This is a genomic window from Streptomyces sp. NPDC033174, from assembly GCF_055577795.1.
This window is the reverse complement of sequence record NZ_JBVIPQ010000001.1, coordinates 857,052-972,394: the sequence shown is the minus strand read 5'-3', so window position 1 is coordinate 972,394 and position 115,343 is coordinate 857,052. Positions and strand designations below refer to the sequence as shown.

The window sequence follows — 115,343 nt, the reverse complement described above, 5'->3', positions numbered from 1 at the left end:
GCAGGGCGATCGAGGTGACGATCAGGAGCGGCAACGCGGCGACGCCCGTGAGGAGCAGGGCCACCTGGGCCGGGGGCAGTTCGACCAGGGCGCGGGGGACCGGCTGGGTCGCCTGGGAGGTGAGGAGCACCAGGGGGACCACCGCCCTGGTCAGTGCGGCGCCCAGGGCGACGCCCACCAGGAGGGCCACTCCCACCAGCAGGCCCTGTTCGGCCGCGATCAGTCTGGCCAGCTGGCGGCGGGGGGCGCCCAGCGCCCGCAGGACGCCGAACTCGGCCGACCTCTCCCGCGTCGAGCCCGCCGCGCTCACCGCGAAGCCGACCGCCGCCAGCGCCGCGGCGGCGGCGGCGACCGCCATCAGGGCCGAGCGCGGACCCGCGCCCAGCGGGTCGCCGAGCAGTTCGGTCGCGGTCTCGTCGCGGACCAGTACCTGTGCCGGGTCCGTGTCGGGCAGGGCCCGCAACGCCCCGGCGACCTCGGCCGCGCGGCCCGGCGCGGCGCTCAGCCACCACTCGTTGGGCGGCAGGGTGGCCGTCGGGTCGCGGCCGAGCAGCCGGTTCGCGGCGCGCAGGTCGAAGAGGATCGCGCCGCCCTCGTCGGGTGTGGCGGTCACGGACCCGCTCCGCGAGCCGGGTCCGGTGGTCGGCAGCCGGCGGACCGTGTCCACGACCTTCAGCCGCAACGCGTTCCCCCCGAGGGTGACATCGACGCTCTCGCCCTTCCTCGCCCCGGACGCGGCCATGAAGGCGTCCGTCGCGACCGCGCTCAGCGACGTGGGCGCCGCCGGCCGGGGCGCGGTGATCCGTACGCCGAAGTCCTGCTCCGCAAGGGAGGAGTCTCCCTCGGCGGTGATTACGAAGGAGACGCTCATCGGTGCCCCCGGGGCACCGAGGGCCAGCTGGGTCGGCGGCCGCTTCTGGCCGGACTCGCTCACCGTCAGGTGCGCCTGCCAGGCACCGAAGGCCCCGTCGGTGGGCACCCGCCGGTCGGCGTCCTGCGGAAGGGCGGCTCCGACCCGCCGCACGGTGAACCGGCGCTCGCCGCCGGGCGGCGCCTGCCCGTCCAGCTCGATGCCGGTCAGGACCAGTGGCCCCGCAGCCTTGCCGCCGGCCTCCGCGACCAGGGGCACGGTGAGCCGGTGCACCCGGCCGTCCCCCGGCAGTCGCCCCGCCACCTGCCGGTACGGAATTCCGTAGCGGTCCTCCACCACGGCCGTGACCACCGGCGCAGAGGTCGCGGACGGCGAGGCGAGCCGCAGATCCAGCGTCAGCCCCCTCGTCCCCTCGGGCAGCGGGAGTCCGCTCACGGCCTGCTTCGCAGGGGTGAGGGCGCCGAGCACGGCGGCGGGCGGCCGGTCCGTGAGATCGCGGCGCAGCAGCATCCGCTCGTCGGCGTGCTCGGTGTCCAGGGCGAGTACGGTCGCGGTGCGGTTCCCGGACAGCTCCATCGTGCCCCGGTGAGCCGGCGCCGCCCCCCTCACGCCGGGGAGCGTCGCGTACCGCCCGGCCTCGCCCGGGTCCGTCCCCCGGCCGCCGAGCACCCGGACGGAGGCACCGGTCCTGAAGTCCGCCTGGTCGTCCTGGGACCGGTCCCACGACGCGCTCTGGCCGATCGCCAGCATTCCCATCGCCACCGCCAGGACGAGCAGCAGCACGGGCCCCGCGCCGCGCAGCGGACGGCGGCTGAACTGCCAGCCCGCGAGCGCCGTCGGCAGCCCCCGCCCGCCCGCCGCCCACCGCTCGGCGAGGCGCGCGGCGGGAGGCAGGAGCCTCAGGGTCAGTACGGTTCCGGCCAGCAGCGCCAGCGCCGGGGCGGCCACCAGCACGGGGTCGATGCCGAGCCCGCCGTCCCGGTCACCGCTGAGCGCCCCGCCGCCGGACGCGCCGGTCTGCCGGTCCAACTGCCAGTAGGCGACGCCGGCGACCACGAGCAGGCCGACGTCCGCCCCGGCCCGTACGGGGGCGGGCAGCGCGGCGGCCCGGGCGCGGGCACCGCCCCCCGAGCCGAGCGCGGGTGCCACGACGGCGGCCGCGCAGCAGACGGCGACCGCGACGGCCACCAGCCACACCTGCCCCGCCGGGGCGTCGTCGAGCCGCAGACCGATCCGGCCGAGCGAGGAATGCCCGACGAGGAGGCGGGTCAGCGGCCCCGCGAGCAGCGGCGCGGCCAGGGCGGCCGGCAGGGCGAGGAGGAGCGCCTCGACGGCGGCGAGCGAGGCGATCCGGCGGCGCGAACCGCCCCTCGCGCGCAGCAGTTCCGTCTCGCCGGACCGCTCCGAGCCGAGCAGCCGGGCCACCAGCAGCAGCGCGTACGCGGCGAGCATCACCAGCTGCACGGCCACGATCATCAGGGTGGAGCGGGCGACGAGCAGTGCCCGCCGCGTCTGGTCGAGCACGGTCGGCAGCGACGTCCGGGCGGTGACCTGCGCACCGAACGCGGTGTCGGCGGCGAGCGCCTTCGGTCCGTCCGTGGACGCGGCCCGCAGGGCGTCCATCCGGTCGGTCGTGACGGCGGTGAAGTCGGCGACGGCCAGCCAGGAGGTCTCGCCGGAGCTGATCCGGCCGGAGCCGAGGGCCGCCGGGTCGGTGAGCAGCGGGCCGTACGTCGTGAAGACCACCGTCCGCACACCGCGGCCACCGAGCACGTCCAACTGCCAGTACGGATCGGTGAGATCGGCCGGGCGGTAGACCCCGGTGATGTCGGCCCTCACCGGGCGGCCACCGAGCCGGTCGGTCAGGTCGAGCCGCCCGCCGGGCGCGAGCCCGAGCCGCCGCGCGGCCTCCTCGGGCAGCGCGACGTGTACGGAACCGGCCGCCCCGGCCGTCGGCCACCCGCCGCGCACCAGCCGGACCCGGGAGCGGTCCAGGGCGGCGAAGTGGGTGAGATCCGGCTCGCCCCCGCGCGCGGCCGGCGGCTGGAGGGAGCGCGGCAGGGCATAGGGACCCGAACGCTCCAGCTTCCGCACGGTCACCGGCAGTCCCTCGAAGGTCCTGCGGGCGCCCTCGTGGGCGGCCCGGTCCGCCGACTCGCGCCGGTCGTCCGGGACTTGGCCGCTCACCACGAGCGCGGCCGAGGGCGCGGCCCTCCCCTCCAGGGTGCTGCGGAGCGCCGCGTCCCCCACGGAGCCGGAGAAGCCGGCGAGGGCGGCGAGCACGGAGGTGGTGAGCAGGACGGCGAGGAGGGCGGCGGCCAGCAGCAGCCGGTGCGCTCTGACCCGTAGAAGTACGAACCCCGTCACCCGTCCCCCTGAAGCATCGAACTTTCGATCGATGCTTTCAGAGGGCGTCGGCCCCTGGAAACCGCTTACACCGGGACCTTGACTCGATCGTGACCGTATCCGGCGCCGGAGGACCGCATTCCGCGCCCCGGCCCCGCGGGACGGCCTCAGCCGTCGGTGTTGACCATCGACGCGGCCGCGTAGGTGAGGTAGTTCCAGAGCTGCTCCTCGTGCTCCGGAGACAGCCCCAGCTCGTCCACGGCCTCCCGCATGTGGGTCAGCCACGCGTCATGGGCCGCCCGGTCCACCGTGAACGGCGCGTGGCGCATCCGCAGCCGGGGGTGACCGCGGTGGTCGCTGTAGGTGCGGGGCCCGCCCCAGTACTGGATCAGGAACAGGACGAGCCGCTCCTCGGCCGGACCCAGGTCCTCCTCCGGGTACATGGGCCGCAGCAGCGGGTCCTCCGCGACGCCCTGGTAGAAGCGGCGGACGAGACGACGGAAGGTCTCCTCGCCGCCGACCTGCTCGTAGAAGGTCTGCTCCTGAAGCGTGCCGCGCGGAATCTTGTTCACCCGTCCATCGTCTCAGACGCACCGGCCGAGGACCGGGGGACTAGGACCACCGCCGCCCGGGACTGTCAGGTCGAGGCGTACTCGCCATGCCCGCCCCCACGCAGGAGAGTGGAGGCATGGGCGCACAGGTGGACGTGTTCGCCGAGGCCGGGGCGCGAGCCCGGCGGGCACTCGTACGGGAGATCGCGGAGGCCGGGGCCTTGCCGGACCCCGCCTGGCGGGCCGCGTTCGAAGAGGTGCCGAGGCACCTCTTCGTCCCGTACTACTTCGTCAGCGGCATCTCCATGGGCGGCACCGGCGGCTTCGAGCGGCTGTGGTGCGAGGACCCGGTGCCCCAGCGGCGGGAGCGCTGGCTGCGCGGCGCCTACCGGGACGAGCCGCTGGCCACGCGCGTGCGCGACGGGGAGCTGCTCTCCTCCAGCAGTCAGCCGTCCCTCATGGCCGAGATGCTGGACGCGCTGGAGGTACGGGACGGGCACACCGTCCTGGAGATCGGCGCCGGGACCGGGTACAACGCCGCCCTGCTGTGCCACCGGCTCGGCGAGGAGCGGGTGACGACGGTCGACCTCGAACCCGAGATCACCGAATCGGCCCGCTCGCACCTGGCGGCGGCCGGATACCGCCCCCATGTGGTCACCGGGGACGGCGCGCGCGGCTGCCCCGCGCGGGCGCCCTTCGACAGGATCATCGCGACCTGCACGCTGCCGTCCGTGCCGCCCTCCTGGCTGCGGCAGTGCCGGCCCGGCGCACGGATCCTCGCCCCGCTGTCCACCGGTCTGATCCGGCTGCGGGTACGGGACGCCGAGCACGCCGAGGGGCGCTTCCTGCCCGGCCCGGCGTATTTCGTCCCGCTGCGCGGAGCGACCCCGCCCGCCCCGAGGAGCAGGCTCGCGGGGATGCCCCGTCGCGCGGCGGAGAACGAGCTGTTCCACTTCCTGCTCACCCTGACGGCCGGGAGCCTCGACCCGCACGAGGCGCTCTCGCTCTGGCAGGGCGAGGGGCGGCCGCGGCGGGACCGGTTCGGCGTCACGGTCAGCGGTGGACGGCAGTGGGCGTGGCTGGACGATCCCGAGGGGCCCTATGTCTGGCCCCTCGGGGTGACGCCGCCCGACCAGCACCCTTTCGACTACGACCGCTGAGCGCGGACCGCCGAGTGCTGACCGGCGGGCGTCGGGTGCTGACCGCCGAGCGCACGGCGCCGGGCGTGGTCAGCCGCGGCGGATCGTGATCGTCGTCCAGGCGCCGACGTGGACCCGGTCGCCCTCCTGGAGCGGATGGGGCACGTACGGCTGGATCGGGTCCTCGCCGCCGTTGATCGTCGTGCCGTTGGTGGAGTTCTGGTCCACCACCGCCCACGACCCGTCGGGCTGCTGCATCAGGACCGCGTGCTGGTGCGAGACGCCCGGGTCCTCCGGCGGCACGGACAGATCGATGTCGGGGGACTCGCCGGTGGAGTGCCGGCGGCGGCCGATGGTGATCTGTTCGCCGGAGAGCGGCAGATGCTGCTCGGGGGAGTACGCGGGGAGGTTCAGCCCGGCGGCCTCGGGACCGCTGCGCTGCATCATCGCCATGAAGTAGTCGCGGTCGGGCCCCACGACGGCCGTCCAGCCCGCGGGGGCGTTCTGGTACTGCGGCTGCTGCGGTGCCTGCTGGTGCTGCGAGCTCTGCTGATGCGACTGCTGCTGGTGTTGCGGCTGCTGGTGCGGCTGGTGTTGCTGGTGCGACGGAGGCGGCAGCATCCAGTCGTCCCCACCGCCCGTCGGCTGGGGCTGCTGGGGCTGCTGGGGGTACGGCGCCGGGGGCTGCGGCGGTGCGGGCGGTCCCGGCTGCTGAAGGAACGGCGCCGGCGGCGGCCCCTGCTGGAACGCCTGTTGCGGCTGCCCCTGACGCGCTTGCTGTCCCTGATGCCCCTGGTGCCCGGGCTGACCCGGCTGCCCCGGGTGTCCGTGCTCCGCCGGACGGCCCGACGGGTCGTTCGACAGCGGCTCGGCCGGCCGGTTCATCTGCGAGGGACGGGAGCTCTGGTACTCGAACGGGTCCGGCCGGCGCGACGGCTCCTGCTGCTGGGGCTGGAAGCCCGGCGGCAGATTCAGTCCGGGCAGCGGGCCGCCGGGGCCGCCCTGCCCCTGGCCCTGACCGTGCGACGGCAGCGGGTTGTACGACGTCGCCGTATTGGTGAGGAAGTTCCAGCGGCACTCCTCGCAGAACGGCGCCCCGGTCTCGCGCGGGGTGCGGCACTGCGGGCAGAGCTCCGCCTGCGCGGTCGCGTCGGGGTCCCCAGGCCTGGCGAAGTTGCCGCCGGGTCCGGGATAGCCGTAGGCGGGCGGAGGCGGGGGAGGCGGCGGAACCGCACCCGCAGGCGCACCCGCCCCGGCCATGCGATGGCCGCAGACCTCGCACCAGTCGTCGGAAACCGACTGGTGTCCGTTCGGGCAGGTCGGCATGTCGGTGCATCCCCCTCTCGCTGTCCGGCCGGCGGCCGGACCGTCGCTGCTCATGTCGTCGCTGTGTACCGCGTACTGCTCTTCTTGCTTCTACCGCTGGTGAGGCGTGTGCCGCGCTACTGCTTCTTGACGCGCACCGTCTTGGTCGAGCGCGTCTCGAGAGTCATCTCGTCCGCTTCCGCGACTTTCGCCTTCAGTCGCACAGTACCGGTCGCCGCATCGACGACATCCACCACCTTCGAAAGGAGTTTCGCGGTGTCCTCGTTCCCCGAGGCGGCCGCGAGCTGCACCGCGCGCCCGAGCTTCGCGGTGGCGTCGGGGAAGTCGCCCGACTTGCGGGCGTCCAGGCCCTGTTGGATGACCTGCGCCAGTTCCGCCTGGCCCGTGTAGTGCGCCACCTGAGGGTTGATGGAGGTGGACGCGGCCATGTCCTCCGTCCACACCGCCCGCACCAGCCCCTGCGACAGCGTCTGCGGGGTGCCGGCCCCCGACGGGTCGGGAAGGATCAGCGAGACCCTGGCCGCCAGCATCTCCTGCCCGATCCCCGCCTCGGGCACCTGCACGCAGACGTGGTAGTCGCGGGACTCGTCGCCCCACGAACCGGTCGGATAGTCACCGGCCCGCGGGCCGGCCTCCGTACGCCGGCCGGTCAGGTCCTCGACCGTCGGCGCCACCTGCTTCACGAACTTGATCTCCACGCCGACGGGCGTCCAGAGCCGCAGCGAGACATCCGCGACCTCCTTGCCCATCGCGTCCTCCATCATCCGCGTGAAGTCCGCCGCAAGGCCGGACGGGTCGGCGACGATGTCGGCCGTGCCGAGCAGTGCCGACGCGATGCCGGTGACCTCCTTGACCTCCCAGTCGGTCCCCACGCCCCGCGCGTCACAGGTGAAGCGCCCGGCGCAGGCCTCCAGGGCGGCCCGCAGGTCCTCCGGCGACTCGTGCTCGTTGCGGCCGTCGGTGAGCAGGATGCCGTGCCGGATGGCGGCGGGGTCGGAAGTGGACAGCAGCCGGTCCGCGAGACGCAGCCAGGTGCCGATCGCCGTTCCGCCGCCCCCGGTCAGCTTGCGCAGCGCCTCCTTGGCCTGCGCCCGGGTCTGCGGATCGGCGGTGGCGAGCCGGCCGTTGCCCGGATAGACCTCCTTCGCCAGATGGGTGCCCCCGACCACCGCGAACGCGACGCCGTCGCGCAGGGTGTCGATCGCGGCGGCGGTGGCGTCCCGGGCGTTGCGCATCTTGGTCGGGGGATATTCCATCGAGCCGGAACAGTCCACCATGATCACCACGGCGGCGCCGGAGCCCGCGTGCGCCGGCCCGCCGACCGTGCCGCCGCCGGTCGAGGTGACCGTGACGATCGCGTTGACCTCGCGCCCGCCCTCCGGCAGGTACTCGTTCTGGTACACGTCCACCGAGAATCGCGGCACGTTCGACTTGGAGAAGTTCGCCATCTGATCGGCTCCTCGGTACCTGGTACTCCGTACAACAGAAAGAAAAGACAAGGACGTTGCAGGCGGCTCAGGCCGATCCTGCCCCTTGCGGCTCCATGGCGAACGGCAGCAGCGCCACTGTTACGTTGTCGTGGCCGCCCCCGTCGAGCGCGTGGCCCACCAGCACCTGCGCGGCGCCCAGCGGCCGGCCGGCGGCGTCGGGCGGCAGCACCCGGGCCATCTCCTCGGCGGCCTCGGCGTAGTTCCACAGACCGTCCGTGCAGACGACGACGACACCGGACCGGTCCGGTTTGAAGGCCGCGGTGTGCGGATCCAGTTCGTACGCGTCCGCTCCCAGCCAGCCCGTGATGGCGTGGGCCCGTTCGTCCGCGTACGCCTCCGCCTCGTTCATCAGGCCCGTCGCGACCATCTGCGCGGCCCAGGAGTCGTCCTCGGTGAGCCGGGCCGGGGGGGCGGAGCGGTCGTCGGGGACCCAGTAGGCGCGGCTGTCGCCGACCCAGCCGACGATCAGCAGCCCGCCGGCGACGACCGAGGCCACGATCGTGCACGCCGGTGCGTTCTGGTGCCGGTGCGGGTCGTGCTCCATGGCCTGGGCCGGGTCCTCGGCCAGCGTGTTGACCGCCTCGGCGGCGGCGAGGATCGCCTCGTGCATCGCCTGCTGGGGGTGGGTGCCGCGGGGCAGGGCGGCCAGGAGCGACTCGTTGGCGGCGCTCGCGGCGGCGGCCGACGCCTCGTCCGGCCGGGTCGCCGAGGACACGCCGTCGCAGACGACCGCGACCACGGCCGGCGAACCGTCCGGCAGAGCGGTGGAGGACACCGCGAACGCGTCCTCGTTGCGGTGGTGGCGCAGACCGCGGTCGCTGACGGCGGCGACGGAGTCGAGCTCCCGCTCCATGTGGTCGCGCTCGCGCGGCTGGGCGTGGCCGCAGTTCTCGCAGTAGCCGTCGGTGTCGACCCGGCCGGCCCGGCAGGCGACGCAGAGCTTGCCGCCGGCGGGCGCGGGCGCGGTCGGGGCGGCGGTGTGCTCGGCGCTCCGGGGGTCGGCGGCAGGTGCCGGTGCCGGGGCGGCGAGGGGGAAGTCGCCGTCGGCTCCCTCGGGCGCCGGTGCGGCGGGGTCGTCGTGCCGGACCGCGGACTGGAGGTCCCGGCCGCCCGAGTCGGTACCCGGCAGATCGCCCGGCGACTGGGTGGGCGCCGAGGTCTCCGAACTGCCCCGTTCGGCCGCCTCGGGCCACTCCGCCGGTGAAGCCGGGGAGACGGGCGGGGCCGCCGGGGGCGTGGGCGGCGGGGTCCCGATCACGACGGTCGGGCGGTCCTGCCCCGACACGGGCGCGGCCGACAGGTCGAACCCGCACGCCCCGCAGAACAGGTCACCCGACTCCAACGGCTCCTCGCAGTTGGGGCAGGTCGACCGGGCAGACAGCTGGTCCATCTGGGACATCACTCACACCCACGTCCGGGGGCGGAAACGGTTGGCCCGCTCCACCAGTTCGATCCTCTCCTCGCCGCGCTGAGCGAGCCGGGCGAGCACCCGGTACGAGCGTTCAAGGCCGAAGCGCAGGCCGCGCTCGTCCAGCTCACTGCCGAGCAGCGGAGTCTGTGCGGGCCGTGCTCCGGGACTACCGGAGAGTACCCAGTCCAGCGCCGTCCCCAGTACCTCCGTCGACAACTGCTCCCGGCGTACCGCGTCCAGGCCGAACGCCCGCAGGGCGGTCACCTGTGCGGCAGCGGCCGTCAGATCGTCGATCAGCGGCTCGTGCGGCGCGCGCCGGCGCAGCCGGGCACGGACGGCGGCGACCCGCGCCGCCGTGTAGTGGATGGACGCCTCCGGTACGGACTCCAGGGTGCGTACGGCTCCGATCCGGTCCCCGGCGGCCAACTGCACGCGGGCCAGCCCGAACGCGGCGCTCACATAGCTCGGGTCGGTCGCCCAGACGAGGCGGTAGTACTCGGCCGCGTTGTCCAGCTGGCCGAGGACCTCCGCGCAGACGCCGAGGGCCAGCTTGGGGGCCGGCTCACCGGGGAAGGCGTCGTAGACCGCGTCGAAGGAGAGCGCGGCGCTCTCGTTGTCGCCGGTCGCGAGGGAGGCGACGCCGCGGTACCAGACGACCCGCCAGTCGTCCGGATGCCTGGCCTCCAGGGCGGCCAGGGCCTCGGCCGCGGTGGCCAGTTCGTCCATCTCGAGCCGGGCGCGCAGCTCCCGGAGCCGGCGCTCCAGGGAGTCGGCGGGCGCCGACTGCAGGGCGGTGATCAGCTCGGAGGGCGCGGCGGCCATGAGACCGGCGAGGAACCCCGCGTTGGGGTCGTTCGGGTCGACGTGCGGAACGGGCAGTGCGAGCGAGGTCGCCCGCGCGTCGATCGCGGCGAGCAGCGGTCCGGCCGGCGGTGTGCCGTACGTCCCGGCCCCGGGGCCGGTCGTGCCAGGGAGCCCGGGGTTTCCCGGCCCGGCCGCGCCCGGCAACCCGGGGGCGCCGACCGGGCCGTAACCGCCCGGGCGGGGTGACACGGCGACGCCACCCGCGCCCGTGCCGGCCGGCCCCGGGCCGGTACCGGGAAGACCCGGTGCCACCCCGCCGTAACCGGCCCCAGCACCCGCCGCGCCCGGCAGGCCGGCCGCGCCCGGACCGCCCACGTCCACGGATCCCGGTGCGCCCGCACCCGCCGCGGCCCGCGTCCGGCCGAACAGGCCCCGGCCCGCCGGTGTCGTCCGCGCGCCGAGCGCGGAGACCTCGCCCGTCAGTTCCGCGAACAGCTCCGTGTCCGTCACCCGCAGCTCCGCGCCGAACAGCGTCGACAGCGCCGGCCTCGGCCGGCCCGTCTGAAGCGCGACGACCTCCCGCAGCACACCCGTCAGCTGCTCGGCCATCTCCTGCGCGGAGGCGAACCTGCGTGCCGGGTCCGGGTCCGTGGCGCGTACCAGGAGCCGGTAGAAGGACTCGTAGGTCCGGAAGACCTCGATGTGCTCCGGGTCCGGCAGGGAGTCCACGAACACGTTCGTGTAGCCCTGGAAGTCGAAGGTCAGGACCGCCAGCGTCCGCGCCACCGTGTACAGGTCGGAGGCGACCGACGGGCCGACCTCCGCCACCTCGGGGGCCTGGTAGCCGACCGTGCCGTAGATCGCGGACTCGTCGTCGTCGACCCTGCGCACCGCGCCCATGTCGATCAGCTTGAGCTCGTCCTGGCTCTGGATCGCGTTGTCGACCTTGAAGTCGCAGTAGAGCAGGTTCCGGCTGTGCAGGTGCCCGAGCGCCTCCAGCGCCTCGATCCCGTACGCGCAGGCCTGTTCGACCGGCAGCGGGTCCCGCTTGCCGGACGGGTCGCGGCGCTCGTTGGCGATCTCCTTGAGCGACTTCCCGCCGACGTACTCCATGACGATGTAGCCGTCGAGCGAGCCGGTGCGCTGGTCGAGGTGTTCCACGAAGTTGTAGATGCGGACGATGTTGGAGTGCTCGATCTCGGCGAGGAAACGCCGTTCCGAGATCGCCGCCGCCATGGCGTCCTGGTCGCCGGTGTCGAGAAGGCCCTTGAGGACCACCCACCGGTCGGCGACGGCCCGGTCGATCGCGAGATAGATCCAGCCGAGACCGCCGTGCGCCAGACAGCCCGCGACCTCGTACTGCCCGTGCACGATGTCGCCGGACCGCAGCTTCGGCACGAAGGAGTACGGGTGGCCGCACTTGGTGCAGAACCCTTCCGTACGGCCGGGCCGGTCCCCGCGCGCGCGTCCCACCGGGGCCCCGCAGTCCGAACGCGAGCAGAAACGCTTCCGCTCGGGGACCTCCGGGTTGGCCATCACCGCCGAGTGCGGGTCGGGACGCGGCACCTCCGGTACGGAGACGAGCCCGGCACCCAGCCTGCCCCGGCCCGACTGACCGGTGGCGGAGCCGGTGCTGCGCACCGAGACGGACCGGGAGGACACCGACCCCGAGAGCGAGCGCGAGAGCCGACCGGAGACCGAGCGCCGCGACGTGGACGAGCGCGACGAGCGCGACGTCGAGGAACGCGACGAGGCACCCGAGGACGCGTGGGAACCGCTGCGCGCCGAGCTGCTGTTGCTGCCCTTGCCGCCGACGGTCATCCCGGTGGGCGGCGAGCTGATCATGCCGCCCGGCGCGACGACCGGGGCGAGGCCGCAGGTGTCGCAGTACATCTCGCCGCCGCCCATGTCCTCGTACGAGCCCTCGCACGCGGGGCGCTGACATGTGCTCACTGACTCCCCCAACCGTCACCGGACCCGCCGTCGCCGGCCCGGGTGTCCCTCGGTCCCGAAAGGACCTCCGCGGCCGCCTGCTGGAACCGCAGCACCGCCTGTTCGGCGACGCGCAGATCGCACGGCGCGCTCCACAGCATCCGGCGCGCCGCGTCGTACCGCTCGATCAGCAGCGGATCCTCCGCCATGCCGTGCCGGGCCACCTTCGCCTTGTACGCGTCGAGGCGGCCGCGCAGCTCGGCACGGACCGCCAGCGGCGCCGTGACCGCCGTCAGCGACTCACGGGCGCGCAGCAGTTCCTCCTCGGCCTCGCGCTCCAGGGAGTCCAGGAGCGGGGAGAGCCGGTGCCACTGGGCGTGTCTGCGGTACTCGGCCGCAGTGGCGAGCCGCTCCTGCAGGGCCGTCGACGGGCCGCTCACGGCGGGCACCTCGGACGCGGCGATCTTCGCCAGCACCTCGCCGCGCGCCGAGCGGGCCTCGGCGAGGGTCCGGTCCGCCCGGGAGAGCACGTCCCGCAGGCGCAGCAGCCGGTCCTCGGAGTCCTGCCGCACGGCGAGGACCGCCTCGATCTCCCGTCGCACGTCCTCCAGGGCGCGGGCCGCGCGGTCGTAGCGGTCGGTGTCCGGGCGTCCGCCGCCCGGCGCCGAACTGCCCATAGCGGGCCGCCAGAACGCGAGCGGGTCGGTCACCACCTGCGCGCGCAGGGTGGTCAGTTCATGGGTGATCGACTCCAGGTCGTCGCCGGCCGGGTGCTCCCCGGGCCGGACGCCGACGGAGTGCGCGAGCGAGCGGGTGCGCCCGAGCTCGGCGGCGAGCAGGTCTATCCGGGCCGGCAGCGCGGACCAGACCGCGTCGGCGGTCACCACCATGTCCAGCGAGGACGCGTACAGCTCGTTCATCCGGCTCACCAGCCGCTCCAGCGTGAACCGCTCGGAGAGCCGGGCGGGCCCGGTGATCGAGGGCGCCGGACGCGCGGCGGTGCCGGAGACCACGACGGACTCGCCGCGCAGCCGCTCGGTCAGCTCGACCAGGTCCTCGCGGTTCGGCCAGCGCCGCCGCGCCCGCAGCTCACGGGTCCCGGTCAGCGCGTCGGTGTACGCGTCGAAGTACGACCAGAGCAGGGTGATGGTCTGTTCGGTGGTGGCCCAGCGGTCCTTGGTGACACCGGTCAGCTCGGCCCCTTCGAGGAGCCTGCGCCCGGCGTGGTCCTGCAGCGCGAGGAGCGAGTCCTCGATCGCCTTGTGCTCCGCGTCGAGCCGCGCCAGCGCACGGTCCACCTCGTCCCGGTCCATCACCGGCCCGGGGGGTCCCGTGACGCCCATCGATCACCTCTCCGCTCTTGCCGTCACCGTCATGCTGCCTGGGTCGAAAAGGTCCGTCAGCCGGTCCTGTACTTGGGTGCGGGTGGTCCGGCTATCCCGGGCAGGTCCGCCTTCAGCCACTTGTCGTACGCCGCCGTCCAGGCGCCCTGCCGGTACTTCACGAGGACCTGGTTGACCCGGCGGACCAGATCGTCCTTGCCGAGCTTGGCGGCGACGCCGTAGTACTCGGTGGTGAACGGGGTCCCCTTCAGCTGGACGGCGGGGTCCTGGGCGGCCTGCCCGGCCGCCAGCGCGTTGTCCGTGACCACCGCGTCCACCAGGCCCTCCTGCAGCCTGACCAGACAGTCCAGCTGGTTCGGCACGGTGAACAGGTCGAGGTCGGCCTTGGTGCCGTCGCCGTCGTCCTTGAAGGTGGCCCCGAACGAGTTCTTCTCCAGCGCCTCGTACGCCGTCGAGCCCTCCGCCGAGCAGATCCGCTTGCCCGACAGGGAGGAGTCGTAGCCGGTGATGGTCGAGTTCGTGGGGGCGAGCACCTGTTGGCCCACCTGGAAGTACGCGGTGGAGAAGGCGACCTGCTTGATCCGCTTGCAGTTGATCGTCATCGTGCGCACGATCAGATCGACCTTCTCGCCCTCCAGGGCGGCGATCCGCTGGTTGGTGGGAATGGCACGGAAGATGATCTTGTCCGGGCTGCCGAGGATGTCCGTGGCGATGGCCCGGGCCAGATCGATGTCGAAGCCCTCCAGCGTCCGCGTGGTCGGGTTGCGGTAGCCCCAGCGGTAGCTGTTCTGGTCGACGCCGACGATCAGCTTGCCGCGTGCCTTGATCGCGGCGATGGCCGCCCCGTCCGCGGTGGACGGGGTCAGCGAGGCCTCCGGATCGGTGCAGGTGTCGGCGCGCGCGGGCACGCCGGTGCCGAGCCCGGTGCCGGAGTACGTGGGGGAGCCCGGGGCGGAGTGCGTCAGCGGCAGCAGGGTGAGCGCGGCGGTCACCCCGCACGCGGCGGCCATCGCGGCGACGCCGCCCCAGCCGCGCAGTCGTCCCGGCAGCGGGCGGGCACGCCACGGCCGCCGGCCCCGAGCCCCGCCCCCGGCCGGGCGGCGCGTACGGTCGCCGGTCCCGTCGTGGACGTCCATGTCGTCGGTGGTCATCTCTCCCCCTCTCACCGGTACTCCGACAGCCTGCGATTGATGCCCATGATGGCCCCTGCCGCGCCCAGCACGGCCAACACGGCCGCGCCGAGCGGGAGTCCGGTCAGCGCGCCGAGGCCGTCCTCGGCGGATCGGGTGAACTCGTCCTGCTCGTGGTCGAGTGCCTTCCCCAGCGCCGCGTCGACCTGGTCGAAGGACTGACCGGTGGACCCCTTCGCGCCGATCACCTGGACCAGCGCGCCGTCGTAGTCACCTGCGTTGTCCGTGGAACGCGCGCCCGCGTGCCGCTTCTTCCACTCGGCGACCCGGTCCGCCGCGTCCGCCAGCGGCTCGCGCCCGGCGTCGTCGTCGGCGAGCTCCCGGGCCCGGGCGAGGGCGGCGTCCAGCTTGCCCATGCCGGCGGTGAAGTCGGTCTCGTACTTGTCGTTCTTGCCGTCGTCGGTGAGCACCGCGCCGCGGGCCACCAGCGTCAGGTTCTCGTTGGCCCGCGCCTTCAGGGAGTTGATCCGCGCGGTGTTGAGCACTTGGAGGGAGCTCTGTCCGTGCTCCCTGGCGTCGTTCAGGTCGGCCCGGGCGACCGTGTGCCCCACAGCGAGCCACAGCAGTACGACGGTGGACGCGGCGGTCGCCGTGAGCAGCCCGTGGTTGAACACCCGGTTCGTCCGCCGATAGGTGCGGCGCTGCGCCCAGACCAGTACGGCGAGCGCGACCACCCCGGCCCCGAGCGAGACGAACGGCCAGGTGCGCGCGGACTCGTCGTCCTCGTAGAGCCGGGCGGTCTCGGCGTCGTAGAGCCGCTCGGCGGCCGGCAGCAGCTGGGTGGTCATCTGCTGGTTGGCGTAGCGCAGATAGGCGCCGCCGAGCGGCAGCCCCTGCCGATTGGCGGCGCGGGCCCGCTCGATCAGGCCGGTGTAGCGGGGGAGCAGCTCGTTGAGCGTGGCGATCTGGCGGCCGGACTCGGTCGAACCGTCCGTGTTCGTCGCCGCCTTGACCAGCAGCCGGGACGCCGTCGAAATGTCGTCCACATAGCGCTTGTGCACATCCGCGGGCTCCTGCGTGCCCGCGAGGAAGCCGCTGGCGGCGGCCGTGTCGGCGTCGGCGAGCGAGCGGTAGATCCTCGCGGCGTCGGCGCTCAGCGGCTGGCTGCGGCTCACCACGTCGTCGGCGGCAGCCGCCCGGTCGGAGATCTCGAAGGCGGTGACGGCGCCGAACACCACGACGAGCGCGGCCAGGACGGCGCCGAGGATCTGCAGCCGGCCCGGCTCCGTCGTCGCCGCGGCGAGCACCCGGTCCCTGCCCACGGACCAGGCCCCGCGCATCGTGGGCGGCGCCACGGGCGGGGCCGGCGGCGGAACGGACGGCGGCGCGGACGCGGGCGGCCGGCCGGGCTGCGCGGGCACGTGTGCCTGCGGCGGCGCCGACGCGGTGTGCGCATTCGGCGGGCATGTCACTTGACCTCCCCCTCGGTCGCTGACGTCGGCCCGCCCCCCGGCTGTTCGGAAGACGACTACCCGGCCAGCAGTATGGCCGCAGGGGCCGCCCAGCACATCAGGAATGGCGCGATCTTGTTCCTATCGTGCCTTGACGCCCATGACCCCCCGTCACGACCCCCACTCTCAATACGCCGCTCGACCCCGATCGGTTCCCTTACGGGCACCCCGATCGCGCGCGTCACGGGGTGCGAAGCCGGCCGAGCGCCCCCCGCGCCCGGACTCGCCGCCGCGCCCTGCCCCATCCCCCTGCCTCATCCCCCGGCGTAGTGCGCCCGCAGCGCCGCCCGGATCTCCGCCGGCGCCGCGACCGCGTCCAGGCCGAGCAGGGCCGCGCCGAGGACCGGTGGGGCGGTCACCACCCGGACATCCGCCTTCGGGGCCCGCGCGGTGAGCAGTTCGGCGATCCGGCCGTCCAGGTCCGGATGACGGGCCGCCAGCACACTCCCCCCGAGGAGCACGGGCACCTCCTCGCCGAGCAGCCCCAGCCTGCCGAGCGCGACCGTCGCCAGGGCGACGACCTCCTCGGCCAGCCGGTGCACCAGCGAGCGGGCGATCCGGTCACCGGCGGCCGAGGTGGCGAAGAGGACCGGTGTCATCTCGTGCCGGCGCTCCAGGGCGATCCGCCCCAGGTGCAGCGCCTCGATCAGCGCGTACACCGACGGCAGGCCGAAGTGGCCGGGGAGGGTGTGCGCCAGCTCCGTCGGCTCGCCCCGCCCGTCCTCGGCCCGCGCCGCGAACCACATCGCCTCCTCCGCGAGCCCGCTGCCGCCGCCCCAGTCGCCGGAGATCCGGCCGAGCGCAGGGAAGCGCGCGGTGCGGCCGTCCGGCGTCATGCCCACGCAGTTGATGCCCGCGCCGCACACCACCGCGACACCCCGCGGCTCGTCGATCCCGGCCCGCAGGATCGCGAACGTGTCGTTGCGTACCTCCGTCGTCGCGCCCCAGCCCCGCGCCCGCACCGCGTCGGCCAGCTCGCGCTCCTCCACCGGCAGGTCGGCGTTGGCGAGGCAGGCCGAGACGTGCCGTACGTACGGAGGGCCGGTGAGCCCGGCCGCCGCCGACGCCGCGACGACGATCTCCTGGAGCGCGTCGAACGCCGCCTCGATCCCGACCACCGGCGGCTGGAAACCGCCCCCGCGGGCCGTCCCGAGGACGGATCCGTCCGCCCCGATCACGGCCACGTCGGTCTTGCTGTTCCCCGCGTCGACCGCGAGGACCAGCGGCCCGTCGGGCCGGGCGGGCGGCGTTCCCCGCAGGTCGCCGCCGTCCGGCCCCGGTGTCGTCACGCCCACGCCAGGTGCTCCCGGTTGTGCGCGATCAGCCGGTCGGTGAGCGCGTCGGCGTACTCGTACTGGCCGATCAGCGGGTGCGAGAGCAGCGCGCGGAACACCCGGTCCCGGCCGCCCCGCAGGGCCGCCTCCAGTGCGAGCTCCTCGTACGTGGCGACGTTCGCGATCAGACCGGCGTACAGCGGGTCCAGTTCGGGCACGGCCAGCGGCGTGGCGCCCCGGCCGTCGACCGTCGCCTGCACCTCGATGACCGCGTCGTCCGGCAGGAACGGCAGCGTCCCGTTGTTGTACGTGTTCACGACCTGACAGGGTGATCCGCCCCCGCCGAGCAGCGAGGCGGCGAGATCCACCGCCGCCTCCGAGTAGAAGGCGCCGCCGCGCTTCCCGAGCAGCGCCGGCTTCTCGTCGAGCGCCGGATCTCCGTACATGTCCAGGAGTTCCCTCTCCATCGCGGCCACCTCGGCGGCCCGCGACGGCTTGCTGCGCAGTTCCCGTACGACCTCGTCGTGCGCGTAGAAGTAGCGCAGGTAGTACGAGGGGACGACGCCGAGCCGGTCGACGAGCGCCCGCGGCACCCGCAGGTCGTCCGCGATGGCGTCGCCGTGTTCGGCGAGCAGCTTCGGCAGGACGTTCTCGCCGTCGGGCCCGCCGAGGCGCACCCCCGTCTCCCAGGTCAGATGGTTGAGCCCGACGTGGTTCAGATGGATCTCGCCCGGCGTGACCTCCAGCAGCTTCGCGAACTTCCGCTGGAAGCCGATGGCCACATTGCACAGGCCGACGGCCTTGTGCCCGGCCTGGAGCAGCGCCCGGGTGACGATGCCCACCGGGTTGGTGAAGTCGATGATCCACGCGTCGGGGTTGGTCCGCCGCACCCGCTCGGCGATGTCCAGCACCACCGGCACGGTCCGCAGCGCCTTGGCGAGCCCGCCCGCGCCCGTGGTCTCCTGCCCGACGCAGCCGCACTCCAGCGGCCATGTCTCGTCCTGCTCGCGGGCCGCCTGCCCGCCCACGCGCAGCTGGAGCAGGACGGCGTCGGCGTCCGCGACGCCCGCGTCCAGGTCCGTGGTGGTGGTGACGCGCCCCTCGTGCCCCTGCTTGGCGAAGATCCGCCGGGCGAACCCGCCGACCAGGGCGAGGCGGTCGGCTGCGGGGTCGACGAGGACCAGTTCGGTGAGGGGCAGGGTGTCGCGCAGCCGCGCGAACCCGTCGATGAGTTCAGGGGTGTAGGTGGAGCCCCCACCCACTACAGCGAGCTTCATGGTCGATCAGCCCTTCACTCCGGTCAGTGTGACGCCCTCGACGAATGCCTTCTGGGCGAAGAAGAAGACGAGGATCACGGGGGCCATGACCAGGACGGTCGCGGCCATGGTCAGATTCCAGTCGGTGTGGTGCGCGCCCTTGAAGGACTCCAGGCCATAACTGAGTGTCCAGGCGGCCGGGTTCTCGGAGGCGTAGATCTGCGGGCCGAAGTAGTCGTTCCAGGCGTAGAAGAACTGGAAGAGCGCGACCGCGGCGATGCCCGGCTTCGCCATCGGCAGGACCACCCGCACCAGAGTGCGGAACTCTCCGCAGCCGTCGACCTTCGCCGCGTCGATGTACTCGTTCGGGATGGTCAGCAGGAACTGGCGCAGCAGGAAGATGGAGAAGGCGTCACCGAAGGCCATCGGGATGATCAGCGGCCAGAGCGTGCCGGAGAGGTCCAGCTGCTTCGCCCAGAACAGGTACATCGGGATGATCACGACCTGTGGCGGCAGCATCATCATCGAGACGACCAGCATCAGGGACAGACTGCGGCCCCGGAAGCGGAACTTGGCGAGCGCGTACGCCACCGGGACCGAGGAGATCACCGTGAGGACCGTGCCGAGCCCCGCGTAGACGAGGGTGTTGCGCCACCAGGTGAGGAAGCCCGGGGTGTCGAGCACCCGCCGGTAGTTGCCCCACTCCCAGGTGTTCGGCGTGAGGTCCCGGGTCAGCGCCTGCTGGTCGCTCATCAGCGAAGTCAGCAGCACGAACAGGAACGGCAGTACGAAGAAGAGCGCCGCGGCGATCCCCAGGGAGTGCACGGCGATCCAGTGCAGAAGCTCCTTGCGGCGTGCGGTGCGCCGGGCAGGGGAGGTCTGCTCCTCCACCGCCCGCGGGGTGTCGAGTACGTGGGTCATGACGGGTCACTCACCTGCCTGGATCAGGCCGCCGCGCCGGCGCATCAGCAGGCCCGTGAAGAGCATGGCCAGGGCGAACAGTACGAGCGCGACGGCACAGGCGGCCCCGTAGTCGAAGCGCTGGAAGCCGAGGTTGTAGACGAGCTGGGGCAGGGTCAGGGTGGACTTGTCCGGGTAGCCCGGCTCGAACGGCTGGCCCGAGCCGCCGATGATCCCGGAGGCAACCTTTCCCGCGACCAGCGGCTGCGCGTAGTACTGCATGGCCTGGATCACCCCCGTGACCACGGCGAACATCACGATGGGCGAGATGTTCGGCAGGGTGACGAACCGGAACTTCTGCCATGCGGAGGCGCCGTCCAGTTCCGCCGCCTCGTACTGCTCCTTCGGCACGTCGAGCAGCGCCGCCATGAAGATGACCATCAGGTCACCGATGCCCCACACCGCGAGCACGGTGAGCGCCGGTTTCGACCAGGTGGGGTCGTTGAACCAGCCGGGCGCCGGCAGCCCCAGCTCGCCGAGGATCGAATTGACCGGCCCGGTGCCCGGGTTGAGGAGGAAGACGAAGGCGAGGGTCGCCGCGACGGGCGGCGCCAGATAGGGCAGATAGAACAGCGTCCGGAAGAGGCCCGCTCCCGTCTTGATCCTGGTGATGAGCAGTCCGACGCCGAGACCGAACAGGACCCGGCAGCTGACCATGACGACGACCAGCCAGAGGGTGTTGCGCAGGGACGGCCAGAACATGGGGTAGTCGTTGAAGACGTACGACCAGTTCGTCAGCCCGTTGAAGGCGGGGACGCCGAACCCGTCGTAGCGCATGAACGAGAAGTAGACGGTCGACACCAGCGGGTAGGCGAAGAAGACGCTGAACCCGATCAGCCACGGCGACATGAAGGCCGCCGTACGAAGGGCCGACCTGCGGCGCTTCGAGCGGAGCGTGTGCGTGGTCATGGCCGGCTACTTCGCCTTGGCGATGTCGGTGTCGACCTGCTGCGCGGTCTTCTCCAGACCGGCCTCGAGGTCGCTCACCGCACCCTTCTCGTACTGGTAGCCGAAGTCCTGGATGGTGTTCAGGTAGGTCGAGCCGTTCACCGCGCCCGCCGGGGTGCTGGACTTCTCGTGCCGCGCGATGTCCAGGAAGGTCTTGAAGCGCGGGTCGAGGGTGAGGTCGTTGGACGCGAGGGCCTCGAACGTGGACGGCACATTGCGGATGCCGTTGGCGAAGCCGACGACGGCCTTGGTGTCCGTGGTCATGAACCTGACCAGCTCCCAGGCGGCGTTCTGCTTCTTGCTTGCCGGCGCGATGCCCATGATCGTGCCGGACAGGAAGCCCTTGCCGTACGTGTCGGCCTGGTCGTCGGCGACGGGCATCGGCGCGACGCCGATGTCGAACGGCACCTTCGCGTTGACCGCCATGCCCAGGCGCCACTCGCCGTCCAGCTGCATCGCGACCTGACCGGTGTGGAAGGGGTGCTTGGCGCCCCACTCGTCACCGAACGTCCCCCGGTACTTCTCCAGCTTCTGGAAGCCGCCGAGGTCGTCGATCAGCTTCTTCTGGAAGGTGAACATCGCCGCGAACTGCGGGTCCTTGGCGATGTTGGACTTGCCGTCGGCGTCGAAGTAGACGGGGTTCCAGCTGCCGAGGTAGTGCTCGGTGGTCGTCTCGTAGCCGTGGAAGGTCGGCATGATGCCGAGCTGCTCGTACGAGTCGCCCTTCTCCTTGGTCAGCTTCTTGGCGACCGAGGCGAGCTCCGACATGGTCCTCGGCGGGTTGGCGATGCCCGCCTCCTTGAAGGCGTCCTTGTTGTAGTAGAGGCCGTACGCGTCCGCCAGCAGCGGCAGGGCGCAGCGCTTGCCCTCGAACCGGGTGTAGTCGAGGAGCACCTTCGGGAAGGTCTTCTCCAGGTTCAGCTTCGACTTCTCGATGAACGGCTTCAGATCGGCGAACGCGCCGGACGAGCAGAACTTCCCCACATTGGAGGTGGTGAAGGAGGAGACGACGTCGGGGCCGTTCGAACCACCAGCGCGCAGCGCCTGGCTGAGCTTGTCGTCGTTGATGTTGCCGACGACCTTCACCTTGATGTTCGGGTGACTGTCCTCGAACCGCTTGATGTTGTCGGCGACGGCCTTCACCTCGGTGGGCTCGGACCAGCCGTGCCAGAAGGTGATGGTCGTCTTCGCGTTCGGGTCGTCACTCGCACCACTGGAGCCCGCGCCCGTACAGGCGGAGGCGAACAGCGCTATGGAGGCGGTCGCGGCCAGCGCGGCGGCCGCTCGGCGGGGGGTTGCGGACATGGCGATGTCTCCCTGTGACGGGTGAGGAGGACGGGGAAGCGATGAGGGTGGCGGTGGCGAGGAGGGGTCGGGACTTCGGTTCTATCGGCGGGAGGTGTCGAAGACCTCGTCCCTGGTGGCGGCCAGGGCGCTCTCCAACGCCCCGCGCAGGACGGGCTGCTGCGGAACGCCGCCGAGGACGAGCCGGGGGCGGGACGCGGCCAGCTCGGCGAGCTCGGCCTGGACGCGGGAGCGCAGGGGCTCGCCGCCGGCGACGATCACCTCGCCGGAAAGAACCACGAGTCCCGGGTCGAGGACCGCGACCAGGGAGGCGAGACCGGTGGCGAGGCGGACGGCGTACTGCTGGAGCAGCTCGGCGTACCGCGCGTCGTCCGCGTGCGCTTCGGCGGCCCGGCGCAGCAGCCCGGCGGCCACGGGGACGTACGGCTGCTCGGGCGTGTCGATACCGAGCGCCTTGGCGAGCCTGGGCACGGACTGGACACCGGCCAGCTCCTGGAAGCCGCCGCTGTTGGCCTTGGTGACCTGCCGTACGAGCGGAGTGCCCGGCACCGGCAGGAAACCGACCTCTCCGGCGCCGCCCGTGAAGCCCCGGTGCAGCCGGCCGCCGAGAACGAGGGCGGCGCCCAGACCTTCCTCGTTCCACAGCAGGACGAAGTCCTCGTGCTCACGGGCGGCGCCCAGGCGCTGCTCGGCGACGGCGACGAGGTTGACGTCGTTCTCGTACTCGACCGGCATCGGGAGCACGGCGGCCAACTCGTCCAGGAGCGTGGGGGAGTGCCAGCCGGGCAGATGGCTCGCATACCTCAGCCGGCCGGTGGACGGATCGAAGGCACCCGGCGTCCCGATGACGAGCCGGTGCACGTCGGCCCGCGCGATCCCGGCCTCCTTCACGGCTCCGTCGAGCACCTCGGTGACCTGCCGCACGACCCCCTCGGCGCGCCGCCCGGGCGTCTCCAGCTCGTACTCGCCGACGGTGGCGCCGGTGATGTCGGCGACCGCGGCGCGAATCCGCTGCGGTGTCACATCCATCCCGGCGGCGAAGGCGGCCCGCGCGTTCACCGCGTACAACTGCGCGTTGGGCCCGGGCCGCCCCTCGGTGGTCCCGGTGGCGACGACGAGCCCGGCCGCCTCGAGCCGCGCGAGCAACTGCGACGCGGTCGGCTTGGAGAGCCCGGTGAGCTTGCCGATCCGGGTCCGCGACAGCGGCCCCTGCTCCAGCAGCAGATCCAGCGCGGCCCGGTCGTTCATGGCGCGCAGGACGCGCGGGGTGCCCGGAGTGGTGCCGGGGGGCGTGCCGACCATGCCGCTTCCTCACACTGTTAGGAAAGTTTCCTATTTGGTTGGAAGGAACGTAGGGCGCAGGTCACGGGGGCGTCAAGAGGCCGAACGGGGGGCGCCCCCGAGGCAACCAAAGCGTTACCTGCGGGGGCGCGCGAGAAGAAGGGTTACTTCGTCAGGCTCGGCGGCGGGGTCAGTGGGGTCGCCGCCGTCGACTGCGGGGACGTCGTCGACGCGAACGCCGACGGGGCCGCCATGCCCGCCGTCGGGTCCGGGGGAGTGTCCTCCGCCGGGGCCGGGAGGCCGCCGACCAGGCGGATGCCCGCCTCGTCGAAGGCGCGCTTGATGCGCCAGCGCAGCTCGCGCTCCACGCCCAGCGACTTCCCCGGCATCGTCTTGGCCGAGACGCGGATGGTCATCGAGTCCAGCAGCACCTCGTTCAGGCCCAGGATCTCCACCGGGCCCCACAGGCGCTCGTTCCAGGGCTCGTCCTTGGCCAGGTTCGCCGAGGCCTCGGTGATCACCGACTGGACGCGGTCCAGGTCCTCGGTCGGGCGGACAGTGACGTCGATCGCCGCCGTCGCCCAGCCCTGGCTCAGGTTGCCGATCCGCTTGATCTCGCCGTTGCGGACGTACCAGATCTCACCGTTGTCGCCGCGCAGCTTCGTCACGCGCAGGCCGACCTCTATCACCTCGCCCGAGGCGACCCCCGCGTCGACCGAGTCGCCCACCCCGTACTGGTCCTCCAGGATCATGAACACCCCGGAGAGGAAGTCCGTCACCAGGTTCCGGGCGCCGAAGCCGATCGCCACACCCGCGACACCCGCCGAGGCCAGCAGCGGCGCCAGGTCGATCTTGAACGCGCCGAGGATCATCAGTCCGGCCGTGCCCAGGATCACGAAGGACGCCACCGAGCGCAGCACCGAGCCGATCGCCTCGGAGCGCTGTCTGCGGCGCTCCGCGTTCACCAGCAGACCGCCGAGAGCGGTGCCCTCGACCGCCTGGGCGCTGCGGTTCATCCGCGCTATCAGCTTGGTCAGGGCGCGGCGAATGGCCATCCGCAACAGCAGGGCGACAACCAGGATCAGCAGGATGCGCAGGCCGGTATTGAGCCAGGTGGACCAGTTCTCCTCCACCCAGCCTGCGGCGTTGGTCGCCTTCTCCGCGGCCTCGTCGAGAGTGACGGGACCGTTCGACGGATCGGCGGCCAGCCGGAGTGCGGACCAGGGCACGGTGGAAACCTCCAGGCATTGCGAACAGCAGACCATCCACACTAACGGGGCATCGGGTGTGCTCCCTTGACATGTGCGAGGGAGAGACGAGCCTCACCTGGGGATGTACCAGATGTGGTCGACGCCACAAAATCCTCCCGACCCGTTACAAGGACGTGGTGGCGCTTCGACCTGGCATGAGGAGAAACTGAGAACAGTTCGTCCCGGCGCGAGCCACGCGCCGCCGGCGTCATAGGAGGCACCCGTGCCGCATGTCCTGGTCCTCAACGCGTCGTACGAGCCTCTCGGCGTCGTACCGCTCCGCCGCGCGCTCGTCCTCGTCCTGGAGAACAAGGCACTCTGCCTCGAGGAATCCGGCGCCTTCATGCACAGCGAGACCCGCGTCATCCCCGCACCCAGCGTGGTCCGGCTGAAGCGGTTCGTGCGGGTCCCCTACCGGGGGCCCGTTCCTTTGACCCGAAGAGCCCTCTTCGCCCGTGACGGCGGTCGCTGCATGTACTGCGGTGGTGTCGCAACCAGCGTCGACCACGTCGTACCCAAGAGCCGCGGCGGCCAGCACGCCTGGGAGAACGTCGTGGCCGCCTGCCGCCGCTGCAACCACGTCAAGGCCGACCGGCACCTGCGGGAACTGGGCTGGCGCCTGCGCCACCAGCCCGCGCCGCCGTCCGGACTGGCATGGCGCATCATCGGCACGGGCCACCGGGACCCCCGCTGGCTGCCCTACCTCCAGCCGTACGGCGCCGACGACGCGATGGCCCGCATCGACAGCAGCCTGACCCTGGCGGCCGGCGGCCCCGGCTGAGGCCAGGGCCGGCGAGTGAGCCCAAGGGGCGCGCGGGTGCCGAGGGCGGGTTCCGCGGAGGCTGCGAGGGACGGGCGGTCGAGCGCGATCGGCCGTCGGCGCACGCGGAAGCGCCCCGGAGGCGAACCGAGCCCTAGAAGACGCCGTACGCCTCGACCGACCACAGGGAGTAGCCGTAGGGCGTCCCCCGCCCCTCGCCCTGGACGCGCAGGAAGCGCGTGTCCGGGGCGTCCATGCGGATGGCCTCGCGGCCGCCCCTGCCGTCCCTGACCGTCGCCGCCGTGCGCCAGGTGCGGCCGTCCGCCGAGACCTGGACGCGGTAGCGGGTCGCGTACGCGTCCTGCCAGTGCAGCACGACCTGGCCGACGCGCGCCGGCTCCGGCAGCTCCAGCTGCCACCAGGCGCCGTCCTCGGCCGGGGAGGACCAGCGGGTGGCCGGGTCGCCGTCGAGGGCCGCGGAGGCCGGGAAGTCGGGGGTCTCGTCGCCGGACGACGAGGCGGTGGCCGTACGGGCCAGGTCGGGGCCGCCCGTCCGGGGGAAAGCCCGGACGGTCAGGGTGCGCTCCTCGCCCGCGAAGGAGACCGGGACCCGGTACTCGCCCGCCGCCGTGCCCGGTGCGACGGACACCTCGACCGGGACGGTGGCCCGCACTCCGCGCGGCACTCTCGTCTCCTTGGGGAGCTTCACCACGATGCCCTTCGGGGCCTTCGCGGTGAGCGCGCCGCGCACCTCGCCGGGGCGCTGGGCCGAAAGGGTGACGTCGACGCGCTGGGCCGGGCCGCCGATCTCCGCGTCCGTCTCGGAGCGCGCCAGCTCCAGGACGGCCCGGGGCGCGTCACCGAACCACGGCACCAGCGTGCGCACCCGCGCGGCCGAACCGTCGCTCCACACGACCCGTACGGCTTCGGCGCGCAGGCCCTTCACGTCCGTCTGGGTCCAGCCGGTCGGTGAGAGGGGGCCGACCCCGCGCCAGCCCTCTCCGGGGACGTAGGCCTCGATGCGCGCGCCGTCGCCGGTGCCCGGCTCGGTCATCACGGTCACGGTCTCGAGGGGCCGGGCCCGGTCGAGCCGCACGGTGTAGGAGCCGGAGTCGTGGGAGACCGTACCGGCGGTGCGGTCCGCGCCCGTCCAGGCCGCGCCCTCCTTGACGGCCCGCGCCAGGAAGGGGTCCAGGACGCCTCGCCCCACGGTGACGGGACTCTCCTTGAGGGCCTTCCGTGACTCCTCCAGGGCCAGCGAGGTCTGCCAGGCCACCGTGCCGTCGCCGCGGGCCTGCGCCTGGAGCATGTCGACGGCGTACTCGCCCGCCTGCCCGTAACGCGCCAACTGTGCGAGCCACGGCCCGGTTTCGTCGTCGAGCCGGCCCTCCGCGGTGCCCTCCAGCCGCCGCGGGGCCTCCCGCATCACGGTGAAGGCGGCCCGCAGCTCGCGGGCGGCCGCGTCCCGGGCGGCGTTCGGAGCCGTACGCGTACGCCAGAAGGCGTCGAGCAGCGGCCGCAGATACGCGGACTCGGACGGCGAGAGGATCGACGAGGAGTCGTTGCCGGCCAGCGCGCGCAGTGCCTCGCGGGCCTTCGGGTCGGCGCCCGCGAGATCGTCGACGGCGGCCTGCCAGGACTCCTGGGGGAGATAACCCTTGGGATTCCAGGCGTAGTCGGCGGCGGTGAACAGGGGGATGCGGGACGCCGCCGCCTGTTCCATGGCGTTGGCGAGGAAGGCCGCGGATCCGGAGGCGACGGCCGGCTGGCGGCCCGTGGAGGGGCCGAGGAAGAGCCGGTCCTGCGCCCAGTCGTTGACCGGGTAGTTGTCCATGGTGACCAGCGGATGCCCGAAGGCGTCACGGGCACCGGCCAGTTCACGGCCGGTGATGGTGCGCGGTACGACTCCGACGCCCGTCCAGGCGACCTGGACCCGGTCGTCCAGCTTCGACGCGAGGGCCGTGCGGTAGGCGGTCGCGCCGTCCTGGTAGAACTCCGTCGGCATCAGCGTCAGCGGCTCGGCGTCCGGGTGCCGGTCCGCGAGATGCCGGGCCACCGCGCCGGCCACCTTGGCCTGGGCGGCGGCGGCCGCCTCGGGGCCGCGGCCGAAGGTGTCCGCGTCCCTGTCGCAGTGCCACTCGCTGTAGCTGACGTCCTGGAACTGCAGCTGGAACGCCCGTACTCCCAGGGCCCACATGGCGTCGATCTTGCGGGTGAGCGCCCTGATGTCGTCGTCCGACGCCAGACACATGGACTGCGCGGGCGCCACGGCCCAGGCGAGCGTCACATGGTTGGCACGGGCACGTTCGGCCAGCTCACGGAAGGCGGTGCGCTGGGCGGCGGGGTACGGGTCGCGCCACTGGGCCTGGCGGTACGGGTCGTCTCCGGCCGCGTAGAGATAACGGTTCTGCTTGGTGCGGCCCATGAAGTCGAGCTGCGCCAGGCGCTCCTGCTGACTCCAGGGCCGCCCGTAGAAGCCCTCGGTCATGCCGCGTACGGCGGTGCCGGGCCAGTCGCGGACCACAACGCCCCGCAGCGAACCGGTCCTTGTGTCGAGGAGCTGGCGCAGCGTCTGGGCGGCGTGGAACAGGCCGTCGTTCCCGACTCCGTCGACGGCGACCGTGTCACGGTTTCCGAGCCGGCCGGTGGCGATCCGGTAGCCCCCGTGGGGCAGATCGGTGCGTTCGGGCACACGCAGGGCGCGCAACGCCTCCTGCGCGCCGGTCCCGCCGAACCGGACGACCGTCCCGCGCCCGGGGGAGTCCGTGTAGATGGTGCGCGTACCGGCGGCGGTCAGCACCGCCCGCAGCGCCGCGACCGCGTACGGATCGGCGTCCGGGTCGGCGAGCAGGGTCACTTCGTCGTTGAGGGGGATGGCCGCCCCGGCGCCACGGATGTCCTGCGGGCGCGGCCATATGGCGGGTTGGGCGGCCGACGCGGCCCGCTCGGGAGTGTCGGGGACGGTGGTGGTGGGGTCGGTGGGGGAGTGTGGTGCGACCGGTGCGGCGAGCGCGCCCGGAGCGGTTCCGAAGAGCCCGCCGATCACGGCGATCGCCACGGCCGTCGCGGTCCGCTTGCTGCGCCCGAGCTGCACGCGCGTCTCCCCCTCGACTTTTCCCTGTCCCACCGGTGGGTTTCGAGCCCACCACCGACCCGGCGAAGGTGTCAATGTGCGTGGCCGTTGTGTCCGTTATTCCTGGCGGGGCGGGGTGCCCCGTCTCCTCACCGGCCTCCGCGCCGGTCTCGGCTCCGGCCCCAACACCGGGCTCAGCACCCGCCTCCGCGCCGGTCTCGGCACCCGCCTCCGCGCCGGTCTCAACTCGGGCTCGCGAACCGGAATGTGACCCGCACCACGTAACACGTCTGCGACGCCCGCCGTTGGGTAGGGCTGCTGTGTCCCATCGCTTCAGACGACTGGAGGCCCCCGTGGCCGCATCCGCGCAGCTGCTGCTGTCCGCCCTCTCCAAACAGGTCCCCGACCCGCGCACCGCGCTCATACCCCTCACCAGCGAGCCGCCGCTCGCCGACGCCGCCCCCCTCACCAGCGAACCCCCTCTCGCCGACGCGGCCCCCCTGACCAGCGAACCGACCGCCCATGGCACCGCCGGCGGCTTGGGGTTCCCTGGCGTGTGACCACCCCGGCGTGTGACTCACCCCTGGAGCCCGCATGACCCTGGCCCGGCTCGCCGCGCTGCACGGTGTCGCCACCGAGTACTCCCCGTCCGAAGGCGTCACCGTCCCGGTCCCCGACGCCACGGTCGTCGCGGTCCTCGCCGCCCTCGACGTCGACGCCGCCACCCCCGAGGCCGTCCGCACGTCCCTGGCGGACGCCGAGGCCGCCGTCGCGGGACGTCTGCTGCCCGCGACGGTGGTGCTGTGGCGGGACGCCCCCGTGACCGCGCCGGCCGCGATCCGGGCGCTGCCGCCGGGCACGGACCTGCGGATCGCGCCGGAGGGCGGCGGCCGGGTGAGGACGTGGCAGGTTCCCGAGGCTCCGGAAGGGCCCGTGGAGCCCGTGGACTGCTTCTGGGCGGAGCTGCCCCTCGGCGTGCACCGGCTGGACGCGCGGGCCCCCGGCGGGAGGGCGGCCGGCTGTGTGCTGATCGTCGCGCCGCCCGCCGTCCCGCAGGCCTCCCGGCGCGGCTACGGCCTCCTGGTCCAGCTGTACTCGCTGCTGTCCGGGCGCTCCTGGGGCATGGGCGACCTCGGCGACCTGCGCGAGCTCGCGGACTGGGCGGGCCGGGCGCACGGCGCCGACTTCGTGCAGGTCAACCCACTGCACGCCGCCGTGCCCGGCACCCCCACCGACCCGTCGCCGTACCGCCCCTCCTCGCGCCGCTTCCCCGACCCCGTCCATCTGCGGATCGAGGACATCCCCGAGTACGCGTACGTGGCCCCGCAGCACCGCGCCGAGCTGGACGGCGTCCTCGCGGACGCCGCCGAACTGCGCGAAGGGGTCCTGGCCAAGGGCGAGCTGATCGACCGGGACGCCGTGTGGGCCCTCAAGCGGCGTGCCCTGGATCTCGTACGGACCGTGCCGCTGGGGCCCGGGCGCCGGGCCGCGTACGAGGACTTCCTCGCCCGGCAGGGCCGGGCGCTCGCGGACCACGCCACCTGGTGCGCGCTCGCCGAGCAGTACGGCTCCGACTGGCGCGCCTGGCCCGAGCCGCTGCGGGACTCCCGTTCGGCCGCGGCGACCGCCGCCCGGGAGGGCCTCGCGGACCGTACCGGCTTCCACTCCTGGCTCGCCTGGCTCACGGACGAGCAGCTCGAGGCGGCCGCCCGCACCGCCCGGGAGGGCGGCATGGCCGTCGGGATCGTCCACGATCTGGCCGTGGGCGTGCACCCGGACGGTGCCGACGCCTGGGCGCAGCAGCACGCGTACGCCGCCGGGATGTCCGTCGGCGCCCCGCCCGACGCCTTCACCGCGCGGGGCCAGGACTGGGGCCTGCCGCCGTGGCGCCCCGACGCCCTCGCCGCCTCCGGCTACGCGCCCTACCGCGATCTGCTCCAGAGTCTGCTGCGGCACGCGGGCGCCCTGCGCATCGACCACGTCATGGGGCTCTTCCGGCTCTGGTGGGTCCCCCAGGGCCGGGAGCCCGCCGAGGGCACCTACGTCCGTCACGACGCCGACGCCATGCTGGCCGTCCTCGCCCTGGAGGCCCACCGGGCCGGCGCCCTCGTCATCGGCGAGGACCTCGGGACGGTGGAGCCGGGGGTGCGCGAGGCCCTGGAGCGGCGGGGGGTCCTCGGGACGTCGGTCCTCTGGTTCGAGCGCGACTGGAGCGGCGACGGCCGCCCGCTGGCGCCCGAGCGGTGGCGCGAGGGCTGTGTGGCCACCGCCACCACCCACGATCTGCCCTCCACGGCGGCCCGGCTCACCGGCGACCACATCGAGCTGCGGCACCGGCTCGGGCTCCTCAACCGGCCCCTGGAGCTGGAGCGGGCGGAGGGGGAGCGGGAGGTCGCCGAGTGGCTGACCCGCCTGGCCGGTCTCGGACTCCTCCCCGAGGCGGACACCGGGACAGGCCCCGATCCGGACCGCCGGTCGGTGGCCGCACCGACGGCCGTCACCGGCACCGACGCGGACCGTCGGGCGGCGGCCGAACCGAAGGCCGTCACGGGCTCCGGGGCAGGCACCGTCCCCCGCCCGGTGGCGGACGAGGAGGCCGCGATCCGGGCGCTCTACGCCTTCCTGCTGCGCACACCCGCGCGGCTGACGGGTGTCTGGCTGCCGGACGCCGTGGGGGACCGGCGCCCCCAGAATCTGCCGGGGACCTGGGACCAGTACCCCAACTGGCGCCTGCCGATCGCCGGCGCCGACGGCCGGCCGGTCACGCTGGAGGAGCTGGCCGCCTCCCCCCGGCTGCACCGGCTCCTGGACCTCTTCACGGCCCGTACGGCACCCCCGGGCGCGCGGCCCTCTTAGGCGTTCGCTACGTTTGCACCGTGGACAAGAAGAACGCCCTGCGCGCCGGCGCCGTCGCGGCCGGTACGACGCTGATGATGCTGCTCATGTCGTCCCCCGCGCTCGCGGTCACCCGCGACGACGGTGACGACCCGGGTCCCGGCCTGAGCGTGGCCGAGACGCTCGGCCTGTACGTCGCGGCGCCGATCGTGCTGTTCCTGGTGATCGCCGGCCTGGTGATGGTGCTCGACAAGTCCAAGGACCGGGTCTGACGCACTGACCCCTCCCTGACCTTCGAGGGCGCCGCACGGTACGCACATACCGCGCGGCGCCCTCGCGCATGCGCGCCCCGGCCGTGCCCGGCTACGCCGTCGTCGCCAGGAGCTTGCGCAGCAGGCCCGCCAGCTGGGCCGCCTCCTCGGCGTCGAGCGCCGACTCCAGGGCCTCCCGCTGCGCCGCGAGCCCGGCGGCCACGGCCTCGTCCACCAGCTCGCGTCCCCGTTCGCTGAGGGTCACCCGCAGCCCGCGCCGGTCGTTCGGGTCGGGGCTGCGGCTGAGCAGTCCGGCCTTCTCCAGCTTGTCGAGCCGGCCCGTCATCCCGCCGGTCGTGAGCATCAGGGTCACCGACAGCTGGCGGGGCGAGAGGGTGTACGGCTCTCCCGACCTCCGCAGGGTCGCCAGCACGTCGAACTCTCCGAGCGACATCCCATAGGGCGCGTACGCCTTGTCGACGCGCCCGCGCATCGCGTGGGAGAGCCGGTAGATGCGCCCGAAGACCGCCATCGGCAGCGTGTCGAGATCGGGGCGGACGGCGGCCCACTGGTCGGTGATGGCGTCGACGGCGTCGTGAGCGGCGGGGTTGTTCGTCTCCATGCCCGAAGTCTCCTTCCCTCTCGGCTCGGTGGCAAGTAAGTCACTTGCAATTAAGTAGCTTAGAGCTAAGCTACTTATCGCCAAGCCAGTTCGGCACCGGCACTTCGGCACTCCGACACAACAGGGGGGACCCGTCATGTCCCGCAAGGCCGCCGTCATCGCGATCACCGCACTCGCCCCGGTCTCCTGGGGCTCCACCTACGCGGTCACGACCGAGTTCCTGCCGCCCGACCGGCCGCTCTTCACCGGTCTGATGCGCGCCCTGCCCGCCGGGCTCCTGCTCCTCGCGCTCACCCGCAAGCTGCCGCGCGGCGCCTGGTGGTGGAAGTCGGCGGCCCTCGGGGCGCTCAACATCGGCGCCTTCTTCCCGCTGCTGTTCCTGGCGGCCTACCGACTGCCCGGCGGGGTCGCCGCCGTCGTCGGCTCGGTCGGCCCGCTCTTCGTCGTCGGCCTCGCGGCTCTCCTCCTGGGCGACCGGCCCACCGTGCGGGCGACCCTGACCGCCGTCGCGGCGGCCTTCGGTGTCAGTCTGGTCGTCCTCAGGGCCGGAGCGGCGCTCGATCTGGTCGGCGTGCTCGCCGGACTCGCCTCCGCGCTGTCGATGTCCGCGGGCACCGTCCTCACCAAGCGCTGGGGGAGGCCGCAAGGGGTCGGCGCGCTGGCGCTCACCGGCTGGCAGCTGACCGCCGGCGGGCTGATCATCGCGCCCGTCGCCTTCCTGGTGGAGGGTGCTCCGCCGGTCCTCGACGGCCGGAGCGTCGCGGGCTACCTCTACCTCGCCCTCGGCAACACCGCGGTCTCGTACTGGCTCTGGTTCCGCGGCATCGAGCGGCTGAGCGCCGGCTCGGTCACCCTCCTCGGTCCGCTGTCGCCGATCACCGCCGCCGTCATCGGCTGGGCGGCACTGGGGCAGGCGCTGGGACCGGTGCAGGTGCTCGGCATGGTGATCGCCTTCGGGGCCACGCTCCTCGGGCAGCGGCAGCCGAAGCAATCATTCAGTGGAACTGAAAGGAATGATCGAAAGTATTCGATGGACCTTATGATTCGCTCGATGCGACGGTAGTCCGGCACCGACCTCCCCGAATGGGGCAGCGACCTCCCCGGAAGGGGAAAGAGAGGCAAGGGCGACCGTGACACTCCTCGAACGGGTCCGTACCCAGGAGCCGATGACCGCGCGGCGCGTCACCCGGGGGGCCGGGCCCGGTCTCCTCCTCGCGGCCGTCGCCACGGTCGTCTGGTCGGGGAGCTTCGTCGCCGCCCGCGCCCTCCACGACTCCGTCCCGCCCGTCCAGCACGCCTTCTGGCGCTGGATCGTCGCACTGGCCGCCCTCGCCCCCTTCGCGGCCCGGACGACCTGGGACCAGCGTCAGCTGCTCCGCCGCCACCTCGGCTTCGTCGCCCTGGCCGCGCTGCTCGGCGTCACCGTCTACAACACCCTGGTCAACCAGGCCGGGCTCACCACTTCCGCGGGCAACATGGGCATGATCATGGCCGCCTCCCCCGTCCTGATGGCGGTGTACGCGCGGATCGGCGGCGCCCGTCTCGGCGCCCGCCGCACCACCGGCATGATGATCGCCTGCGCCGGGGTGCTCCTCCTGGTGAGCGAGGGCTCCTTCGCCAGGGAGTTCGCCACCGGTGATCTCTGGATCATGGCGGCGGCCGTCTGCTTCGCCTCGTACAGCGCCCTGCTCAAGCGCCGCCCCGCCGAGATCGGCCAACTGGCCTTCCTCTTCGCGACCTTCGCCCTCGGCGCGCTGATGCTGCTGCCCGCGTACGGCGTCAGCCTCGCCACCCAGGGCGGTTTCGAACCCACCACCGGCACGGTCGGACCGCTCCTCTACGTCGGCGTCCTCTCCTCTGCCGTCGCCTTCTTCGCCTGGAACAAGGCCGTCGGCCTGATCGGCGCCACCCGTGCCGGAGTCGTCTACTACCTCCAGCCGGTCTGCGTGGCGCTCCTGTCGTACGTCGTGCTCGGCGAGGACCTGGGCGCGCTGGGAGCCCTCTGCATGGCGCTGATCCTGGGCGGGGTCGCGCTCGGCGCCAGCCGCGAGGGACGACCCGGGTAAGTTCCCCTCCCATGACCGAGTGGGACATCAAGAAGCTCCAGATCCTTCGCACCCTCCGTGATCGCGGCACCGTCACCGCGACCGCGGAGGCGTTGCTCATGACCCCCTCGGCCGTCTCGCAGCAGCTCACCAATCTCGCCAGGCAGCTCGGCGTCCAGCTTCTCGAGGCGCAGGGCAGGCGCGTGCGGCTCACCGACGCCGCGCATCTGGTGCTGCGGCACGCGGAGGCCGTCTTCGCTCAGCTCGAGCGCGCCGACGCCGAGTTGACGGGTTATCTTCGGGGCGAGGCGGGTGAGGTCCGGGTCGGGGCGTTCTCCACGGCCGTACCCGCTCTGGTGGTGCCGGCCGTGCAGCAGCTGCGGACCGCGCACCCCGCCCTGGAAGTGCGGGTCCGCGAGGCCGAGGCCGCCGAGGCGTACGAACTGCTCACGGCCGGAGAGGTCGACCTGGCGCTCTCGCTCGCCGCGCACGCCCCCTCCGCCCGCGACCCCAAGTTCGCCCGCGTCCCGCTCCTCGCCGACCCGCTCGACGTGGCCCTGCCCGCCGGGCACCCGCTCGCCGACGCGCCGGGGCTGCGGCTGCACGACCTCTCCGCCGAACCGTGGATCTTCGGCGGGAGCGGACCCTGGTCGGAGATCACCCTGGCCGCATGCGAGGCCGCCGGATTCGTCCCGGAGCAGGCGCACAGCGCCGCCGGGTGGACCGCGATCCTCGCGATGGTCGAGGCGGGCATGGGGGTCGCCCTGGTGCCCAGGATGGCCTCGGCCGAGCGCCGTGCCGGGGTGGTGATGCGGGTCCTCTCCGCCGACCAGCCCCGCCGCCACGTGGTGGCGGCGGTACGGCGCGGGGCCGAGGAGGGCCCGGCCGTCGCGCGGGTACTGGCGGCGCTGCGGCAGGCGGCCGTCGCGAGGGAGACCGTCCAGTAGGCAGCTCAATCTTTCAGTAGAACTGAATCCATTCGTCGAAAACATTCGATGGACCTGTGGCGTCCGCTCGCGGCACAGTCGTCGTATGACCTTCGACCCGAGCCAGGACCAGGACCCGCACGCCAACGACGCCGCGCCCTACGGCGGTGGCGACCCGTACGCCGACTACCGCACCGGTGACTTCCCCTTCACCGAGCTCGTCGATCTGGCCGACCGCCGGCTCGGTGCCGGAGTCGTCGCGGCGAACGACGAGTTCTTCGCCGAGCGCGAGAACCTCCTGGTGCGCGAGCGTGCGGTGTTCGACCCCGAGCACTTCGGCCACAAGGGCAAGATCATGGACGGGTGGGAGACCCGCCGTCGCCGCGGCGCGGACGCCGAGAACGTCTTCCCGGCCCCCGAGGACCACGACTGGGCGATCGTCCGCCTCGGCGCCCCCGGCGTGATCCGCGGGATCATCGTCGACACCGCCCACTTCCGCGGCAACTACCCCCAGCGGGTGTCCGTCCAGGCCACCTCGGTGGAGGGATCGCCCAGCCCCGAGCAGCTCCTCGCGGACGACGTGAAGTGGGAGGAGATCGTCCCGGCGACGCCGGTGCGCGGTCACGCCGCCAACGGGTTCACCGTCGACAGCGAGCGCCGCTACACCCATCTGCGGCTCTGCCAGCACCCCGACGGCGGTATCGCGCGCCTCCGGGTCCACGGCGAGGTCGTCCCCGACCCCGAGTGGCTCGACCTGCTCGGCACCCTCGACCTCGTCGCCATACTCAACGGCGGGGTGTACGAGGACGCCTCGGACACGTTCTACTCCTCGCCGACGCAGATCATCCTGCCCGGCACCTCCCGCAAGATGGACGACGGCTGGGAGAACCGCCGCCGCCGGACCCGCGGCACCAACGACTGGGTGCGCTTCCGTCTCGCCGCCCAGGGAGCCGTGCGCGCGGTCGAGATCGACACCGCCTACCTCAAGGGCAACTCGGCCGGCTGGATCGCCCTCCAGGGGCGAAACGGCGGAACCGAAGAGAGCGCGGAGTGGTTCGAGATCATCCCCCGCACCAGGCTCCAACCGGACACCCTGCACCGCTTCAAGCTGTCGGCCCAGGCCGTCGTCACCCATGTGCGGCTGGACGCCTTCCCCGACGGCGGAGTGGCCCGGATGCGGCTGCACGGCACGCTCACGGAGCAGGGCGCGGCCGATCTGCGGGCGCGCTACACGCGGCTGAACGGCTGACGTCCGGCCCGTCCCCACTTCCGCCCGGCGGGCGGCCGCGGCCCTGCCCCCGGCCGCCGGGCGGACTTCAGACGCGGCGAAGGGGTGCCCCCCTGGGGGAGGGACACCCCTTCGCCGTGCAAGCACGGCCCTATCCCGCCGCGCCGCGCGTCACGAGGCCTCCGGAGCCGCGGCGAGCGCGTACAGATAGCGCATCAGCGTCATCAGGACGTCGCGGCTGGAGTCGCGCCGGCGGGCGTCACAGACGACCAGGGGGACCGACGCGGGCAGGTCGAGGGCGCCGCGCAGTTCCTCCAGGGGGTACTCGGGGGCGCCGGGGAAGGAGTTGACGGCCACCACGAAGGGCACGCCCCGTTCCTCGAGCCGGCCGATCACATCGAAGCTGACCTCCAGCCGGCGGGTGTCGACCAGGACGACGGCGCCCAGCGCGCCCTCGAACAGGCCGTGCCACAGGAACCAGAAGCGCTCCTGGCCGGGGGTCCCGAAGAGATACAGCACCAGTTCCTCGTTGATGCTGATCCGGCCGAAGTCCATGGCGACGGTGGTGGAGCTCTTGCGCTCCACGCCCGCCGTGTCGTCGACGCCGACCCCGGCCTGGGTCATCGTCTCCTCGGTGGTCAGCGGGCGGATCTCGCTGACCGAGCCGACCAGGGTCGTCTTGCCGACACCGAAGCCGCCCACGATCACCACCTTCACGGCGGCCGCGGCCGTCTCCGGCAGTACGTCCTCGCGCCGCGGCCCCGCGAGGGGCTCAGAGCTTCTGAAGTCCATCGATCACTGCCTCAATCAATGCCAGGTCGGGGAGTTGGGCGGGGGCGACGGGCGCGCGTGAGAGGACCATGTCCATGGCGAGCAGGTCGTCGAGCAGCACCGTGACGACGCTCACCGGCAGGGCCAGGTACGCGGAGATCTCGGCCACCGAGAGCGGGGCCTGACAGAGCCGTACGATCGCGGCGTGTTCCGGCTGCATCCCCGGCTTGGGCCCCGACCTGGCCACGATCAGGGTGACCAGATCGAGTGTGGACGGCGCCGACGCGCCGCTGCGGCCTCCGGTGATGACATAGAGCCGCTCGGGACTGCCGTCCTCCCAGTCGCGGCCCGGATCGCTCACGCGGCCGTTCCTCCCCCGGCGCCCCCGGCCTGGGAGGTGCCCCCACCCCGCGGCGGGCTGCTGAGATGCTCTCCGATCCGTGCCACCAGATCCCGCATCCGCTGGCCCATGAGCCCGGCGTCCACGCCCTCGTCGGCCAGGACCGCGAGATAGGCGCCGGCGCCGGCCGCCATCAGATAGAAGAACCCGCCGTCCATCTCGATCACCACGAGCCTCATGCGGCCCTTGGAGTGCGGGAGTTCGGCGGCGACCGCCCCGGCGAGGCTCTGCAGACCGGCGCAGGCGGCAGCCAGCCGGTCGGCGGTGTCGGTCGCCGTGCCGTACTGCGCCATCCGCAGACCGTCGGCGGAGAGCACGATCACATGACGCGTCTGCGGGACGCCCTCGGCCAGGTCCTTGAGCATCCAGTCCATATCGGCCCGCTGCATACTCACAGCTGTTCCCCCTTGCCCGCCGAGGCCGGCGAGTCGTTGTTCAGGCGTGCACCGGTCCGGCTCTCGCCGGTCGGGCCTTCGCCGGTCTGGTCTTCCCCGGACAGGCCGCTCTGGAAGGCGGCGAGCCACATTCCCGGCTGCGCCTGGGGTGCGGGCTCCGCGTTCTCGGCGGTCCGGGCGGTGAGGACGGCGGGCTCGGCCGGCGCCGCCGTGGCACGGGTCTTGCGCCGTCGCTGCGGCAGACCGTTCGTGGTCCGCTCGGTCACCACGGGCGCGTGGTGGTCGGCCGGCCCCGTGGTCCGCGGGTCGGCCGGCTGCGGGCCGGTCGCCGGACGCGCCGAGCGCGGCGCCTCGGCGGCCGCCGGTTCGACGGCGCCCCGGGGGCCCGAGGAGGTGCCGATGCCGTGGGCGACGCCCGTCGCCGCCGAGGCGGCGGTGATCAGGGCCTGCGGGACCACGAGGACGGCGCGCACGCCGCCGTACGCGGAGGTGCGCAGGGAGACCTGGAAGCCGTAGGCCTGTGCGAGCCGGCCGACCACCGCGAGACCCAGCCGGGGCGTCTCTCCCAGGTCGTTGAGGTCGATGCCCTGCTGCGCCTGCCGGAGCATCCGCTCGGCCCGCCTGCGGGCCTCCTCGCTCATGCTCACGCCGCCGTCCTCGATCTCGACGGCGATGCCCGCGTTCACGTCGACGGCGGTCAGATGGACCTTGGTCTGCGGCGGCGAGTAGCGGGTGGCGTTGTCGAGGAGCTCGGCCAGCGCGTGGATGAGCGGTTCGACGGCGGGGCCGACGACGGCGACCTCCGAGACCGAGTGGAGCTCCACACGCTGGTAGTCGATGATCCGGGACATGGCGCCGCGCAGCACGCTGTAGAGCGGTACGGCCCTGCTCCACTGTCGGCCGGGCCGGGCCCCGCCGAGTACGGCGATGGAGTCGGCGAGCCGGCCGATGAGCGCGGTGCCGTGGTCGAGCCGCAGCAGATCGCCGAAGACGTCCGGTGTGCGGCCGTGCCGGTCCTCCATCTCGCGGAGTTCCTGGGCCTGCTGGTGCACGATCGCCTGGACGCGGCGGGCGATGTTCACGAAGGCGCGCTGCGCCGAGTCGCGCAGGTCCTCCTCGGCGGTGACGGCCCCGAGCACCGAGCGGAGCACGGCCTGGTGGGCCGCCCTGAACTCGGGGGTCGGTCCCGGGCCGTGGGCGTCGGCGGACTCCAGGGAGGCGAGGACGTCCTCGGGGAACTCCCCCTTGCGCAGCCGCGCGACGACATCGGGCAGCAGCACCTCGGCGAGCCGTACGGTCTCGGTCTCCTGGAGCGACAGGGCCGTGCGCTGTGCGGCGACGGTGGCGCGGAGTTCCGCGACGGTCCGGCCGCGTCGGGCGGCCACGCCACAGGACAGCGCGACCGCGACGAAGGCCATGGCGCCCAGCCAGGCCATCGGGGCGCGGGCCGGCGCGGTCACCAAGGAGACGGCGATGGCGGTGCCCGCGGCGGTCACGACGGCGGGCACCGCCCATATGACGGGTGAGGTGGGCCCTGAACTACCGGGCGACGATCCCTCTCGAACCATCAGAACCCTCAAACGATCGAAAGTGAAAGATCATTGGTCAACGGCCCGGAAGCTTATCGGCTTTGTGCACGACTCTTGACAGCGGGTCATGATGTGAACGTGCCACCGGAGTTGAGGCCCCGTCACCTCCCGGGGAAGCGCTCGGGAAATACCCGCGAACGCCAAGGCGCCCCGGACCAGGAGCAGTCCGGGGCGCCTTCCGCTTGTGCGTCTACTGCACGGCGGCCGCGTCCGCCGCCTGCGCCTTCAGCGCACGCTCCACGCCCGCGCGCGATTCCGTCACCATGCGCCTCAGCGCCGGAGCCGGGTCGTTCGCCGAGATCCACGCGTCGGTCGCGTCCAGCGTCTCCTGGGACACCTGGAGCGAGGGGTAGAGGCCCAGCACGATCTGCTGGACGATCTCATGGCTGCGGGTCGCCGCGATGTCCTTGATCGACGCGAAGTACTTCTCCGCGTACGGGGCGAGCAGCTCGCGCTGGTCGGTCTGGACGAAGCCCGCGATGACCGCCTCCTGCACGGCGTTGGCCAGCTTGTCGGACTCCACTACCGTCGCCCAGGCCTCCGCCTTCGCCGCCTCGGTCGGCCGGGCCGCGCGCGCGGTGGCCGCGTGGCGCTCGCCCGCCGCCGTCCGGTCACGCTCCAGCTCGGCCGCGATCTCCGTCTCGTCGTAGACACCGGTCGCGGCCAGCCGCTCCACGAACGCCCAGCGCAGCTCGGTGTCCACCGCCAGGCCCTCGATCGTCTCGGTGCCCTCCAGCAGGCCCGTCAGCAGGTCCAGCTGCTGCGGGGTGCGGGCGGTCGCCGCGAACGCGCGCGCCCATGCCAGCTGGTGGTCGCTGCCCGGCTCGGCGGAGTGCAGATGCGCCAGCGTCGCCTCGGTCCACCGCGTCAGACCCGTCTCGCGCCACTGCGGCGCCGCGTACACGTCGATCGCCAGCTTCACCTGGCGGTGCAGCGACTGCACCACACCGATGTCGCTCTCCTTGCCGATGCCCGAGAGCACCAGCTCCAGGTAGTCGCGGGCGGCCAGCTCGCCGTCCCGGGTCATGTCCCAGGCGGACGCCCAGCACAGCGCCCGCGGCAGCGACTCGGTGAAGTCGCCCAGGTGCTGGGTGACGTTGGCCAGCGAGATCTCGTCGAGGCGGACCTTCGCGTACGACAGGTCGTCGTCGTTGAGGAGCACGACGGCCGGACGGGTGGTGCCGGCCAGCTGCGGTACGTCGGTCAGCTCGGCGGCCGCGATGTCCAGCTCGACGCGGTCGGTGCGGACGAGCTTGCCGTCCCGGAGCTCGTAGAGACCGATCGCGATCCGGTGCGGGCGCAGCGTCGCCTCGCCCTTGGCGCCCGCCGGCAGCGCCGGGGCCTCCTGGCGGACCTTGAAGGAGGTGATGACGCCGGCCGCATCCGTCTCGATCTCCGGGCGCAGGATGTTGATGCCGGCCGTCTCCAGCCACGCCTTCGACCACGTCTTCAGGTCACGCCCGGAGGTCTCCTCCAGCGCGCCGAGCAGGTCGGACAGGCGCGTGTTGCCGAACGCGTGGCGCTTGAAGTACGTCTGCACTCCCGCGAAGAACTCGTCCTGGCCCACATAGGCGACCAGCTGCTTGAGCACCGACGCGCCCTTGGCGTAGGTGATGCCGTCGAAGTTGACCAGCACGTCCTCGAGATCGTTGATCTCGGCCATGATCGGGTGGGTGGAGGGCAGCTGGTCCTGGCGGTAGGCCCAGGTCTTCTCCGAGTTGGCGAAGGTGGTCCAGGCGTTCGGCCAGCGCGAGCCCTCCGCGTACGCCTGGCAGGCGACCGAGGTGTAGGTGGCGAACGACTCGTTCAGCCACAGGTCGTTCCACCACTCCATGGTGACCAGATCGCCGAACCACATGTGCGCGAGCTCGTGCAGGATGGTCTCGGCACGGCGCTCGTACGCCGCGTCCGTCACCTTCGAGCGGAAGACGTACTGGTCGCGGATGGTCACCGCGCCCGCGTTCTCCATCGCGCCCGCGTTGAACTCCGGCACGAAGAGCTGGTCGTACTTGGCGAAGGGGTAGTCGTAGGCGAACTTCTCCTGGAACCAGTCGAAGCCCTGCCGCGTCACCTCGAAGATCGCGTCCGCGTCCAGGAACTCGGCCAGCGACGGACGGCAGTAGATGCCCAGCGGAACGGACTGGCCGTCCTTCTCGTACGAGCTGTGCACCGAGTGGTACGGGCCGACGATCAGCGCGGTGATGTAGGTGGAGATGCGGGGCGTCGGCTCGAAGACCCAGATGTCGTCCTTGGGCTCCGGCGTCGGCGAGTTGGAGTTCACCGTCCAGCCGGAGGGCGCCTTCACCGTGAACTGGAAGGTCGCCTTGAGGTCCGGCTGCTCGAAGCTGGCGAAGACCCGGCGCGCGTCCGGCACCTCGAACTGGGTGTACAGGTAGGCCTGGTTGTCGACCGGGTCGACAAACCGGTGCAGGCCCTCACCGGTGTTCGTGTACGCGCAGTCCGCGACGACCTTCAGCTCGTTGCGGCCCTGGTGCAGAGGGCCGAGGGTGATCCGCGAGTCCTGGAAGACGGCGTCCACATCGAGCGCGTGCCCGTTCAGGACGACCTCGTGGACGGTGGGAGCCACCAGGTCGATGAAGGTCTCCGCGTCGGCCTCGGCGGAATCGAAGCGGACGGTGGTGACGGACCGGTAGGTGCCGCCCTCCTGCGCGCCGGACAGATCGAGGTCGATCTCGTACGCGTCCACCGTCAGCAGCTTCGCCCGCTGCTGCGCCTCTTCGCGGGTCAGGTTTGTGCCAGGCACCCGGTCATCTCCTCGGTTCGTGACGTTTGCGGCCATCCTTCCACGCCGTCCGGATGGCGGACGGGGCTCCGGTTCGGCCCCGGGCGAACGCCACGACCGAATTCCGCCAGCACGGGCCCGCGCACACGCGGAGGCTGGCCCCATGACGACCTACACCGCCCTGCCCATCCACCCCACCGCGCTGAAGGAGCTCCGCGCGAGCGACGACGCGGGCCGCCCCTGTGAGCCCTACATCGACCTCGCGGGCGGCGACCCGCTGCGCTGCTGCCTGCGGCCCAGCCGGATCGGGGAGCGGATCGCGCTCGTCTCGTACGCCCCGCTGCGGAGGTGGGCCGCCGAGACCTGGGCCCGGCCCGGCGCCTACGACGAGCAGGGGCCGGTCTTCATCCACGCGGAGGAGTGCGAGGGGCCCGGGGAGCCGGAGTCGTACCCCTTCGCCCGGCCCGGCGTCCTGCGCACCGTCCGGCGCTACGACTCCGAGGGCAGAATCGCCGGCGGCCGCCTCCTGGAGATCCCGGAGGCGGCCGACGAGGGGTTCGACGCGGCGTTCGCGGAGGCCTTCGCCGACCCGGAGGTGGCCCTGGTGCATGTCAGGGCCGTCGAGTACGGCTGCTTCCACTTCGAGGTCAGGCGCTGAGCGCTCGGGCGCCCAGAGGTCAGGCGCCGAGCTCCGCGGCGACCAGCTCCGCGATCTGCACGGCGTTCAGCGCCGCGCCCTTGCGAAGGTTGTCGTTGGAGAGGAAGAGGGCGAGACCGTTGTCGACGGTCTCGTCGACGCGGATGCGGCCCACGTACGAGGCGTCCTTGCCCGCCGCCTGGAGCGGCGTCGGGATCTCGGAGAGCTCGACGCCCTCGGCGTCCTTCAGCAGCTCGTAGGCACGCTCGACGCTGATCGGACGCTCGAAGCGGACGTTGACCTGGAGGGAGTGCCCGGAGAAGACCGGAACCCGCACACAGGTGCCCGAGACCTTGAGCTCCGGGATCTCCAGGATCTTGCGGGACTCGTTGCGGAGCTTCTGCTCCTCGTCGGTCTCGAAGGAGCCGTCGTCGACGATGGAGCCGGCGAGCGGGACCACGTTGAAGGCGATCGGGCGCTTGTAGACACCCGGCTCGGGGAACTCCACGGCCTCGCCGTCGAACGCCAGCTGGTCGGCCTTCTCGGCCACCGCACACGCCTGGGTGCGCAGCTCCGCGACGCCGGCCACGCCCGAGCCGGAGACGGCCTGGTAGGTGGTGGCGATCAGCGCGACGAGGCCGGCCTCCTGGTGGAGCGGCTTGAGGACGGGCATCGCAGCCATGGTGGTGCAGTTCGGGTTGGCGATGATGCCCTTGGGGCGGTCCTTGATCGCGTGCGGGTTGACCTCGGAGACGACGAGGGGCACCTCGGGGTCGCGGCGCCAGGCGGAGGAGTTGTCGATCACGACGGCGCCCTGGGAGGCGACCTTCTCGGCGAGGGCCTTGGACGTGGCGCCACCGGCGGAGAAGAGCACGATGTCCAGACCGGTGTAGTCGGCCGTCGAGGCGTCCTCCACCGTCACGCCGTCCACGACGCTGCCGGCGGACCGGGCGGAGGCGAAGAGGCGCAGCTCGGTGACCGGGAAGTTGCGCTCGGTGAGGATCTTGCGCATGACCGTGCCGACCTGACCGGTGGCTCCGACGATTCCGACCTTCACCTGGAACTCCTTCATACGTGCCTGCGGCGTGGGTGCCGCGTCCATGATGCGTATGACCACGGCCGCCTTGTCCAATCCATTGTCCGATGGACGGACGGTGGCGCACATGAGAGGGGCGGGCGCCCTACGGACGCCCGCCCCCGTGTTTCTCACAACAGTGCTACGGCGTGACCTTGGTGATCACGACGCTGCCGGTGCCCGCGATGGTTCCGCGCGCGTTCACCAGCTGCACCTCGCCGAAGAACTGCCGGCCCTCGGGCGCGGCGCCGGCGACCAGCACCTCGGCGCCGACCTGGGCGCTCGCGCCGTTCGCCAGCTGGACCGACTTCGACTCGTCGACCTTCACGGTGCCGAGCGAGGCGGAGTAGTAGACGTCCTTGTAGTCGAACGTGGTGCCCTCGGCCGCCTGGACCGAGTAGCCGTCGATGACGACCGTGTACGTGCCGGCGGCCGGCTTGACCAGGGAGACGGCCTCCTCCGAGTCGCCGTCCGCGGACTGGCCGACCCTCGTGGCGCCCTTGTAGACCGTGAGATCCAGGTCGGCCGCCTTGTCGGAGGTGTTGCCGATGACGACGTCCAGACGCTCGACGCCCTCACCGATCGTGATCTCGCGGGTCTGCTGCTCGTGGTGCTTGATGGTCGGGGTCTCGACCTTCGCGGAGCCCAGCGAGCCGCCCTTCAGCTTGCCCTCCAGCGCGGCGAAGCCGTTGGTGACCTTCCACTCGACGGCGGCCGGGGTGCCGACCTTCGCCTCCGGGACGGTCTGGGTGGCCGGGTCGAACGCGGCACCCAGGACCGTGACGTCCAGCTTGTAGGGGTTGTCCAGGTCCGGCGACGTGCGACGGGCCTCGACCTCGATCTCCCAGACGCCCGGCGTCGGGTCCGCGTACGAGCGCAGGTCCGGACGGCAGGTGTTGGCCGGGTTGTAGTGCGGGTAGCAGACGTTGGACGCGGTGTCCTCGAGCGCCACACCGTACGGGTGGATGGAGATGAACCGGGTCTGGCTCTTCTCCTTCAGCCCGCCGATCGCCACCTCAAGCGACTTGGCGCCCTGCGGCACGGTCACGAAATACGACTTGTGGCTGTTGCGCTGCACCGAGCCGGTCGCCGAGTAGGAGTAGCCCGGCTTGGCCAGCTGCTGGGAGGCGACCACGGTCGACAGGATCTGCTTGTCGATGCCCTCGGTGCGCTCGTCGTCCAGCTGCAGGATCGCGCTGTGGACGCCGGCGGTCTTCGCCGTGGCCTCGACCTTGACGGTCACCGGCTTGTTGAGCGGCAGGGTGATGTAGTCGTACGCGGTGGCGGCCTTGAAGGTGCCGTCGTTGTACTTCCAGCTCAGGTCGTGCCGCACGCCGTATGACGGGCCCGAGGTCCGGGTGATGGTGACGTCGTACGTCTTCTTCTTGCCGGTCTTCAGACCGCCCTCGCGGTCGTAGATGCCGGTGCCCGTGTGCGGGGCCGGGAAGATCGCGGTGTCCACCGGGGCGGTGACCTTGTAGTCGTGCGCGGTCGCGCCCGCCTCGATCGACTGCCAGGCTTCCTTGATGTCGATCAGGCCGGAGCCCTGCTCGTGCGCGGCCACACCGGCGATCTTGTTCGCGGTGCTGGTGAGGGCGGTGCGCAGGGTGAGCGGGGAGAGCTCGATCTTCTTCTGCTTCGCGGCGGACAGCAGCAGCGCGGACGCGCCGGCGGCCTGCGGCGAGGACATCGACGTGCCGTTGAGCATGCCGTAGCCGGCGGGCAGCGTGTAGCCGGCCTCGGCGACGCCGGAGCCCGCCTGCCAGGTCGGCGTGGTGTTCACGGCCGAACCGGGGGCGGTGATCGTCGGGGTGAAGCCGCCGTCCTCACGCGGACCGCGCGAGGAGAAGGGGAACATGGCGTACTTCTTCTCGACGGCCGAGCCGTAGTTGGCGGCCCAGGTCTCCTTGGAGATGGCCGCGCCGACCGAGATGACCTTGTCGGCCAGGCCGGGGTCGCCGATCGTGTTGATGCCGGGGCCCTCGTTGCCGGCCGAGATGACCAGCTGGACGCCGGTCTCGTCGATCAGGCGGGTGTAGAGCCGGGCGCGGACGTTGTCGCCGTCGTTCTGCGCGGGCAGGCCGCCGATCGACATGTTGACGATGTCGACGCCACGCTTCTCGACGAGGTCCGTCATGCCCTCCATGAGGGCGGTGTTGGTGCAGCCGCCGGACCATGTGCAGGCACGGGCGGAGACGATCTTCGCGCCGGGCGCTGCACCGTTCATCCTGCCGCCGAACAGGCTGTGGGCGGCGGTGATACCGGCGACGTGCGTGCCGTGCGAGGACTCGACGACGCCGATGTTGACGAAGTCGGCCTTCTTGCCCTCCCAGTCCGGGCCCGCGGCGTCCATCGGGACGTCCTTGCGGATCTCGATGACGAAGGGGGTGCGCTCGGCGACCGGCGTGGACGGGTTGTCGGTACCGAAGTAGCCGATCTGGTACCCGTCCTTGTACGGCTTCATCGGCTCGTTGTCCGTGAAGTCGTTGTTCTGGTCGGTGTCCACGCGGACCGTGCCGGCGGCCGCGTCGTACAACATGCCGAAGAGGTCGGTCTTGTCGCCGTCGCGGTTGATGTCACCCGCCGGGTCGCCGCCCGCGGTGATCGCCTCGTTGAAGCGGCTGAACTGGTAGGAGCCCGCGGGCGCCTTCCAGCTCTGCTGCGCGGCGGTGAAGACCGGGCCGTCGACCGGGGAGATCTGCGCACGCCAGGTGGCGTCGCCCTCGGTCAGCGGGTCGGTCGCGGTGATCCAGTCGACGATCTTGCGCTCGCCGGTGGTGGTCTTCTGCAGCGCCGGGTGGGCGAGGTCGACACCCGAGTCGAGGATGCCGATGGTCACGCCGCGGCCGTCGGCCTTGGGGTGCTCCTTGACGAAGTCCACCGCGCCGGTCTCGAAGGACGGGTTGTACGGGTTCTTCGCCGGGGTCTGCGCGCCCGGGGCCGGGTACGTGGCCGCGGTGGCCGCTCCCGCCGGTCCGGTGGTGCCCGCGTCCGGGGTGGGATCGTCCAGCTTGATCTCGGCCTGGAGGTCGATCGACTGGACCGAGGAGAGCTTGGATGCCGCCTTGATCGCGGCGTCCGCCCGGCCGGTGGGCAGGGTGGCCCGGACGTAACCGAGCTTGTCGTGCGTCTTGCCGACCGACGCCCCCTGGATCGCGTCGAGCTGGTCGGCGACCTGCTCGGTCGCGCCGGGCGCGGTGGCGATCAGGACGGTGACGGACTTCTGCCCCTTGGCCTCCGCGTCGGCGAGCCGCTGCGCGTCGGTCGAGCCGAGCTTGTCGGCCGCGTCGGAGGACTTGACCGGGGGAGTGCCCGCCGGGTCGTCGGCGGCGAGGACCGGTGCGGCGCCGGTCGCGACGAGCGCCGCCACGAGGCCGGCGGCGGCGGCCACACGGGCCGCGCGTCTGTGCCCGGGCTTCGAGCGCCCGGATATGGAGCTCTGGGATTCGGGGGTGGTCATCTACATCCCTGTATGTGAAAGAGAGGGTCCGGAATACGGTGCCGGATGACCGCTCACCCTTTCGTAAGTGACAGGGGTTTGTGGAGACTTGTCGAGGGGTGGGATACGGCTGTGGCGCACATCCGCCACCGCTGGACATGCGCCACAGAGCGCATACCGCCCTCAACCCGTACAGGTCGACGGGTACTTGGCTCGTTTTAGTTGTCTTTTGTACGAGCGTAATGACGCGAGGCCTTCGCGCGGTTGCCGCACGCGGCCATGGAGCACCAGCGGCGGGTGCCGTTCCGCGAGGTGTCGAAGAAGTGCAGGATGCACGCCTCGTGGGCGCAGGCCCGGATCCGGTCGGGCGCGGTGCGCAGCAGATCCAGGTAGTCGCGGGCGGCGGTCCAGCCCGGGCCCCAGGCCGGCTGGGCGAACTCGGCCTCCTCGCCGGGGCCGTCCGCGCTCAGCGTGGCCCTGATCCGGCCGTGTCCCAGCACGGCGTCCACCAGGGCGGCGGCCCTCGGGTCGCCCGGGCGGTCCACGATCGCGCTCAGCGCGTCACGGGCGGCGAGGGTGTGGCGCAGGGTCGTGGCGTCGGCGGTGAAGCGGTCGTCGAGCCCGTTGGACGCCAGCCAGACGCGCAGTCCGTCGGTGTCGGTGAGCAGGTCCTGGCGGACGCCCTCGTGGTTCCACCGCGTGTTGAGCAGGTCGAGGGAGACCGGCTCGCCGACGAGTGGCCGCGGATCGGAAACGGACATCCCGGCATCTCCTCTCTGTCTGCCCCCGCTGCTAACCCCTCAAGAGTACGTGAGTGGTTGACGCTCGCCAGGCCTAACCTCTAAAGTCGAATTCAGCGGTTAGGTCACACCGACGGGAACCGCACTGCCGAGAGAGGAACGCCATGACGGCGACCAGCACCCTGCGCACCGGCCACATCGGCCTGAACGTCACGGACATCGAGCGGTCCCTCGCCTTCTACGGGGACGTCCTCGGCTTCGAGGTGATCGGCGAGGGCAAGGAGAAGGGGCAGCGTTACGCCTTCCTCGGCCAGGAGGGCCGGCTCGTCCTCACCCTCTGGCAGCAGGCCGACGGCCCGTATTCCCCGCGCTTCGCCGGCCTCCACCACCTCGCCTTCGAGGTCGACTCCATCGAGCGGGTCAAGGACGCCGAGGCCCGGCTGAAGGACCGGGACGTCTCCTTCGCCTACGAGGGCGTGGTCGCCCACCGCGAGGGCTCCGCCTCCGGCGGGATCTTCTTCCACGACCCGGACGGCACCCGACTGGAGATCTACGCCCCCACCGGCGCCGAGGGCGCTCAAGCGCCGTCCGAGTCGGCGCCGACGTGCGGCTTCTTCTAGTCGCACCCGCTGCGGGCACTCGCTGCGCCCGGGCGGAGCGGGTGGGCACCACCCGAACGCGCTCCCGCGCCGAGGGCCCGAGGCCCGGACGCGGGGGCCCCGCACCCTGAGAGGACCTCCTCATGGACCCGTACCACGCCGGCTCCCTCGCCGTGCAGACCCGCTCGGGCGTCCGCGAACGCGCGGAGCACATCGCCCGCTCCATAGGCCCCGGCATCCGCCCCGTCGCGGCCGCCTTCCTGGAGCTCCAGCCCATGCTGGTGCTCGGCGCCGCCGACCGCGAAGGCCGGGTGTGGAGCTCACTGCTCACCGGGAAGCCCGGATTCGTACGGGCCACTGGACCGCACGCCGTGTCGGTCGCCGGCGGCCTGACGCAGGGTGACCCGCTCGACGGGGCGATCACCCCTGGCGGCACCCCCGTCGGAACCCTCGCCCTCGACCCGCGCACCCGGCGCCGTATGCGGCTCAACGGCACCGCGCGCCCCACCGCGCGCGGCTTCGCCGTCGCCGCCGAGCAGGTCTTCTCCAACTGCCCGAAGTACCTGCAGAAGCGCGAACTGTACGAGCCCGTTCCCGGCCCCGGGCCGGGTGCCGTGCGGCGCGGCGGACCACTCGACCCCGACCAGGAACGGTTCGTCCGCGCCGCCGACACCTTCTTCATCGCGACCGCCGCGCCCGATGGGGTCGACGCCAGTCACCGCGGCGGCAACCCCGGCTTCGTCCACGTCGACTCGCCGACCGCCCTCAGCTGGCAGGACTATCCCGGCAACGCGATGTTCCTGACCCTGGGCAACCTGGAGTCCGACGGCCGGGCCGGACTGCTCTTCCTCGACTGGACCACCGGCACCACGCTCCAGCTCACCGGAACCGCCCGCACCGAGTTCGGCCTCCACGGCCGCACGACACGGTTCGACATCCACCACACCGTGCGGACCGAGGCGGCCAGCCCCCTGCGCTGGTCAGCCCCCGAGTACTCACCGGCCAACCCGCCCCTCGCCCCCGCCCAAGGAGACTGATGTGACCGCGTCGGCCCCGGCGCCGCCCCGCCCGCGCGTCCTGCTCACCGCCACCTCGCTCAGCGTCCTGGCGCTCCTCGCCGTCGTCGCCGTGGGCACCCTGATCCACCAGCCGCTGCTCATTCCGCCCCTCGCTGCCAGCATGGCGCTGGTCGCCGGCGCCCCCGACCTGCCGCTCGCCCAGCCCCGTTCCGTCGTCGGAGGACAACTGCTCTCCGCCCTCACCGGCTTCGCGGTCCTCACCGTCGCCGGACCCGGCCTCTGGGGCGCGGCGGTCGCCGGGGGGCTCGCGCTCGGCGTCATGTCGCTCGCGCGCACGCCCCACTCGCCGGCTGCCGCCACGGCCGTGATCGTGGCCCTCCAGAACCCGCCGTTTTGTTCCTTCCTCGGCCTGCTCGCGGTGGCCTGCGCCCTGCTGGTGGCCGCGGGCGTCGCCGGTGCGCGGGCGACGGGCCGCCCCTACCCCGCGTACTGGTGACCGGGGTGGCCCCGATGTCCGAGGCGCGCCTTAACCTCCCCTCATGAACAAGGAGTTGAGGGTGGCGGCCTACGCCGTGTGCGTACGGGACGACGAGATCCTGCTCGCCCGCTGGGTGACCGGGGACGGCGCGAAGCGGTGGACGCTGCCCGGCGGCGGCATGGACCACGGCGAGGACCCCCTCGACACCGTCGTCCGCGAGGTCGAGGAGGAGACGGGCCACACCACCGAGGTGACAGCGCTCCTCGGCGTCGACTCGATCCGCCGCACCCACTCGCGCCGCTTCGGCGCCGCCGACTTCCAGGGCCTGCGCATCGTCTACGAGTGCCGGGTCACCGGCGGCGAACTGCGCAACGAGATCGACGGCTCCACCGACCTGGCCGCCTGGTACCCGCTCGACGCGGTTCCGGCACTGGAACGGGTGGAACTCGTCGACACCGGCCTCGCCCTGTGGAGGGAGCGCCCCGCGCTCGGCAGGGTCGTGCGGAACGGCTGAAAACCGCTCAACCCACCAGGCCCGCTCAACGCCCCACGCCCCGGCGGAGTCCTGCCCCACGACCACAGTCGACGAGCAGGGGAGCTCGCATGTCAGTACGCACGGTTCGGCCGGCCCGCACGGTGCTGGCGGTGGTGGCCACGGCCGCCGCCCTCGCCCTCACCGCACCCTCGGCGGCGACCGCCGCGGACACGGGCGCCGCGAGAGGCACCGACCACCGGGCCACCCAGCAGGCCCTTCGGGACGCCGTGAAGGAGGGCGTGCCCGGCGCCCTCGCCCAGGCCCGCGACGGCCGCACCACCTGGACCGGCAGCGCCGGCGTCGCGAACCTGAAGACCGGCCGGGAACGCCAGGCCCAGGACCGCTACCGGGTCGGCTCCATCACCAAGACCTTCGTCGCCACCGTGCTGCTCCAGCTGGAGGCCGAGGGTCGGCTCGACCTGGACGACAGCGTGGAGCGCTGGCTTCCGGGCGTGGTCCGGGGCAACGGACACGACGGCCGGCAGATCACTCTGCGCCAACTCCTCAACCACACCAGCGGCATCTACAACGTCACCAGCGACCCCGAGTTCGTGGACAAGATCTTCGGCCCCGGCTTCCTGGAGCACCGGTACGACACCTGGACACCGCGGCAGCTCGTGGCGATCGCGATGCGGCACCAGCCGGACTTCAAGCCGGGTACGGACTGGAACTACTCCAACACCAACTTCGTCCTGGCCGGCATGGTGATCGAGGAGGCGACGGGCCGGCCGTACGGGAAGGAGGTCGAGCGTCGCATCCTGAAGCCGCTGAAGCTGCGCTCCACCACGGTCCCCGGCACGGACACGGCGATGCCGAAGCCGAGCGGACGGGCGTACTCGAAGCTCTCCCGGGACCCGGCGGCGAAGAAGACGTACGACGTGACCGAGCTGAACCCGAGCATCGCCTACGCGGCGGGGGAGATGGTCTCCAACTCCGGTGATCTGCAGCGCTTCTACCGCGCGCTGCTGGGCGGTCGGCTCCTGCCGCAGGCACAGCTGAACGAGATGACCGACACGGTCGCGACCAGCCCGGACGATTCCTCGATGCGCTACGGACTGGGGCTGATGCGGCTCAAGCTGAGCTGTGGCAAGGAGGTGTGGGGCCACGGTGGTGGCATCCACGGCTCGTCGTCGCAGGCCGTTGTCACGCGCGACGCCCGCCACTCGCTCGCGATGAACTTCAACGCCGACTGGGCGGGCGACAGCCAGAAGGTCATCGAGGCGGAGTTCTGCGGTTGAGCCCGGGCGGCTAGCGGGGCAGGACGACCACGTACGCGGACGGGGACCGGTCCGTCGCGGCCATGAGCGCCGTACGGACCACGGTCGCCTGCTGTTCCAGTGAATCCCGCAGCTTTCGGGGGGTGATGTGGACGACGGTGATGCCCAGCCGCTCCAGATGCTCCCGCTTGCGGGTGTACTCCGACCACAGGGCGTCGTCGTCGTGGCGCGGCGCACGCGTGTCCAGCTCCACGGCGACGGCCTGGTCGGGCCAGTAGGCGTCGAGGCCGCCGAGGTGTGGGCCGCCCGGCAACCTGAGATCGACGTTCCACAGGGGGTCGGGCAGCCCGTAGGCCCGCACCATCTCGTACAGCCGGTCCTCGGCGATGGTCCGGCCCTCGGCGAGCAGCGAGTCCACGGCGTCCACCACATGCGGCCGTGACAGCAGCCGGGAGCGGTTCAACTCCCGCACGATCGCCCCCGGTTCGCAGTGTCCGTCGCGCACCGCCTCGGTGAGCAGCCGGCGGACGACGGCCGGGTCGGTCAGCTCCGCCACCGCGTCGGCGAGCGCCCGGGCCACCGGGGCGACGGGCACGCCGGTGATCTGCTCCGGGACGGGCAGGTCCTGTGCCCGGACGATCCGCACTCCGCCGAGGGACCGCAGCCGACGGGTACGGGTGACGAGAACGTCGATCCGGTCGAGGGACAACAGCGGGGGAGCGGCGGAGAATTGGTGCAGCGCGAGGGCCGCGAGACCGGTGATCACGGCGGCGGAGCCGCCGTACAGGAGGGCCGCGTGCAGCCGCTCCTCGCTGGTGGGCGGCCCCGGGTGGAGCAGATACACACCGGGCAGCAGCTGCTGCCAGGGCCCGCCGGCCCGGCACTGTGCGCCCAACTCGGCGGCCGAGACGCCGTGGGCGCGGAGCTGCGCGGTGGACATCACGCGCTGCCGGGAGTCGGCGAGGTCGGGGAAGGGGAGCGGGGAGAGCGGGGTGTTGTGGTTCATGCCGGGGGTCTTCCGCCGCCCGAGCCCTCACTAACCGCTGTTACAGTCTCGTCGACATTTAGGGACAACGCCGCCCTAAAGTACGGACGTTCGACTGCCGATGAGGGGGCCGCCGGGTGGCCGTCCCTGAGGGACGCCCACCCGGCGCGCCAAACCAAGCGCTACTGGGCGGCAGCCTCGTCGCAGGCCTGACCCCGCAGCGCCCGTGCCAGGTCGTCACGGGCCTCGAGGACCAGCCTCCGCAGCGCCGGCGCCGCCGACTCGTGCTCCGCCAGCCACGCGTCCGCCGCCGCCAGGGTCCTCGCGTCGCCCTGCAGCGCGGGGAACAGCCCCCGCACCACGTCCATCGCGATCTGGATCGACCGGTCCGCCCACACCCGTTCGATCGCCTCGAAGTACCTGGGTGCGTACGGCGCGATCAGCGCCCGCTGCGACGGCTGCGCGAAGCCCGCGATCGTCGCCTCGACCAGCGCGTTGGACAGCGCGTCCGACTCCACGACCGCCGCCCACGCCTGCGCCTTGACCGCCTCGGAGGGCCGTGCGGCCAGGCATCGCACCTGGTGGCGCTTGCCGGTCGCCGTGTCGTCCCGGGCCAGTTCCGCGGCGATGACGGTCTCGTCCGCCCGGCCGTGCGCGGCCAGCGGCAGCAGGAAGCTCCAGCGCAGCTCCTGGTCGACGTCGAGGCCGTCGATCTTCGCCGTGCCGTCGAGCAGCCCCTCGAGGAGCTGGAAGTCCGCGTCCGAGGTGGCCGCCGACGCGAAGAAGCGCGCCCAGGTCAGCTGGTGTTCGCTCGCCGGCTCGGCGAGCCGCAGCTCCTTCAGGGCGCCCTCCGCGAGAAGTCGCGCACCCTCCGCGCGCCACTGGGGCGCCGCGTAGTTCACGAGCGCCGACTGGGCCCAGGCATGGAGCATCTGCAGCACGCCGATGTCGGTCTCCCGGCCGGCGAAGTCGAGCACGATCGAGATGAAGTCCCGGGCAGGCATCAGGGCGTCGCGCGTCAGGTTCCACAGCGCCGACCAGCACAGCGCCCGCGCCAGCGGATCGGTGATGTCTCCCAGATGGGCGCGGAGCGTCGCCAGCGACCCCTCGTCGAAGCGGATCTTGCAGTAGGTCAGGTCGTCGTCGTTGACGAGGACGAGGTCCGGGCGCGTCTCGCCCGCGAGCGCGTCCACGACCGTCCGCGCCCCGACCACGTCGACCTCGGCGCGGGCGTACCGCACGAGTTCGCCGTCGGTGGAGAGGCGGTACAGGCCCACCGCCGCGCGGTGCGGACGACCCGCCGACGGAGTCGGCCGGTCCAGTGCGGCGTCGCCGTCCTGGACCACGGCCAGCTCGGTGATCCGGCCACCCGCGTCGTAGGTCACCGCGGGAGCCAGCGTGTTCACCCCGGACGTCTCCAGCCAGGACCGCGACCAGCTCCTCATGTCGCGCCCGGAGGTCTCCTCCAGGACGGAGAGCAGGTCGGCCAGGCGCGTGTTGCCGTACGCGTGGCGCTTGAAGTAACGCCGCGCGCCCTCCAGGAACGCGTCCCGTCCCGCGTACGCCACCAGTTGCTTCAGCACCGACGCGCCCTTGGCGTACGTGATGCCGTCGAAGTTGAGCTTGGCGTCCTCCAGGTCACGGATGTCGGCCGTGATCGGGTGGGTGGACGGCAGCTGGTCGGCGCGGTAGGCCCATGCCTTGCGGTTGTTGGCGAAGGTCACCCAGCTGTTGGTGAAGCGGGTCGCCTCCGCCAGCGAGAACGAGCCCATGAAGTCCGCGAAGGACTCCTTCAGCCACAGGTCGTCCCACCACACCATGGTGACCAGGTCGCCGAACCACATGTGCGCCATCTCGTGCAGGATGACGTTGGCCCGGCGCTCGTACGCCGCCTGTGTGACCTTGCCGCGGTAGATGTACTCCTCGCGGAAGGTGACCATGCCCGGGTTCTCCATCGCGCCGAGGTTGTACTCGGGGACGAAGGCCTGGTCGTACTTCCCGAAGGGGTACGGGAAGTCGAAGTTGTCGTGGAAGAAGTCGAACCCCTGCTTGGTGATCAGGAAGACGTCGTCCGCGTCGAAGTGCTTGGCGAGCCCCTTGCGGCACATCGCGCCGAGCGGGATCTCCAGATCGCCGCGCTTGTAGGTGTCCGTGACGTAGTGGTACGGCCCCGCCACGACACAGGTGATGTACGTCGAGATCGGCGCCGTCTCGGCGAACCGCCAGACCCCGCCCTCCCGTCGCCCGCCACCACCCTTATTCGGATGCGCTTCGCGCCCTTCTTGTACCTGCTCGCCCACACCGTTCGACCAGACCGTCCAGCCCTCCGGCGCGGTCACCTCGAAGCGGTAGGGCGCCTTCAGGTCCGGCTGCTCGAAGTTCGCGAAGACCCGGCGCGCGTCGGCCGGTTCGTACTGCGTGTACAGATAGACCTCGCCGTCCTCCGGGTCGACGAAGCGGTGCATGCCCTCGCCGGTGCGGCTGTACGCGCACTGCGCGTCCACCACCAGCACGTTCTCGTCGGCGAGACCGTCGAGCGTGATGCGGGAGCCGTCGAAGACGACGGCCGGGTCCAGGGCGCGGCCGTTGAGCGTGACCGAGGTCACCGACGGGGCGATCAGGTCGACGAACGTCGTGTCCCCGGGCGCGGTCCGGCGGAAGCGCACGGTGGTCACCGAACGGAAGGTCCGGGGCCCGGGCCCCTCCGGAGCAGCCCCGACCGCGGACCGCAGATCGAGGGCGACCTCGTACCCGTCGACGGACAGCAGCTCGGCCCGCTCGCGGGCCTCGTCGCGGGACAGATTCTCACCGGGCACGGGCACTCCTTCGTGACTCGTTCGACAGCAGCGATCCTCCCATGTGCCTCTGACGCCCGGCACCCGGGAATGCCCTCGCCGGCCGAAGGCGTTGTGCCCGTTGCGCACACTCGTCCGTATCCCTTGAGGAGAGACATGTCCGAGAGCAGGACCACCGCAGACTTCTGGTTCGACCCGCTGTGCCCGTGGGCCTGGATGACCTCCCGCTGGATGCTGGAGGTGGAGAAGGTCCGCCCGGTGGACGTGCGCTGGCATGTGATGAGCCTGGCGGTCCTCAACGAGGACAAGCTGGACCAGGTGCCCGCGGAGTACCGAGAGATGCTGGAGACGAAGGCCTGGGGCCCGGTGCGCGTGGTGATCGCGGCGCAGCAGCTGCACGGCGACGAGGTGGTGGGCAAGCTCTACACCGCGCTCGGCACCCGCTTCCACAACAAGGGCGAGGGCCCGACTCCCACGGCGATCCGGGAGGCTCTCGAGGACGTCGGTCTGCCCGTCTCGCTCGCCGCCTACGCCGACAAGGACACCTACGACGCCCAGCTGCGCGCCTCGCACAACGAGGGCATCAGCAAGGTCGGCCAGGAGGTCGGCACCCCGGTCATCGCGGTCCCGGGCGCGGACGGCGAGCAGATCGCCTTCTTCGGCCCGGTCGTCACCCCGGCCCCCAAGGGCGAGGAGGCGGCCCGCCTGTGGGACGGCACGCTGCTGGTGGCATCGATTCCCGGCTTCTACGAGATCAAGCGCACCAGGACGCAGGGCCCGGACTTCAGCAACCTCTGAGTCCTCTTGGTACGCGGACGGCCCCCGCGAGTCATCGCGGGGGCCGTCCGTCATTCCGCCCGCCCGGTGAAGGTTGAGAAGACGATCACGAGCAGGACGATCGGTGCGCCTTACGGCGTGATGAGCGGGGTGCGGCCCTTGGCCCCGGTGTAGCGCCTGGCCACGTCCTGCCAGTTGACGACCTGCCACATCGCCTCGATGAAGTCCACCTTCTGGTTCTTGTACTGGAGGTAGAAGGCGTGCTCCCAGGCGTCGAAGACCAGGATCGGGACTGAGCCCTGGCCGACGTTGCCCTGGTGGTCGTAGACCTGCTCGACGATCAGCCGGCCGCTCACCGGCTCGTACGCGAGGACGCCCCAGCCGGAGCCCTGGGTCGTCGCGGCGGCCTTGGTCAGCTGCGTCTTGAACTTGGCGAAGGAGCCGAAGGACTCGGCGATCGCGTCCGCCAGCTCACCGACGCCGTCGGCCGCCAGCGGCTCGCCGCCACCGCCGTCCTTCGGGCTGTTCATGTTGTGCCAGTAGATGCTGTGCAGGATGTGGCCGGAGAGGTGGAACGCGAGGTTCTTCTCCAGGCCGTTGATCGATCCCCAGGCTTCCTTGTCGCGCGCCTCCTCGAGCTGTTCGAGGGTGTCGTTGGCGCCCTTGACGTAGGCGGCGTGGTGCTTGTCGTGGTGCAGCTCGATGATCTGGGGATTGATCACCGGCTCGAGTGCCGCGTAGTCGTACGGAAGTTCAGGAAGTGTGTAGATCGCCATGTGCCGAGCCCTCCGACTGCTTATTGCAACCTATGTGCAAATGCAGGCTAGCAGCAGGTGCACATGAAGTTGATCAGCCCTTCGACCTAGGACCGGCGCCGCGCACACGAAGAACCCCGGACCGAAGGCGGTCCGGGGTTCTTCGCGCGCGGAGACGTGGTCAGGCGTTTCGGCCCGCGGCCACCTTCTGGCGGACGAAGCCGGCCACGGCGAGTGCCAGCGTCAGGCCGCCCGTGTAGTAGAGCTGCGTCCGGGTGCCCTCCTCACGGGCCATCAGGACGAACACCGCGGCGATGCCGACGAGCGCCACCCACGTCAGGTAGGGGTAGGCCCACATCTTCACGACCAGCTTCTCGGGCGCCTCGCGCTCCAGCCTGCGCCGCAGCAGCAGCTGCGAGGCGGCGATGAAGAACCAGACGACGAGGATGATCGCGCCGATCATGTTGAGCAGCCACATGAAGATGTCGTTGGGGCGCCAGTAGCTGAGCAGCACACAGGCGAAGCCGAAGACGGACGACGTCAGCACGGCCACCCGCGGCACGCCGCCGGAGATCGAGCCGAGCGCCTTCGGGCCCTGGCCGCGCGCCACCAGGGAGCCGGCCATGCGCGAAGCGCCGTAGATGTTGGCGTTCATGGCCGAAAGCAGCGCGATCAGGATGACGACCTTCATGATCTGGCCGGCGGCCGGCAGACCGAGGTACTCCAGCGTGGCCACGTACGAGCCCTTGTCCGGGTCGACCAGCGCCCCGTCGTTCCACGGGATCAGCGTCACGACGACGGCCATCGAGCCGACGTAGAAGATCGCGATACGCCACATCGCCGTGCGCACCGCCTTGGCGACGCCCTGGACCGGGTGCTCGGACTCGGCCGCCGCGATGGTGACCGTCTCCAGGCCGCCGTAGGCGAAGACGGAGGCGAGCAGGCCGACGATCAGTCCCTCGGAGCCGTTGGGCATGAAGCCGCCGTGGCCGGTGAGGTGGGTGGTGCCGGGGGCGTCCGTGTCGGGCAGGACACCCGCGATGGCGAGCACGCCGATGCCGAGGAAGAGGACGATCGCGCCGACCTTCAGGGCGGCGAACCAGAACTCGAACTCTCCGAAGTTCTTCACGGCCGCGAGGTTGGTCGCGCAGAAGACCAGCATGAACAGGGCGACGAAGGCCCACTCGGGAACGCCCGGCACCCAGCCGTGCACGATCTTCGCGGCGCCGATGCCCTCCAGGCCAACCGCCACGCACAGCAGGAACCAGAACGACCAGCCCGCGGTGAAGCCGGCCCACGGCCCGATGGCCCGCTCGGCGTGCACGGAGAAGGAGCCGGAGGCCGGATTCGCGGCGGCCATCTCACCCAGCATCCGCATGATCAGCATGACGAGCGCACCGGAGATCGCGTACGCGAGGACGATCGACGGGCCCGCGGCGGCGATCGCGGTGCCGGACCCCACGAAGAGACCGGCGCCGATGACGCCACCGAGGGCGATCATCGACAGATGGCGTTGCTTGAGTCCGTGCGAGAGCGGCGGATCGGCCGGAGTCGTCCGGTCGTCCTGTACGGGCGCGGTGGTCCGAGGCATGGGCGTGCCCTGTTCAGTAGCTGAGACGGGGGGAGCGGCCCACAGTCTGGGCGCGTTCACCGGTCACAGGGAACAGATGTCCGCTATACGGTCACGATCTTCACACAAAGTGAAGACTCACCCACGCCTCGCGCGCAGTTCGCGTCCGGCGGCGACCAGCAGCACCGCGCCCGTCGCCGCCCCCGACCACAACACCTGCGGCCGGGCGGCGTCGTCGGTCAGCATCAGGACCAGTACGGCCACCATCGCCGCCAGCGCCGTCCAGGTCAGCCAGGGGAAGCCCCACATCCTCAGGGTGAGCGTCTCGGGTGCCTCCCGCTCGATCCGGCGGCGCAGCCTCAGCTGCGAGAGGGCGATGAGCCCCCACACGAACAGCAGTACCGCGCCGACCGCGTTGAGCATGTAGAGGAAGACGGAATCCGGCCACTTCAGATTGAGCAGGACGGAGACGAACCCGAAGGCCACCGACGCGAGCACCGCCCGGCGCGGCACACCGCCCCCCGACACCTTCAGCAGCCCCTTCGGCGCATCGCCCCGCTCGGCCAGCGAGAAGATCATCCGGGAGGAGCCGTAGAGATTGGCGTTCAGCGCGGACAGCAGTGCCACGAAGATGACGACGTTCATGATCTGCCCGGCCGCGGGGACTCCGATGCTGTCCAGGACGGCCACGTAGGGGCTCTGCCCCGGTGTGATCGACGTCCAGGGCAGCAGGGTCACGACGACCAGCATCGAGCCGACGTAGAAGAAGAGGATGCGCCAGACGGCGCTGCGCACGGCGCGGGCCACATTGCGGGCCGGGTCCTTCGACTCCGCGGCCGCGATGGTCACGACCTCCAGGCCGCCGAAGGCGAAGACGACGACGAGGACCCCGGAGGTGACGCCCTCCCAGCCGTTCGGCAGGAAGCCGCCCAGCCCGGTCAGATTGGCCGTCCCGACCGGCTCGGTGTCCGGCAGCACGCCGAGGATCGCCAGCACGCCCAGGACGAGGAAGAGGACGATCGCGCCGACCTTCAGCGCGGCGAACCAGAACTCGAACTCGCCGAAGTTCTTCACCGCGGCCAGGTTGGTGAGCGTGAACACCACCATGAAGACCAGCACCCAGGTCCACTGCGGGACACCCGGCACCCATCCGTTCGCGATCTTCGCGGCGCCGGTCGCCTCCACCGCCAGGACCACCACCAGCAGGAACCAGTACAGCCAGCCGACGGAGAAGCCCGCCCAGCGGCCCAGCGCCCGTTCCGCGTGCACCGAGAAGGCGCCCGACGCGGGCATGGCCGACGACATCTCGCCGAGCATCCGCATGATCAGCATCGCGAGGGCGCCCGCGATCAGATACGACACGACGATGCCGGGTCCGGCGACCGCGATCCCGGCGCCCGAGCCCACGAACAGGCCGGCGCCGATGACCCCGCCGAGGCCCAGCATGGTCAGGTGACGCTGCTTCAGGCCGTGGGAGAGCGGTTCCGGCTCAGGGGCCAACGAGGTGTCGCGCATGTACTCGTACTCTCGGGGGGATTTATGGAGACCCCACAGTCTCCCTGCTGACCGTCCCTTGGCGCAAAAGGGACTACGCGCCATGTCGTCCCCAGTGACGAGCATCACGCGAAACGGTGCTGATCGGCGGTCCTTTGTTGGGTCTCCATGAAGGGGCCAACCCCCGCTTTGTACGCGACTGATGGTGATCGGTCGTTCACCGCTGGGCTACCGTCAACTCGTCCGTCCTGCCCCTCACCCTCGCGGAGTACACCGATGAGCACTGCTGCCGCCCCCGTCCGTCCCGGCGTGGTCCTGGCCGACCTGCTGCCCGCCAGCCGCACCCGCGACATCGCGCTGGTCCTCGGTGGCGCCGCGCTCACCGGAGTCGCCGCGCAGATCTCGGTGACCGTCCCCGGCTCGCCGGTCCCGGTCACCGGGCAGACGTTCGCGGCCCTGCTCGTCGGTACCGCGCTCGGCGCCCGCCGCGGTTTCCTCTCCCTCGCGGTGTACGTGCTCGCCGGCATGGCGGGTCTGCCGTGGTTCGCCCAGGCCACCTCGGGATTCGGCATGCCGTCCTTCGGCTACCTCCTCGGCATGCTCCTCGCCTCGACCGTCGTGGGCGCCCTCGCCCGCCGCGGCGCCGACCGCTCCGTGCTCCGCACGGCGGGCGCCATGACGCTCGGCTCCCTGATCATCTACGCCGTCGGCGTGCCGTACCTCGCGCTGGCCACCGGGATGACGCTGTCTCAGGCGGTCGCCCTCGGCCTGACGCCGTTCCTCATCGGCGACGCCCTCAAGGCGGCGCTGGCCATGGGCGTCCTGCCGACCACCTGGAAGCTGCTCGGCCGCAACGGCTGATCCCTCAGTTCCCGCCAAAGAGGCTCGCCGGGTCGTACCGCTCCTTGACCCGGGCGAGCCTCTCGCGCGTCGGGGCGTCGAACAGCCCCTCCGTACGCCCCCCGTCGGCGAAGGCGAAGTTCCTGAACCGGCCCGTCGCCCACCGCTCGACCGTCCCGGCCGCGCGGGCGTGCAGCTCCCGGACCGGGGCGAGACCGTCCTCGCCGAGCGGATAGAGCGTCCGCACCAGGAACGCGGCGTCACGGTGCGGCACAGCGTTCGGCCGCTCCTCGGCGAGGGCGCCGCCCAGGTGGTTGATCTGGACGACGGCCATCCGGCCCGCCTCCGGGCCGGTCAGCTTCAGCAGCGCGGCGGCCGCGTCGGCGTCGAGGTCGCGCAGGGCGATCCCGTCGCCCCAGTAGGCGTGCGGGAAGTCCGGATCGCTGTGGATGGTGTGGCTCTCGGTGTACGGCATCTCCCGCAGCGAGTCCGACAGCGCGGGCCCGATCGCCCGCAGCGGCGCCACCAGCCGCTCGCCCTCGGCCGCCTCCCCGGTGTACGCGACCCGCACCGACAGCACGTACCTGCCCCGCAGATGCTCCGGCAGCACCGGGATGTCGGGGTACACCAGGGCCGCGAGCGAGGACGTCAGCGCGTCGGGGAGCGTCTCCACCCAGGCGCGGTACGCCCGCAGGACGGCGGCCGGGTCCACCCGCGCCCCGTCGAAGGCGATCGCCCCGCCGTACAGCCGGTCCACCTCCACCAGGCCGACCTCCAGGGCGGTCACCACTCCGAGCCCGTGTCCGCCGCCCGGGAGCGCCCAGAAGAGCTCCGGCTCGCTGTCGGCGGTGACATGGCGCAGTTCGGCATCGGCGGTGACCACGTCGAGCGCGCGCACATGGTCGGCGGTGTAGCCGAACCGCCGGGCGAGAAGTCCCAGTCCGCCGCCCAGGGTGGACGAGACCGCACCGACGCCGGGCGCCGAGCCGCCCAGCGGGGCGAGACCGTGCGCCGCGGCGGCCTCGACGACCTGCCCCCAGCGCACGCCCGCCCCCAGCCGTACGGTCCGCCGTGCCGCGTCGATCCGTACGCCGTCCATCCGCCGCGTGGTGATCAGGACCCCGCCCTCGACCGCGCCGGGCAGGCCGTGCCCGGTCGCCTGGACGCGGACCGGCAGCCCGTGCTCGGCGGCGTGGGCCACGGCCCCGCGGACGTCCTCGGCGCGGGCGGCCGCTACCACCAGGTCGGGCCGCAGGGCGAAGCCGGTCTGGAATCCGGCCAGTTCCTCGTCGTAGCCGGCGTCCCCACGGCGATAAGTGATCATGGAAAAGGCTCTCCGTCCACTCGGTGTGTACGGAGAGCCTCTCGCCGATACCTGACATCCGCCGTCAGGTATCACGCCGGAGTGATCAGGCCTCGACGTCCGCCTTGCGGGTGCGCTCGAGCACCAGGCCGATGACCAGCACGACGGCCGCGACCAGCAGCGACAGCAGCACGACCTTGCGGTTCTCGTCGTCGTAGAGCATGTAGCCCAGCACGAACGTGATCATCGCGGCGGTCGCCCAGGTCAGATACGGGAAGAGCCACATCTTCACGGTCAGCTTCTCCGGCGCCTCGCGGAGCAGGATGCCGCGCATCCGCAGCTGGGTGAAGCAGATCACCAGCCACACGAAGAGCGCGACGGCGCCCGAGGAGTTCAGGAGGAAGTCGAAGACCGTGTCCTTGAACGCGTAGTTGAAGTACACGGCGGCGAAGCCGAAGACGACCGAGGCCAGGATGGCGGCCGTGGGCACGCCCTTGGCGTTGACCTTGGCGAAGGCCTTCGGCGCGTCACCGCGCTCGCCCAGCGAGAACGCCATGCGGGAGGCCGTGTAGAGGCCGGAGTTGAGGCAGGAGAGCACGGCCGTCAGCACGATCACGTTCATGATCTGACCGGCGTGCGGGATGCCGATGGAGTCCAGGGCCGCGACGTACGAGCCCTTCTCGACGATCGACTTGTCGTTCCACGGCAGCAGGGTCAGGACCACGAGGATCGAGCCCAGGTAGAAGACCGCGATGCGCCAGATCACGCTGTTGGTGGCCTTGGTGACCGCGCGCCGCGGGTCCTCGGACTCACCGGCGGCGAGCGTGACGATCTCGCTGCCCATGAAGGAGAAGACCACCATCAGCACACCGGTGAGGATGGCGCCCGCGCCATTGGGCAGGAATCCACCGGCGTCGGTGAGGTGCGCGAAGCCCGCGCCGGGGTTGTCGGAGCCGGGCAGTATGCCGAACACGGCCAGCAGGCCGATGATCACGAAGCCGCCGATGGCGACGACCTTGATGCCCGCGAACCAGAACTCGAACTCGCCGTAGGACGACACCGAGGCGAGGTTGGTCGCCGTCAGCACGATCATCACGATCAGCGCCCAGGCCCACTGCGGCACGGCCGGCACCCAGCCCTCGAGGATCACCGCGCCCGCGGTCGCCTCGACCGCCAGCACGACGACCCAGAAGAACCAGTACAGCCAGCCGATGGAGAAGCCCGCCCAGCGGCCGAGCGCGCGGTCGGCGTACGCCGAGAAGGAACCGGAGTTCGGGCTCGCGGCCGCCATCTCGCCGAGCATCCGCATCACGAAGACGACCAGCGCGCCGACGAGTGCGTACGACACGAGGATGGCCGGACCGGCCTTGGCGATGCCGCCGGAGGAGCCCACGAAGAGGCCCGCGCCGATCACACCACCGATGGCGATCATGGACAGATGGCGGTTCTTCAGGCCGGCCTTGAGACCGTCGGAGGACTGCGGAGTACCGGGTTCACCGGTGCCTACGCCTTCCTTCTGCAGGGTCGGCTGCGTGGTCATGGACGAATCCTTACGTCTGGAGGGCGCTCGGGTTACGAGCCTGTGCATTGAAACCCGAGACCCGGAGAGGCCGGAAGACCCGAATCCGGATCGTGATACGAGGGCGGACGTCCCGACCCCGCTGACCGCTACCCGGCGCCCGCCATGCCACACTCGGACCCATGCGCGTGTACCTCGGCTCCGACCATGCCGGCTACGAACTCAAGAACCACCTCGTCGAGTGGCTGACGGCCCACGGGCACGAGCCCGTCGACTGTGGTCCCCACATCTACGACGCCCAGGACGACTACCCGCCGTTCTGCCTGCGTGCCGCCGAGAAGACGGCCGCGGACCCGGACGCGCTGGGCATCGTGATCGGCGGCTCCGGCAACGGCGAGCAGATCGCCGCGAACAAGGTCAAGGGCGTCCGTGCGGCGCTGGCCTGGAGCGAGCAGACCGCCGCGCTGGGCCGCGAGCACAACAACGCCAACGTCGTCGCGATCGGCGGCCGGATGCACTCGCTGGAGGAGTCCACCAAGTTCGTGGAGATCTTCCTCAGCACGCCGTACTCCGGTGAGGAGCGTCACACCCGGCGCATCGAGATGCTCTCGGCGTACGAGACCACCGGCGAGCTCCCCCCGATCCCGGCCCACCACCCGCAGCAGGGCTGACCCGCCCCACCCGTGCCGCCGGTTCCGCCGGCGGCACGGCCGTGCCGTCCCGTCGTCCAGGAGAGCAGCCGTGCCCGAGGGGCATACGATCCACCGCCTCGCCGAGGACCATCTCGCCCGCTTCGCCGGGCGGCCGGTGCGCGTCACCAGCCCGCAGGGCAAGTTCTCCGACAGCGCGGCCCTTCTCGACGGCCGTGTCCTCGACGGCGTCGACGCCCACGGCAAGCACCTCTTCCTCGGCTTCGAGGACACCGGCTGGGTCCACATCCATCTCGGGCTCTTCGGGAAGCTCGGCTTCGGTACCGCTCCGGCCCCGCCGCCCACGGACACCGTTCGGCTGCGCCTCGTCAACGGCGACCACTACGCCGATCTGCGCGGGCCGACCACCTGCGCCCTGATCACCGAGCCCGAGAAGCGCGCGATACACGACCGGCTCGGGCCCGACCCGCTCCGCGCGGGCGACGACCCGGGCAAGGCCTGGCAGCGGATCTCCCGGAGCCGCACCACGATCGCCGCGCTCCTCATGGACCAGAAGGTCATCGCCGGCGTCGGCAATGTGTACCGCGCCGAGGTGCTCTTCCGGCACGGCATCGACCCGTACCGCCCGGGCAAGGACCTCACCGAGCGCGAATGGGCCGCCCTCTGGGCCGATCTGGTCGCGCTGATGCGGGAAGGCGTGCGGAACAACCGCATCGACACCGTCCGCCCCGAGCACACCCCGGAGGCGATGGGCCGGCCGCCGCGGGTCGACGACCACGGCGGCGAGGTCTACGTGTACCGCAGGGCTGCCATGCCCTGCCATCTCTGTGGCGGCGAGATCCGCACCGCCGGTCTCGCCGCCCGCAATCTCTTCTGGTGCCCGGGGTGCCAGCAGCGTTAGGGCCTGCCGTTTCCCCGGGCGGGGCGCCCGGGACGGCCGCGCGGGCTCAGAAGCCGTGCGGCAGCCACGGCGCCACCGGAGAGCCGAAGGCGATCGAGGCCTCCGTCAGCGCGCCCCCGCGAAGCTCCCGCACCCGGCCGGCCGCCGCCAGCGAGACCAGCGAGACCCCGCCCAGATACGCGGCGCCCAACTCCCTTACCGACAGCGCCAGATCGGCCGCCTCCTCGGTCCGCGTGCAGGACGCCCCCTTGGCGTCTCCGGTCAGCCGCCAACGGCCCTCGTTCCACGGGCAGAAGCCGTCCGTGACCTCCAGCACCACATCCACCGGCGTCTGATAGGTACGGGCCTCCAGCGCGGCCCCCACCTCCACCAGCCGCACATGCAGGCTGTCGCGCAGCCGGGGCCTGCACCGCCGCAGGTCGGAGACCATGTGCCGCCACGCGTCGTCCACCGGGCGGCCGGTGACCTGGAGCGTCGAGGTCAGATCGATCCCGAACAGGAACCGCCACAGCGCCCCGTCCGCCGCCGGGTCCAGCGCGCCGATGTCGTGCAGGATCACCGTGCCCCTGGGTCCGGCCGCGTCCCACTCCGGCTTGATGGCGTACAGCGCGAACCCGACGGTCTCGCCGTCCCGCTCGGCAAGGACGCACTGCAACGGCGACGCGCCCTCGCGCGCCTCCGGCGGGTCCAGCAGCGGCAGCCGCTCCCAGCCCGGCCGGCGTTCCAGCATCCCGGGACGCCGGGGGACCAGCGCCGCGTACACCGCCTCGCACGCGGGCCCCGCCTCGGCCGGCGCGACCTGGCGCAGCGAGACGGCGTCCGTGCCCTCGGGGACCGTGAGCCGCACGCGGGCCGTGTCGATGTCGGCGCGCAACTGCCAGGTGCCGATGCCGTATCCGTACCGACCGTAGATCTCCGGCTCGGACGCGGTCAGCACGGCGAGCGGCTCACCCCCCGCGCGTACGTCATCGAGCTGACGCCGCATCATCGAGGTGAGCAGTGAGCGTCTGCGGTGGGTGGCCGCCACGCTCACCATCGTCACCCCGGCCGTCGGCACCACCGCGCCACCCGGAACCGAGAGACCGAACGAGAACGCGCCGGCCGTACCGACGCACACGTCGCCGTCCCACACGCCGATCGAGCGCTCGTGCTCGGTGAGCGACTGCCACAGCTCGCGCTCCTGTGGATGCTCCGGGACCCCACCGAACGCGAGTTCCAGCTGCCCGTACCACTGGTCCCACTCGGCAGGCCGCAGGACCCGCAGTTCTGTCGTCATATGCCATCACTACCAGGGGTACGAGGGCCGGGGCGACCGATTTCGAACACAATGTCACCGGGGTCCCCCTGCACGGGGGCCGGACGGGTGGATAGGGTCCAGGCCAATGGCCGGTAGCGCGGGAGTGGACTCGTACACGGCCCGGTTGCGCAGAACGACGCACCGGGCCCGCATCACCCTGCGCAAATCCGGAGTCGACTACTTCCGCGGCGACGGCTCGGACTGGATCGCCCTGGCCGGCCTGCTGCTCACCGTCCCCGCGATCACCTGCGGCACGATCGCGATGCCGGTCTGGTGCTCGCCCACCGCTCTCGTCCTGCCGATCGTCGCGGGCGGGCTGCTGCTGCGGCCCGCCAGCCTGCTCGGTCTGTACGCGGCGGCGGCGGGCGCGCTGATCGTGGAGTCCATAGCGCTCGGTCCCTACACCCAGGGACCCGGGAGAGTGACACCCGGCACGGTCCTCGTGGTCGCCGCGTGCGGGCTGTTCGGACTGCTGATCGCGCAGTTCCGGGCCAGGGTCGGCGTGCCCTGGAGACGTGGCGGCACCATGCTCTTCGACCTCCGCGAGCGGATCAGGGTCCAGAGCGCCCTCCCGCGCCTACCGAAGGGCTGGCACCGGGAGATGGCGCTGCGGCCGGCCGGAGGCCAGTCCTTCTCGGGCGACTTCGTCGTCGCCGCCCGGACCAACGGCGGCCGGACGCTGGAGGTCGTCCTCACCGACGTCTCCGGCAAGGGCATGGACGCGGGCTCCCGAGCCCTGCTGCTCTCCGGCGCCTTCGGCGGTCTGCTGGGCTCACTGCCCCCGCACGGCTTCCTCTCCGCCGCCAACGGCTACCTGCTGCGCCAGGACTGGGACGAGGGGTTCGCCACCTCCATCCATCTCGTCCTCGACCTCGACTCCGGGGACTACGAACTCCTCTCCGCCGGCCACCTCCCGGCCCTCCAACTGCACGCCGGCAGCGGCCGCTGGGAGGAGAAGGCGGGGGAGGGGCCCCTCCTCGGCGTCTACGACGGCGCGGACTTCCACCCGGTGAAGGGCTCCCTGCGCCCCGGCGACGTACTGATGCTCTTCACCGACGGACTGGTCGAGTCGGCCGACCGTGACATCGCCGAGGGCATCGACCGCCTGACCGGCGAGGCGGACCGCTATGTCACCGCCGGCTTCGAGGGCGCCGCGTGGCACCTGATCGAGGCCTGCGCCAAGGACGTCAACGACGACCGGGCCCTGCTGCTGATCTCACGCGAGGCATAGGGCGCACCGGCCCCTTCCGCCCGGGCCGGGGCGTCTCCACCGGCGCGGGCGCCCCGCGCGGCCTACGCTGACCTCCATGCCGAACCTCACGCTCGCCCAGGTCGAGGCCATCGCCCGCGCGGCCCACGCCGACCAGAAGGACAAGTCCGGTCGTCCCTACACCGAGCACGTCCAGGCGGTCGCCGACGGCGTACGGGCCCGTGGCGGCAGCGACGACCAGATCGCGGCGGCCTGGCTGCACGACACGATCGAGGACGACAAGCTGTCGCCCGAATGGCTGGCCGACGCCCAGCTGCCGCGCGAGGTCAAGGACATGATCCTCGCCGTCTCCAAGCACGAGGGTGAGGACCTGGAGTCCTACACCCGCCGCATCCTCGCCACCCCGGGCGCGCTGCTCATCAAGGAGGCCGACCTCGCGCACAACTCCGACCCGGGGCGCCTCGCCCTGCTCGACGAGGCGACCAGGGACAAGCTGACGGCCAAGTACGCCCGGGTCCGGGAGCTGCTCGGCCTCACGTCCGGCTGACGTCTTGCCGGAAGGCCCACTCCATCCGGGGCTCCGTCACGCACCGCAGCGCGCGGCGCACCGGAGGCGTACAGAGCAGGGTGACCGTCGCGGCCGCCGCCACCGTCACGACGACCAGCCCGGCCGGCGAGGCGAGCCACGGGTGGGCCCCGGTGAGGTGCGCGTACTCCACGCCCTTCACCAGGAACCCGTGCAGCAGGTACCCGCAGATGGTCCCCGCGCCCAGCACCGTGAACCAGGTGGTGCGCCCGGGCACCCACGTCAGGAACGCCGCCGTGAGCAGCAGCGCGCAGCCGAAGAGCCCCAGCGTCATCACCGGCCCGCTCCACCAGGGCGCGCCCAGCTCCTCGGCGCTGCTGGCGCGGTAGAACCAGCCCAGCTGGAGCCGGGGCGCCACGGCGTACGCGACGACCGCCGCGACGGCGACGACCGGCACGGCCAGCATCCGGGCCGCACGCCGCCGCAGCAGCTGGAAGTGCTCGGGCCGCAGGCACAGGCCCAGCACGAAGAACGGCAGGAACTGCAGGACGCGGCGCAGATCGAAGTCGTCCCCGATCCCGGGTGTCAGGGAGCCCAGTGCGGCGATGGCCAGCGCGATCGGCAGCGGCCGGCGCACCGACAGCCACAGCGGGGTGGACAGCCGCCAGACGAAGAGCGCCGCCAGGAACCACGTCAGATAGAAGGGATCGGTGAGGCTGAGCGGCTGGCCGGGGGTGTCCCCGGCCCAGCGCCGGAACAGCGAGTACGCCACCTCGAAGACGACATACGGCACGACGAGCCCGGTCACCAGCCGTCTGATCTGCTCGGGCCGCCCGCTGAAACTCCGCGAGAAGTAGCCGGAGATGACGATGAACGCGGGCATGTGGAAGGTGTAGACGAGCATGTACAGCGCCCGGGCGGCCCGGCTGCCGTCCATCACCGGCTCCCAGGCGTGCGCCACCGCGACCAGCACGATCGCCAGGTACTTGGCGTTGTCGAAGTAGGCGTCCCGGGAGTTCCGCGCGGGGTGAATCGTGAGCGGGGTTGTCTGAATTCCGTGGGGGGCGTACAACATCCCGGCACCCTAGTGGGGCCCGAAGGATTTCGTAAAACGCCGTTCCGGCGCTGTCCATTCGCATCTGACACCGCCACCAAACGCCCCCTATGCCCCGATTAATCTCCCTTAAAGGGTGCATAACGCTTCACGCGGGCGCCCCTTGTCCGGGCCGCGTTCGAGCAGCGGAATGAGGCCGCCTCATTCCTGCGAATTTCCTGTGACGGACATGTGCCCGGAGGGAAACGATCAAGCCGAATTCCCGTGACGATTTCCGCCGCCGCCGCACCGGCGGACCGCCGCGCACCCGTCGGGCCCCGGCGCAGGCCCCGCCGTGTGGCGTGATCCATACGCCGATGATTCGTCACCCGGCAGCGCTCACAGGGAGGTTGGTGGCACGATGGGGGCAGCGGGGGTGTGCTGTGGCGTGCGCTCCCGGGCCGGCAAGGCGGACCGACCGAGGGTGTGATCAGTTGTGGTCCTTTCACTGTCTGTGGTGCTTCTTTTGGCGATCGTCCTCGTGGTGCTGATCCGCGGAGGCTCCCTCAAAGCCGGCCCCGCCGTCGTCGCGGCTCTCTTCGGGTTCTTCCTGGCCTCCACGGGCATGGCCGACGACATCCAGCGCTTCCTCAACTCGATAGCGCAGACCATCAACTCGATTAAGTTCTGACGCCCGGCTCCGACGGGAGCCGGGCGCGCGCGGCCGCCTCGTTCCGGCGCTGTACCGGCGCTGTTTCGGACGTGAAAAGACCTCCGGCCCGGTGGACTGAGTCCACCGGGCCGGAGGTGTGAAGAGCGGGCGACGGGAATCGAACCCGCGTAGCTAGTTTGGAAGACTAGGGCTCTACCATTGAGCTACGCCCGCAAGCATCGCGCCGCAGGTCACAAGGGCCGCGGCACGGACAGCATCGTAGCGGGTCCCAGGCGGTGGACGCACACCCTTTCCGGGAGGGCGTCGCACAGTCTGCGGGCATGTACCCTACGTGTCGCACCGACGGGGTGTGGCGCAGCTTGGTAGCGCGTCCGCTTTGGGAGCGGAAGGCCGTGGGTTCAAATCCCGCCACCCCGACCACCATGATCATGAGCGCAACCAAGATCACATTGTGGGCCTCATCCCGCTTGCGGCTACTATGCAAGCTGCGTGCCCGTGTGTCTCTCTGACCGGGGCCGATCGGCTGGACCGCCACCATGCGGGGCCCAGCAGAATCCAAGAATCAGCCACCAAGGAGACCGAACCGTGAAGAGCGCCGTGGAGACCCTGAACCCGACTCGGGTTCGGCTCACTGTCGAGGTGCCCTTCGAGGAGCTCAAGGACAGCCTCGACGCGGCGTACAAGAAGATCAACCAGCAGGTCACGGTCAAGGGCTTCCGTAAGGGCAAGATCCCGGCTCGTGTGATCGACCAGCGGTTCGGCCGTGGTGCGGTGCTGGAGGAGGCCGTCAACGACGCGCTCCCGAAGTTCTACACCGAGGCGGTCAACGAGGCCGAGCTCAACCCGCTCGGTCAGCCCGAGGTCGACATCACCGAGCTGAAGGACGGCGAGACGCTGGCCTTCACCGCCGAGGTCGACATCCGCCCGGCCATCGAGATCCCGGACTACTCCGGCATCGAGGTCACCGTGGACGCGGTCGAGGTCACCGACGAGGACGTCGAGAAGTCCGTGGAGCAGCTCCGCGAGCGCTTCGCCTCCACCAACCCGGTCGAGCGCGCCGCCGCCGAGGGTGACGTCGTCACCCTCGACCTGGAGGCCAAGGTCGACGGCGAGGTCCTCCCCGACGGTGTCGCCGAGGGCGTGCAGTACACCATCGGTTCCGGCGAGCTCCTCGAGGGCATCGACGAGGCCGTCACCGGCCTGGAGGCCGGCGGCGAGGCCACCTTCACCTCGCAGCTGAAGGGCGGCTCCGCCGAGGGCAAGGACGCCGAGGTCGCCGTCAAGGTCACCGCCGTCGCCGCCCGTGAGCTCCCCGAGCTCGACGACGACTTCGCGCAGATGGCGTCCGAGTTCGACACCCTCGACGAGCTGAAGGCCGACAGCCGCAAGCGCCTCGAGAACATGAAGCAGTTCGACCAGGCCACCCAGGCCCAGGAGCGCGTCCTCGACGAGCTGCTGAAGCTGGCCGAGGTGCCGATCCCCGAGAAGCTCCTCGAGGACGAAGTCAACACCCGCAAGCACAACCTTGAGCACCACCAGCTCGGCCAGATGGGCCTCGACCTCGCCAAGTACCTGGAGATCCAGGGCAAGACCGAGGAAGAGTTCGACGCCGAGACCAAGGAGCAGGCGGTCAAGGGCATCAAGACGCAGTTCATCCTCGACGAGCTCGTCAACAAGGAGAAGCTGAACGTCAGCCAGGAGGAGCTCACCGAGCACCTCATGCGCCGCGCCGCCTCCTCCGGCATGAGCCCGGACCAGTTCGCCCAGGCCGTCGTCGAGGGTGGCCAGGTGCCGATGCTCGTCGGCGAGGTCGCCCGCGGCAAGGCCCTCGCGGTCGTCGTCGAGGCCGCCAAGGTCGTCGACACCAACGGTGAGCCGGTCGAGCTCGACGACGACGAGGAGACCGAGGCCGCCGCCGACGCGGCCGAGGCCGCCGTCGAGGGTGACGCCGCGGCCGAGGAGAAGTCCGAGGCCTGAGCCTCGCACCGATCTGCCCCACGGGCCCGGACGCACCGCTGTGCGCCCGGGCCCGTGGCCGTACTCCAGACCCCCTGTGCGGCCCCGTCGGACCCCCCGGCCGCCCCGGAGGCCGCAGGGCCCCGTACGGCCCCTCCAGGGCCCCCTGGGCGTCCCAACTACCTTGCGCTCCCAGCGAACAGTTCGGGAAGCGGGATGGCGCCCGCCGACCAGCGCGTTAGGGTCCATGAATACGAGGGCAGGGTCGTACCCGCCCCCAGTACGAGAGACGCTGAGACGGCCGGAGCCGTCAGAGACGAGCAGGTGGATACGTGACGAATCTGATGCCTTACGCCGCGGGTGAGCCGTCCATCGGTGGTGGCCTCGGCGACCATGTCTACAACCGGCTGCTCGGCGAGCGCATCATCTTCCTCGGCCAGCAGGTCGACGACGAGATCGCCAACAAGATCACGGCGCAGATGCTCCTCCTGGCAGCCGACCCGGACAAGGACATCTACCTCTACATCAACAGCCCCGGTGGATCGGTGACGGCCGGCATGGCCATCTACGACACCATGCAGTACATCCCCAACGACGTCGTGACCATCGGTATGGGCATGGCGGCCTCGATGGGCCAGTTCCTGCTCACCGGTGGCTCCAACGGCAAGCGCTTCGCGCTGCCGAACACCGACATCCTGATGCACCAGGGCTCCGCGGGTATCGGCGGCACCGCATCGGACATCAAGATCCAGGCCGAGTACCTCCTCCGTACGAAGAGGCGCATGGCCGAGATCACCGCGCACCACTCCGGCCAGACCGTCGAGGCGATCATCCGCGACGGCGACCGCGACCGCTGGTTCACCGCGGAGGAGGCCAAGGAATACGGCCTCATCGACGAGATCATCTCTGCCGCTTCGAACGTTCCGGGCGGCGGCGGCACCGGCGCCTGAGGCTCCCCGGAGACCCCCAGCACCGAACCCCAGCCCGCCGAACGCCACCAGGATGGTGAACACCCACATGAGCAACTTCCCCGGCCTCCCCGGAGCCTCCGCGAGCGGCCTCTACACCGGCCCCCAGGTGGACAACCGGTACGTCGTCCCGCGCTTCGTCGAGCGCACCTCGCAGGGCGTGCGCGAGTACGACCCGTACGCGAAGCTCTTCGAGGAGCGCGTGATCTTCCTCGGCGTGCAGATCGACGACGCCTCCGCCAACGACGTCATGGCGCAGCTGCTGTGCCTGGAGTCGATGGACCCGGACCGCGACATCTCGATCTACATCAACAGCCCCGGTGGTTCCTTCACCGCGCTGACGGCCATCTACGACACCATGCAGTTCGTGAAGCCGGACATCCAGACGGTCTGCATGGGCCAGGCGGCCTCCGCCGCGGCCGTGCTCCTCGCCGCCGGTACGCCCGGCAAGCGGATGGCCCTGCCCAACGCCCGCGTGCTGATCCACCAGCCCTCGGGCGGCACCGGCCGGGAGCAGCTCTCCGACCTGGAGATCGCGGCCAACGAGATCCTCCGGATGCGTACGCAGCTGGAGGAGATGCTGGCCAAGCACTCCTCGACGCCGATCGAGAAGATCCGCGACGACATCGAGCGCGACAAGATCCTGACGGCCGAGGACGCCCTGGCGTACGGCCTGGTCGACCAGATCGTCTCCACCCGCAAGAACGTGGCCTCAGCGGCCTGACCCGGGCACGGGCACACGGCCGGCGCCCTTGGCGCGGTGCACACGTCAAAGTGAACCGCGCCAAGGGGGGCCCGAACGGGGGGCTCGGCAAGGTACCGTCGGATATGGCACCAGGAGCTGGCTGAACCAAGCTGCTCCCAGGCGAAGGGGAAGCACCTCGTGGCACGCATCGGTGATGGCGGCGACCTGCTCAAGTGCTCGTTCTGCGGAAAGAGCCAGAAGCAGGTGAAGAAGCTCATCGCAGGCCCCGGTGTGTACATCTGCGATGAGTGCATCGACCTCTGCAACGAGATCATCGAGGAGGAGCTCGCCGAGACCTCCGAGGTGCGGTGGGAGGAACTTCCCAAGCCGCGCGAGATCTACGAGTTCCTTGAGGGGTACGTCGTCGGGCAGGAGCCCGCGAAGAAGGCCCTCTCGGTCGCGGTGTACAACCACTACAAGCGCGTCCAGGCCGGCGAGAACGGCGGCGCGCAGGGCCGGGACGACGCCATCGAACTGGCGAAGTCCAACATCCTCCTGCTGGGCCCCACCGGCTCCGGCAAGACGCTGCTGGCCCAGACGCTCGCCCGGATGCTCAACGTCCCGTTCGCCATCGCCGACGCGACGGCGCTCACGGAGGCGGGCTACGTCGGCGAGGACGTCGAGAACATCCTGCTCAAGCTGATCCAGGCGGCCGACTACGACGTCAAGAAGGCCGAGACCGGGATCATCTACATCGACGAGATCGACAAGGTCGCCCGTAAGAGCGAAAACCCGTCGATCACCCGTGATGTGAGCGGCGAGGGCGTGCAGCAGGCCCTGCTGAAGATCCTGGAGGGCACCACCGCCTCCGTCCCGCCCCAGGGCGGGCGCAAGCACCCCCACCAGGAATTCATCCAGATCGACACGACGAACGTGCTGTTCATCGTCGGCGGCGCCTTCGCCGGCCTGGAGAAGATCATCGAGTCGCGGGCCGGCGCGAAGGGCATCGGCTTCGGCGCGACGATCCGCTCCAAGCGGGAGATCGAGGCGAGCGACCAGTTCCAGGAGGTCATGCCGGAGGACCTGGTGAAGTTCGGGATGATCCCCGAGTTCATCGGCCGTCTCCCCGTCCTCACCTCCGTCCACAACCTGGACCGCGAGGCCCTCCTCCAGATCCTGGTGGAGCCCCGCAACGCCCTGGTGAAGCAGTACCAGCGCCTCTTCGAACTCGACGGCGTGGAGCTGGACTTCGACCGCCCGGCCCTGGAGGCCATCGCCGACCAGGCGATCCTCCGCGGCACCGGCGCGCGTGGTCTGCGGGCCATCATGGAAGAGGTCCTGATGTCGGTGATGTACGAGGTCCCGTCCCGCAAGGACGTGGCCCGGGTCGTCATCACGGCGGACGTCGTCCACAACAACGTGAACCCGACGCTGGTGCCTCGCATCGTGAAGAACGACGGCCGCCACGAGAAGTCGGCCTGATCACAGCACAAAGAAGGAGCCCGGCCAGTACTTCCAACTGGCCGGGCTCCTTCGCGTGTTGTGCGACGTCGGATGACTACTTGATCTCGACCCGGGCGTCGTTGCGGACCTTCGCGGTCAGCGCGGCCGCGTCCGACAGCGGCGTGGACGTGCCGGCCATGATGGCCGCCGGGTCGGACTGGATGACGTACGCGAGCGTGCTGTGGTCACCCCAGATGCACAGCGGCATCTTGAAGCTCTTGGGCGTCAGACCGCTGCCGCCGCCGGGCACCGAGTACTCGGCCTCCTGGCACTTCATGACGCCGCTCTCGAACCCGGCGGGCTCGAACTCCTGGGGGCTCCCGACGAGCTTGACCTTCTCGTCCTTGCCCTCGTCGGACTTCTTCTGCATCTCGGCGAACATGGCGTCGACGACCTTCTCCGGGTCCTCGATCTCTCCGTAGACACCGCTGAGCTGCAGGTTCTTCGCCGTCTGGCCGGTCCCCGACTTGTAGGAGCCGGTGACGTTCTTGGGGTTCTTCACGCCCCACTTGGCCGCGTCCTTGGTGTCCTCGGCGTCGGCGTCCTCGGACTTGGAGGACTCCTTCTTGTACTCCGTCGCCACCGTCTCCGGCGTCGTGAGCTGGTACTTCTTGCCGTCGTCCGCGACCGAGCCGCTGCCGCCGCCGACCATGAAGTACGCGCCCGCGGCCACCACGGCGACCGCCACGACGGCGATGCCGACGATCAGACCGGTCTTCTTCCCCCCGGCCGGAGGAGCCGGCGGCGGGTATCCGCCGGGGGCGCCGTAAGGGGGCTGCTGGCCGTACGGCGGCTGCGGGGGCTGCCCGTACGGACCGGGCTGCTGGGGCTGCTGCTGCGGGTACCCGTACGGCTGCTGCGGCGGCACACCCTGGGGAGCCTGCTGCGGGTATCCGTAGCCGGGCTGGGGCGCCTGCGGCTGCTGGCCGTAAGGGCCCGGCTGACCGTACGGTCCGGGCTGCTGGGGCTGACCGCCGTACGGGCCCGGCTGGTTGTAGCTCATTGAGGCGTTCCCCTCCAGATACTTATGCTTTCCGAACATCCTGTCGCAGCCCGTCATGGCTGGGGGCGGTGGGGGTCACACCGTTACGGAACATTCCCGTTTCAGTACGGCCCTGTGACACCCCTAAACTGAGCCCGTGACCGAGAACACTCAGCAGCAGACAGCAGCCACTCCCGAACTGCCGACCCAGTACGCGCCGGCCGAGGTAGAGGGGAAGCTGTACGAGCGCTGGGTAGAGCGTGGTTACTTCGAAGCGGACGCGAAGAGCGAGAAGCCGCCGTACACGATCGTCATTCCGCCGCCGAACGTCACGGGCTCGCTGCACCTGGGCCACGCCTTCGAGCACACGCTGATCGACGCCCTGACCCGCCGCAAGCGGATGCAGGGGTACGAGACGCTGTGGCAGCCGGGCATGGACCACGCGGGCATCGCCACGCAGAACGTCGTGGAGCGCGAGCTCGCCAAGGAGGGCAAGTCCCGCCACGATCTGGGGCGCGAGGCGTTCGTCGAGCGTGTCTGGCAGTGGAAGGGCGAGTCGGGCGGCCAGATCTCCGGCCAGATGCGGCGCCTGGGCGACGGTGTCGACTGGTCCCGCGAGCGGTTCACCATGGACGAGGGCCTGTCCCAGGCCGTCCAGACCATCTTCAAGAAGCTGTACGACGACGAGCTGATCTACCGCGCCGAGCGCATCATCAACTGGTGCCCGCGCTGTCTGACGGCCATCTCGGACATCGAGGTCGAGTACCAGGACGACGACGGCGAGCTGGTCTCGATCCGGTACGGCGAGGGCGACAACGCCATCGTCGTCGCCACGACCCGCGCCGAGACCATGCTCGGAGACACGGCTGTCGCCGTCCACCCGGACGACGACCGCTACAAGCACCTGGTCGGTACCGAGATCGAGCTGCCGCTCACCGGCCGCCGTATCCCGGTCGTCGCCGACGAGCACGTCGATCCCGAATTCGGCACCGGTGCGGTCAAGGTGACTCCCGCGCACGACCCGAACGACTTCGAGATCGGTCAGCGTCACAACCTGCCGAACATCGCCGTCATGGACGAGCACGCCGTCATCACGGCCCACGGCCCCTTCCAGGGCCTGGACCGGCTGGAGGCCCGCTCCGCCATCGTCGCCGCGCTCCGCGCCGACGGCCGGATCGTCGCCGAGAAGCGTCCGTACGTCCACTCCGTCGGCCACTGCTCGCGCTGCAAGACCACCATCGAGCCGCGTCTGTCGATGCAGTGGTGGGTCAAGGTCGGTCCGCTCGCCAAGGCCGCCGGTGACGCGGTCCGCGACGGCAAGGTCAAGATCCACCCCCAGGAGATGGAGAAGCGGTACTTCGACTGGGTCGACAACCTCCACGACTGGTGCATCTCCCGCCAGCTCTGGTGGGGCCACCGCATTCCGGTCTGGTACGGCCCGAACGGCGAGATCGTCTGCGTCGGCCCCGACGAGCAGCCGCCCACCGGCGAGGGCTGGCACCAGGACACCGATGTCCTCGACACCTGGTTCTCCTCCGGCCTGTGGCCCTTCTCCACCCTCGGCTGGCCCGAGCAGACCGAGAGCCTGGCGAAGTTCTATCCGAACTCCGTCCTGGTCACCGGCTACGACATCCTCTTCTTCTGGGTCGCCCGGATGATGATGTTCGGCCTGTACGCGATGGACGGCACCCCGCCGTTCCACACCATCGCCCTGCACGGCATGGTCCGTGACCAGTTCGGCAAGAAGATGTCGAAGTCCTTCGGCAACGCGGTCAACCCGCTGGACTGGATGGACACCTACGGCTCCGACGCCGTCCGCTTCACGCTGGCCCGCGGCGCCAACCCGGGCGTCGACGTCCCGATCGGCGAGGACTGGGTCCAGGCGTCCCGGAACTTCGCCAACAAGATCTGGAACGCGACCCGCTTCGCGCTGATGAACGGCGCGACGGTCGAGGGCCCGCTGCCCGAGCCGTCGCAGATGTCCGCCACCGACCGGTGGATCCTCTCCCGTCTCAACAAGACGGTCGCCGAGGTCGACGCGTACTACGAGGACTACCAGTTCTCGAAGCTGTCCGACGCCCTCTACCACTTCGCGTGGGACGAGGTCTTCGACTGGTACGTCGAGCTGTCCAAGACGACCTTCTTCGAAGGCGGCGAGCAGGCCCGGGTCTCCGGGCGCGTCCTGGGCGAGGTCCTCGACGTCGCCCTGCGTCTGCTGCACCCGGTCGTCCCGTTCGTCACCGAGACGCTCTGGACCACCCTCACCGGCGGCGAGTCCCTCGTCATCGCCGACTGGCCCGAGGACAGTGGCTTCCGCGACGACGCCGCCGAGCGTGAGATCGAGCTCGTCCAGCGGGTCGTCACCGAGGTCCGGCGGTTCCGGTCCGACCAGGGGCTCCAGCCCGGCCAGAAGGTCCCGGCCCGGCTCACCCTGACCGGTACGCCGCTCGCCCCGCACGAGCCCGCCATCCGCCAGCTGCTGCGCCTCCAGCCGGAGGGCGAGGGCTTCGCCGCCACCGCCTCGCTGCCGGTCGCCGGCGCCGAGGTGGCGCTCGACCTGTCCGGCACGATCGATGTCGTCGCCGAGCGCAAGCGGCTCGCCAAGGACCTGGCGGCCGCCGAGAAGGAGAAGGCGCAGGCGCAGGGGAAGCTCGGCAACGAGGCGTTCCTGGCGAAGGCGCCGGACAACGTGGTCGACAAGATCCGTACGCGGCTGGCCAAGGCGGACGAGGACATCGCCCGTATCGAGGCGCAGCTGGAGCGGCTGCCGAAGGCGTAGCGAGCGAGCGGGCGGGCGTCACGCGGACGCGTGTGCGACTGTAGACCCGGAAGGGCCCCGGAACCGACCGACCGGTACCGGGGCCCTTCCGTCTGCCCGGACGCTCCCGGCCGGGCGGCGGAGGTCCAGGGAGGAGCCGTGCCCGGGGCTGTCGGTGGGGCTCCGTAGACTGGGCGTGTGAGTGAGCAGCCCCCGGCAAGTGACAGCTTCGACGACGACTTCGACGACATCGTGGAAGCGCAGACGTCCCGTGACCCCGACCTGGCGGTGATCGAGGCCGGAAGCCGCACCCTGCGCGCCCAGTCCGGTGCCCTCCAGGCTGACGCCGTGCCCGCCCGGCCCGCCGATCCGGAGGTGGACAAGGCGCTGCGCGAGGTGGAGGCGGACCTCGCCACCCGGTGGGGCGAGACCAAGCTGGAGCCGTCGGTGGCGCGCATCGCGGCCCTGATGGACGTGCTGGGCGAGCCGCAGCGCGCGTACCCCTCGATCCACATCACGGGGACCAACGGCAAGACGTCCACGGCCCGGATGATCGAGGCCCTGCTCTCCGCGTTCGAGCTGCGCACCGGCCGGTACACCTCGCCGCACGTCCAGTCGATCACCGAGCGGATCAGTCTCGACGGCGCCCCCATCAGCGCCGAGGGCTTCATCGAGACGTACAACGACATCAAGCCGTACGTCGAGATGGTCGACGAGCGGCAGGAGTTCCGGCTCTCCTTCTTCGAGGTCCTCACCGGTATGGCGTACGCCGCGTTCGCGGACGCTCCGGTGGACGTGGCGGTCGTCGAGGTCGGCATGGGCGGCAGCTGGGACGCGACGAACGTGATCGACGCGTCGGTCGCCGTCGTCACCCCCATCGATCTGGACCACACGGACCGGCTGGGCTCCACGCCCGGTGAGATCGCGGGGGAGAAGTCCGGGATCATCAAGCCGGGCGCGACCGTGATCCTGGCGCAGCAGCCGGTCGACGCGGCGCAGGTGATGCTGAAGAAGGCCGTCGAGGTGGACGCGACGGTGGCCCGCGAGGGCATGGAGTTCGGTGTCGTCGCGCGCGAGATCGCGGTCGGCGGCCAGCTGGTCACGCTGCGCGGGCTCGGCGGCGAGTACGAGGAGATCTTCCTCCCGCTGTACGGGGCCCACCAGGCGCACAACGCCGCGGTGGCGCTCGCCGCGGTCGAGGCGTTCTTCGGGATCGGGGCGCAGCACGCCCGCACGCTCGACATGGACACCGTCCGCAAGGCGTTCGCTTCGGTGGTCTCGCCGGGCCGGCTGGAGGTGGTGCGCCGCAGCCCCACCATCGTGCTGGACGCCGCGCACAACCCGGCGGGGGCCCGCGCGGCCGCCGACGGCATCACCGAGTCCTTCGGCTTCTCCCGCCTGATCGGTGTGGTCGGCTCCAGCGGCGACAAGGACGTCCGGGGTCTGCTGGAGGCCTTCGAGCCGATCTTCGCGGAGATCGTGGTCACCGCGAACTCCAGTCACCGCGCCATGGACGTGGACGAGCTGGCGGCCGTCGCGGTCGAGGTCTTCGGCGACGAGCGGGTCGTGGTCGAGCCGCGCCTGGACGACGCGCTGGAGGCGGCGATCACCCTGGCCGAGGAAGAGGACGAGTACGCCGGCGCGGGCGTGCTCGTGACCGGTTCCGTCATCACGGTCGGCGAGGCCCGGCTGCTCCTGGGGAGGCGCTGACCCCGATGCGTACGCTCTGTGCATCAACGCTGATCGGTGAATTCTTCGTCATCGGTTTTGGTGGTCTCGTGGCGATGAAGGACGACAGCCTGGCCATGAGTACGGTCTGGACGGTCTGTGGTGTCGGCATGCTGCTGTCGGTGCTGCTCTGCGGGATGCTCACCCGGCCGGGTGGGGTCCAGCTGGGCTGGGCGCTCCAGATCCTGCTGGTGATCAGCGGCTTCGTGGTGCCGGTGATGTTCTTCCTGGGGCTGGTCTTCTCCGGTCTGTGGTGGGCGTCGGTGCACTACGGGCGGCAGATCGACGCGACCAAGGCGCGCTGGGCAGAGGCCCAGGCCGCCGCCGAGGCTTCCGCCGAGCCTGACGCTGCGTAATCGACGCAGGGGGAAGCCCTGTAGCCTCTGAGTCCCTGCCGTCGCACCCGCACGCGGCAGGTCCTGCATCCGCACATGAAGGAGCCCGCACCGTGAGCCAGCGCACGCTCGTCCTGCTCAAGCCCGACGCCGTACGCCGCGGCCTGATCGGCGAGATCATCGGCCGTATCGAGCGGAAGGCCGGCTGGACCATCAGCGCGCTGGAGCTTCGCCACCTGGACCAGGAGACCCTGGAGCAGCACTACGGCGAGCACAAGGGCAAGCCGTTCTACGAGCCGCTGGTCGGCTTCATGTCCTCCGGTCCGGTCGTCGCGCTCGTCGTCGAGGGCGAGCGGGTCATCGAGGGCGTACGCCAACTGGCGGGTCCGACCGACCCGATCGCCGCAGCGCCCGGCTCCATCCGGGGCGACTTCGGCACCATCGTCCGGGAGAACCTGATCCACGCCTCGGACTCCGAGGAGTCCGCCATTCGGGAACTGAAGATTTTCTTTCCCGGCCTTTCCTGACCTGGCGTCAGCCGAACAGCGCTCATGACCTGGGGCGACCGAAGGAATTTCGGTCGCCCTTCGGTATAGGAACGCGATGACCGGGAACGCATCGCCTCAACACCACGTCAGCTATACAGAGGTGGATCCACCGCGCCGTGTGCGTGGGGGCGGCACTACGATGAAGCCTCCACGCCACAGCAGCCACCTCGCACCCACCTCGCCTGCCTGAGAAGCCATCAACGCTCGATTTGGGAAGGCCCGACGCATCCTCATGGGAAACAAGGGGAACTCAATGTCGTTCATCGGCCGTGACATGGCTATCGACCTCGGGACTGCCAACACGCTGGTGTACGTCAGGGGGCGCGGCATCGTTCTGAACGAGCCGTCTGTCGTCGCGATCAACACCAACACCGGCGGCATCCTGGCGGTCGGGGCCGAGGCCAAGAAGATGATCGGCCGGACACCGGGCAACATCGTTGCCGTCCGGCCGCTGAAGGACGGCGTGATCGCCGACTTCGAGATCACCGAGCGGATGCTCCGCTACTTCATCCTCAAGATCCACAAGCGCCGCTACCTGGCCCGCCCGAGGGTCGTCGTCTGCGTGCCCTCCGGCATCACCGGAGTGGAGCGCCGCGCCGTCATCGAGGCCTCCACGCAGGCCGGCGCCCGTCAGGTGCACATCATCGAGGAGCCCATGGCCGCGGCCATCGGCTCCGGCCTCCCCGTCCACGAGGCCACCGGCAACATGGTCGTCGACATCGGCGGCGGCACCACCGAGGTCGCCGTCATCTCCCTCGGCGGAATCGTCACGGCACAGTCCATCCGGGTCGCCGGCGACGAGCTGGACAACGCGATCATCCAGCACATCAAGAAGGAGTACTCGCTCCTCCTCGGTGAGCGCACCGCCGAACAGATCAAGATCACCATCGGCTCGGCGTACGACCTCGACAAGGACGAGCACACCGAGATCCGCGGCCGTGACCTCGTCTCCGGTCTGCCCAAGACCGTGGTCATCTCCGCGGCCGAGGTGCGCAAGGCCATCGAGGAGCCGGTCAACGCCATCGTCGACGCGGTCAAGACGACCCTCGACAAGTGCCCGCCGGAGCTCTCGGGTGACGTGATGGACCGCGGCATCGTTCTCACGGGTGGCGGCGCGCTGCTGCGCGGCCTCGACGAGCGGCTCCGTCGTGAGACGGGCATGCCGATCCACATCGCCGAGGACCCGCTGGACTCGGTGGCGCTGGGGTCGGGCAAATGCGTGGAGGAGTTCGAGGCGCTCCAGCAGGTTCTGGACGCCCAGCCCCGCCGCTAGAGGTGTCACGGCGTCCCCCCAGGGCCCCGAGGTCCTGGGGGGATCGCCCGTATGGCCCCTGCCCGACCCGTACGGCGGATCGTTGATATAACGGCACAAAATACCGGCACAAAACAACCGAACCTACACAAGAACATTCCTACGAGGAAGGCACGGCCGCCGCACGTGAGGGACACACGAGAGAGCCGGCTGCTCCTGGTGCTGCTGATCGCCATCGCTTTCGCACTGATCACGGTGGACATCCGCGGCGGCGAGGAGTCACCGGTCGACGGCGCCCGGCAGGCCGCGGCCACGGTCTTCGGACCGGTCGAGAACGGCGTCGCGGCAGCCGTCGACCCGATCGGCAACGCCATAGGAGCGGTTCGCGACTCCGGCGAGCGCCACAACCGGATCGCCCGCCTGGAGCAGGAGAACGCGGCGCTCAAGGCGAAGCTCGGCAGCGACGCGCGCAACCAGAGCCGGATGCGCGAACTCGACAGCATGCTCAAGACGGCCGGCGCCGGCCAGTACGGCATCAAGGGCGCCCAGGTCATCGCCATAGGAACCGCGCAGGGCTTCTCCTGGACCGTCACCATCGACGCCGGTTCCCGCGACGGCATCGAACGCGACATGACCGTACTGAACGGCGCCGGGCTCGTCGGCCGCGTCACCACCGTGGGCCCGGAGACCGCGACCGTACTCCTCGCCAGCGACCCGGACTTCACCGTCGGCACCCGGATGGAGAAGACCGACGAGCTCGGCTTCGCCACCGGTCAGGGCGACCGCCCGCTCCTGGTTCAGATGCTCAACGGCAAGGCCAAGGTCAAGCCCGGCGACCGTCTCGTCACCTTCGGGTCGCAGGCCGACAAGCCGTTCGTCCCCGGCGTCCCGGTCGGCGAGGTCGTCCGGGTCGACCCGGCCGGCGGCGACCTCACGCGCAACGTCTACGTCCGTCCGTACGTCGGCTTCAGCAAGCTCGACATCGTCGGCGTCGTCGTGCAGCCGCCGCGCGAGGACCCCCGCGACATGGTCCTGCCGGCCAAGCCCAGGCCCAAGCCCGTGCCGACCGTCACCGTGACGGTGACCCCGTCCGCACCACCCAGGGACGGCGAGCAGCAGCCGGGTGACGGCCAGGACACCGCCCAGAACGACGAGAGGTAGAGCCCATGCGAATCAACCGGATGCTGCTCTCCGTCACCCTCGTCGTCGTCGCCCTGGTCGCCCAGGTCTCCGTGCTCGCCCGTCTCCAGCTCCCCGGCGCCGTCCCCGACCTGGTCCTGCTCACCGTCCTCGGGCTGGCCTTCGTCTACGGACACGTCAGCGGCGCCCTCATCGGCTTCGGCGCGGGACTCCTCGCCGACCTCGCCCCGCCGGCCGACCACGCGGTCGGCCGCTACGCCCTGGTGCTCTGCGTCATCGGCTACGCGGCGGGCCTGCTGCGTCCCGAGACGGGCCCGATCAAGTCGGCCGCCGGCCCGATGGCCGGGGTCGTGGTCGCGGCCGTCGGCTCGACCCTGCTGTACGCGATGGTCGGCGCCCTGGTGGGCGACACCGCGGCCCGCCATGTCGGCCTGGTCTCGCTGTTGTTCACCGCCGTCCTGTACGACCTGCTGCTCGCGCCGTTCACCGTGCCGCTGATCATGGCCCTGGCGAGACGCGCCGACAGTGATCCGCTCGCGGAGCCCGCGGGCAGCGGCGACGTCACCTCCGGCTGGCTGTCCTCGGGCACGGGCCTGCGCATCGGGAACCAGCGCGGCGGCCTGCGGATGAAGGCGGCCCGCTCCCGGGCCTCACGGGCCGGACGGATCAAGGGAGTCAAGCGACTGTGACCGAGGGGGCACACGCGGTATGAGCAACATCCCGGAGACCGGGCGGACCCGCCGGGTCCAGATCCGGCTCGTCATCATCCAGGTCCTCGTCTTCTCCCTCCTGCTCACCCTCGGTGGCCGCCTCTGGTACCTCCAGGTCCGCAACGGCCAGGAGTACACCGACGAGGCCAGGAACAACCACGTCCAGCAGGTCGTCCAGCCCGCCGTCCGCGGGTCCATCCTCGACGCCCGCGGCGTCCCGCTCGCCGACAACGAGACCCGTCTCGTCGTCTCGGCGTCACGCACCGACCTGTTGAAGATGAAGGACGACGGCAAGGGCGTCCTCACGCGCCTCGCCAAGGTCCTCGGCATGACGCCCAAGGACGTCATGGACAAGGTCCGGCTCTGCGACTCCAAGACCCCGCAGCCCTGCTGGAACGGCTCGCCCTACCAGCCGATCCCGGTCACCGACGAGGCGACCACCCAGCAGGCCCTGCAGATCCGCGAGCGGGCCGAGGACTTCCCCGGCATCACCGCCGAACCCACCGCCGTACGCCGCTATCCGGCCCCCGGCCTCGCCAAGACCTCCCAGGTCCTCGGCTACCTCTCGCCCGTCACCGACGAGGAGATCGAGAAGGCCAAGGACACCGACTCGCCGTTCCTGCGCTCCGACCAGGTCGGCCGGTCCGGCCTGGAGCGCACCTACGACAAGGCGCTGCGCGGCAAGGCCGGCGTCACCCGCTACGAGGTGGACAACCTCGGCCGGGTGATAGGAGTGGCGGAGAGGGACGCGGGCCGGCCCGGATCCAACGTCGTCACCTCCATCGACGCCCGGGTCCAGGCCGTCGCCGAGTACGAACTCCACCAGGCGATGAAGACCGTCCGCCAGGAGACCGACAACATCACCGGCCGCAAGTACGAGGCCGACTCGGGCGCCGTCGTCGTCATGGAGGCCAAGACCGGCCGCGTCGTCGCGATGGCCTCCCAGCCCGACTACGACCCCAACGCCTGGGTCGGCGGCATCTCCGGCAAGGAGTACGCCACCCTCACCGGCAAGAACTCCAACTACCCCCTGCTCAACCGGGCCATCCAGGGCCAGGCACCCGCCGGCTCCATCTTCAAGGTGGTCTCGGCGAGCGCGGCCGTGCGGGCCGGCTACGACTTCGACGGCCTCTACAACTGCAGCAGCTCCTACAACATGGGCGGCCGGAGCTTCGCGAACTTCGAGTCCAAGGGACACGGCCCCATCTCCCTCGCCGACGCCCTCAAGTTCTCCTGCAACACCGTCTTCTACCGCCTCGGCCACCAGGAGTGGCAGCGTGACGGCGGGATAAAGCCGAAGAAGGACGCCCACGACTGGTTCTACCGGACCGCCCATGAGTTCGGCTTCGGCGCCGAGACCGGCATCGACCTGCCGAACGAGGTCACCGGCCGCATCCCGGACCGTCAGTGGAAGAAGAACTTCTGGAAGGCCAACAAGGACGCCTGGTGCAAGCAGGGCAAGAAGGGCGGCACCTACGTCGAGCAGATCGCCTATGAGAGCTGCCTCGAAGGCAACCAGCTGAAGGCCTTCGACAGCATCAACTTCGCGATCGGCCAGGGCGACGTGCTCGTCACCCCGATCCAGATGGCCACCGCCTACGCCGCCATCAGCAACGGCGGCACCCTCTACAACCCCACCGTCGGCAAGGCCGTGATCAGCCCCGACGGCAAGAAGATCGAGGAGATCAAGCCCAAGGCCCACGGCAGGCTGCCGGTCGACGCCAAGACCATCAGCGACCTCGACAGGGGCCTGCGCTCCGTCGTCGGGCCGGGCGGCACGGCCAACTGGCGGTTCCTGGGCTGGCCGCAGGACAAGATCCCGATGCGGGCCAAGACCGGCACCGCCCAGGTCTACGGCAAGCAGACCACCTCCTGGTTCGCGACCTACACCGACGACTACACGATCGTCATGACGATCTCCCAGGGTGGTACCGGATCCGGTGCCTCGGGACCCGCCGTACGCAACATCTACGACGCGATCTACGGCCTCGACGACGAGGGGAACCAGGACCTCAAGCGCGCCCTGCTGCCGAGGCCGCAGACGACTCTTCCGAAGATCCAGCCGGACGGCTCCATCGACGCACCGGTCGTCAAGCCGTACGACCCGAACTCGCAGAAGGTCGACCCGGACAAGAAGAAGAACGACCAGCAGCAGCTCGCGGGTCCGCCCCCCGGGCGGAGGGACTGAACCGATGACCGCGCCCCACGGCTTCTCCGTCTCGCGGTACGCCCCCGATCGCGGTGTCTGGACCAAACTGACGGCCCGCGACTCGGTGATGCGCCGGCTGGACTGGCCGCTGCTGTTCTCCGCGCTCGCCCTGTCCTTCATCGGCTCGCTGCTGGTGTGGTCCGCGACCCGGGGACGCACCGAGCTCAACCACGGGGACCCGTACTACTTCCTCGTCCGCCACGTCCTCAACAGCGGCATCGGCCTCGCCCTGATGGTCGGCACGGTCTGGCTCGGCCACCGCACCCTGCGCGGAGCCGTCCCGGTCCTCTACGGGCTCTCCGTCCTGCTGATCGTCGCCGTCCTCACCCCCCTCGGCGCCACCATCAACGGCGCCCACGCCTGGATCGTCATCGGCGGCGGATTCTCGCTCCAGCCCTCCGAGTTCGTGAAGATCACGATCATCCTGGCGATGGCGATGATGCTCGCGGCCCGGGTCGACGCGGGCGATCAGCTCCATCCCGACCACGGCACCGTCGCCAAGTCGCTCGGCCTCGCCGCGCTTCCCATGGTGATCGTCATGCTGATGCCGGACCTCGGCTCGGTCATGGTCATGGTGGTGATCGTCCTCGGCGTGCTCCTCGCCTCCGGAGCCTCCAACCGCTGGGTCCTCGGCCTCATCGCCGCGGGGGCGACCGGCGCCGTGCTCGTCGCCGCGCTCGGCGTCCTCGACGAGTACCAGATCAACCGCTTCGCCGCCTTCGCCAACCCCGAACTCGACCCGGCGGGCGTCGGCTACAACACCAACCAGGCGCGCATCGCGATCGGCTCCGGCGGCCTCTACGGCGCCGGTCTCTTCAACGGCCACCAGACCACCGGCCAGTTCGTGCCCGAACAGCAGACCGACTTCATCTTCACCGTCGCCGGCGAGGAGCTCGGCTTCCTCGGCGCCGGACTGATCCTCGGGCTGCTCGGAGTGATCCTCTGGCGCGCCTGCCGGATCGCCCGGGAGACGACCGAGCTGTACGGCACGATCGTCGCCGCCGGCATCACCGCCTGGTTCGCCTTCCAGTCCTTCGAGAACGTCGGCATGACGCTCGGCATCATGCCGGTCGCCGGTCTGCCGCTGCCGTTCGTGTCGTACGGAGGCTCGTCCATGTTCGCCGTCTGGGTGGCTGTCGGGCTGCTCCAGTCGATCCGGGTCCAGCGGCCGATAACGGCATAGACGCTCCCTCACGGGGCACTAAATTCCGAATGAGGGCGGATACGAAGCGCGAGATCGAGCGGAAGTACGAAGCCACCCCCGACACCCGGGTACCGGACCTGACCGGGGTGGCCGGGGTGTCGGCCGTCGTGGGCCGGGGCGTCGCCGAACTGGACGCCGTCTACTACGACACCCCCGGGCTGCGTCTGGCCGCCGACTCCATCACCCTGCGCCGCAGGACGGGCGGCGCGGACGCCGGCTGGCACCTCAAGTTCCCCGTCGGCACGGGCGTCCGCGACGAGATCCGCGCGCCGCTCGCCGACACCCCGCCGGACACGCTCCGCGGCCTGCTGCGCTCCCGGGTCCGAGAGAGCCGGCTGGAGCCGGTCGTCCGGCTGCACTCCTCCCGTGACGTCCACCACCTGGTCGACGACCGGGGCGCCCTGCTCGCCGAACTCTCGGTCGACACCGTCCACGCCCAGCGCCTGACCGACGGCGGCGGCAAGGCGGCCTGGACCGAGATCGAGGTGGAGCTCGCGGACGACGTCGACCCCTCGGTCCTGGACGCGCTGGAGAAACGCCTGAAGAAGGCGGGCGTACGGCCCTCCTCGGCGCCCTCGAAGCTGGCGCGGGCCCTGGAGGAGACCGGTGACGCTCCCGGCGCCCCGGCCGCCCCGGCCGCTCCGGGCGACAAGAAGCAGAACAAGAAGCAGAAGGTGAAGACGAAGACGCGGCGGGGGCCGGACGAGGACACCGCGGGCGCCCTCGTCCTCGCCCGCCTGCGCCACCAGGTCGAGGCCCTGGTCGCGCTCGACCCCGGCGTCCGGCGCGACCTGCCCGACGCGGTCCACAAGATGCGCGTCGCCACCCGACGGCTGCGCAGCGCGATCAAGTCGTACGGAAAGGTCCTCGACCGGAACATCACCGACCCCCTCGGCGACGAGCTGAAGTGGCTCGCCGCCGAACTGGGCGTCGCCCGCGACCAGGAAGTGCTCGCCGATCGGCTGCGCGAGCGGATCGACGCCGTACCCACCACCCTGCTTCTGGGACCCGTGCAGAGCCGGCTGCGCGTCTGGGCCGCCTCCCACGAGACCGAGGCCCGCCGGCGGACCATCGAGGCGCTGGACAGCGAGCGCTACCTCACCCTGCTCGACGCGCTCGACGCCCTGCTCGCCGCCCCGCCCCTGCGTCCGGCGGCCTCCAAGGACCCCGCCACGGTCCTGACCAAGGCGGTCCTCAAGGACTACGCGCGCCTCGCCCGCCGGGTCGACCACGCCCTGTCCCTCCCGCCCGGCCACGACCGCGACCTGGCCATGCACCAGGCCCGCAAGGCGGCCAAACGCGCCCGCTACGCCGCGGAGGCCGCCGAGCCGGCCGTCGGCAAGCCCGCCAAGCGCTTCGCGAAGCGTGTGAAGGCCGTCCAGGGCGTGCTCGGCGACCACCAGGACAGCGTCGTCGCCCGTGACGCCCTGCGCACCCTCGCCATCCAGGCCCACGCGGCGGGGGAGTCCGCGTTCGTCTGGGGCCTCCTGCACGGCCAGGAGGAGGCGGCGGGAGCCGACCGGGCACGCGAGCTGCCAGAGGTCTGGGCGAGGGCGTCGGCCCCCGAACTGAGGGCGGCGCTGAGCCCCTGAGGCCGGGGTACGCTTGTGAGTCGCCCCCTGCCAGCTCACGAAGGTTCGAGATGTCTGCTGCCGAGTCTGTCTTCCCGCAGCTCGAAGCTCTGCTTCCGCATGTGCAGAAGCCGATCCAGTACGTCGGTGGAGAGCTGAACTCCACGGTCAAGCCCTGGGAGAGCTGCGATGTCCGCTGGGCGCTCATGTACCCGGACGCCTACGAGGTCGGGCTCCCCAACCAGGGCGTCATGATCCTTTACGAGGTGCTGAACGAGCGCGAGGGCGTTCTCGCCGAACGTACCTACAGCGTCTGGCCGGACCTCGAAGAGCTGATGCGCGAGCACAACGTGCCGCAGTTCACCGTGGACAGCCACCGGCCCGTGGGCGCCTTCGACGTCTTCGGACTGAGCTTCTCCACCGAGCTCGGCTACACCAACATGCTCACCGCCCTGGACCTCGCCGGCATCCCGCTGGAGGCCAAGGACCGCGGCCTCGACGACCCGATCGTCCTGGCCGGCGGCCACGCGGCCTTCAACCCGGAGCCGATCGCCGAGTTCATCGACTGCGCGGTCATCGGCGACGGCGAGCAGGCCGTCCTGGACATGACGGAGATCATCCGCGCCTGGAAGGCGGAGGGCCGCCCCGGTGGCCGCGAGGAGGTCCTCTTCCGCCTCGCCAGGACCGGCAACGTCTACGTCCCCGGCTTCTACGACGTCGAGTACCTGCCCGACGGCCGTATCGCCCGCGTCGTACCGAACAAGTCCGGCGTGCCGTGGCGCGTGTCCAAGCACACCGTCATGGACCTCGACGAGTGGCCCTACCCCAAGCAGCCGCTCGTGCCGCTCGCGGAGACCGTCCACGAGCGCATGTCCGTCGAGATCTTCCGCGGCTGCACCCGCGGCTGCCGTTTCTGCCAGGCCGGCATGATCACGCGTCCCGTGCGGGAGCGAAGCATCACCGGCATCGGCGACATGGTGGAGAAGGGTCTCAAGGCGACCGGCTTCGAGGAGGTCGGCCTGCTGTCGCTGTCCTCCGCGGACCACACCGAGATCGGTGACATCGCCAAGGGCCTGGCCGACCGGTACGAGGAGGACAAGATCGGTCTGTCCCTCCCGTCCACCCGCGTCGACGCCTTCAACGTCGACCTGGCCAACGAGCTGACCAGGAACGGCCGCCGCTCGGGCCTCACCTTCGCCCCCGAGGGCGGCTCCGAGCGCATGCGCAAGGTCATCAACAAGATGGTCTCGGAGGAGGACCTGATCCGTACGGTCTCCACCGCGTACGGCAACGGCTGGCGCCAGGTGAAGCTGTACTTCATGTGCGGCCTTCCCACCGAGACCGACGAGGACGTCCTCCAGATCGGTGACATGGCCGTCAAGGTGATCGCCGAGGGCCGCAAGGTCTCGGGCCAGAACGACATCCGCTGCACCGTCTCCATCGGCGGCTTCGTGCCCAAGCCCCACACGCCGTTCCAGTGGGCGCCGCAGCTGAGCGCCGAGGAGACCGACGCGCGGCTGGAGAAGCTCCGGGACAAGATCCGCGGCGACAAGAAGTACGGCCGCTCGATCGGTTTCCGCTACCACGACGGCAAGCCCGGCATCGTCGAGGGCCTGCTCTCGCGCGGCGACCGCCGCGTCGGCGCCGTGATCCGGGCCGTCTACGAGGACGGCGGCCGATTCGACGGCTGGCGTGAGCACTTCTCGTACGACCGCTGGATGGCCTGCGCCGAGAAGACGCTGCCGGCCTTCGGCGTGGACGTCGACTGGTACACCACGCGCGAGCGCACCTATGAGGAGGTCCTGCCCTGGGACCACCTGGACTCCGGTCTCGACAAGGACTGGCTCTGGGAGGACTGGCAGGACGCGCTGGACGAGACCGAGGTCGAGGACTGCCGCTGGACGCCGTGCTTCGACTGCGGTGTCTGTCCGCAGATGGACACGCACATCCAGATCGGCCCGACGGGCAAGAAGCTGCTCCCGCTGACGGTCGTCAAGTAGCCGGTAGGCGACCAACGCGGCCCAGTAACGCCTGTGCAACGGCCCGGCTTCGGGGAAACCCGAAGCCGGGCCGTTGCGTCATGTCCCGCATGAGCGTCGAGAAGCCACAGCCGTCACAGCTCCAACCGGAAGGCTGTCTAACGGCCTTCATCAGGATCCCGATCCGGATCGTGGTGCTCGTGCTCGTCGTCCCGGTGCGCATGGCCTGGGACGTCCTCGTCGCCGCCGCGCGGGCGATCGACCGGGTGCTTCTCCGCCCGCTGGGCCGTGCGCTGGGCCGGTTCTTCGGCGGGCTCTTCCACTACCTGGCCGTGGTGCCGGCCCGCGCGCTGTACCGCTGGGCCCGGGTCGCCGGCCGTGCCGTCGCGGCGGCGGCGACGTGGCTCCACGCCGCGGTGCTCACCCCCCTGGGCCACGGTCTGCTGTGGCTGGCGGACGTGCTGTTCGTGCGGTCCTGGACCGTCCTGTGGCGGTACGCCGTCGTGCCGTTCGTTCGCTACGCCCTCGTCGTCCCCGCCCTCTGGACGTACCGTCGGCTGCTGACCCCGCTGTCCACGGCCGTGGGCTTCCTGATCGTGACGCTGATCGTCCTGCCCCTGGGGGCGCTGTGGCGGTACGTCGTGGTGCCGGTGGCCCGGTACGGGGTCGCGGTACCCGCCGTTTGGCTGTACCGGGTGGTGCTGACCCCGCTGGGCCGGGCGCTCGTGTGGTCGGGCCGGGCGCTGCTGGTGTGGCCGTGGGTAGGCCTGTGGCGGTACGTCGTGGTGCCGGTGGCCCGGTACGGGGTCGTCGTGCCCGCCGTCTTCCTCCACCGCTGGGTCCTCGTCCCGCTCGGGCGCCTCCTGCGCCTCGTCTGCCGTGAGATCGCCGACGCCGTCGCGGTCTGCTGGCGGATCGCCGGGTACATCTCCCGGGCGGTCGGCCGCGCGATCAAGTGGCTCGCATGGAACCTCGTCGGCCGGCCCGTCCGCTGGTGCTACCGGGCCGTGGTCGCGCCCGTCGGCCGCTGGATCCGCGACAGCGTCTGGGTGCCGGTGCGGACAGCGGTCGCCGAGGCCGGCCGGGTGACCCGGGCGGCCCTCCGTTCCGCGCGGGAGGCCGTGCGCCAGGCCCGCCGCGACGCCTGGCGCGCGCTCATCGGAGGAGCGCGCCCGTCCGAGCCTGGGGAACCGGCGAGGGCCCTTGCGCGTACTCTGGGTAGTACAACAAACGCCCCAGGCACGGCTGCCTCACCCGAGATCTCCCCGCGAACGCCGGGATGAGCCGGGCGGCGCCCGCCGGGGTCACCGCAGTCACGAGGGCGGCGCGCCCCCCGCGCCCGCCCCGCACCGAGGAGAAGAACCACTGGGCAAGCGACAGCCCGAAGGCCCGCCGCCCGCACCGGCGGTGCAGCGCATCCGACTGCGCTACACCAAGCGCGGCCGCCTCCGGTTCACCAGCCACCGCGATTTCCAGCGTGCGTTCGAGCGGGCGCTGCGGCGCGCCGAGGTGCCCATGGCGTACTCGGCGGGCTTCACCCCGCACCCGAAGGTGTCGTACGCCAACGCCGCTCCCACCGGCACCGGCTCCGAGGCCGAGTACCTGGAGATCGCCCTCACCGAGGCACGCGACCCCGACAAGCTGCGCGAGCTGCTCGACGAGTCGCTGCCGACGGGCCTCGACATCACCGACGCGGTCGAGGCCCGGACCTCCGGCCTCGCCGACCGGTTGACCGCGTCCGTGTGGGAGATGCGGCTCGACGGAGTGGAGCACACCGACGCCGAGCAGGCGGTCGAGACCTTCCTCACCGCCGAGACGGTCGAGGTCCAGCGCAAGACCAAGAACGGAATGCGGACCTTCGACGCCCGCAGCGCCGTGGCCGACCTGCGGGCCGTTCCTTCCCCGGCTGATAGGCCGGGGCCGGAGCCCTGTGCGATACTGCGGCTGGTTGTTCGGCACGTGACACCTGCCGTGCGACCCGACGACGTCCTGTCCGGTCTCCGAGCTGTGGCCGACCTGGCGCCGCCGGTCCCCGCAGCGGTGACCAGGCTGGCGCAGGGGCTCTTCGACGAGGAGTCCGGCACGGTGACCGACCCGCTCGCGCCCGACCGCGAGGCAGTCACGGCCGCTCCACCCAAGGCCGCCGCGACCGCTTCAGCGACGGCGCCCGGTACCGGTGCCGCGTAGGGAGCGGTCGTCGTAGCGCAGCCCTCGTACTCGGGAGCCACCTGGGTCGGGCCGCGCACTGACCAGAAGACTTTCGCCAGGCCGTGCGTGCAACGCGTACGGAACCGGCGAGCCACACATAGAGCTCCCGTGCGGCGCCCGCGCCCCGGACAGCGGCACCGCGTTACTCACGCGGACGTGCCGCCGGACCGGAACCAGGCGCGGCGCCCGGGAGCGTGACGGGAGAACCGCCCGCATGCTCGGACCGAACGAACCCGGCAACAACGCCGCGGACCACAACGACAACAGCCCCAGCGACACGCTGCCGCCGCGCCGCAGGCGCCGCGCGGCGTCCCGCCCCGCGGGCCCGCCGGTGAACGCCGCTGTGGCGGACGTCACCGAAGCGCCGGCCGCCGCCGTGTCGGCGCCGGACACCACGAACGCCTCCTCCGCCGAGGCGCCCGCCGCCGAGGCCGCCCCGGCGCGGCCGCGTCGCCGTGCGACCCGTAAGGCGACGGCTCCGGCCGGTGCGCCGCAGGTCGAGGCCGTCGAAGCCGTCGAGGCAGCCCCGGAGGCCGCTCCGGTCGCCGAGCCGGTCGAGGAGACCGCCGCTCCGGCGCGGCCGCGTCGCCGTGCCACCCGTAAGGCGACGGCTCCGGCCGGCGCCCCGCAGGCCGAGGCCGCCGAGGAGCCCGTCGAGGCTCCTGCCGCTGTCGAGGAGGCCGCCCCGGCCCCCCGCGCACGCCGCCGTGCCACCGCCGCCGCGGGCGCCCCGCAGGCCGAGGCCCCTGAAACTTCCGAAGCCCCCGAGGCCGCTCCGGTCGCCGAGCCGGTCGAGGAAACCGCCGCTCCGGCCCGTTCGCGCCGCCGTGCCACTCGTAAGGCCACGGCCCCGCAGGCCGAGGCCGCCGAAGCCGCCGAGGAGGCCCCCGAGGCCGCTCCGGTCGCCGAGCCGGTCGAGGAGACCGCCGCTCCGGCCCGTTCGCGCCGCCGTGCCACCCGTAAGGCCACGGCCCCGGCCGGCGCGCCGAAGCCCGAGGCCGCCGAGGAGCCCGTCGAGGACGGCGAGTCCCTGCCGGCGGACACCGTCGCGCAGATCGCCGCGTCCGGGGCCGAGGTCAGCGCGGCCGAGAAGGCCGCGACCCGTGGCCGTACGCGCCGCCGCGCCGCCTCCCCCGAGTTCACCGCGGAGCCCGCCGCGCCCGCCAAGGCCGAGCAGTCCCGCGGCCGCCGCGCCGCCCGGCCCGCCGTCGCCGTGTTCCAGGCGCCGGTCTTCACCGAGCCGATGTTCCAGACCCCGGAGACGGCCGCCGCCGCGCACGCGGCCCGCGCCGCCGAGCCGGACGAGGTCGAGGAAGAGATCACCGAGCCGGAGATCACCCCGGTGGCCGAGGCCGCCGAGAAGCCCGAGGCGGGTCGTCGTCGCCGCCGCCGTCGTGGTGAGCACGCCGCTGAGGCCCCGGCCGCCGCTGCCCCGGTCGAGCCGGCCGAGGTCGAGGAGGAGCCTGAGACCGAGGAGGCCGCCGCCGAGGCCGAGGAGTCCGACGAGTTCGAGGACCGTCCCTCGCGCCGCCGCCGCCGCGGTGGACGCCGCCGTCGCCGCGGCGAGCTCGCCGACGCCGACGAGGCCGCCGACTACCGCGCGGACGAGACCGCCGAGCAGGCGGCCGAGCCCGAGGACGAGGAAGAAGAGGACGAGGAGTCCGAGGAGCACGAGGGCGACACCCCGTCGGCCGCGGGCACCGCCAGCTCCCGCCGTCGTCGCCGTCGTCGTCGCCGCTCCGGTGACACCGGTACCGACGCCGAGGCCGGCGCGGAGGAGGACGGCGTCCGTACGGTCGTCAAGGTCCGCGAGCCGCGCCCCGCGCGCGAGAAGGCCGAGCCGTCCGACGAGGTGCAGTCCATCAAGGGCTCGACCCGTCTGGAGGCGAAGAAGCAGCGCCGCCGCGAGGGGCGCGAGCAGGGCCGCCGCCGTGTGCCGATCATCACCGAGGCCGAGTTCCTGGCCCGCCGTGAGGCCGTCGAGCGCGTGATGGTCGTCCGCCAGAACGGCGAGCGCACCCAGATCGGCGTCCTCGAGGACAACGTGCTCGTCGAGCACTACGTCAACAAGGAGCAGGCCACCTCGTACGTCGGCAACGTCTACCTGGGCAAGGTGCAGAACGTCCTGCCGTCCATGGAGGCCGCCTTCGTCGACATCGGCAAGGGCCGCAACGCCGTCCTGTACGCCGGTGAGGTCAACTTCGAGGCGCTCGGCATGGCCAACGGGCCGCGCCGCATCGAGACCGCGCTCAAGTCCGGCCAGTCCGTCCTGGTACAGGTCACCAAGGACCCGATCGGCCACAAGGGTGCCCGTCTGACGAGCCAGGTGTCCCTGCCCGGCCGCTACCTGGTGTACGTGCCCGAGGGCTCGATGACCGGTATCAGCCGCAAGCTGCCCGACACCGAGCGCGCGCGTCTGAAGACGATCCTCAAGAAGATCGTCCCCGAGGACGCGGGCGTCATCGTGCGCACCGCCGCCGAGGGCGCGAGCGAGGACGAGCTGCGCCGCGACGTCGAGCGTCTGCAGGCGCAGTGGGAGGAGATCCAGAAGAAGGCGAAGAGCGGCAACGCCCCGACCCTTCTCTACGGTGAGCCGGACATGACCGTCCGGGTCGTCCGCGACATCTTCAACGAGGACTTCTCGAAGGTCATCGTCAGCGGCGACGAGGCATGGCAGACCATCCACGGTTATGTGTCGCACGTCGCGCCGGACCTGACCGACCGGCTGTCCCGCTGGACGAGCGAGGTCGACGTCTTCGCGACGTACCGGATCGACGAGCAGCTGATGAAGGCGCTGGACCGCAAGGTCTGGCTGCCCTCCGGCGGTTCGCTGGTGATCGACAAGACCGAGGCGATGATCGTCGTCGACGTCAACACCGGCAAGTTCACCGGCCAGGGCGGCAACCTCGAGGAGACCGTGACGAGGAACAACCTCGAAGCGGCCGAGGAGATCGTGCGCCAGCTGCGTCTGCGCGACCTGGGCGGCATCGTCGTCATCGACTTCATCGACATGGTCCTGGAGTCCAACCGCGACCTGGTGCTGCGGCGCCTGCTCGAGTGCCTGGGACGGGACCGTACGAAGCACCAGGTGGCCGAGGTCACCTCGCTGGGCCTGGTCCAGATGACCCGCAAGCGGGTCGGCCAGGGTCTGCTGGAGTCCTTCTCCGAGACCTGCGTCCACTGCAACGGCCGTGGCGTGATCGTGCACATGGAGCAGCCGACCGCCCCCGGCGGCGGAGGCGGCGGCAAGCGGTCCAAGAAGCGTGGCCGCGGTGGCGCCGACCACCCGCACGAGCACGAGCACCTCGAGGTGGTCGAGGACGAGACCGAGGCGGAGGTGGCGGCCGAGGCCGCCGAGCCGATCGCGCTCCCCGAGCCCGAGTTCGTCCCGGACGAGGAGCTGTACAGCAGCCCCGCCGAGGCGGAGGCCGCTGCCACGCGTGGCCGTGGCCGCCGTCGGGCCGGCCGTAAGGCGTCCGCTCCGGCGGGTGCGCCGAAGCGGGTCGAGGAGCCGGTGTTCGAGGCCGAGGCCCCGGCCGCCGAAGCCCCTGTCCTGGAGGTCGAGGCCGAGGTCGAGGCCCCGGTCGTCGCGGCGCCGGTGGTGGAGGCCGAGCCGGTCGCCGAGGAGGCCGCCCCGGCTCCCCGTGGCCGCCGTCGCGCCACGCGCAAGGCCACGGCCCCGGCCGGTTCGCCGAAGCCGGCGGACGAGGCCGAGGCCGCCGCGGTGATCGTCGTCGCCGAGCCGGAGAGCACGCCGGAGCCGGTGGCGGAGGCGCCCGTGGCCGAGGTTCCCGCCGAGGAGGCGCCCGTCGCCGCCCCGCCGAGGGCCCGTCGCCGGGTGGTCCGCAAGGTCACCGCTCCCGCCGGGTCGCCGGCGGGTGGCGCCGAGGCCGCCGTGGTGGTCGTCAGCCATTCGGCCCCGGAGCCCGAGACGGCGTCCGAGGACGAGGCGGCTCCGGCCAAGAAGACGGCCCGCAAGGCCGCCACGAAGGCCACGGCGAAGAAGGCCGCAACCAAGAAGACGGCGGCCAAGAAGACCGCGGCGAAGAAGACGACCGCCAAGAAGGCGGCCAAGACGGCCGCCAAGAAGACGGTCGTGGCCGACCAGCCGTGACCGCCTTCGGTGACAGTGGTCACGTGAAGCTGAACAATCGGTGAGGATCGGTTGAATGATCCGTGTTCCGTCCCGGAGCCCCCGGGGCGGAACACGGATTCGTTTCTCAATCGATGCCGTGGCCCGTTAACGGCCCAGAAATCGACTACGAAATTCCTGATAATGTGACGCCGGTCGCTGCCGTGGGCGGGCCCCGCCCGGAGACTACGGTCGGTGACCGACCCGGATCCGGGACAGACCGGTCCCAGCATTCCTCGGTAGGGCGTCGGCATCGCGCCGGAGGGGTACGCGCGGCCTCGTAAGACGTCCGCTGCACCCCTTGACCTCTGCCACATAGAGCTCTTGCGGTGTTCAAGGAGGACGTCCATGCCGAGCATCAACGAGCAGCCCATCCCCGCTGCCCGCCCGGTCATCGGTGAAGAAGAGATCGAAGCGGCCGTACGCGTATTGCGCACGGGCCGCGTCGTACAGGGCCCCGAGGTGGCCGCGTTTGAGGAGGGATTCTCGGAGCTGGTCGACGGCCGTCACTGCGTCGCCGTCAACTCCGGTACCTCCGCGCTGCATCTCCTTCTGATGGCTCTGAACATCGGCCCGGGCGACGAGGTGATCGTCCCGTCGTTCTCGTTCGCCGCCTCGGCCAATGCCGTGCGACTGGTCGGCGCCGAGGCCGTCTTCGTCGACATCGAGGCCGACAGCTTCAACATCGACCCGGCCGCGGTCGAGGCCGCGATCACGCCGCGTACCGCCGCGATCATGCCGGTCCACATCTACGGCAACCCGGCCGCGATGGACAAGATCATGGCCATCGCCGACAAGCACAAGCTGGCGGTCGTCGAGGACGCCTGCCAGGCGCACGCGGCGGCGCTGAACGGAACCCCGGTCGGCGCCTTCGGCTCCGGCGGCACGTTCAGCTTCTACCCGACGAAGAACATGCACTCCCTCGAGGGCGGCATGATCTCCACGGCCGACGCCGAGATCGCGCGCACCCTGCGCCTGCTGCGCAACCAGGGCATGGAGCAGCGCTACGCGAACGAGATCGTCGGCGCCAACATGCGGATGACGGACGTCAACGCCGCCATCGGCCGGGTCCAGCTGGGCAAGCTCGGCGGCTGGACCGAGCAGCGCATCGCGAACGCCTCGTACCTCACGGCGAACATCACCGCTCCCAACGTGGTGACCCCGATCGTCGCCGAGGGCGCGCGTCACATCTACCACCAGTACACGATCCGTGTGCGGGGCGACCGTGACGCCGCGATGGCGAAGCTGACCGAGGCCGGCATCGGCAACGCGGTGTACTACCCGACGCCGATCCACCGTCTGAAGCCGTACTGGGAGCCGGACCAGAAGGCCGGTCGCGTCTGGGACCTGCCCGAGACCGAGCGCGCCGCCGCCGAGGTCGTTTCGCTCCCGGTCCACCCCTCCCTGACCGAGAACGACCTTGAGCGCATCGTCACCGCCGTGAACGCGCTGGGAGAGAACCTGTGACTGCCGCTGTACTGCGAGCCGGCCTGATCGGCCTCGGCTCCATGGGACGCCACCACGCCCGTGTCCTCGCCGGACTCGAGGGCGTACAGCTGGTCGGCGTCGTCGACCCGATGGGTGACAAGAACGGCTGGGCCCAGGGTGCCCCCGTGCTGTCGACCGTCGAGGAGCTCATCTCCCTCGGCATCGACTACGCCGTGGTGGCCTGCCCGACCGCGCTGCACGAGGAAGTCGGCCTGAAGCTGGCCGAGGCCGGCATCGGCGCCCTCATCGAGAAGCCCGTCGCGGACACCGTCCCCGGCGCCCGCCGTCTCGTCGAGGCGTTCGAGAGCCGCGGCCTGGTGGCCGGCGTCGGCCACATCGAGCGCTGCAACCCGGCGCTGCGCTCGCTGCGCAGCCGTCTGGAGGCCGGCGAGCTGGGCGAGGTCTTCCAGGTGGTCACCCGCCGCCAGGGTCCCTTCCCGCACCGCATCGCCGATGTCGGCGTGGTCAAGGACCTCGCGACGCACGACATCGACCTCACCGCCTGGGTCACCGGCCAGGAGTACACCTCCATCGCCGCCCACACGGTGTCGAAGTCGGGCCGTCCCCACGAGGACATGGTCTCCGCGGTCGGCAAGCTGACCGACGGCACCATGGTCAACCACCTGGTGAACTGGCTGAGCCCGCTGAAGGAGCGATTCACCTCGGTCACCGGTGAGAAGGGCTGCTTCATCGCGGACACCCTCACCGCCGACCTCACCTTCTACTCGAACGCCGCGCAGGCGACCGAGTGGGAGGCGCTCCAGGCGTTCCGCGGTGTCTCCGAGGGCGACATGATCCGCTACGCCATCCCGAAGCGCGAGCCGCTCCTGGTGGAGCACGAGCTCTTCCGGGACGCGGTGCTCGGCAAGTCGGACGACATCTGCACGCTGCGTCAGGGTCTCCGTACGGTGGAGGTGGCCGCAGCGGTGCTGGAGTCGGCCGCCCAGGGCAGTACTGTCCGTTTCGACCACATCAGCGGCGGGACTGCCTGACCCACCTCGGCGCGGACCCCGCCGCTTGTCCCCGGTTCCCTTGTCCGCAAGGGGGCCGGGGACGCCGAACTCCTGTCCCACCCGGAGGAAGTACGTAATGGAATCCCCTGCCCGCAGGCCGAGGCTCGCGGTGATCGTCGCCAACGGCATCACGGGCGACTCTCGCGTTCAGAAGACCGCTGTCGCTGCGGCGCGAGACGGCTGGGACGTCACCTTGGTGGGCAGGAGCGACACCAAGCGCGTCCAGCACTCGAAAATGGGCCCGATCGACGTGATCCGGGTTCCCGTGGGCACGGAATACCTCCGGGCGGTGAACGCCCGCAAGGCCCACCCGCTGCGCGCCGCCGCCACCCAGTTCCATCTGCAGGACCAGGCCGCGCTCAACCGCTACACGGCGGCGTACCGCGCCTGGGTCCGCGAGAAGTCCTCCGAGAGCATCTGGGCCGGTACCCCGCGCCGCGCGTCGCTCAAGGCGATGCTGCGGGCGCGCCGGGCCGTGCACCGCTTCCGCGTCCGGGCGTTCAAGTGGGAGCAGCGCCGCCGGCCCAAGGACCCCGCTCCGGTGCGCGACTGGCGCCTCGACTGGCCGCAGGTGACCGATCTCGACCTGGCCTTCGGCCCGGTGCTCGAGAAGATCAAGCCGGACGTCATCCACGCCAATGACGCGACGATGATCGTCACGGCCGCGCGCAGCGCCGCCCGGCTCGCCGCCGTGGGGCATCGCTGTGCCTGGCTGTACGACGCCCACGAGTACATCAAGGGCGTCGAATGGCCCAACGCCCGTCAGGCGTACGCGCTGCCCGCGATGGAGGCCGAGTTCATCGGCCGTGCCGACGCGGTGGTCACCGTCTCCACACAGATGGCGGAGCTGCTCAAGAACGACCACAAGCTGCGCAAGCTTCCTTTGGTCGTGGGCAACTCGCCGGTACGTGAGGTGATCGGCGGCGGGAAGGCCAAGTCCTCCGTCCGCGAGGCGTGCGGCCTCGGCCCCGACGTGCCGCTCATGGTCTACTCCGGCTGGATCGGCCGCGAGCGCGGTGTGGACGCCGTCATCGACGGCCTGCCGGAGCTTCCCGGCTTCCACCTGGCGCTGGTGGTGGGCCGGACGACGCCGCTGCTCGAGGAGCTCCTCGCGCACGCCGAGACCCTCGGGGTACGCGACCGTATCCACCTGGTGCCGTACGTGCCGCAGCACGAGGTCGCCGACTACCTCTCCTCCGCGGACCTGGGCCTCACGCCCTTCAAGCGCGTCCCCAACTGCGAGGTCTCGCTGCCGACGAAGGTGTCGGAGTACCTCCAGGCCCGGCTCCCGCTGGTCACCAGCGATGTGAAGGTCATCAAGGCGTACGTCGAGGAGCACGGCCTGGGTGAGGTCTTCACCTGGGACGACCCGAAGACGTTCGCCGTGGCCGCCGCCCGGGCGATGGAGAACCGCGAGCAGCTCGCCGAGCGCATCACGGAGGAGATCCTCACCGAGCTGTCGTGGGAGGAGCAGAGCGGCCGTCTCATGCAGCTGTACCGCGAGCTGTCGAAGAAGACGCCGCCCGGCCCGCGCACCGACGTGTCGTGGACCGTCCAGGAGACCCCGGGAGCCGTCCGTACGGTGGAGATCACCACCCCGGACGGTCAGCCGGTCTGGAAGAAGCTCGGTGCCACCCGGGTCAAGCTGGGCCTCGGCCCGGCCAACTACGCCGGCCAGGCGGCCGCGTACGCCCAGGCGATCACGCGCATCAACCCCGACGTGTCCGTCGAGGTCGTGATGAACAAGCGCCCGGACTCCTTCGACTACCCGGCCGACGTCTATGTCGACGCCACCCGGCTGCGCGAGCTGGAGGTGCAGTTCCAGCAGGTCGAGCGGGTCGTCGGCCGCTACACGCACCTCCTCGTCGACGCCTTCATGCCGGTGTTCGGCTACCTCAACGGCTCCTCCGTGGCCGGGGACCTCGCCGCACTCAAGCAGGCCAAGGTGAAGGTCGGCCTGCTGGCCCACGGCAGTGACATCCGCCATCCCGGCAACCACATGCGGCGCCACGCGTTCTCGCTGTTCCACGACGCCCCCGAGGGCATCGCCGAGAAGCTCCAGGCCAAGGCCGAGCTGAACAAGCGGATCGCGGACGAGAGCGGGCTGCCGCTGTTCGTCACTACCCCCGACCTGCTCGACGACCTGCCGACGGCCACCTGGGCTCCGCTCGTCGTCGACGTGCTGTCCTGGGCCAGTGAGCACCCGGTCATGGAGCGCGAGCGCCCGGTGGTGCTGCACGCCCCGTCCAAGCGCTGGACCAAGGGCACCGACCGGATCATGCCCCTGCTCACCGAGCTCCACGACAAGGGCGTCATCGAGTTCAAGCTCGCCGAGGGCATCCCGTGGGCCGAGATGCGTGAGCTGGTCCAGAGCTGCGACCTGGTGCTCGACCAGTTCACCACCGGCAGCTACGGCACCTTCGCGGTCGAGGCGATGGCGGCGGGCCGCCCGGTCGTCGGCTACATCAGCGACGAGGTCAAGGCGGTCACGCAGGGCGCTCTGCCCATCGTCAACGCCACCCCGGACAACCTCCGCGAGGTCCTGGAGTCCCTGCTCGCCGACCGCGAGGACGCGGCCCGGATCGGCCGTGACTCGGTGGAGTTCGCCCGTACCTACCACGACGGAACCTGGACCGCGCAGGTTCTGAGCGGTTTCCTCAAGTGACCGGTCCAGAAAGGCTGTTCATGGAAGCGCAGAGTGCCGGCGCGCCCCGCCCCACCAAGGGCCGCGTCGTCATGCTGGTCGACAACAAGGTCGAGGGCGACTCCCGGGTGCAGAAGGCCGCCGAGTCCGCCGCGGCCGCCGGCTGGGACGTGGTCCTCCTCGGTCTCGTCCGCTCCGGCAACGGACGCAGCTGGAAGCTCGGCGACGCCGAGGTCCGGCTGCTGCCGCTGAAGACCCCGCTGGCCAAGCGGCATGCGGAGCGCCACCGCTCGCTGCTGCGCCGCCCGCTCGCCTACCCGCCCGGCCCCCTCGCCGCCTACCGGCGCCAGTGGGCGCGGGCCTGGCGCGCCGATGTCGCGACGCGACGCGCGGCCCTGCGGGTGGTTCCCGACGCCGTCGGCTCGCCGCTGTTCCGCAAGACGGAGAAGGCCCGCCTCGCGGTGGCCGGTCCCGCGTCCAAGTTCATGCAGAAGTGGGTCGGTTTCCGCTCCCGCCAGACCAGCCAGGCCCAGAAGGCCGGCCGCGCCCTGCGCGGCCCGCTGGACCGCGCGTTCACCGCGACCTGGAAGGCCACCAAGGGCAACCGCGCCTGGCGCCGGCTCGAACCGGTCCTGTGGGACTACGAGCTGACGTACGGCAAGGAGATCGACGCGCTCAAGCCCGACCTGATCCACGCCAACGACTTCCGGATGCTCGGTGTCGGCGCGCGCGCCGCCGTTCGGGCCCGGGCCGCCGGCCGTCAGGTGAAGCTCGTCTGGGACGCCCACGAGTACCTGCCCGGGGTGCGCCCCTGGGAGGACAACGCCCACTGGATCCCCGGCAACACCGCGCACGAGAGCGAGTTCGCTCCGTACGCCGACGCCGTCGTCACCGTCTCCGAGGGCCTCGGCGACCTGCTGCGCGAGCGCCACGGCCTCAAGGAGCAGCCGACGGTGGTCCTCAACGCGCCCGACAGGCCCGTCGAGACGGACCCGGCGCTGGAGGACGGCGAGCCGGTCCCGGACCTGCGCGCCCTGTGCGGCATCGGCCCGGACGTCCCGCTGGTCGTCTACAGCGGCTCGCCGGGGCCCCAGCGCGGCCTCGGCGACATGGTGGAGGCCCTGCCTAAGCTGGACGGCGTCCACATGGCGTTCGTCGTGCCCGCCCCCGCGGCCGGGTACATCCAGGGCCTGTTGCGCCGTGCCGAGGAGCTCGGAGTCGGTGACCGTCTGCACGCGGTGCCGTACGTCCCGCACTGGCAGGTGGTGCGCTTCCTGTCCGCGGCCAACGTCGGCTGCATCCCGATCCACCACTGGCCGAACCACGAGATCGCGCTGATCACGAAGTTCTTCGAGTACTCGCACGCCCGGCTGCCGCTGGTCGTCAGCGATGTGAAGACCATGTCCGAGGTGACCCGTTCCACGGGCCAGGGCGAGGTCTGCAGGGCCGAGGACATCGACGATCTCGTACGTGCGATCAAGGCTGTCCTCGCCGACCCCGAGCGCTACAAGGCCGCCTACGACAAGCCGGGTCTGCTCGACACCTGGACGTGGGAGGCGCAGGCCGAGGTGCTGGACGCGCTCTACACGCGCCTGGTCCCCGGCGGTTCCTCCAAGGCGGGATCGTGACGACCACCCCCGACGTCACCGTCGTCGTCGCCGTCTACAACACGATGCCCTACCTGACGGAGTGCCTGAACTCCCTCATCGGGCAGAGCATCGGCCGGCGCCGGCTGGAGATCGTCGCGGTCGACGACGGCTCGACCGACGACAGCGGCGCCGAACTCGACCGCTTCGCCGAGCGCTACCCCGACACGGTCAAGGTGATCCACCAGGCCAACTCGGGCGGCCCCGCGGCGCCGAGCAACCGCGCGCTGGACGTGGCCACCGGGCGCTACGTCTACTTCATAGGCTCGGACGACTACCTGGGCAAGGAAGCGCTGGAGCGTCTGGTCGGCTACGCCGACACCCACGACTCCGATGTCGTGGTCGGCAAGATGGTGGGCACCAACGGCCGTTACGTCCACCAGGCGCTGTACAAGAAGAACGACCCGGACGTCAGCCTGTACGACTCGGCGCTGCCCTTCACCCTCGCCAACACCAAGCTGTTCCGGCGCGAGCTGGTGGAGAAGTACCGTCTGCGCTTCCCCGAGGACGTGCCGGTCGGCAGCGACCAGCCGTTCACCATCGAGGCCTGCGTCCGCGCCCGGAAGATCTCCGTCCTGTCGGACTACACGTTCTACTACGCCGTCAAGCGGGGCGACGCGAGCAACATCACCTACCGCGCGAACCATCTCTCCCGGCTGCGCTGCACCGCGAAGATCATGAAGCACGCGGCCGGGCTCGTCGAGGCGGGACCGCAGCGCGACGCCCTCTTCAAGCGCCACTTCACCTGGGAGCTCGCCAAGCTCGTCCAGGACGACTTCCCGGCCCTGGACCGGGAGACCCGGAACGAGGTGTGCGCCGGCATCGCGGCGCTCGCGGACGAGTACTTCACCGAGCCGCTGCGTGACTCGATGGACGTCCAGCGGCGGGTGCGGATCGCCCTCGCCCAGCGCGGCGCCGTGGACGAACTGGTCGAGGCGATCGAGCTCGACACGCTGCACGGAGGCGCCGGCTTCCTGCTGGAACACGACCGCGCGTTCGTCCGCTACCCCGGCTTCCGGGACGCCCTCGGCCTGCCCGACCGGTACTTCGAGGTCATCGGCGAGAGCGTGGCGGCCCGGCTCGCCGGCGTCACGCACCTGGTGTCGGCCGAGTGGGAACAGAACAACGGCGACCTGGCCCTGTCCCTCGCGGTGCGCCTCGGTGTGACCGGTGACACCTCCTCGGCGGCCCTGCGGCTGATCTCGGGCGCGATGCCCAAGAGCGCCGACAAGCCCGGTGGCCGAAGACTCCCCGCAGGGCATGAACTCCCTCCCGTCGTGGGCGAATCGACCCAGCAGACGGACCCCGACGGCCGGAGTACCACCCTGCGCGCCACCGTGCCCCTGCCGCCCCGTAAAGCCACCCTCGGCGCGCGGGTCCATCTGGATCTGGCAGGCTCGACCTACGAGATTCCGATCCAGACCCGCGGTCTGCCGCTGCCGCTCGCCCGCCGCTGGCGGGAGACCGTCCCCTACCGCGCCTCGGCGAATTCGAACCCCAAGGGCCGACTGGTGATCACCACAGCCCCGCTGTGGGAGCCGTCACCCTCGCTGCGCATGCGGCTGCGCCCCCTGCTGTCCCGGTTGAAGAGGAAAGTAATCCGATGAATATCTGTGTAGTCGCGCTCGGCAAGATCGGCCTGCCGCTCGCCGTGCAGTTCGCCGCCAAGGGCCACAAGGTCATCGGCGCCGACGTGAACGAGAAGGTCGTCGAGCTGGTCAACGCCGGCGTCGAGCCCTTCCCCGGCGAGTTCGACCTCGACCGTCTGCTCAAGGAGACGGTCGGCGCCGGGCTGCTCTCCGCGACCACCGACACCGCCGCCGCCGTCGCCCAGTCCGACGCCGTCGTCGTCGTGGTCCCGCTCTTCGTGGACGCCGAGGGCACGCCGGACTTCGGCTGGATGGACTCCGCGACCAAGGCGATCGCCAAGGGCCTCAAGCCCGGCACGCTGGTCTCGTACGAGACCACCCTGCCGGTCGGCACGACCCGTACCCGCTGGGCGCCGATGCTGGAGGAGGGCTCCGGCCTGACCGCCGGCGAGGACTTCCACCTGGTCTTCTCCCCGGAGCGGGTGCTCACCGGCCGCGTCTTCGCCGACCTGCGCCGCTACCCCAAGCTCGTCGGCGGCATCGACGAGGCGTCCACGGCTCGCGGTGTCGAGTTCTACGAGCAGGTGCTGGACTTCGACGACCGCGAGGACCTGCCGCAGCCGAACGGCGTGTGGGACCTGGGCACCGCCGAGGCGTCGGAGCTCGCCAAGCTCGCCGAGACCACCTACCGCGATGTCAACATCGGCCTGGCGAACCAGTTCGCCCGCTTCGCCGACAAGAACGGCATCGACGTCAAGAAGGTCATCGAGGCCTGCAACTCGCAGCCGTACAGCCACATCCACCAGCCGGGCATCGCCGTCGGCGGCCACTGCATCCCGATCTACCCCCGGATGTACCTGTGGAACGACCCGGAGGCCACCGTCGTGCGCTCGGCCCGTGAGGCCAACGCCGCGATGCCCGAGTACGCCGTGGACCTGCTGGCCGCCGCGTACGGCGACCTCAAGGACGTCCATGTGCTCGTGCTGGGCGCCGCCTACCGCGGTGGCGTCAAGGAGACCGCCTTCTCCGGCGTCTTCGGCACGGTGGAGGCACTGAAGGCGCGCGGCGCGGTGCCGTTCGTCTCCGACCCGATGTACACCGCCGAGGAGCTCGCCGCGCACGGCCTCACCCCGCACCAGGGCGAGACGGTCACCGCCGCGATCCTGCAGGCCGACCACGCCGAGTACCGCGAGCTCGCCGCATCCGACCTGCCGGACGTCACCGTCCTGGTCGACGGCCGCCGCACGACGGACCCGGCCAACTGGGAGGGCGTGCGCCGCGTCGTCATCGGCGGCTGACGCTCCCAGGTCCCGGCACGACAAGAAGTGACGGCAAAGGGCTCCGCCCGGCAGCAGCCGGCGGGGCCCTTTCGTCGTCTTCCCTACACGCGCTTCTGCAGCATCCGGTTGATCAGGTTGTCGGTCGCCTTGCGCAGGGCCTCACGGGGCGCGCGCTGCTTGACCCTGGTGTTCAAGTACAGGTCGTCGTCGACCAGCGCGAGCGGCCAGTGGAAGGTCCCGGCGGCGAACACCATGGCGCCGTTCGGGTACTCGGTGAGGGCGGTGTGCTGGATCGTCGGCCAGGTGACACCCGGGCGGCGGTCGGTGTACGGGGATACCGCGAGCAGCGTTCGCCGGGCGCCCTGCGGGCTCGGGGACTTCGGGTCGTAGGCGTCCGCCTCGATGCCGACCATCCCGGGGAGCTTGTCGCCCTCGCGCAGTCCGGTGCCCGCCCACAGCCAGTGGGTGGCCTCCTTGATGATCATCGGCGCCGGGCGGTCGATCTGCACGATGCCGTTGAACTGGATGCCGAGCAGCCCCTGTTCGGCCAACCGCCGGTCCTTGTGGATCTCCCGCCAGCGGGAGGTCGGTCCCGCCGCGTCGGGCGTCGGGTCGGGCGCCGACTTGTAGCAGGCCATGAGCCGGTTGGTGACGCCCGTGGAGGACGGCTCCATCCGGACGTGGAAGTAGACGTTGTTGGCGCCGAGGAACGCGAGGTGCTTGCCCGCGTCGACGGCCTTCTTGGCCGAGTCGAACATCGGCCGGGACCAGTACTCGTCGTGGCCGGGGAAGAAGACCGCGCCGTACTGGGACGGGTCGATGGTTCCGTCGTGCAGGTCAAGGCTGCTCGCGTAGGTGACATCACGGCCGCTCGCCTCGAGCCAGCGGGCGAAGGCGGTGTCCATGTTGAACCAGCTCGGAGTGCCGGCGCCGCTGTAGGGCCGGTCGAAGGAGACCTTGAACGCCCGCTGTTCGGCGCCTCCGAGCTTCCCGTCGGGCAGATAGCCGCGGTAGAGGTTCTTGCCGATGCGCTTGTCCTTCGGCCACATGTTGTAGGCCTGGTAGGTGGCGAAGGGAATGACGCACAGGATGTCGGAGGTGCGCCGGGGCTCGCGGACGACGAAGGGCGTGCTGCTGCGGTAGCCGTCGTCGGCGGTGAACACGGCCTGGTAGAGGCCGGACATCCAGCTCGCGGGGACGCGCAGCTGCCAGGAGACGGGCCACTTGCACTCGATGGCGCCGGTCCGCGGGTCCGACTCGGGGATGGGGCGGCGCAGGCCGCGCAGCGTGTCGCTCGTCGTCATCAGGCGGGCGCCCGCGCCGCCGTAGTCGCCTATTCGGTAGACGGCGATCCGGTAGGTGGGGGCGCTGCGTACGGAGACATGGAAGGAGATGACTTCGCCCTGGCCCACCGACGTGGTCGAGGCGTACCCCATGATGTCGCCGCTGCGGTCGCCCGAGGCCATGGGGATCTTGTCGTTGGGAATCCAGTCCTTGGACCCCGCCAGCCGGTTCTCCTCGGCGATGGTGCGCGGGGGCTCGACGTCGGCCGCGGGCTCCACGGGCTGGGGGGACGGCTCGGCGGCCTCCGCTTCCCTCTGCCCCGGAATCAGGTTGCCGCGGAAAGCGTAGGTCGCCACCCCGGCTGTCCCGACTCCGAACAGGCCCAGCACTGTACGGCGTGGCGGTTTCGACATGAGCTACCTCCTGAATGAACTCCGGGAGGTAGGACGGGAAAACGCGCGGAGTGGGTTTACTCCGGGTCCGAACTTTCTTCAGGAATCGGACACGGATTGGTCACAGGAAACGGAACCAAGTCTAAGACTTGTCGGCCCGGTTGAGTGCCTCGCGGTCCAGGGCCTTCCGCAGCCAGTTCTGGGCCGGCTTCTCCACCAGCTTGTGCGTGAGCCAGGCCAGCACGATCAGCGCGGCCGTGGTGATGCCCAGCGTCGGCCAGGCGCCCATGTGCGCGTACAGCTTGCGGATCATCGCCCAGCCCAGCTCCTCGTGCAGGAGGTAGAGCGGATAGACCAGCGCGCCCGCCGTGGTCAGCCACTTCCAGTTGAGCCGGTCGAACTTGTGCAGGGCCACGCCCAGCACCAGGAGGTAGAAGACGGTCACCAGGGCCAGCGCGATGTAAGGGTCGCGGTCGTAGCCCTTGTCGCGCAGGCCGTCGGCGTGCTCGACCAGGTCGCTCTGCATCACCAGCCAGCTCGCCCCGAGCAGGCCCCAGAGCTTGAGATCCGGGCCGAACCGGTACATCAGGTACATCGCGATGCCCGCCACGAACAGCGCGGTGTTCAGCGGCTGCGCGAAGATGCCCAGCAGCGGCACGTCCTTGTCCTGCTGCACCAGCACACTGGCCAGCAGCCACACCCAGCTGAAGACGGTGACGCGCTGGTAGTCGAGGCCCTTCCACAGCACCACGAGGAAGATCAGGTAGAAGGTGAGCTCGACCCACAGCGTCCAGTACGCGCCGACCAGGTGCTGTGCCGACAACGGCACCTGGAACATCGTCAGGTTGGTCAGTGAGTCACTGATGCTCGGCGACTTGCGCTGGCCGTCCGGCAGTGCGCGCCAGACGGCGAAGGCGATGAGCACCGAGAACCAGTAGGCGGGGAACAACCGCAGGAAGCGGGCCCGGACGAACTGCCCCGGCGTCCGGTTCCAGGCGGACAGGCAGATGACGAAGCCGCTGATGATGAAGAACAGCTGGACGCCGTAGGACCCGTACGAGGTCACCGGGAAGAGCCAGGGAAAGAGCTCCTTCGGGTTGACGCCCCAGTTGGCCTTCGTGGCCGCGTCGACGCCCGTGAAGTGGAATATCAACACCGACATCGCCGCGACCACGCGCAGCGCGTCGAGCGCGTACAGCCGAGGACGGGCCGTCCTGGGCGCCTGCGGAGCGCTGTCCGCGGGCTTCGGGGCCGTGGTGGCCGTCGTGTCCAGGGGGCCGGGAGCCTGGACGTCGGTCTGGGGCATGTGTCGGCCTCGCTTGGATCGGGGCGCCGGAACCCGGCCATCCTATGCGTACATACGAAAAGAGGGCCTCAAGAGAGGCCCCCTCGGGTCGCGTCCCGCCGGGCGGACTACGCCTCGGTGAGCACGCCGTCCTTCTCCGCGTACAGGCGCCCCGACTTGGGGCACTCCCAGACACCGGATTCGCCCTCGCGCTCGACCAGGCGCACACCCTCGTGGCCCACCCAGCCGATTCGGCGCGCCGGGACACCGACGACCAGGCCGAAGTCCGGTACGTCCTTGGTGACGACCGCGCCGGCCGCGATCATCGCCCAGCGGCCGATCGTGATCGGGGCCACGCACACCGACCGCGCGCCGATGGAGGCGCCGTCGAGGATCTTGACGCCCACGGCCTCCCAGTCGCCGCCGCGCTTCTGCTTGCCCTCGGGGTCGACGGAGCGCGGGTTGTGGTCATTGGTCAGGACCACGGCGGGGCCGATGAAGACACCGTTGCCGAGCTCGGCCGGCTCGTACACCAGCGCGTAGTTCTGCAGCTTGCAGTTGTCGCCGATTTGCACGCCGGTACCGACGTAGGCGCCGCGGCCGACCACGCAGCCTTCGCCCAGCCGGGCCTTCTCACGGATCTGGGCGAGCTCCCAGACGCTGCTGCCGGCCCCGATCTCGGCGCTCTCGTCGACCTGGGCGGTGGGCTGGACCCTGTAGTTCACTCTGCTGCCTTTCCGAGGGCGTCTTCGCCGGTCGAGCATACGTCCCGGCCCGCGCCCAGGATCAGCTGGTCGAAGTGGCTCTTCACATTCGCCCAGTCCCAGGCGACCAGGGCGTGCTCGGACGCCTCGTGGCCGGTCTTCAGCCAGTGGTCCTCGTCCGCCGTGACCTGCACGATCCGCGCCGCCGCCTCGGCGGGCGTCCCCACTACCCACGGGGAGGGGAACAGGGCGCGGGCGCCGTGCGGCCTGTCGGCGAAGAACGGCCAGTCGCGCACCACCGGCACGGCGCCGCTGGCCGCGCCCTCCACCAGGCCCAGGTGCCAGCTCTCCCGCACCGAGCTGCTCAGAATGACACCGACCTCGGTGAGCGCGCCGGCCACGTCGTCGGTCTGTCCCACCTGCCGCACCGCGCCGGCCGCCTCCAGCCGCGACAGCTCGCGCTGGTAGGCCCGGTGATAGCGGGCCGCCGCCGGACCGGCGTCCGGCTGCATCGGACTTCCCACCAGATGGAGCCGGTAGCGCTCGTCCCTCTGCCGCAGCAGGGTGAGGACCTCCAGCGCCCAGCGCGGATCCTTCGCCACCTGGCTGACGCCCACCATGCCGAGCGTGAAGCGCGCCCCGGGCGTCTTGGACCTGACGAAGGGGCCGAGCCGCACCGCGTTGTCGACGACATGCAGCCGGGGCGCCCCCTTCTCCTTCAGCCGGGGGATCGCCGCGACGCAGAAGTCGCGCAGATGCTCGCTGACGAAGACGAGGTCGTCGACGCGGGAGAAGTCGATGATGTGCGGCCAGTGGCTGAAGGCCTCGTAACTGTGCAGGCGTACGACGATCCGGGTCGGCCCGGGATCGACGAGGGTGAAGAACGCCGCCGCGACCGCGCACCAGTCGATGAAGACGACATCGGCCCAGTCGAGGTGCGGCCGCAGCGCCTCCTCGACCTGGCGGCCGTAGTCGGGCTGGCTGCCGAGCGCCCGCTGGATCATCCGCCCCACGCCCTTGGCCAGCGGCGCGAGCACCGGATCGGCAGCGGTGTCGAGGGTCCGCAGCTCCACCCCGGCGTGCTCGGCGTAGTGCTCGAGGACGGGACGGAGGAAGTTGTCGTTGCCGTGGTGGGCCACGAGCAGCCGCAGCGGCCGGTCGGCCGGCGGGGTGGCCGCGGACTCCTTGCGGCCCCTGGGCTTGCGCAGGGCGCGCGCGGTACGGCTCTGGCGCAGCGGCGCGGTGAACCGGCCCGGATTCTCGGCCAGCGGCGAGGTGAGCCCGTCGACGTGCGGCACCCGGTGGAAGGCGAGCAGCAGCGCCTTGGCGGCGGAGCTCGACGCGGCGGCCCAGCGGCCGGCCTCGTGGTCCTCGTCGGCGAGCTCCAGCTGGGCTGCGTACGCCTTGAAGAGATGCCGGGGCACATGGCCCTTGGCCAGGCGCGCCTCGGCACCTTCCACCAGCAGCTCGGTTCTCACCCGGGGGTCCTGGATCCGCTGACCCGCGTAACCGAGCAGCCGCTCCGCGATGACCGGGCGCTCCGACCGGGACATACGAGATATGGCCCAGCGGGCGATGGTCGTGAACCGTTCATCGCGCATGTCAGGTGTCGGCAAGATGCAGCTCCACGATCGAGGCAGGGACACGGACCGTACGGTTAATCGGACCCGAGTGGAACCCCTTCCCGAGGGTATCGCCGACGGGTCGGTTCCCGGTACGGCCCCTTATACGGGCATGACGTCCGAGCACGGTCCAGACCGGTCGGCGGGCGGGGAACCGGTGTATCCGGGACGCTTCCGGACGACCCCCGGGGAGTTGCTCCCCGCCCACCACCCGTTCGGACGCCCGCCGACCCGGTTTGACCCTCCGCAGCCCGGCCCGTAACCTTGACCGTCGGCGTGTTTCCATGCGCGCCAGCTCCTGAGCACCTCCCTCCGGCTTCGGCCTGGAGAGGCCGCTCACCCCATCCGGAGAGCCGCGGGCCCTTGGCCTGCGTGAGCGGCTGGCATCAGGAGTTCCCGTTCGAGCGAGAGAGAGATCCGCGTGTACGCCATCGTGCGCAGCGGTGGTCGCCAGCACAAGGTTGCTGTCGGCGACATCGTTGAGGTTGACAAGATTTCCACTGCCAAGGTTGGCGACACGGTCGAGCTCTCGACCCTGCTCGTTGTCGACGGCGACGCCGTGACCAGCGACCCGTGGGTCCTGGCCGGTATCAAGGTCACGGCCGAGGTCGTGGACCACCACAAGGGCGCCAAGATCGACATCCTGCGCTACAAGAACAAGACCGGCTACCGCCGTCGCCAGGGCCACCGCCAGCAGTACACGGCGATCAAGGTCACCGGCATCCCCGCGGCTGCGAAGTAAGGGACTGAGGAGACATGGCACACAAGAAGGGCGCATCGTCCACTCGGAACGGTCGCGACTCCAACGCTCAGCGGCTCGGCGTGAAGCGCTTCGGCGGTCAGGTCGTCAACGCCGGTGAGATCCTGGTCCGCCAGCGTGGCACCCACTTCCACCCGGGTTCGGGCGTCGGCCGTGGCGGCGACGACACGCTGTTCGCGCTGAACGCCGGTGCTGTGCAGTTCGGCACCTTCCGCGGCCGCAAGGTCGTGAACATCGTTCCCGTCGCCTGATCCAGGCCCGGTAGACGGTTTTCTTCGCGAGGGCGGACCTTCTTTCCGTACGACGTACGGGAAGCAGGTCCGCCCTTTGCTTGTTGTTATGGAGACGCAGCACGTCTCAGAACATTTCGCACGTATGTAAGTAACTGGAGGCACTGAACATGACCACCTTCGTGGACCGCGTCGAGCTGCATGTCGCCGCGGGTAACGGAGGCCACGGCTGTGCCTCCGTTCACCGGGAGAAGTTCAAGCCGCTCGGCGGCCCCGACGGCGGCAACGGCGGCCGTGGCGGCGATGTGATCCTGGTCGTCGACCAGTCCGTCACCACACTCCTCGAGTACCACCACTCCCCGCACCGCAAGGCGACCAACGGGCAGCCCGGCGCCGGCGACAACCGCTCCGGCAAGGACGGCCAGGACCTCGTCCTGACCGTGCCCGACGGCACCGTCGTCCTCGACAAGCAGGGCAATGTGCTCGCCGACCTGGTCGGCGAGGGCACCACCTTCATCGCGGGTCAGGGCGGCCGCGGCGGCCTCGGCAACGCCGCGCTGGCCTCCGCCCGGCGCAAGGCCCCCGGCTTCGCGCTGCTCGGCGAGCCGGGCGAGGCCCGGGACATCGTCCTGGAGCTCAAGACCGTCGCCGACGTGGCGCTGGTCGGCTACCCGAGCGCCGGCAAGTCCTCGCTGATCTCCGTGCTGAGCGCCGCCAAGCCGAAGATCGCGGACTACCCCTTCACCACCCTCGTGCCGAACCTCGGCGTGGTCACGGCCGGCTCGACGGTCTACACCATCGCGGACGTTCCCGGCCTCATCCCCGGCGCGAGCCAGGGCCGCGGCCTCGGCCTGGAGTTCCTGCGCCACGTCGAGCGCTGCTCGGTGCTCGTGCACGTCCTCGACACGGCGACTCTGGAGTCCGAGCGCGACCCGGTCTCCGACCTCGATGTCATCGAGGAGGAGCTGAAGCAGTACGGCGGCCTCGAGGACCGCCCGCGTCTCGTCGTCCTCAACAAGATCGACATCCCGGACGGCCAGGACCTGGCGGACATGATCCGCCCGGAGCTGGAGGAGCGGGGCTACCAGGTCTTCGAGGTCTCGGCCGTTGCCCGTACGGGTCTGAAGGAGCTCTCCTTCGCCCTGGCCGGCATCGTCGCCGAGGCGCGCGCGGCCAAGCCGAAGGAGGAGGCGACCCGGATCGTCATCCGCCCGAAGGCGGTCGACGACGCGGGCTTCACGGTCACGTTCGAGGAGGAAGAGGGCATCTACCGCGTGCGCGGCGAGAAGCCCGAACGCTGGGTCCGCCAGACCGACTTCAACAACGACGAGGCCGTGGGCTACCTCGCCGACCGCCTCAACCGGCTCGGTGTCGAGGACCAGCTGATGAAGGCCGGCGCCCGGGCGGGCGACGGCGTGGCGATCGGCGCCGAGGACAACGCGGTCGTCTTCGACTGGGAGCCGAGCATGATGGCCGGCGCCGAGATGCTCGGCCGCCGTGGCGAGGACCACCGCCTGGAGGCCCCGCGCCCCGCGGCCCAGCGCCGCCGGGACCGCGACGCCGAGCGCGACGACGCCCAGCGCGAGTACGACGAGTTCGACCCCTTCTAGAGCACACCCGCTCACGCGCCGGGGGGGGGGGGGGGGGGGGCGGCGGGGGGGGGGGGGTGGTGCTGTTTCCTTGTTTTTTCGTGCTGGCTTCTACG

General features: G+C 71.2%; 90 protein-coding genes and 2 tRNA genes (1 of these 92 only partly in view). 51 read left to right on the top strand and 41 right to left on the bottom strand.

Features of this window, described 5'->3' with window-relative positions:
- Positions 1-3,238: the 5' portion of an FtsX-like permease family protein gene (locus ACZ5VC_RS04455; RefSeq protein WP_469118584.1), read on the bottom strand. Its footprint begins 47 nt before the window's first position; the window shows 3,238 of its 3,285 coding nt (coding positions 1-3,238); its start codon is at positions 3,236-3,238; its stop codon lies off the left edge, out of view.
- 146 nt (positions 3,239-3,384) lie between these two features.
- A complete protein-coding gene (locus tag ACZ5VC_RS04450) occupies positions 3,385-3,789 on the bottom strand; it encodes a globin (protein ID WP_468706071.1) in 405 nt (134 codons plus the stop codon).
- Positions 3,790-3,905: 116 nt separating this feature from the next.
- Here ACZ5VC_RS04450 and ACZ5VC_RS04445 point away from each other — a divergent pair, with 116 nt between their 5' ends.
- Positions 3,906-4,928: a methyltransferase domain-containing protein gene (locus ACZ5VC_RS04445; protein WP_469118583.1), complete on the top strand. Its 1,023-nt coding sequence runs from the start codon at positions 3,906-3,908 to the stop codon at positions 4,926-4,928.
- 69 nt (positions 4,929-4,997) lie between these two features.
- Here ACZ5VC_RS04445 and ACZ5VC_RS04440 read toward each other — a convergent pair whose 3' ends face one another.
- From ACZ5VC_RS04440 to ACZ5VC_RS04425, 4 genes are all read right to left on the bottom strand, one after another.
- On the bottom strand, positions 4,998-6,233 hold the full coding sequence (locus ACZ5VC_RS04440) for an FHA domain-containing protein (RefSeq protein WP_469118582.1): 1,236 nt from the start codon (positions 6,231-6,233) through the stop codon (positions 4,998-5,000).
- A gap of 116 nt (positions 6,234-6,349) precedes the next feature.
- Positions 6,350-7,681, bottom strand: a complete 1,332-nt coding sequence (locus ACZ5VC_RS04435; RefSeq protein WP_469118581.1) for a vWA domain-containing protein — start codon at positions 7,679-7,681, stop codon at positions 6,350-6,352.
- Between the two features lie 67 nt (positions 7,682-7,748).
- Complete coding sequence (locus tag ACZ5VC_RS04430; protein WP_469118580.1) at positions 7,749-9,122, bottom strand: protein phosphatase 2C domain-containing protein; 1,374 nt, start codon at positions 9,120-9,122, stop codon at positions 7,749-7,751.
- A 3-nt stretch (positions 9,123-9,125) separates the two neighbouring features.
- Positions 9,126-11,579, bottom strand: coding sequence for a tetratricopeptide repeat protein (locus ACZ5VC_RS04425; RefSeq protein WP_469118579.1), 2,454 nt, complete (start codon positions 11,577-11,579; stop codon positions 9,126-9,128).
- On the opposite strand from ACZ5VC_RS04425, the gene ACZ5VC_RS04420 reads away from it, so the two are divergent.
- Positions 11,569-11,880, top strand: a complete 312-nt coding sequence (locus ACZ5VC_RS04420; protein WP_469118578.1) for a hypothetical protein — start codon at positions 11,569-11,571, stop codon at positions 11,878-11,880. The two genes, ACZ5VC_RS04425 and ACZ5VC_RS04420, sit on opposite strands and share 11 nt — an antisense overlap.
- Positions 11,881-11,887: 7 nt before the next feature.
- On the opposite strand, the gene ACZ5VC_RS04415 is transcribed toward ACZ5VC_RS04420, so the two are convergent.
- The 10 genes from ACZ5VC_RS04415 to ACZ5VC_RS04370 form a co-directional block, all read right to left on the bottom strand.
- Positions 11,888-13,213 (bottom strand): hypothetical protein, encoded by a 1,326-nt coding sequence (locus ACZ5VC_RS04415; protein ID WP_469118577.1) that lies wholly within the window; start codon positions 13,211-13,213, stop codon positions 11,888-11,890.
- 56 nt (positions 13,214-13,269) lie between these two features.
- Positions 13,270-14,364, bottom strand: coding sequence for a glutamate ABC transporter substrate-binding protein (locus ACZ5VC_RS04410; RefSeq protein WP_469118576.1), 1,095 nt, complete (start codon positions 14,362-14,364; stop codon positions 13,270-13,272).
- A gap of 11 nt (positions 14,365-14,375) precedes the next feature.
- Positions 14,376-15,815: a hypothetical protein gene (locus tag ACZ5VC_RS04405; RefSeq protein ID WP_469118575.1), complete on the bottom strand. Its 1,440-nt coding sequence runs from the start codon at positions 15,813-15,815 to the stop codon at positions 14,376-14,378.
- Between the two features lie 293 nt (positions 15,816-16,108).
- Complete coding sequence (locus ACZ5VC_RS04400) at positions 16,109-17,113, bottom strand: N-acetylglucosamine kinase (RefSeq protein ID WP_469118934.1); 1,005 nt, start codon at positions 17,111-17,113, stop codon at positions 16,109-16,111.
- Positions 17,114-17,139: 26 nt separating this feature from the next.
- Complete coding sequence (locus ACZ5VC_RS04395; RefSeq protein ID WP_469118574.1) at positions 17,140-18,405, bottom strand: 6-phospho-beta-glucosidase; 1,266 nt, start codon at positions 18,403-18,405, stop codon at positions 17,140-17,142.
- 6 nt (positions 18,406-18,411) lie between these two features.
- Positions 18,412-19,305 (bottom strand): carbohydrate ABC transporter permease, encoded by an 894-nt coding sequence (locus ACZ5VC_RS04390; RefSeq protein ID WP_469118573.1) that lies wholly within the window; start codon positions 19,303-19,305, stop codon positions 18,412-18,414.
- Between the two features lie 6 nt (positions 19,306-19,311).
- Positions 19,312-20,253, bottom strand: a complete 942-nt coding sequence (locus ACZ5VC_RS04385; protein ID WP_469118572.1) for a carbohydrate ABC transporter permease — start codon at positions 20,251-20,253, stop codon at positions 19,312-19,314.
- A 6-nt stretch (positions 20,254-20,259) separates the two neighbouring features.
- A complete protein-coding gene (locus ACZ5VC_RS04380) occupies positions 20,260-21,597 on the bottom strand; it encodes an ABC transporter substrate-binding protein (RefSeq protein WP_469118571.1) in 1,338 nt (445 codons plus the stop codon).
- A gap of 81 nt (positions 21,598-21,678) precedes the next feature.
- Positions 21,679-22,899 carry an ROK family transcriptional regulator gene (locus ACZ5VC_RS04375; RefSeq protein ID WP_469118570.1) on the bottom strand — a complete coding sequence of 407 codons (1,221 nt, stop codon included), beginning with the start codon at positions 22,897-22,899 and terminating at the stop codon, positions 21,679-21,681.
- A gap of 143 nt (positions 22,900-23,042) precedes the next feature.
- Entirely contained in the window at positions 23,043-24,143 is a 1,101-nt protein-coding gene (locus ACZ5VC_RS04370; protein WP_469118569.1) for a mechanosensitive ion channel family protein, read from the bottom strand.
- Between the two features lie 208 nt (positions 24,144-24,351).
- Here ACZ5VC_RS04370 and ACZ5VC_RS04365 point away from each other — a divergent pair, with 208 nt between their 5' ends.
- Complete coding sequence (locus ACZ5VC_RS04365) at positions 24,352-24,909, top strand: HNH endonuclease (RefSeq protein WP_469118568.1); 558 nt, start codon at positions 24,352-24,354, stop codon at positions 24,907-24,909.
- 133 nt (positions 24,910-25,042) lie between these two features.
- Here the strand turns inward: ACZ5VC_RS04365 and ACZ5VC_RS04360 are convergent, their stop codons facing one another.
- A complete protein-coding gene (locus ACZ5VC_RS04360; protein ID WP_469118567.1) occupies positions 25,043-27,982 on the bottom strand; it encodes a beta-N-acetylglucosaminidase domain-containing protein in 2,940 nt (979 codons plus the stop codon).
- Positions 27,983-28,314: 332 nt separating this feature from the next.
- On the opposite strand from ACZ5VC_RS04360, the gene ACZ5VC_RS04355 reads away from it, so the two are divergent.
- From ACZ5VC_RS04355 to ACZ5VC_RS04345, 3 genes are read left to right on the top strand one after another with little or no spacing between them, the layout of a single operon-like run.
- Positions 28,315-28,521 (top strand): hypothetical protein, encoded by a 207-nt coding sequence (locus ACZ5VC_RS04355; RefSeq protein ID WP_469118566.1) that lies wholly within the window; start codon positions 28,315-28,317, stop codon positions 28,519-28,521.
- 34 nt (positions 28,522-28,555) lie between these two features.
- The gene (gene malQ / locus ACZ5VC_RS04350; protein ID WP_469118565.1) at positions 28,556-30,817 is read left to right on the top strand and encodes a 4-alpha-glucanotransferase; all 2,262 of its coding nucleotides are present in this window, start codon (positions 28,556-28,558) and stop codon (positions 30,815-30,817) included.
- Between the two features lie 20 nt (positions 30,818-30,837).
- Positions 30,838-31,068, top strand: coding sequence for a hypothetical protein (locus ACZ5VC_RS04345; protein WP_468706027.1), 231 nt, complete (start codon positions 30,838-30,840; stop codon positions 31,066-31,068).
- A gap of 91 nt (positions 31,069-31,159) precedes the next feature.
- Here ACZ5VC_RS04345 and ACZ5VC_RS04340 read toward each other — a convergent pair whose 3' ends face one another.
- Positions 31,160-31,669, bottom strand: a complete 510-nt coding sequence (locus ACZ5VC_RS04340; protein WP_469118564.1) for a MarR family winged helix-turn-helix transcriptional regulator — start codon at positions 31,667-31,669, stop codon at positions 31,160-31,162.
- Positions 31,670-31,805: 136 nt separating this feature from the next.
- Between ACZ5VC_RS04340 and ACZ5VC_RS04335 the strand changes: the two genes are divergently transcribed.
- From ACZ5VC_RS04335 to alc, 4 genes are all read left to right on the top strand, one after another.
- On the top strand, positions 31,806-32,732 hold the full coding sequence (locus ACZ5VC_RS04335; RefSeq protein WP_469118563.1) for an EamA family transporter: 927 nt from the start codon (positions 31,806-31,808) through the stop codon (positions 32,730-32,732).
- Between the two features lie 103 nt (positions 32,733-32,835).
- Entirely contained in the window at positions 32,836-33,735 is a 900-nt protein-coding gene (locus ACZ5VC_RS04330) for a DMT family transporter (protein WP_469118933.1), read from the top strand.
- Between the two features lie 11 nt (positions 33,736-33,746).
- Positions 33,747-34,661, top strand: a complete 915-nt coding sequence (locus ACZ5VC_RS04325; protein WP_469118562.1) for a LysR family transcriptional regulator — start codon at positions 33,747-33,749, stop codon at positions 34,659-34,661.
- A gap of 85 nt (positions 34,662-34,746) precedes the next feature.
- Positions 34,747-35,889 (top strand): allantoicase, encoded by a 1,143-nt coding sequence (alc, locus tag ACZ5VC_RS04320; RefSeq protein WP_469118561.1) that lies wholly within the window; start codon positions 34,747-34,749, stop codon positions 35,887-35,889.
- A gap of 150 nt (positions 35,890-36,039) precedes the next feature.
- On the opposite strand, the gene ACZ5VC_RS04315 is transcribed toward alc, so the two are convergent.
- The 5 genes from ACZ5VC_RS04315 to pepN (ACZ5VC_RS04295) all read right to left on the bottom strand — a co-directional run bounded on the left by ACZ5VC_RS04315 (position 36,040) and on the right by pepN (ACZ5VC_RS04295) (position 41,787).
- Positions 36,040-36,660 (bottom strand): GTP-binding protein, encoded by a 621-nt coding sequence (locus tag ACZ5VC_RS04315; protein ID WP_469118560.1) that lies wholly within the window; start codon positions 36,658-36,660, stop codon positions 36,040-36,042.
- Positions 36,641-37,000 (bottom strand): DUF742 domain-containing protein, encoded by a 360-nt coding sequence (locus tag ACZ5VC_RS04310; RefSeq protein ID WP_469118559.1) that lies wholly within the window; start codon positions 36,998-37,000, stop codon positions 36,641-36,643. Before ACZ5VC_RS04310 ends, ACZ5VC_RS04315 begins: the two co-directional genes overlap by 20 nt.
- The gene (locus tag ACZ5VC_RS04305) at positions 36,997-37,428 is read right to left on the bottom strand and encodes a roadblock/LC7 domain-containing protein (protein WP_469118932.1); all 432 of its coding nucleotides are present in this window, start codon (positions 37,426-37,428) and stop codon (positions 36,997-36,999) included. Before ACZ5VC_RS04305 ends, ACZ5VC_RS04310 begins: the two co-directional genes overlap by 4 nt.
- A gap of 2 nt (positions 37,429-37,430) precedes the next feature.
- Positions 37,431-39,002 carry a sensor histidine kinase gene (locus tag ACZ5VC_RS04300; protein ID WP_469118558.1) on the bottom strand — a complete coding sequence of 524 codons (1,572 nt, stop codon included), beginning with the start codon at positions 39,000-39,002 and terminating at the stop codon, positions 37,431-37,433.
- A gap of 211 nt (positions 39,003-39,213) precedes the next feature.
- Positions 39,214-41,787, bottom strand: a complete 2,574-nt coding sequence (gene pepN / locus ACZ5VC_RS04295; protein WP_469118557.1) for an aminopeptidase N — start codon at positions 41,785-41,787, stop codon at positions 39,214-39,216.
- Positions 41,788-41,929: 142 nt separating this feature from the next.
- Here pepN (ACZ5VC_RS04295) and ACZ5VC_RS04290 point away from each other — a divergent pair, with 142 nt between their 5' ends.
- The gene (locus ACZ5VC_RS04290) at positions 41,930-42,424 is read left to right on the top strand and encodes a DUF1203 domain-containing protein (protein WP_469118556.1); all 495 of its coding nucleotides are present in this window, start codon (positions 41,930-41,932) and stop codon (positions 42,422-42,424) included.
- Positions 42,425-42,443: 19 nt separating this feature from the next.
- Here ACZ5VC_RS04290 and ACZ5VC_RS04285 read toward each other — a convergent pair whose 3' ends face one another.
- The 3 genes from ACZ5VC_RS04285 to ACZ5VC_RS04275 form a co-directional block, all read right to left on the bottom strand.
- Positions 42,444-43,460 carry an aspartate-semialdehyde dehydrogenase gene (locus tag ACZ5VC_RS04285; RefSeq protein WP_469118931.1) on the bottom strand — a complete coding sequence of 339 codons (1,017 nt, stop codon included), beginning with the start codon at positions 43,458-43,460 and terminating at the stop codon, positions 42,444-42,446.
- A 160-nt stretch (positions 43,461-43,620) separates the two neighbouring features.
- Positions 43,621-46,938, bottom strand: coding sequence for a S8 family serine peptidase (locus ACZ5VC_RS04280; protein ID WP_469118555.1), 3,318 nt, complete (start codon positions 46,936-46,938; stop codon positions 43,621-43,623).
- 197 nt (positions 46,939-47,135) lie between these two features.
- On the bottom strand, positions 47,136-47,678 hold the full coding sequence (locus tag ACZ5VC_RS04275; protein WP_468705998.1) for a CGNR zinc finger domain-containing protein: 543 nt from the start codon (positions 47,676-47,678) through the stop codon (positions 47,136-47,138).
- A 143-nt stretch (positions 47,679-47,821) separates the two neighbouring features.
- Between ACZ5VC_RS04275 and ACZ5VC_RS04270 the strand changes: the two genes are divergently transcribed.
- The 5 genes from ACZ5VC_RS04270 to ACZ5VC_RS04250 all read left to right on the top strand — a co-directional run bounded on the left by ACZ5VC_RS04270 (position 47,822) and on the right by ACZ5VC_RS04250 (position 51,526).
- Entirely contained in the window at positions 47,822-48,277 is a 456-nt protein-coding gene (locus tag ACZ5VC_RS04270; protein ID WP_469118554.1) for a VOC family protein, read from the top strand.
- A gap of 122 nt (positions 48,278-48,399) precedes the next feature.
- On the top strand, positions 48,400-49,293 hold the full coding sequence (locus tag ACZ5VC_RS04265) for a pyridoxamine 5'-phosphate oxidase family protein (protein WP_469118553.1): 894 nt from the start codon (positions 48,400-48,402) through the stop codon (positions 49,291-49,293).
- 1 nt (position 49,294) lies between these two features.
- Positions 49,295-49,771 (top strand): HPP family protein, encoded by a 477-nt coding sequence (locus tag ACZ5VC_RS04260; RefSeq protein ID WP_469118552.1) that lies wholly within the window; start codon positions 49,295-49,297, stop codon positions 49,769-49,771.
- Between the two features lie 43 nt (positions 49,772-49,814).
- Positions 49,815-50,267 carry an NUDIX hydrolase gene (locus ACZ5VC_RS04255; protein WP_469118551.1) on the top strand — a complete coding sequence of 151 codons (453 nt, stop codon included), beginning with the start codon at positions 49,815-49,817 and terminating at the stop codon, positions 50,265-50,267.
- 89 nt (positions 50,268-50,356) lie between these two features.
- On the top strand, positions 50,357-51,526 hold the full coding sequence (locus tag ACZ5VC_RS04250; protein WP_469118550.1) for a serine hydrolase domain-containing protein: 1,170 nt from the start codon (positions 50,357-50,359) through the stop codon (positions 51,524-51,526).
- Between the two features lie 10 nt (positions 51,527-51,536).
- Here ACZ5VC_RS04250 and ACZ5VC_RS04245 read toward each other — a convergent pair whose 3' ends face one another.
- Both ACZ5VC_RS04245 and pepN (ACZ5VC_RS04240) read right to left on the bottom strand, forming a co-directional pair.
- Positions 51,537-52,511, bottom strand: coding sequence for a hypothetical protein (locus tag ACZ5VC_RS04245; protein WP_469118549.1), 975 nt, complete (start codon positions 52,509-52,511; stop codon positions 51,537-51,539).
- Between the two features lie 161 nt (positions 52,512-52,672).
- Positions 52,673-55,306, bottom strand: a complete 2,634-nt coding sequence (gene pepN / locus ACZ5VC_RS04240) for an aminopeptidase N (protein ID WP_469118548.1) — start codon at positions 55,304-55,306, stop codon at positions 52,673-52,675.
- Positions 55,307-55,441: 135 nt separating this feature from the next.
- On the opposite strand from pepN (ACZ5VC_RS04240), the gene ACZ5VC_RS04235 reads away from it, so the two are divergent.
- Positions 55,442-56,083, top strand: coding sequence for a mycothiol-dependent nitroreductase Rv2466c family protein (locus ACZ5VC_RS04235; RefSeq protein WP_469118547.1), 642 nt, complete (start codon positions 55,442-55,444; stop codon positions 56,081-56,083).
- A gap of 110 nt (positions 56,084-56,193) precedes the next feature.
- Here the strand turns inward: ACZ5VC_RS04235 and ACZ5VC_RS04230 are convergent, their stop codons facing one another.
- From ACZ5VC_RS04230 to ACZ5VC_RS04220, 3 genes are all read right to left on the bottom strand, one after another.
- Positions 56,194-56,838, bottom strand: a complete 645-nt coding sequence (locus ACZ5VC_RS04230) for a superoxide dismutase (RefSeq protein ID WP_469118546.1) — start codon at positions 56,836-56,838, stop codon at positions 56,194-56,196.
- A 160-nt stretch (positions 56,839-56,998) separates the two neighbouring features.
- Positions 56,999-58,408 (bottom strand): amino acid permease, encoded by a 1,410-nt coding sequence (locus ACZ5VC_RS04225; RefSeq protein WP_468705969.1) that lies wholly within the window; start codon positions 58,406-58,408, stop codon positions 56,999-57,001.
- Between the two features lie 117 nt (positions 58,409-58,525).
- Positions 58,526-59,902 carry an amino acid permease gene (locus tag ACZ5VC_RS04220; protein WP_469118545.1) on the bottom strand — a complete coding sequence of 459 codons (1,377 nt, stop codon included), beginning with the start codon at positions 59,900-59,902 and terminating at the stop codon, positions 58,526-58,528.
- A gap of 255 nt (positions 59,903-60,157) precedes the next feature.
- Between ACZ5VC_RS04220 and ACZ5VC_RS04215 the strand changes: the two genes are divergently transcribed.
- Positions 60,158-60,742 (top strand): biotin transporter BioY, encoded by a 585-nt coding sequence (locus ACZ5VC_RS04215; protein ID WP_469118544.1) that lies wholly within the window; start codon positions 60,158-60,160, stop codon positions 60,740-60,742.
- A 4-nt stretch (positions 60,743-60,746) separates the two neighbouring features.
- Here ACZ5VC_RS04215 and ACZ5VC_RS04210 read toward each other — a convergent pair whose 3' ends face one another.
- Complete coding sequence (locus ACZ5VC_RS04210) at positions 60,747-62,045, bottom strand: FAD-binding oxidoreductase (protein ID WP_469118543.1); 1,299 nt, start codon at positions 62,043-62,045, stop codon at positions 60,747-60,749.
- Between the two features lie 85 nt (positions 62,046-62,130).
- A complete protein-coding gene (locus ACZ5VC_RS04205; RefSeq protein ID WP_469118542.1) occupies positions 62,131-63,564 on the bottom strand; it encodes an amino acid permease in 1,434 nt (477 codons plus the stop codon).
- 161 nt (positions 63,565-63,725) lie between these two features.
- Here ACZ5VC_RS04205 and ACZ5VC_RS04200 point away from each other — a divergent pair, with 161 nt between their 5' ends.
- Positions 63,726-64,214, top strand: coding sequence for a ribose-5-phosphate isomerase (locus tag ACZ5VC_RS04200; RefSeq protein WP_468705959.1), 489 nt, complete (start codon positions 63,726-63,728; stop codon positions 64,212-64,214).
- A 70-nt stretch (positions 64,215-64,284) separates the two neighbouring features.
- Positions 64,285-65,094, top strand: coding sequence for an Fpg/Nei family DNA glycosylase (locus ACZ5VC_RS04195; protein WP_469118541.1), 810 nt, complete (start codon positions 64,285-64,287; stop codon positions 65,092-65,094).
- A 46-nt stretch (positions 65,095-65,140) separates the two neighbouring features.
- Here ACZ5VC_RS04195 and ACZ5VC_RS04190 read toward each other — a convergent pair whose 3' ends face one another.
- Positions 65,141-66,370, bottom strand: coding sequence for a GNAT family N-acetyltransferase (locus ACZ5VC_RS04190; RefSeq protein ID WP_469118540.1), 1,230 nt, complete (start codon positions 66,368-66,370; stop codon positions 65,141-65,143).
- Positions 66,371-66,476: 106 nt separating this feature from the next.
- Between ACZ5VC_RS04190 and ACZ5VC_RS04185 the strand changes: the two genes are divergently transcribed.
- Together ACZ5VC_RS04185 and ACZ5VC_RS04180 are read left to right on the top strand one after the other, a co-directional pair.
- Positions 66,477-67,622, top strand: coding sequence for a PP2C family protein-serine/threonine phosphatase (locus ACZ5VC_RS04185; RefSeq protein WP_469118539.1), 1,146 nt, complete (start codon positions 66,477-66,479; stop codon positions 67,620-67,622).
- Positions 67,623-67,698: 76 nt separating this feature from the next.
- Complete coding sequence (locus ACZ5VC_RS04180; RefSeq protein ID WP_469118538.1) at positions 67,699-68,148, top strand: HD domain-containing protein; 450 nt, start codon at positions 67,699-67,701, stop codon at positions 68,146-68,148.
- Here ACZ5VC_RS04180 and ACZ5VC_RS04175 read toward each other — a convergent pair.
- Positions 68,135-69,202, bottom strand: coding sequence for an acyltransferase family protein (locus ACZ5VC_RS04175; RefSeq protein ID WP_469118537.1), 1,068 nt, complete (start codon positions 69,200-69,202; stop codon positions 68,135-68,137). The genes ACZ5VC_RS04180 and ACZ5VC_RS04175 overlap by 14 nt on opposite strands.
- Positions 69,203-69,656: 454 nt before the next feature.
- Between ACZ5VC_RS04175 and ACZ5VC_RS04170 the strand changes: the two genes are divergently transcribed.
- Complete coding sequence (locus ACZ5VC_RS04170) at positions 69,657-69,851, top strand: hypothetical protein (RefSeq protein WP_028797525.1); 195 nt, start codon at positions 69,657-69,659, stop codon at positions 69,849-69,851.
- Between the two features lie 124 nt (positions 69,852-69,975).
- On the opposite strand, the gene ACZ5VC_RS04165 is transcribed toward ACZ5VC_RS04170, so the two are convergent.
- Positions 69,976-70,046 (bottom strand) — tRNA-Gly (locus tag ACZ5VC_RS04165).
- A 130-nt stretch (positions 70,047-70,176) separates the two neighbouring features.
- On the opposite strand from ACZ5VC_RS04165, the gene ACZ5VC_RS04160 reads away from it, so the two are divergent.
- The 5 genes from ACZ5VC_RS04160 to clpX all read left to right on the top strand — a co-directional run bounded on the left by ACZ5VC_RS04160 (position 70,177) and on the right by clpX (position 74,924).
- Positions 70,177-70,253, top strand: a tRNA-Pro gene (locus ACZ5VC_RS04160).
- Between the two features lie 165 nt (positions 70,254-70,418).
- Entirely contained in the window at positions 70,419-71,810 is a 1,392-nt protein-coding gene (gene tig / locus ACZ5VC_RS04155) for a trigger factor (protein ID WP_469118536.1), read from the top strand.
- A 311-nt stretch (positions 71,811-72,121) separates the two neighbouring features.
- Positions 72,122-72,739 carry an ATP-dependent Clp protease proteolytic subunit gene (locus ACZ5VC_RS04150; protein ID WP_469118535.1) on the top strand — a complete coding sequence of 206 codons (618 nt, stop codon included), beginning with the start codon at positions 72,122-72,124 and terminating at the stop codon, positions 72,737-72,739.
- Between the two features lie 52 nt (positions 72,740-72,791).
- Positions 72,792-73,481: an ATP-dependent Clp protease proteolytic subunit gene (locus tag ACZ5VC_RS04145; RefSeq protein ID WP_469118534.1), complete on the top strand. Its 690-nt coding sequence runs from the start codon at positions 72,792-72,794 to the stop codon at positions 73,479-73,481.
- A 159-nt stretch (positions 73,482-73,640) separates the two neighbouring features.
- Positions 73,641-74,924, top strand: a complete 1,284-nt coding sequence (clpX, locus tag ACZ5VC_RS04140) for an ATP-dependent Clp protease ATP-binding subunit ClpX (protein WP_147978018.1) — start codon at positions 73,641-73,643, stop codon at positions 74,922-74,924.
- A gap of 76 nt (positions 74,925-75,000) precedes the next feature.
- On the opposite strand, the gene ACZ5VC_RS04135 is transcribed toward clpX, so the two are convergent.
- The gene (locus ACZ5VC_RS04135) at positions 75,001-75,948 is read right to left on the bottom strand and encodes a hypothetical protein (protein WP_469118533.1); all 948 of its coding nucleotides are present in this window, start codon (positions 75,946-75,948) and stop codon (positions 75,001-75,003) included.
- Between the two features lie 136 nt (positions 75,949-76,084).
- Here ACZ5VC_RS04135 and ACZ5VC_RS04130 point away from each other — a divergent pair, with 136 nt between their 5' ends.
- The 20 genes from ACZ5VC_RS04130 (at position 76,085) to ACZ5VC_RS04035 (ending at position 107,379) form a co-directional block, all read left to right on the top strand.
- A complete protein-coding gene (locus ACZ5VC_RS04130) occupies positions 76,085-78,706 on the top strand; it encodes a valine--tRNA ligase (protein WP_469118532.1) in 2,622 nt (873 codons plus the stop codon).
- A gap of 177 nt (positions 78,707-78,883) precedes the next feature.
- Positions 78,884-80,395, top strand: coding sequence for a bifunctional tetrahydrofolate synthase/dihydrofolate synthase (gene folC, locus ACZ5VC_RS04125; RefSeq protein WP_469118531.1), 1,512 nt, complete (start codon positions 78,884-78,886; stop codon positions 80,393-80,395).
- 5 nt (positions 80,396-80,400) lie between these two features.
- A complete protein-coding gene (locus ACZ5VC_RS04120) occupies positions 80,401-80,769 on the top strand; it encodes a DUF4233 domain-containing protein (protein WP_469118530.1) in 369 nt (122 codons plus the stop codon).
- A gap of 92 nt (positions 80,770-80,861) precedes the next feature.
- A complete protein-coding gene (gene ndk / locus ACZ5VC_RS04115) occupies positions 80,862-81,275 on the top strand; it encodes a nucleoside-diphosphate kinase (protein ID WP_469118529.1) in 414 nt (137 codons plus the stop codon).
- A 274-nt stretch (positions 81,276-81,549) separates the two neighbouring features.
- Positions 81,550-82,569: a rod shape-determining protein gene (locus ACZ5VC_RS04110; protein WP_030317599.1), complete on the top strand. Its 1,020-nt coding sequence runs from the start codon at positions 81,550-81,552 to the stop codon at positions 82,567-82,569.
- 165 nt (positions 82,570-82,734) lie between these two features.
- A complete protein-coding gene (gene mreC, locus ACZ5VC_RS04105) occupies positions 82,735-83,709 on the top strand; it encodes a rod shape-determining protein MreC (protein WP_469118528.1) in 975 nt (324 codons plus the stop codon).
- A 5-nt stretch (positions 83,710-83,714) separates the two neighbouring features.
- On the top strand, positions 83,715-84,377 hold the full coding sequence (mreD, locus tag ACZ5VC_RS04100; RefSeq protein ID WP_469118527.1) for a rod shape-determining protein MreD: 663 nt from the start codon (positions 83,715-83,717) through the stop codon (positions 84,375-84,377).
- Positions 84,378-84,396: 19 nt separating this feature from the next.
- Entirely contained in the window at positions 84,397-86,586 is a 2,190-nt protein-coding gene (gene mrdA / locus ACZ5VC_RS04095; protein ID WP_469118526.1) for a penicillin-binding protein 2, read from the top strand.
- A gap of 4 nt (positions 86,587-86,590) precedes the next feature.
- Entirely contained in the window at positions 86,591-87,790 is a 1,200-nt protein-coding gene (gene rodA, locus ACZ5VC_RS04090) for a rod shape-determining protein RodA (RefSeq protein ID WP_469118525.1), read from the top strand.
- 29 nt (positions 87,791-87,819) lie between these two features.
- Positions 87,820-89,403: a CYTH and CHAD domain-containing protein gene (locus tag ACZ5VC_RS04085; RefSeq protein ID WP_469118524.1), complete on the top strand. Its 1,584-nt coding sequence runs from the start codon at positions 87,820-87,822 to the stop codon at positions 89,401-89,403.
- Positions 89,404-89,453: 50 nt separating this feature from the next.
- Positions 89,454-91,382, top strand: coding sequence for a TIGR03960 family B12-binding radical SAM protein (locus ACZ5VC_RS04080; RefSeq protein ID WP_469118523.1), 1,929 nt, complete (start codon positions 89,454-89,456; stop codon positions 91,380-91,382).
- Between the two features lie 89 nt (positions 91,383-91,471).
- Positions 91,472-92,644, top strand: coding sequence for a hypothetical protein (locus ACZ5VC_RS04075; RefSeq protein WP_469118522.1), 1,173 nt, complete (start codon positions 91,472-91,474; stop codon positions 92,642-92,644).
- A 124-nt stretch (positions 92,645-92,768) separates the two neighbouring features.
- On the top strand, positions 92,769-93,548 hold the full coding sequence (locus ACZ5VC_RS04070; RefSeq protein WP_468705905.1) for a TIGR03936 family radical SAM-associated protein: 780 nt from the start codon (positions 92,769-92,771) through the stop codon (positions 93,546-93,548).
- Between the two features lie 235 nt (positions 93,549-93,783).
- Positions 93,784-97,683, top strand: coding sequence for an Rne/Rng family ribonuclease (locus ACZ5VC_RS04065; RefSeq protein WP_469118521.1), 3,900 nt, complete (start codon positions 93,784-93,786; stop codon positions 97,681-97,683).
- 366 nt (positions 97,684-98,049) lie between these two features.
- Entirely contained in the window at positions 98,050-99,168 is a 1,119-nt protein-coding gene (locus ACZ5VC_RS04060; RefSeq protein ID WP_469118520.1) for a DegT/DnrJ/EryC1/StrS family aminotransferase, read from the top strand.
- The gene (locus ACZ5VC_RS04055; RefSeq protein ID WP_468705895.1) at positions 99,165-100,181 is read left to right on the top strand and encodes a Gfo/Idh/MocA family protein; all 1,017 of its coding nucleotides are present in this window, start codon (positions 99,165-99,167) and stop codon (positions 100,179-100,181) included. The genes ACZ5VC_RS04060 and ACZ5VC_RS04055 overlap by 4 nt, the downstream gene beginning before the upstream one ends.
- A 97-nt stretch (positions 100,182-100,278) precedes the next feature.
- A complete protein-coding gene (locus ACZ5VC_RS04050) occupies positions 100,279-102,867 on the top strand; it encodes a glycosyltransferase family 4 protein (protein WP_469118519.1) in 2,589 nt (862 codons plus the stop codon).
- A gap of 20 nt (positions 102,868-102,887) precedes the next feature.
- On the top strand, positions 102,888-104,474 hold the full coding sequence (locus tag ACZ5VC_RS04045) for a glycosyltransferase family 4 protein (RefSeq protein WP_469118518.1): 1,587 nt from the start codon (positions 102,888-102,890) through the stop codon (positions 104,472-104,474).
- Between the two features lie 44 nt (positions 104,475-104,518).
- Complete coding sequence (locus ACZ5VC_RS04040; RefSeq protein ID WP_469118930.1) at positions 104,519-106,099, top strand: glycosyltransferase family 2 protein; 1,581 nt, start codon at positions 104,519-104,521, stop codon at positions 106,097-106,099.
- Positions 106,096-107,379, top strand: coding sequence for a nucleotide sugar dehydrogenase (locus ACZ5VC_RS04035; RefSeq protein ID WP_469118517.1), 1,284 nt, complete (start codon positions 106,096-106,098; stop codon positions 107,377-107,379). Before ACZ5VC_RS04040 ends, ACZ5VC_RS04035 begins: the two co-directional genes overlap by 4 nt.
- Positions 107,380-107,462: 83 nt before the next feature.
- On the opposite strand, the gene ACZ5VC_RS04030 is transcribed toward ACZ5VC_RS04035, so the two are convergent.
- From ACZ5VC_RS04030 to ACZ5VC_RS04015, 4 genes are all read right to left on the bottom strand, one after another.
- Complete coding sequence (locus ACZ5VC_RS04030; protein ID WP_469118516.1) at positions 107,463-109,001, bottom strand: N,N-dimethylformamidase beta subunit family domain-containing protein; 1,539 nt, start codon at positions 108,999-109,001, stop codon at positions 107,463-107,465.
- Between the two features lie 178 nt (positions 109,002-109,179).
- Positions 109,180-110,343 (bottom strand): acyltransferase family protein, encoded by a 1,164-nt coding sequence (locus ACZ5VC_RS04025; protein WP_469118515.1) that lies wholly within the window; start codon positions 110,341-110,343, stop codon positions 109,180-109,182.
- Positions 110,344-110,450: 107 nt separating this feature from the next.
- Complete coding sequence (locus ACZ5VC_RS04020; RefSeq protein ID WP_469118514.1) at positions 110,451-111,047, bottom strand: acyltransferase; 597 nt, start codon at positions 111,045-111,047, stop codon at positions 110,451-110,453.
- The gene (locus ACZ5VC_RS04015; RefSeq protein WP_469118513.1) at positions 111,044-112,642 is read right to left on the bottom strand and encodes a glycosyltransferase; all 1,599 of its coding nucleotides are present in this window, start codon (positions 112,640-112,642) and stop codon (positions 111,044-111,046) included. Before ACZ5VC_RS04015 ends, ACZ5VC_RS04020 begins: the two co-directional genes overlap by 4 nt.
- Positions 112,643-113,069: 427 nt before the next feature.
- Here ACZ5VC_RS04015 and rplU point away from each other — a divergent pair, with 427 nt between their 5' ends.
- The 3 genes from rplU (at position 113,070) to obgE (ending at position 115,248) form a co-directional block, all read left to right on the top strand.
- Positions 113,070-113,390: a 50S ribosomal protein L21 gene (rplU, locus tag ACZ5VC_RS04010; protein ID WP_015033583.1), complete on the top strand. Its 321-nt coding sequence runs from the start codon at positions 113,070-113,072 to the stop codon at positions 113,388-113,390.
- Between the two features lie 14 nt (positions 113,391-113,404).
- Positions 113,405-113,659: a 50S ribosomal protein L27 gene (gene rpmA, locus ACZ5VC_RS04005; protein ID WP_468705879.1), complete on the top strand. Its 255-nt coding sequence runs from the start codon at positions 113,405-113,407 to the stop codon at positions 113,657-113,659.
- A 149-nt stretch (positions 113,660-113,808) separates the two neighbouring features.
- Entirely contained in the window at positions 113,809-115,248 is a 1,440-nt protein-coding gene (gene obgE / locus ACZ5VC_RS04000) for a GTPase ObgE (protein WP_469118512.1), read from the top strand.
- The last annotated feature ends 95 nt before the right edge of the window (positions 115,249-115,343 follow it).

Bases quoted from the DNA above. Each gene is read 5' to 3' on its own strand.
- ACZ5VC_RS04380 (WP_469118571.1), bottom strand. From the start codon at position 21,597: ATGTCCGCAACCCCCCGCCGAGCGGCCGCCGCGCTGGCCGCGACCGCC.
- ACZ5VC_RS04200 (WP_468705959.1), top strand. From the start codon at position 63,726: ATGCGCGTGTACCTCGGCTCCGACCATGCCGGCTACGAACTCAAGAAC.
- ACZ5VC_RS04280 (WP_469118555.1), bottom strand. From the start codon at position 46,938: ATGACCACCCCCGAATCCCAGAGCTCCATATCCGGGCGCTCGAAGCCC.
- ACZ5VC_RS04060 (WP_469118520.1), top strand. From the start codon at position 98,050: ATGCCGAGCATCAACGAGCAGCCCATCCCCGCTGCCCGCCCGGTCATC.
- ACZ5VC_RS04205 (WP_469118542.1), bottom strand. From the start codon at position 63,564: ATGACCACGCAGCCGACCCTGCAGAAGGAAGGCGTAGGCACCGGTGAA.
- ACZ5VC_RS04035 (WP_469118517.1), top strand. From the start codon at position 106,096: ATGAATATCTGTGTAGTCGCGCTCGGCAAGATCGGCCTGCCGCTCGCC.
- ACZ5VC_RS04190 (WP_469118540.1), bottom strand. From the start codon at position 66,370: ATGACGACAGAACTGCGGGTCCTGCGGCCTGCCGAGTGGGACCAGTGG.
- ACZ5VC_RS04330 (WP_469118933.1), top strand. From the start codon at position 32,836: ATGACCGCGCGGCGCGTCACCCGGGGGGCCGGGCCCGGTCTCCTCCTC.
- ACZ5VC_RS04370 (WP_469118569.1), bottom strand. From the start codon at position 24,143: ATGGTCTGCTGTTCGCAATGCCTGGAGGTTTCCACCGTGCCCTGGTCC.
- ACZ5VC_RS04255 (WP_469118551.1), top strand. From the start codon at position 49,815: ATGAACAAGGAGTTGAGGGTGGCGGCCTACGCCGTGTGCGTACGGGAC.
- ACZ5VC_RS04210 (WP_469118543.1), bottom strand. From the start codon at position 62,045: ATGATCACTTATCGCCGTGGGGACGCCGGCTACGACGAGGAACTGGCC.
- ACZ5VC_RS04435 (WP_469118581.1), bottom strand. From the start codon at position 7,681: ATGGCGAACTTCTCCAAGTCGAACGTGCCGCGATTCTCGGTGGACGTG.
- ACZ5VC_RS04340 (WP_469118564.1), bottom strand. From the start codon at position 31,669: ATGGAGACGAACAACCCCGCCGCTCACGACGCCGTCGACGCCATCACC.
- ACZ5VC_RS04390 (WP_469118573.1), bottom strand. From the start codon at position 19,305: ATGACCCACGTACTCGACACCCCGCGGGCGGTGGAGGAGCAGACCTCC.
- mreD (WP_469118527.1), top strand. From the start codon at position 83,715: ATGCGAATCAACCGGATGCTGCTCTCCGTCACCCTCGTCGTCGTCGCC.
- alc (WP_469118561.1), top strand. From the start codon at position 34,747: ATGACCTTCGACCCGAGCCAGGACCAGGACCCGCACGCCAACGACGCC.
- ACZ5VC_RS04225 (WP_468705969.1), bottom strand. From the start codon at position 58,408: ATGCCTCGGACCACCGCGCCCGTACAGGACGACCGGACGACTCCGGCC.
- ACZ5VC_RS04395 (WP_469118574.1), bottom strand. From the start codon at position 18,405: ATGAAGCTCGCTGTAGTGGGTGGGGGCTCCACCTACACCCCTGAACTC.
- ACZ5VC_RS04215 (WP_469118544.1), top strand. From the start codon at position 60,158: ATGAGCACTGCTGCCGCCCCCGTCCGTCCCGGCGTGGTCCTGGCCGAC.
- ACZ5VC_RS04045 (WP_469118518.1), top strand. From the start codon at position 102,888: ATGGAAGCGCAGAGTGCCGGCGCGCCCCGCCCCACCAAGGGCCGCGTC.
- ACZ5VC_RS04275 (WP_468705998.1), bottom strand. From the start codon at position 47,678: ATGTCCGTTTCCGATCCGCGGCCACTCGTCGGCGAGCCGGTCTCCCTC.
- ACZ5VC_RS04220 (WP_469118545.1), bottom strand. From the start codon at position 59,902: ATGCGCGACACCTCGTTGGCCCCTGAGCCGGAACCGCTCTCCCACGGC.
- ACZ5VC_RS04145 (WP_469118534.1), top strand. From the start codon at position 72,792: ATGGTGAACACCCACATGAGCAACTTCCCCGGCCTCCCCGGAGCCTCC.
- ACZ5VC_RS04385 (WP_469118572.1), bottom strand. From the start codon at position 20,253: ATGACCACGCACACGCTCCGCTCGAAGCGCCGCAGGTCGGCCCTTCGT.
- ACZ5VC_RS04305 (WP_469118932.1), bottom strand. From the start codon at position 37,428: ATGCAGCGGGCCGATATGGACTGGATGCTCAAGGACCTGGCCGAGGGC.
- ACZ5VC_RS04175 (WP_469118537.1), bottom strand. From the start codon at position 69,202: ATGTTGTACGCCCCCCACGGAATTCAGACAACCCCGCTCACGATTCAC.
- ACZ5VC_RS04245 (WP_469118549.1), bottom strand. From the start codon at position 52,511: ATGAACCACAACACCCCGCTCTCCCCGCTCCCCTTCCCCGACCTCGCC.
- ACZ5VC_RS04415 (WP_469118577.1), bottom strand. From the start codon at position 13,213: ATGGGCGTCACGGGACCCCCCGGGCCGGTGATGGACCGGGACGAGGTG.
- ACZ5VC_RS04075 (WP_469118522.1), top strand. From the start codon at position 91,472: ATGAGCGTCGAGAAGCCACAGCCGTCACAGCTCCAACCGGAAGGCTGT.
- ACZ5VC_RS04410 (WP_469118576.1), bottom strand. From the start codon at position 14,364: ATGACCACCGACGACATGGACGTCCACGACGGGACCGGCGACCGTACG.
- ACZ5VC_RS04250 (WP_469118550.1), top strand. From the start codon at position 50,357: ATGTCAGTACGCACGGTTCGGCCGGCCCGCACGGTGCTGGCGGTGGTG.
- ACZ5VC_RS04040 (WP_469118930.1), top strand. From the start codon at position 104,519: ATGCCCTACCTGACGGAGTGCCTGAACTCCCTCATCGGGCAGAGCATC.
- ACZ5VC_RS04270 (WP_469118554.1), top strand. From the start codon at position 47,822: ATGACGGCGACCAGCACCCTGCGCACCGGCCACATCGGCCTGAACGTC.
- ACZ5VC_RS04430 (WP_469118580.1), bottom strand. From the start codon at position 9,122: ATGTCCCAGATGGACCAGCTGTCTGCCCGGTCGACCTGCCCCAACTGC.
- ACZ5VC_RS04265 (WP_469118553.1), top strand. From the start codon at position 48,400: ATGGACCCGTACCACGCCGGCTCCCTCGCCGTGCAGACCCGCTCGGGC.
- mrdA (WP_469118526.1), top strand. From the start codon at position 84,397: ATGAGCAACATCCCGGAGACCGGGCGGACCCGCCGGGTCCAGATCCGG.
- ACZ5VC_RS04315 (WP_469118560.1), bottom strand. From the start codon at position 36,660: ATGGACTTCAGAAGCTCTGAGCCCCTCGCGGGGCCGCGGCGCGAGGAC.
- ACZ5VC_RS04290 (WP_469118556.1), top strand. From the start codon at position 41,930: ATGACGACCTACACCGCCCTGCCCATCCACCCCACCGCGCTGAAGGAG.
- ACZ5VC_RS04335 (WP_469118563.1), top strand. From the start codon at position 31,806: ATGTCCCGCAAGGCCGCCGTCATCGCGATCACCGCACTCGCCCCGGTC.
- ACZ5VC_RS04325 (WP_469118562.1), top strand. From the start codon at position 33,747: ATGACCGAGTGGGACATCAAGAAGCTCCAGATCCTTCGCACCCTCCGT.
- ACZ5VC_RS04135 (WP_469118533.1), bottom strand. From the start codon at position 75,948: ATGAGCTACAACCAGCCGGGCCCGTACGGCGGTCAGCCCCAGCAGCCC.
- ACZ5VC_RS04120 (WP_469118530.1), top strand. From the start codon at position 80,401: ATGCGTACGCTCTGTGCATCAACGCTGATCGGTGAATTCTTCGTCATC.
- ACZ5VC_RS04065 (WP_469118521.1), top strand. From the start codon at position 93,784: ATGCTCGGACCGAACGAACCCGGCAACAACGCCGCGGACCACAACGAC.
- obgE (WP_469118512.1), top strand. From the start codon at position 113,809: ATGACCACCTTCGTGGACCGCGTCGAGCTGCATGTCGCCGCGGGTAAC.
- ACZ5VC_RS04440 (WP_469118582.1), bottom strand. From the start codon at position 6,233: ATGCCGACCTGCCCGAACGGACACCAGTCGGTTTCCGACGACTGGTGC.
- ACZ5VC_RS04110 (WP_030317599.1), top strand. From the start codon at position 81,550: ATGTCGTTCATCGGCCGTGACATGGCTATCGACCTCGGGACTGCCAAC.
- ACZ5VC_RS04230 (WP_469118546.1), bottom strand. From the start codon at position 56,838: ATGGCGATCTACACACTTCCTGAACTTCCGTACGACTACGCGGCACTC.
- ACZ5VC_RS04050 (WP_469118519.1), top strand. From the start codon at position 100,279: ATGGAATCCCCTGCCCGCAGGCCGAGGCTCGCGGTGATCGTCGCCAAC.
- ACZ5VC_RS04180 (WP_469118538.1), top strand. From the start codon at position 67,699: ATGCCGAACCTCACGCTCGCCCAGGTCGAGGCCATCGCCCGCGCGGCC.
- ACZ5VC_RS04025 (WP_469118515.1), bottom strand. From the start codon at position 110,343: ATGCCCCAGACCGACGTCCAGGCTCCCGGCCCCCTGGACACGACGGCC.
- ACZ5VC_RS04300 (WP_469118558.1), bottom strand. From the start codon at position 39,002: ATGGTTCGAGAGGGATCGTCGCCCGGTAGTTCAGGGCCCACCTCACCC.
- rpmA (WP_468705879.1), top strand. From the start codon at position 113,405: ATGGCACACAAGAAGGGCGCATCGTCCACTCGGAACGGTCGCGACTCC.
- ACZ5VC_RS04375 (WP_469118570.1), bottom strand. From the start codon at position 22,899: ATGGTCGGCACGCCCCCCGGCACCACTCCGGGCACCCCGCGCGTCCTG.
- malQ (WP_469118565.1), top strand. From the start codon at position 28,556: ATGACCCTGGCCCGGCTCGCCGCGCTGCACGGTGTCGCCACCGAGTAC.
- ACZ5VC_RS04080 (WP_469118523.1), top strand. From the start codon at position 89,454: ATGTCTGCTGCCGAGTCTGTCTTCCCGCAGCTCGAAGCTCTGCTTCCG.
- ACZ5VC_RS04185 (WP_469118539.1), top strand. From the start codon at position 66,477: ATGGCCGGTAGCGCGGGAGTGGACTCGTACACGGCCCGGTTGCGCAGA.
- rodA (WP_469118525.1), top strand. From the start codon at position 86,591: ATGACCGCGCCCCACGGCTTCTCCGTCTCGCGGTACGCCCCCGATCGC.
- ACZ5VC_RS04085 (WP_469118524.1), top strand. From the start codon at position 87,820: ATGAGGGCGGATACGAAGCGCGAGATCGAGCGGAAGTACGAAGCCACC.
- ACZ5VC_RS04235 (WP_469118547.1), top strand. From the start codon at position 55,442: ATGTCCGAGAGCAGGACCACCGCAGACTTCTGGTTCGACCCGCTGTGC.
- ACZ5VC_RS04445 (WP_469118583.1), top strand. From the start codon at position 3,906: ATGGGCGCACAGGTGGACGTGTTCGCCGAGGCCGGGGCGCGAGCCCGG.